This is a genomic window from Georgenia ruanii (assembly GCF_009193175.1).
Taxonomy (GTDB): Bacteria; Actinomycetota; Actinomycetes; order Actinomycetales; family Actinomycetaceae; genus Georgenia; species Georgenia ruanii.
This window is the reverse complement of sequence record NZ_VUKE01000014.1, coordinates 1-115,343: the sequence shown is the minus strand read 5'-3', so window position 1 is coordinate 115,343 and position 115,343 is coordinate 1. Positions and strand designations below refer to the sequence as shown.

Sequence of the window (115,343 nt, the reverse complement as noted above, 5' to 3'; positions counted from 1 at the left end):
GCGAGGTGGATGCGCTCGGTCGCCGCGGCCACCCAGCCCAGGAGCGTCCAGGCGTCGAGCTGGGGCTGGTCCGGGTGGTCCGGGACCGTGACGAGGTCCAGGCCGAGCTCCTCGGCCCGGCGGGCGAGGCCGACGGCGGCCGTCGCGTCGGTGGGGGCGAGGGTGACGCCGAGGTGCAGCGGATGGCCGTAGTCCATGGACACCCCTCAGCGCGCCGCGGCGGCGCGCTCGGCGGCGACGAGCTCGCGCACCGCGGGCGCGACCTCCTGGCCGAACACCGTCACCACCCCGGGGTCGTCGCCCATGAGGATGAACCCGCTGACGCCGTGCTCGAGGGTCAGCCCGGCCAGCGGCTCGACCCACTGGCCCGGCGCGCCGGCCAGCAGCCGGTCGCCGTCCCGGGTGGCGCCGCCGACGTTGAGAAGCCGGCGCACCGCCCGCGGCTCGCGCCCGGCGGCCGCGGCGGCCTCGTCGATGACGGCGTTGCCGCGGGCGAGGTCCTGGAGGCCGGCGAGGTAGGGCAGCGAGGGGAGCCACCCGTCGGCCTTGCCGCCGGTCAGCCGGAGCATGCGCGGCTTGTACGCGCCGAGCCAGATGCCGATGTGGTGGGCGGGGGCCGGGCCGCGCTTGGCGCCGTCGACCCGGTAGTACGCCCCCTCCACCACGAGCCGGTCGCGGGTGCTGGTGTCCCAGATGCCGCGGACGATGTCGATGGCCTCGCTCAGCGCGTCGACGCTCTGCCCGGGCGTGAGCCGCCGCCCGCCCATGGCGGCGATGGCGTCCCAGAAGCCGCCGGCCCCCAGGCCGAGCTCGAACCGGCCACCGCTGAGCACGTCGAGGCTCGCCGCGGCGCGGGCGAGCACGGCCGGCGGGCGCAGCGGCAGGTTGAGGACGTTGCCGGCGAGGCGGATGCGCTCGGTGCGCGCGGCCACGTAGCTCAGCAGCGTCCAGGTGTCGAGGAACGCCGGCTGGTAGGGGTGGTCCTGGAAGGTGACCAGGTCCAGGCCCGCGCGCTCGCTGAGCTGGGCCAGCTCGACCACCCGCTGCGGCGCGGCGTTGGTCGGGGTGATGAACGACCCGAAGAGCAGGTCGTGGCCGTAGTCCGTCATGGTTCCTCGCTGTCGTGGTCAGGCGGTGCCGGGGTCAGGCGGTGGCCGGCGCCGCGGTGGCGCGCGCCGCGGCCCGGGCGAGCAGCCGCTCCAGGGCCGCACGGTCGTGCCGCCCGGCGAAGATCTCCGTTCCCGGCTCCAGCGCGGCGCCGGCGGCGAGCGGCCCGGCGTCCACGGCGTCGTAGCCCAGGCGCTCGACGAGGTCGCCCACGGCGGCGCGGGCGGCGGCGTCGTCGCCGGCCACGGCCAGCGCCCGGCGGCCCGGGGTGCCGGCGGGGGCGCCGTCGGTCTCGACCTCGTGGTAGCCGATGTGGTTGAGCGTCTTGACCACCCGGGCGCCGGGAAGGAAGGCCTGGACCATCTCCGAGGACGACGGCGCCGCCTCCAGGTCCGGAAGATGACCGTCGGTCTCCGGCCAGTAGTTCATGGCGTCGACGACGACCTTGCCGGTCAGGGCGCCCGGGTCGAGGGTGCCGTACTTGCGCAGCGGGACGGAGAGGACGACGACGTCGGCCCGCCGGGCCGCGTCGGCGGCGTGGACCGCGACGGCGCCGGGGGTCATGACCTCGACGATGAGCCCGATCGCGGCCGGATCCCCGGAGGCGGCGACGAGGACCCGGAAGCCGGCGCGCAGGGCCTGGCGAGCGAGGGCGGTGCCGACGCGCCCGGCGCCGAGGATGCCGACGGTGCGGACCTCCGCTGCCGGCCCCTCCGCCGGGCCACGGTCCACCGTGCCCTGCCACCCCTCGTGCTCTCCCATGCCGACCCCCACGCCGACCTCCTCTCCCGCAACGGACGGAGACGTTTTCCGCACCAGTGGGACAACAACACCCCCACCGGGCTTGATTCCCGCCCCCCGGGTGGGCGCCGGTGCGGTTGCGGCTCCCCAGGCCGCCCGAGAACATGGCGATCCACCGAAGGAGTCAGATGACCTCACGCCTGAGATCCGAGTCCACCTACCCGCCGGAGGAGTTCGAGCGCCTGGCACGCTGGGTCCTCGACGGCCCCAAGCAGCTCGCGGGACTGCGCGCGGGCCTCACCGACCGGCTGCGGCAGGCGGGGGCGCAGTACTCGGGCGGGCTCACCGGCGTCGCCGACCAGATGGTGCTGGTCGCCTCCGAGCTGGCCACCAACGCCCTCGTGCACGGCCTTCCGCCCACCCTCGTCGACCTCATGGCGACGGACGAGGAGTTCCTCCTCGACGTCGTCGACCACGCCCCCGACGACGCCCCCGAGCTGGCCGAGGAACGGCCCCCGGGCGAGGGCGGCCTCGGCCTGCAGATCGCCACGCGGATGGCCATGGACGTCGGCTGGTTCACCGAGGGAGCGGGCAAGCACGTGTGGGCGCGGTTCCCGCGCGACTGACCACTGCGGCGCCCCGCGAGCATCTGCGCGTCGCCCGTGTGGAGGGCCGGGCCCGCCCGGGCGTAATGTCCGGGTTCTGGCCGCCGTCGTGCCGGTGGCCGCGCCCCCTACAGCACCGGACTGACCCATGACTGCACCGACGGCGACCGGCGACGGCGTCGGCTTCCGCTCCGCGCGGGGACCGATCCTCATCGCGCTCATGCTGACCACCGGCCTCATCGCCATCGACTCCACGGTGGTGGCGACGGCGGTCCCCTCGATCGTGGCGGACATCGGGGGGTTCACGTCCTTCCCGTGGCTGTTCACGAGCTACCTGCTCGCGCAGGCCGTCACGGTGCCGGTCTACGCGAAGCTGGCCGACATGGTCGGGCGCAAGCCGATCATGTTCGTCGGCATCGGGTTGTTCCTCCTCGGGTCGATCCTGTGCGGGGCCGCGTGGAGCATGCCGGCGCTCATCGTGTCCCGGCTCGTGCAGGGGCTGGGCGCCGGGGCCGTGCAGCCGATGGCGATGACGATCGCGGGCGACATCTACACCGTCGTCGAGCGCGCCAAGGCCCAGGGTTACCTCGCCAGCGTGTGGGCGATCTCCGCCGTCGTCGGCCCGACGCTGGGCGGGGCCTTCTCCTCCGTGGGCCTGTGGCGTGGGATCTTCTTCATCAACGTCCCGCTGTGCCTGCTGGCGATGTGGATGCTGGGCCGGTCCTTCCACGAGAAGCTCGACCGCGTCCGCCATCGCATCGACTACCTCGGCTCCACGCTGCTGACCGTCGGGCTGAGCCTGCTCATGCTCGGCGTGCTCGAGGGCGGGCAGGGCTGGGCCTGGGCCTCGGTCCCCGGCATCGGCACCTTCGCCCTCGGCGGCCTCCTGCTGGTCGCGTTCGCCGTCGTCGAGCACCGTGCGTCCGAGCCGGTGCTGCCCGGGTGGGTCTTCTCGCGCCGCCTGGTCCTCACCACGGCGCTCATCGCGTTCGGCGTGGGCGCCATCCTGCTCGGCCTGACCTCCTACGTCCCCACGTTCCTCCAGGGCGTGCTGGGCACCACGCCGATCGTCGCCGGGCTGGCGCTGGCCACACTGACCCTCGGCTGGCCGCTCGCAGCGTCCCAGTCGGGGCGGGTGTACCTGCGCATCGGGTTCCGTGCGGCGGTCCTCATCGGCGTCGTCGTCGTCATCGCCGGGACGGCGCTGCTCGCCGGCGTCGTCGCGAACGGCGCCAGCGTGCCGCTGGTGGCCACCGCCTGCTTCGTCATCGGGCTCGGGCTCGGTCTCGTGGCCACGCCGAGCCTGGTGGCCGCCCAGTCGAGCGTGGAGTGGCGCGAGCGCGGCGTGGTCACCGGGACGAACATGTTCGCCCGGTCGATCGGCAGCGCGCTCGGCGTCGCCGTCTACGGCGCGGTGTCCAACCACATCTACTCCGCGGTCGGCAACCACGGCCCGACGGCGATCGGCGCCGCCTCCACCGCCGTGTTCACCGCCGTCGCGGTCACCGCCGTGCTCACGGCGGTGGCGGTCCTCGCCATGCCGGCCACCCGGTATCGCGCGCCGACGACAGCGCTAGCCGCGGATGCCCAGCCGGCGACCCGTGCCGAGGACACCTCGGCGGACGACGCCCGCGGCTAGTGTCGCGGCCATGAGCGAGTGGATCTACTTCATCCACGCCCCGCGCGAAAACTTCGCCGCCACCATGACGGACGAGGAGCGCCGGGTGTGGGCCGGGCACGCCGCGCTGCTGCGGCGCCGCCTCGAGGACGGCAGCCTCATCCTCGCCGGCCCCACACTGGGCCCGGTCAACACCGGCATCTGCGTCTTCGAGGCGCCCGACGAGGACGCCGCGCGGCGGTACATGGCCGAGGACCCGACGATCGCCTCGGGCATCGCCCGCGGGGAGCTGCGGCCGTTCAGGGCCGCGTTCATCCGGCCGGCCCAGCGGGACTGACCGGCGTCAGACCGCCTCGGCCCAGGTCCTCGCCTACTGGTGGTGCCGCGCGATCGGGTATGTCCGCCTCGACAGCACCACCGGTAAGAGCAGGCCGCACGCGTGGTCGGTGCCGATCGTCGACCCCATCGGTGCGGGGCCGCTGATCTGGCTCAATCCCGTGCCCGAACCGAATGCGGTGAAGAACCGCATGCACCTCGACGTCGTCGGGGACGTCGACGAGCTGGTCGCGCTGGGGGCCCGGGTGATCCGCCGACGCGACGACGAGATCGGCTGGGACATCCTCGCGGACCCCGAGGGCAACGAGTTCTGCATCTTCGCTGACAGCTAGACGATCGATACCGAACTCTCCCGACCGACCGCCCTGACAGTCCTCCGCCATCACGGCTGGACCGCCGGTGCGCGGCGTCACATGGCCCACACCAACGGAAGGCGATCGCCGGCCGATGCGTCAGGCGGTGGTGGAGAAAACTGCCGATCCGGTGATGACTGCGACGGCGATCGCCAGGACACCAACGGCGCCCAGAACGAGGAACTTTCGACCGGTCCTTTGCGGGCGGACGAGGAACAGAACGGTCGCAGTACCCGCGGCCAGGGTCAGCACGGTCAGAGCACCCCATCCCAGAGTGGGCATGTCGGTGGTGAGGTCGAACCGCCCTGGCGTCAGATCGACGTCGGGGCCTGGCGGATCCCACGAGGACACCAAGGCCATGAGAGCCAGGCCGCCGGCGACGTAAGCGAAAACGGCGCCGGCAAGCACGGCGAGGACGACGCGCCAGGCACGCAGTGTGGTGCGCTCCCTCTCGTCGGCCACGCCGTCGAGACTACCGACGGCAGCGCCCGTGCGAGGGGCGGAACGGGCCCATCGATTCGCCAGCGAATCCGCACACGTCGATGGACCCCTTCCAGCTCCGGGAAAGATGAGGGAAGCCGCGACCCGTCCGGCTCGGGGCTCCCCGAACATCGACGAATCCTCTCGACGCGACCGCGCCACCCCACAGCAAGCCCAGCCGGAGCCTGGGCCCTCGCCGTGAGATGGCGCGGTCGTTCGGGCAGGCGTCAGGCCACGCCCCAGAGCTTCTTGAAGCCCTCCTTGTAGTCGGCCTTTCCGTACCAGGACCCCGACATCTCCCCCTCGGGGGTGAGGTCGAGCTCCTTGACGTTCTCCGCCGTGAAGAGCCGGCGGAAGGGGAACTCGAGGTTCTGCACGCTCGGCTGGCCGGACATCATGCGGAACAGCTGGTCGGCGCCGTACCAGCCGAGGGCGTCGAGGTTGACGCCGATGGTGGCGGCCATGGACCGCTCCTCGGCGAGCATCTGCAGAATGGCGAGAGTGCCGTCGCCGCTGACGACCTTCACACCGTCGGTCTTGCCCGCGGACTGCAGGCCCTGGACGACCGGCTGGACGGTGACGTCGAACTCCGCCTGGACGTAGTTGATGTCGGGGTCGCGGACCATCGCGGAGCTGACGAGGCTCGGGAGCTTCTGCAGCTGCCCGGTGTTCGTCTCGAGCACGGTGACCTTGCAGCTGGGGCAGGTCTTCTCGTACTCGGCCAGCGCGCCCTGGTCCATCCACAGCGTGGTGGCCGGGGTGTCCGTCACCTTGACGACCAGGACGTTGGCCTGGGCGCCGGAGTCGGCGATGATCCAGTCGGCGTTGATGGCCTGCAGGGCGACGTTGTCCGGCGTGAGGTAGCCGACCTTCTCCGGCTCCCCCGGCCCGGCCGGGGCGGTGAGCAGGTAGAGCAGCGGGATGCCCGCGTCGCGCACCTGCTCGAAGGCGACGGAGGTGAGGTCGTCGGGGATGGATCCGGACACGACGGCGTCGGCCTTGGCGTCGATGGCCTGGGTCAGACAGCTCGCCATGGACGAGGGGCTGGCCTGCCCGTCGCACGTCTTGACCTCGACCCCGGCGGTGGACAGCGCCTGGGTCATGGCGTCGCCGACGATGTGGAACAGGGGGATCTTGTAGTTCGCGGGGACGTAGTAGACCGTCTTCCCCTTGAGGCTGGACAGGTCGCCGAGCTCCGGCCCCGGCGCGGTGAACTCGTCAACGGCCTTGGAGGCCTGGTCGACCTGTTCCTGCGCCGTCGCGGCGGCCGGGTCGGCCGCCGCACTGGCGCTCGCCGAGGAGCTCGGCGTCTCGGAGGCGCCGGTCGCCCCGGTCGTCCCGCTGCTGCAACTGGCGAGCAGCAGCGCCGAGGCGGCCACCACGCTCCCCCACAGGACTCTGACTGATCTCTTCATGCGGACCATTTCCGTTCTCTTGGAGGAACTGATGGACGGACCGGCGCGTGGCGGTCAGCCGCGCACACGCCGCTGGAGGAGGAAGGACACGGTGACGGCGAGCACCAGGGCGATGCCGTAGAAGACGTTGGTGACCCAGCCGGCCAGCCCGAGGAGCTGGAGGCCGAAGACACCGGTCAGGAGGAAGTACACGGCGATGAACATCCCGATCGGGTTGAACCGGCCGGGCACGACGACGACGGTGCCGAGGAAGACGCTGGCGAAGGTAGGCATGAGGTTGGTCTCCGCCGTCGCCGGGTCGAAGCCGCCCAGCCCGGCCGCGATGACCACGCCGCCCACCCCGCAGATGAGGGCCGACGTCAGGTAGGCCCCCATCCGGACCTTCGTGACCGGGATGCCCGCGAGCCGCGCCACCTCCCGGTTGGAGCCGACGAAGAGGATGTGCCGGCCCAGCGGGGTGGCACCCATCATGTAGGCGAACGCCGCCACGAGGATCGCGCCGTACCAGAAGAGCAGCGGCAGGCCGAGGAATCGGTCCAGCGCGATGGCCGACAGCGCCGAGTCCATGCCGCTGACCGAGGTCTCCTTGGAGATCCAGTACGCCGCGCCGCCGGCCACGCTGCCGATGCCGAGCGTGACGATGACCGAGTTGATGCCCACCAGGACCACGAGGACGGCGTTGATCGCCCCGATCACCGCGGCGACGACGACGGCGGCCGCGGCCGCGGCGGGGAAGGACCAGCCGTGGAGCACGACCAGCGCGGGCACGGTCGTCGCGGCCAGGCCGAAGATCGAGGCGAAGGACAGGTCGAACTCCCCGACGGCCATCGTGCACACGAGCGCCAGCCCGAGGAAGACCAGCGGGGTCTGCTGGCCGAGCACCGCCTTGAGTGCGTCCGGCCCGCTCACCTGGCCGGGCACGAGCACGCCGAACAGGGCGATCATGAGCAGCCAGAGGAGGACGAGGCCGTAGCGCTGGAGCACGACGCGGCCCGTTCGCCGGAGCAGGCCCGGTGCGGCGCCCTTCGTGCCTGGCGGGGTGACGCCGGCCCGCGCCTGGCCGGAGGAAGTCGATGTCGTGGTCATGCCGCGCCTCCTGCGACGGGGGTGAAGATGGCGGTGAGGATGTCCTCGGGCGTGATCGGCCCGGTGAGCTCGCGCGCGACGACGCCGTCGGCGAGGACGAGGACCCGGTCGCACACGGCGGCGAGGTCCTCGACCTCGGCCGAGCACAGCAGGATCGTCGTGCCCTCCTGGGCCGCCTTCCGGGTCGCCTCGAGGATCGCGGCGCGGGCCCCGACGTCCACCGCCTGGGTGGGGTCGTCCAGGACGAGCAGCTTTGGCCCGCCCAGCAGCCACTTGCCCATCAGGACCTTCTGCTGGTTCCCGCCGCTGAGCGTGGCGACGACGGCGTCGCGCTTGCGCGGCTGCACGCCGAAGGTGTCCAGCACGCCGTCCGTCGCGGCGTGGCGCCACCGCCGGCCCGTCCACCACGCCGACCCGCGGGTGGTGAGGTGCGGGGCGGTGACGTTCTCCTCCACGGTCAGCCCCAGGGCCAGGCCCTGGACGGCCCGGTCCTGCGGGATGAGGGCGACGCCGGCGCCCAGGAAGTCCGCCACCCGCGCCCGGGCGAGGTCGAGCGAGGCGCCGTCGACGGCGATGCGCCCCTCCCCCGGGCGGGCCCCGCCGAGCAGGGCGGAGACGTCGAGGAGCCCGGAGTCCACGGCCCCGGTCACCCCGACGACCTCCCCGCGGCGGAGTCGGGCGGTGAGGTCCCGCACCCGGCCGCCGGCGACGCCCCGGAGCTCGATCTCGCCGGGGCGCACCTTGGCGGGAAGGGCCGTGACGAGGTCGTCCAGCGTGCCCTCGCGGCCGAGCACGAGCCGGGTCAGTGCGGCCTCGTCGAGGTCGGCGGTGGGCACCCCGGCGTCGACGACCATGCCGTTGCGCAGGGCGGTGACCCGGTCGGTGACCGCCAGGACCTCCTTGAGGTTGTGGCTGACGAGCAGGACGGAGGTGCCCTGGTCGGCGAGGAAGCGGATCATCGCGTAGAACGCCGGCAGCGCCTCGCGCGGGATCGCGCGGGAGGACTCGTCGAAGACGATGACGCCGCTGCCCGCCTCGCGGTCCTGCAGCGCCCGCGCGACGGCGACGGCGACCCGCTCGCTCGGCGGGAGGGCGGCGACGCGGGCCTCGGGGGCGATGTCGAGACCGAGGAACTCGAAGGTCTGCCGGACCGCCTCGCGGTCGCGGGCCTTGTCGATCCAGCGGGTGAACCGGCGGGTCGAGTGCCGGCCGACGCGGACGTTCTCGCGGACGCTGAGGTCGGCGACCAAACCCAGGTCCTGGTGGACGAAGGACAGCCCCTCCTCGTGCAGGCGGCCCGGGTGGACGGGCGGGCCCACCCGGGCGCCGTCGACGAGGATCTCGCCGCCCGGGTCGGCCCGGTAGACGCCGCTGATGAGCTTGATGAGGGTCGACTTCCCCGAGCCGTTCTGCCCCACGAGGGCGTGGATCTCCCCCGGCGCGATGCTCATGGTGGCCCGGTCCAGCACCGTGACGCCGGCGAAGGTCTTCGACAGGTCGCGTACCTGCAGGCGGGGCGTGCTCACGGCCGGCCCCCTGGCGGTACCGAGCTCGGACGACGCAGTCGGCGCGCACTCAGGAGGTCCGGAGAGGAGGGGGGCACAAGAACTCCAGGGGGACGGGCCCGGCCGGGGAGACAGGTCGCGGGCCGAGGGGGTGGAACCGGTGGAAAAACACGCGTCGTTGTGTGCTCTGCTTCACAAGTGAGGACAGTTGTACCAGTCGGTTGACGAGGTGTCTAGTAACATGGCACCTTGTATCCCAAGCGTGACCCTTGGTCCCGGGTTCGACGGTGACACCCTGTCAGTCCAACGGTCTCCATGTACTTTGCTTGAACTGCCCGTAAGCGAATGCCGACTATAGGGTGTGCCTGTGATCCGCCTCCGAGAAGCCCAGAAGCAGATGACACGCCGCCTGCTGCTGGAGAAGGCGCTGGAGCTCTTCGAGGGGAAGGGGTACGTCGCCACGACGATCGATGACATCGCCGCGGCCGCGGGCACGACGCGCACGACCTTCTACATGCACTTCGCGTCCAAGGCGCAGCTGATGCAGGAACTGGTCGCCGACCTCGACGAGATCTTTACCAGCGCCGACGACCCGCCGCTGCGCCAGGTCGTCAAGTCCGGCGACCGGCGCCTCATCCGCGGCTTCATCGAGACGAAGGCCGACCAGTGGCCGGCCACGCGCCCGTACGTCGTCGCGGCCAACCAGGCGGCCGCCGTCGAGCCGGACATCGCGGCGACCAAGGAGCAGTGGTTCGCGGCGACGATCGCCGAGATGCAGCACGGGCTCGACGACGCCCGCCGGTTCGACCCGGCCACCCGCTTCATGCGGTGCTCCCTGGCGTTCGGGGAGCTGGAGTACCTCTCGCTGCGCTGGATGCAGCGGGGCTGGAGCGTGGTGGACCGCGAGACCGCACTGAGCGTCCTCACCGACTCCTGGTGCCACCTGCTCGTGGACGAGACGTCCCGCAGCTAGCCCGCCGACCGCCCTGCGCCGGCCGGGCGATCAGCGATCGATCAGGAATCGAGAAGCCCGGGCCCTGGCGGCGCCACTAGCGTTTCGCGCCATGGACATCACCATTCACACCAGCGTTCTCCCCCACGACGACCCGGACGCCTCCGTGAGCTTCTATCGCGACGTTCTCGGCTTCGAGGTCCGCCAGGACGTCGGCAGCGGCACGATGCGCTGGATCACGGTCGGCCCGGCGAACCAGCCTGACACCTCCATCCTCCTGGCCCCGCCGGCCACCGACCCCGGCATCACCGACGACGAGCGCCGCACGATCACCGAGATGATGGCCAAGGGCACCTACGGCTGGATCCTGCTGGCGACGCGGGACCTCGACGCCACCTTCGAGAAGCTCCAGGGCGACGACGTCGACATCGTGCAGGAGCCGACCACCCAGCCCTACGGCATCCGCGACTGCGCCGTCCGCGACCCCGCGGGCAATCTCGTGCGCATCCAGGAGCTGGCGTAACCCTCAGGCGTGCCGTGCCTGGGCGCCGCTGAGGGCGTCCAGGCACGGCACGCTCGGCTACTCCCCCGTTGCCTGACGCGTGGTGAAGGGCAGCACCAGGCGGGAGGGGTGGGCGGCGTCGCGGTAGATCTTGTGGGTGACCGGCCGACCCACGGGCAGGTGGAAGGCGTCGGGCGGGAGCAGGGAGTTGTGCTCGTCGACCAGCGGCTCGTCGCAGGAGAGCTCGATGGTCATCCGGTGCCCGGCCCGGAAAGTCGCGGCGAAGGGGTACAGGCGCAGCACGTACTCCTCGATCGTGCCCGGCTCGACCGGTACCGCGCGGGTGTGCGGGTGGTACGGGTTGCCCTCGGTGGTGCGCTCGTCGAGCTCGCGGTGGGAGGCCTTGAGGTAGCCGGTGGTGATCAGCTGCCGGCTGCCGTTCGGGGCGGTGTCCCACAGGCGCAGGATGAAGTTGGTGTCGTCCTGGTCGATCTCGGCGAAGAGGTGCGCGGCGCCGGTGCCGATGAGCTCGGTGGGCTGGTCGAACGGCTCGGTGGACCAGCTGAGGATCTCGACCTTGTCGGTCACCGTCAGCGGCGCCTGGTAGAAGCCGTCCGGGGCGGCGTGCTCGGCGCCCATCAGCTCGGGCTCCGGGGAGAGCTTGCGGCGCGGGCGCAGGTACAGCGCCTTGTACTCCACCTCCTTGGGCGGCCACTGCGCGGCGGTGACCACCTCCCGGGAGCCCTCCACGAACACGTTCACGGCGGGCTCGTCCATCACGCCGTTGTCGATGCCCTTGAGCCAGTACTCGTACCAGCGGAACATCTTCTCGTGCTCCTCGACCCAGGGCCTCGACTGCATCGGGGGGTAGGCGCCGATGTCGAGGCGCTTGGGCCCCTTGAGCACGTTGAACAGCTCGATATGGCCGTCCAGGGTCCACCCGCGGCCCTGGTCGATCTGCAGGTAGACCGGGATGTCGATGGTCTTCGCGAGATTGATCGGGTTGCGCTCCTCGTACCAGGGCCCGTCGAGCTCGTTCATCACGATGTCGAACCAGGCCTCGTGGTGCTTCGGGTAGTGCAGCACGTGCACGAGGTTGGGCCAGGCGGCGACGTCCGGGTCTGCCAGGCGCCGGGCGACGCGCTCCTTGAGCTCCTCCGCCGAGCAGGTCTCGAGCATGCGGGAGGTGATGCGGTCCGTGAACGCCCAGCCGGAGTCCCCGCCGCGGCCCTCGCGAGCGGCCCGGGGCATGAACCACATGATGCCGCCGTGGTAGGTGGTCTCGTAGAAGTCGTAGTGCCCGCCGGAGACGAAGATGGCCTTCAGGTGCGGGGGCCGCTCGGCCGCGGCGAAGACCTGCATGGAGCCGAAGTAGGAGATGCCGATCATCCCGACGTTGCCGTCGCACCACGGCTGGGCGGCGACCCACTCGATGAAGTCGTAGGCGTCCTGGCCCAGCGGCACCCCGCCGGCGTTGTAGTTGCCGATGTGCTCGCCCCCCGAGGCGCCGGACCCGCGCAGGTCACCGATGACGTGGACGTAGTCCTCGGCGACCACCCGGGCGATGTCGCCGGCCTCGATGCACCCGTCCCACATCGGCGACGGGCGCCGCTGCGGCGGCATCGTCAACGCCAGCGCCTGCAGCTCCTTGCCGTACGGGGACAGCGCCACCAGCGCCGGGCGCGGCCTGTCCTCCACCCCGTGGTAGGCGTCGGCGGCCAGCTCGACCCCGTCGCGCATCGGCACCCGCAGGTCCTTGCGGATGCGGATCCTCTGCGCCCCGACCTCCCAGGTGCGGATCTCGCTCATCGTCTCGGTCATCGCTCCAGCTCCTCTTCAGAATTGACCTCGGTGCGCCACGAAAAGGCCCCGGTCTTCAGTTCCTCACGCCGTACTTGCGGGCGTAGCCGTCCATCGTGGTGAAGAACGGCGACGGCTCCAGCCGCGGGTCACCCGCGTAGCCCAGCTCCTCCGCGACCGCGGCGAACGGGGCGTACACCGAGCCGGTCTCCCCCACCCCGTCGCCGAGGTGGCGGCGGGCGGCCGCGTCGATCCGGGCCTCGATGTCCAGGCTCTCCTGCAGCGCCCGGCTCGCCTGCTCGCGGTCCAGCTCGACGCCGAAGGGCACCCCCTCCGCCGTGCGGTACGGGTGGCCCAGGTACAGGTGCCGGGGGCGGACCTCGTCGCGCAGGTACGCCAGGCTCGCCCGGTAGGCGGTCGGGTCCTCGTAGCCGGGGAAGCCGTTGGCCGCGCCGTGGACCTGCGCGGCGTCGCCGACGAAGACGTCGTCCTGCCCGTCGATCACGTAAGCCACCGACCCGGCGGTGTGGCCCGGGATGTGGTGGACCGAGACGGTGACGTCGCCCCCCAGCGACAGGGTCTCCCCGCCGCGGACCAGCACGGTCGGCTCCATCTCGCCCGAGATCGCCGCCCGCGCCATCGTCGTCTGCTCCGCCACCGCGTCAGGGTTGCGCAGGTACCGGTCGCGCACCTCCAGGTACAGGTCCACGTGCGCCCGGCGCGCACGCAGCAGCGGGGCGTCGGCCTCGTGGATGACCACCTGCGCCCGGCGCCCGGTCAGCTCCCACAACGCATGCGCCCCGCCGAGGTGGTCGATGTGCCCGTGGGTCAGCAGGATCCAGCGCACCTCCTCGATGCCGCGGCCGAGCTTCTCCAGCGCGGGCACCATGCCCTCGGCCGGCGACGAGGCGACCCCGGTGTCCACGATCGCCGGCTCGGGCGCGTCGATGAAGAAGCTGTACAGGCCGAACCGGCCCCACGGCGACACCAGGGGGTGCACCGCCACGTCATGCGTCATGGTTTTCCCTTCTTTCCGCGAGCTAGTTCGTCACCAGCGCGGGCTCGCGCCGCGCCGCGAGCACGCGGGGCGCGGTCTCCTTGAGGAACACGGCGAAGACCGTGGCCACGAGCGCCCCGGCGCTGCTGACCACCAACGCCACCGGCAGGCCGTACTGGTCGGCCGCGGCCCCGGTGAGCATGGGGTTGAGGAACCCGCCGATGAGCTCGCCGACGCCGGCCGAGAGCCCGACGGCGAGGCCGGCGTGCGCCGTCGGGACCGACTCCGCGGGGATGACCGACATGGCCAGCCCGCCCACGCCCATGCCCGCCGCGAAGACGAACACGGCGAGGGCCAGCAGCACGGGGTTGTCGATGGACAGCAGCGACAGGGGAGCGAAGATCGAGAGCAGCCCGAAGAAGACGGCCGCCGGCCGGCGCCCGATCCGGTCGGAGATGAGCGGGACGACGAAGCCCCACACCGCCGTGCCCAACCCGAAGGCGGCCATCACGAGGCTCATCGTGCCCGGTGTGAAGCCGCGGACGTTGGTGAGGAAGACCGGGCCGAAGACCTGCAGCGCCATGAGGTAGACCATGAAGCCGCTGAAGATCACGACCGACAGGATGATGTTGCGGTTCTTCAGCACCTCCCGGAGCCGGCCCGTAGGGCGGGGCGCCCGGTCAGCGGGCGCGACGGCGGTCGCAGTCGCCGGCGCGGGACCGGCCTTCGGCTCGCGCATCACCTTGAAGATGACGAAGCACATGATGAGGCCGGGGATGACCGTGAGGAAGAACGCGGTCCGCCAGTGGAACGCGGTGGCCAGCGCCACGATCACCACGGGGGCGAGGATGCTCCCGAACAGGCCGTTGGCCGTGTTCATGGTGAGGCCGAGGTTGAAGCCCCGGCGCCGTTCCGAGGACTCCATGGCGAGCACGGACTGCGTCACCGGGATGACCGGGCCCTCCAGCATGCCCATGAGCAGCCGGAGGATGAAGAGGTGGGCGAAGGTCGCGGCGAATCCCTGGAGGAAGGATGCGACCGAGAAGGCGACCATCAGCACCACGAGGTAGACGCGCTTGCTGGTGACGCGGTCCGAGATGCGCCCACCGACGACCGACGCGATGGCCCACGTGACCGACAGGCCGGCGGCGAGCAGCCCGATCTGCGAGTTGTCCAGGTGCAGGTCGCGCTGGATGAAGGGCATGAGGAAGTTGACGATGAGCCGGTCGAAGAAGACGAAACCGACGGCGAGGAAGAAGACCGTGACGATCTTGTTCTCGTAGGTCCAGAAGGTGGTGCGCTTCGGCATGGTGGCCTCTCTAGGCACTCTCGGTGCGGGCACGTGGTGGCGCCGGCACGCGGCCGGCCAGGGGGATGGGGGTTGCGCATCACCGGCGGCGCGAATCGACGGATTCGCGCCGCCGCGGTGACAGGGGGATGCGGTGCGGAGAAGGAGGGGGTGACGGCGGGGCCTAGCTGCGCCGCAGGAACCGGCCCGTCTCGGCGAAGGCCTCGTGGTACTCGGGGATCCAGGAGAAGTTCTGCACGAAGCCGTGGTTCGCGCCCGCGTACCGGTGCACCGTCGCGTCGACGCCGGCCTCCTGGAGCCGCTGGCCGTAGCGCTCGCCCTCGTCGCGCAGCGGGTCGTGCTCGGCCGTGAGGATCAGGGCGGGCGGCAGACCGGAGAGGTCCGCGCGCTTGATCGGCGAGACGAGCGGATCGGCCGGGTCGGCGCCGCTGTCGAGGTAGAAGGCGTTGAAGGGCTTCAGACCGGCGGTCTCCAGGCCGTACCCCTCGGCGTTCTCCCGGAGCGAGGCGTACCGGTCGACGTCGAAGTCCAGGTCCAGGGACGGGTAGAAGAGCACCTGGTGGGTGATGCCGTCGAAGCCGTCGTCGTGGGCCATGGCCGCGACGGCGGCGGCGAAGGTGCCGCCCGAGCTGTCGCCGGCGAGGGCGAGCGTCGTCCCGTCCCACCCCAGGCTGGCGCCGTTCTCCGCGGCCCAGCGGACCACGCCGTAGCAGTCCTCGAGACCGGCCGGGAAGGCGGCCTCCGGCGCCCGGCGGTAGCCGACCGAGACCACCGTGAGGCCGGTCTCCTGGGCCAGCGACCGCGCGACGTGGTCGTGGGTCTCCAGGCTGCCCAGGAAGAAGGCGCCGCCGTGGAAGTAGACGAGCAGACCGTGGGCGTCCGCCGCGGTCGGGGTGTAGACCCGCACCGGCACCTCGCCCGCCGGCGTCGTCGCCGTGCGGTCCTCGACCGCGTGCAGCGGCAGGCGCTCGGCCGGCGGAGAGACCTGCGCCTCCTCGGCGGCGCGCAGCACGGCCGGGTCGATCGGGCCCGGGGGCGGTGCCGGCAGGCTGGCGACGATCTTGGCGATCTCGGGGTGCAGGGTCATGGTCAGGCCTTCTGGGTCGCGGGCTTCTGGCCGGGGAAGACGTCGTTGAGCTCGTCCTCCGTCCAGCCCTGGCGGGAGATGCGCTGCAGCTCGTCCGTCACCGGCTTGCGGGCCGCCTGGTACCGGGCCAGCGCGTCCTTGACGGACTCGGCCTGCTGCAGGGCCTCGGCCAGCGCGCCGGCGTCGAGGATCGCCGAGTTGGCGCCCTGCCCCTGGTGGTGGCACATCGAGTGGGCGGAGTCGCCGAGCAGCACGACGGCGTCGGAGTGCCAGGTGTCGACCGGGTCGATGTCGTACACGGCGCGGACATTGACCTTGTCCCAGTCGAGGTCCTTCGCCGTGTTGATGATCCGCTCGTCGAAGCCCTCGATCGTCGCCAGCATCTCCTCCTTGCTGACGTTCGGCGTCCAGGTGCCGTCCGGGTTCAGGACGGTGATGTCGAAGGACATCTGGTTGCGGTGGCGCAGCGGCAGCACGTAGACCTTGGTGCCCTTGCCGATGTACATGCGGAGGTTGTCGTCGACCACCAGGCCGTGGGCGGCGTCGGCGTCGACGACGGCGCGGTAGGCGTGCTCGCCGGCGAACTGGGGGACCTGGTCGCTGAACAGCTCCCGGCGCACCGTGGACTTGATGCCGTCGGCGGCGACGACCAGGTCGGCCTCGGCGGTCGTGCCGTTGGTGAAGGTCAGCGTGGCCCGGTCGCCGTGGTCGGTGATGGTCTCCAGCTTGTGGCCCAGGTGCACCATGCCCTCGGGCAGGGCGCCGACGAGCGCCTCGATGAAGTCGTTGCGGTGGACGAGGTGGGTGTGGGTCTTGACCTCGTAGTCGTCCATGCCCGGCCAGGCGTCCTTCATGATCGGCTCGCCGGTGGCCGTGAGGATCTCGAAGTAGTCGCTCGGGGAGGTCACCCTCGCGATCGCGTCGAAGATGCCCCACCGGCGGAACATGTCCATGGAGGACGGACGCAGGCCGATGCCGGCGCCGACCTCCCGGATCTCGCTCGCCTGCTCGTACACGTCGACCGTGGCCCCGAGCAGGCTCAGGGCCTTGGCCGCGGCGGCGCCGCCGTAGCCGGCGCCGACGATGGCGACCTTGAGGTTCGCGAGTTCCGAAGTCTTCATTGTTCTTCGCCTTCTGATCGAGCGCGTCAGTGCGCCGTGGGTGGAGGTGGGGTGATCGGTCGGGTCAGCTGACCGAGCGGCGGTCTGGAGCCCGGCCGAGGCTCAGTTCTGGATGGTGAGGAAGGTGGCGGGGTTCTCGACGAACAGCCTGGTGATCGTGGCCTCGTCGACGCCCGCGGCGCGCAGGTCGGGGATGAGGTCCTCGAAGATGTAGTTGACGGTGTGTCCCTTCACGCCGGGCCAGCCCAGCGGGGAGCAGTTGGCGTCGGCCGAGGCGAGCGCCTTGTCCAGGTGCTGGTCGATGAAGCGCAGGAAGTGGTCCAGGCGCTCCCGGCGGGGGCGGGCCCAGAACGGCGGGTCCTCGAGCTCGGTCTCGTAGCCGAAGGTGTCGAACCCGACCCGGCCGCCCTGCTCGGCGATCCAGGTGTCCCGCGTCTTCTCGGCGTTGACGCCGTCGTCGGCGTGCCCGAACAGCACCCGGTCCAGCGCCAGCCCCTCTTCGGCGAAGATGGCGATGGCGTTCTCGGCGTCGATCGCCAGGTGGGTCAGGATCGGCACGCCGGTGGCCAGGGCGGCCCGTGCGGCGGCGCGGTAGATGCGCTTGTCCAGGTCCGTCATGCGCCCGCCGCGGCTGACGCCGACCTTGATGACCCCGGCGCGGGCGCCGGTGGTGCCGATGCCGACGGTGATCTCGTGGACGAACTGCTCGGCGAGGTAGTCCACGGACGCCCGGGCGAAGTGCGGCAGGGCGGTGTCCCCGCCGACGAAGCCGGTGCAGGCGACGATGTGGACCCCGGTCTTGGCCGAGAGGGACTTGTAGTAGTCGACGTCGCGGCCGTTGCAGATGCCGGTGGCGTCCACGAATGTCCCGCCGCCGTACTCGTGGAACGTCCGCAGCTTCGGGACGGTCTCCGCGTAGCGCTCCTCGGGCGTCTTCCACCACCGCGTGTCCAGCTCGGAACCGGGCATCCCGTACCCGATGTGCTCGTGGATGGCCACGACCCCCAGCTCCTCCGCCGGGATCGGCCCCAGGACCGTGTTGACTCTCGACAATTTCCTCACCTCAGAAGTCTGAAAAGGCCGGTACGGGTCGGGCGCTCAGCGCCGGGCCAGCAGGTCGCGCGGGTTGTCCACGAGGATGCGCCGGGCGTACGCCTCACCCAGGCCCAGGGACACCGCCAGCGGCACGAACGTCGCGGCGACGTAGCTGAAGGGCAGGTCGTGGCCGGCCCGGCCCTTGGCCACCCCGATCGCGTTGCTCGAGAGCAGGAGCCGGTGCCCGTAGCCGGCCCCGACGAGCTCGACCACCGCGGCGGCGCGCTCCCGGTCGCTCAGGTACGCGTCGTCGTCCAGGCCCACGTGGTCCAGGGCCACGAACGCCCCGCGGCGGGCGACCTCCAGCGGGGCCCCCGCGGCGACGGCGTCCCTGCGGTCCAGCCCGCCCACGACGACCCGATCCGCCGCCAGTCCCTCGTCCAGCACCACGTCGAGCTCGGCCACCGCGTCGGCGCCGAACCGGATCGACACCGCCACGCCCGTGGCCCGGGCGGCCCGGGCGGCGCCGCGGAACAGGCTCTCGTCGGTCGGGGTCATGCCCGCACGGGTGGCCGTGGTGGCCACGAGCCCGGCGGCGCCGCGTCGCTCCACGCGCGGGACCACCATGCCCTCGGTGACCTCCCGGGCGAACAGGTCGGCGAACTTCTCCGCCGGCCACGGCGTCGGCGGGTTGGTCTGCGGGGTCAGGAAGTACCCGCCGAGCATCTCCTCCGGCCCCATGCCGGTCGAGGCGACGATGTGCACGCCGGTCGCCCGCGAGAGCGCCTCGTACAGCCGCACGTCGCGGCCGTGGAACATGCCCGTGCTGTCCACGATCGTCCCCCCGCCGGCCTCGCGGAAGCCGGTCAGCTTCGCGGCCAGAACCTCGAAGACCTCCGCACGGTCGATCGTGATGTCGAACGCGTGCTCGGCCCCCGGCACCACCGAGAGCAGGGCCTCATGGATGGCGACGACGCCCAGGTCCTCCGCTGGGACGGGCCCGAGAACGGTGTGGACGGTCTTGCTCGTGGCGGTTGTCGTGTCCGTCATTGGCACTGCCTTTCGTCAGCCTGACGCCCGCTGTGGCGTCACGCAGGGTGGAGGGTCACGCACCGCCACGAGGGGGTCGGTTCCCGCCGGGGGTGGGGCGGGGAGCAGGCGACGGCGGGCAGTGCACCGGGGAGCCTGACGTGGGTCCTTCGGCCGTAGTGCACTGCGGTGCGATGTGACCCTCCTTACGTCACGTCCACTAAGTTGACACGCTGTCAGCACCCAAGTCAAGAAGGTGTGCGGCGGCGGTCTGTGGCTCGCCCCGTGCCGCGGGCCGGCCGCGGCGGCCGGGCGGTCGGGCGGTCGGGCGGTCGGGCGGTCGGGCCCACCTTGCACGGCAGCGGGGCCCGCGAGGATGCCTTCAGTTGAACTGTGTAACATCCGTCACGGCCCGCCCCCGGGCGGTGCCCTCGCGAAGGAAAGGACGTCGCATGAGTTCGGACAACCCCAGCCTGCTCGTCGTGGTCGCCAGCACCCGGCCCGGCCGCGTCGGCATCCACGTCGGCCGGTGGATCCAGGAGGCGGCGGAGACCCACGGCGGCTTCGACGTGCGGTTCGCGGACCTGGCCGAGCTCGCGCTGCCGTTCATGGACGAGCCGCGCCACCCGAGGCTGCGCCAGTACGAGCACCAGCACACCAAGGACTGGTCGGCGATCGTCGACGCCGCCGACGCGTTCGTCTTCGTCACCCCCGAGTACAACCACGGCTACAACGCCGCGCTGAAGAACGCGCTGGACTTCCTCCACGCGGAGTGGGCCGACAAGCCCGTCGGCCTGGTCAGCTACGGCGGGATCGCCGCCGGCACGCGCGCCGTCCAGCAGCTCAAGCCCGTGCTCGCGGCGCTGCGCATGCTCCCCGCCGTCGAGGCGGTCAACATCCCGTTCGTCGCCAAGCTGGTGCAGGACGGCGCCCTCCGGCCGACCGCCGAGACCACGGCGGCCGCCACCGACATGCTCGACGAGCTCGCCCGCCTCACCGGCAAGCTGCGCCCGGCCCGGGAGGCCGAGCTGGAGCTGTCGCACTAAGGCACCCTCCAGCTCTCGCTACGCCCGCGTGGCCCACCGGCCGCGCGGGCGTGGCCGGTTCTCCGGCGGCTCGCCTCAGCCGACGATGCGCCGCAGGTCCGCCCGGCGTGGGCGGTAGGCGCCCACCGAGTCCCGCAGGTCACCCTCGAGGGCGAGCTCGCCCCACCGGTCCCAGGCGGCGCGCCACACGTGACGCCGCCTCGGCGACCGAGTGGTCGCCGAGCGGGAGGCCGGCCCTCGTCCCGTATTCCGGACCGTGGCCGGAGGGCTCAGGCGCCGCGGGCCTGCGTGCCACCGCCGGCATCGACCGTGTCCGCGAGCGGCGGCGCGGACGGTCGGCGGCTGGTGAGCGCCACCCCGGCGAGGACCAGGACGCCGCCGAGAACCTGGGCGAGATGGAGCGGCTGACCCATGAGGACCGTCGCGAGGGCGGTGAAGACGGTGATGAGGTTGAGGTAGACGCCGGCGCGGCCGGCCTCGATCACCGTCAGCGCCCGGTTCCACAGCAGGTAGGACAGCACGGAGGGGAAGAGGGCGATGAAGACGAGCGACCACGCGCCGCCGGCGTCGCGGGGCAGGTCGAGGCCGCCGGCGAGGGCGAAGGGCAGCGTGGCCACGAGGGTCACCGCCGCCTGGGCGGCGGTGGAGGCGATCGGGGGAAGCGCCGGGGCCCGGCGCCCGATGATGGTGTAGGCGGTCCACACCACGATCGCGCCGATCATCAGCAGGTCCCCGGCCCCCAGCTCCAGGGACGCGAGGTCGCCCAGGGCCCCGTCGGTGAGCACGACGAGGACACCGACGAGCGCGACGACCACCCCGCCGACGCCCCAGAGGGTCAGCCGCTGACGCAGGAACGCCGCGGCCGCGAGCAGGATCAGCGCGGGGGCGAAGGCGTTGATGAGCGAGGCGTTGAACGGGCTCGTGTGCTCCAGCGCGGCGTAGAGCAGCAGGTTGTACCCGGCCAGGCCGGTGAGGCTGAGCGCCACCAGCCACGGCCAGTGCCGTGCGAGCCGGCGCCAGTCCGGCCTCTCGGTGAGCTGGGCGATGATCACGAGGGGGACGAGGGCGAGCGCCCAGCGCAGGACCACCAGGCTCAGCGGGTCCATCTGCCCGACGGCGACGGCCCCGAGCACGTAGTTCCCGGCCCAGAACAGCGTCGCCGCCACCAGCGACGATCCGGCGACCACCCGCCGACGATCCACGTCATTCTCCTTCGGTGTTCCCGGGGCGCCGCTCCCCACGCTCGCGGCTGTCCTCGCGAAGGCTCGGTGGCGACGGGGCGGTGAGACGTCCTCGCCGGGCCGGATCGACAGCGCGTTCCCCCGATTGTCGCTCGCGCTCGCCGTCCGTTCGTTCGGCGTTCCGTCGCTGAGCGTCCACGCGCCTCCCCTCCGCCGGCCGGGACCGGCCCGCCCGGCCGGCGAGGCACGCCGGGCGCCGACTGTCACCGCGATGTGTGGACTGACTCCGGAATTTGCGCCCAAAGTTCGCCCGAAATTGAGAAACTGCACGTACAGCGTGCGCGTGCGGTTGACGCAAGTGCGGGCGGGGCCGCGCCGATCGTGCACCTCATCAAAGGAATCGAGCCGTGGAACTCATCGTCGGAAGCATCCCGGTCGTGGGGGCAGTCCTGGTGGCGGCCATCGTCGTCTTCGCGATGGTCAGGAGGTCCATCCGGACCGTGGACCTCAACGAGGCGCTGGTCATCGTCGGCCGCAACGACACCAAGGGTGGCCCCACCGGCAGCCTGGACGCCCTGCCCGTGGCCGACGTCGCCGACGGCAAGGGCCCTCGCGTGGTCATCGGTGGCCGGGCCTTCGTCAAGCCCTTCTTCGAGTCCGTCACGCGGATCTCCCTCGAGCAGCGCCAGCTCTCGCTGACAGTCGAGGGGGTGGACAAGAACTTCATCTCCGTCGGCGTGAAGGCGTCCGTGCTGTTCAAGGTGCGCGGCGACGCGGACGGCGTGCGCCGGGCCGCGCAGCGGTTCACGAGCCAGCAGGCCAACCTCGAGCAGCCCCTCCAGCAGGCCCTGGAAGGCGCGCTGCGCCCGGTGCTGGGCTCGATGACGGTCGAGGAGATCATCTCGGACCGCGAGGCCCTGCAGAAGCAGGTGTTCGACTCGATCCGCCCGGACCTGCACCAGCAGGGCTTCCACATCGACCTGGTCAACCTCTCCGACATCTCCACCCCGGGGTCGGACTACCTGGCCAACCTCGGCCGGGCGCAGGCCGCCCGGGCGCGGCAGATCGCCGAGGTGCAGGAGGCCGAGGCGCGCCTCGCCTCGGAGACCGCCCAGCTCCAGGCCCAGGAGAGGATCGCCGAGCGCGAGCGCGACCTCGCCCTCAAGCAGGCGACCATCAAGGCCGAGACCGACAAGGCCAACGCCGAGGCGGAGGCCGCCGGGCAGCGGGCCCGTGCCGAGCAGGAGCGGATCGTCGCCACCGAGGAGCGCGCCGCGCTGGAGGAGAAGGCCAAGGTCACCGAGCAGCAGCTCGACATCGACGTGCGCAAGCCCGCCGACGCCGCCGCGTACGCCGCGGCGAAGGAGGCCGAGGGCGCGCGCGATGCCAGGAAGGCCGAGACCGAGGCGGAGGCGTTCAAGCGCACCACCATGGCCGAGGCCGAGCTCGCGGCCCAGGCGAACGAGGCGCGGGCCATCACCGCGCTCGGTGAGGCGCGCGCCGCTGCCGCCCGGGCAGAAGGCCTCGCGACCGCCGAGGCCACCCGGGCGCAGGCGGAGGCGCTGGCCCAGCAGGGCAGTGCCGTCATCGTCCAGCAGCTCGTCGGCCTGCTCCCGGAGATCACCCGGGCCGCCGCCGAGCCGGTGGGCCAGATCGACAACCTCACGGTGGTCGGCACCGACGGAGCCGGCGCCGTCACGAAGATCGCCGGCCAGGTGCTCGGCGAGGGGCAGCGCGTCATCGGCGCGCTGACGGGCCTCGATCTCGCCGGCCTGCTCGCGGGCGTCGTGGGCGGCGGGGAGCCGCGGGACGGCGTCAGCAAGGACGCGCTCGACGGCGTCACCAGGGAGCCGGTCGACAGCGTCGCCCCGGTCGGGGCCTAGAGCAGTTCCGAGGGGTGGGGCCAGCCCTACCCCACACTGGCGTGCAGGCTCCATGGTTGCGGACGACGGAGCCCGGAAGGCTTGGGGGCATGAGCGCAACCACTGCTACCCTCCAGCCCGTGCCCCACAGCACCGGGCTTCCCAGCCTCCTCCGGCGCGCCGGCCACGAGGTGGTCTACCTCCTCGCCGGCCTGCCGCTGGCCATCGTCGGGTTCGTCGTCTTCGTCGCGGGCATCAGCCTCAGCGCCGGCCTCCTGGTCACCCTCCTCGGCCTGCCGGTCATGGCGCTGACGCTGAGCGCGGCGGGCGGCCTGGGCGACCTGGAAGGCCGCCGCCTCGCCGCCCTCGGCCAGCCGATCCCCAGGCCGCGCCCGTACGCCCCGCCGGAGTCCCGGTTCTGGCGCCGGGTACTCGCCAGGCTCCGCGACGGCCAGCGCTGGCTCGACCTGCTCTACCTGCTCCTCGAGTTCCCGCTGGCCATCACCACGTTCGTCCTCACGATCACCTGGTGGGCGATCGGCATCGGCGGCCCGCTCTACGTCCTGTACGAGCCCTTCCTGCGCTCGGCCGACCGCTACGGCCTGGCCTGGCTGCTCGGGTTCGACGGCCTGGTCGCCGACGTCGTCGTCAACACCGCCGTCGGCGTCGTCTTCCTCCTCACCGCCCCGGCGGTCACCCACGGGCTGGTCGCGGCGCACCGGGGCCTCGCGCGGGTCACCCTCGGCGCGATGAGCGAGCGGCAGCTGCGCGAGCGGGTGGAGTCCCTCACCGCCAGCCGGGCCGCCGTCGTCGACGCGGAGGCGGAGACCCTCCGCCGCATCGAGCGCGACATCCACGACGGCCCGCAGCAGCGGCTGGTCCGGCTCTCCATGGACCTCCAGGCCGCCCAGCGCCGGCTGGCCGAGGACGACTCGCCCGCCGCGCGGCGGCTGCTGGACGAGGCGGTGACCCACGTGCAGGAGAGCCTGTCCGAGCTGCGCGCCCTCTCCCGCGGCATCGCCCCGCCGGTCCTCACCGACCGGGGCCTGGCCGCGGCGCTCGCCTCCGCCGCCGGGCACAGCCCCATCCCGGTCTGGCTCGACGTCGCCCTCGAGCCCGAGCGGCGCCTGGCCCCGGCGCGCGAGTCCGCCGCGTACTTCGTCGTCACCGAGGCGCTGACGAACGCGGCCAAGCACAGCGGCGCCTCCCGGATCGGGGTGTGGGTGACGGAGGAGGCCGACGGCGCGCTGCGGGTCATCGTGGAGGACGACGGCCGCGGCGGCGCGAGCCTGGGCAAGGGCCACGGGCTGCAGGGCCTCGCCGACCGGCTCGCCGGGGTGGACGGCCGGCTCGCGGTCGACAGCCCCGAGGGGCACGGCACGACGCTCACCGCGGTCATCCCGTAGGCGCCGCGACCGCTGCGGCCGGGCCTGTCACGGCCCGGCCGCGCACTCTCGAGCCGTCGCGGCCGCCGTCCGCCTCGCCGGGCGCACGGCGCCGCTCCCGTAGAGTCCGGGGCGTGCGCGTCGCCCTGGCCGAAGACTCCCTCCTGCTCCGCGAGGGGCTCGTCCGGTTGCTGGAGGAAGCCGGCTGCGACGTCGTCGCCGCGGTGGGCGACGGCGTCCAGCTCGTCGAGGCCGTCGTGCGGGAGCGGCCCGAGGTGGCCGTCGTCGACGTCCGGATGCCGCCGTCGTTCACCGACGAGGGGCTGCGGGCGGCGCTGGAGGTCCGCGACCGCGCGCCGGGCACCGCGATCCTCGTGCTGTCCCAGTACGTCGAGGAGTCCTACGCCGCCGACCTCCTGGCCACCGGCGGCGGGGTCGGCTACCTGCTCAAGGACCGGGTGGCCGCGCTCGAGGAGCTGAGCGACGCGCTCGAGCGGCTCGTGGCGGGCGGCACGGTGCTCGACCCGACGGTGGTCGCCCAGCTGCTCACCGCCCGGCGGGCCCGGCCGGTCGAGCGCCTGACCGAGCGCGAGCGCGAGGTGCTGGGCCTGGTGGCGGAGGGGCGGACGAACGCCGCGATCGCCCGGGCCCTGGTGGTCACGCCCAAGGCGGTGGAGAAGCACATCTCCTCGATCTTCGACAAGCTCGACCTGCCGCCGTCGGACGACGACCACCGCCGGGTCCTGGCGGTGCTGGCATGGCTGCGCGACGGCCCCGCCGGCGGCGACCACCCGTCCGCGCGCGGCCAGAAGGCCACGCTCGCCGCAGCCAGACTGCCATTCTCGTCGTAGCCAGAATGCGCTTCGCGTCGTAGCCAGACTGGCACGGTGGCCGCAGCCAGCATGTCAGTCTGGTCGTGGCCGCGGCACCGGTCTTGTCGCGGCCGGTCAGGACCCGGCCGCGACCAGGCGGTGGACCAGCCGGATCGCGATCGACCCCTCACCGACGGCGGAGGCGACGCGCTTGGCGGACCCGTGCCGCACGTCTCCGGCCGCGAAGACGCCCGGGACGCTGGTCTCCAGCGCCAGCGGGGCGCGCCCGAGGTGCTGGCTCGCCTCGGCGCTCACGTCCGGGCCCGTCATGACGAAGCCGTCGCGGTCGCGCTCGACCGACTCGGGCAGCCACGCGGTGTGCGGCCGGGCACCGATCATGAGGAAGAGGTCGTGGGCGCCGACCTGCTCCTCTCCCCCGCCCGCGCGATCACGCAGGACGAGGTGGTCCAGCCAGCCGTCGCCGCCGCCGTCGACCACCTCGGTGCCGGTCCGGACGACGATGTTGGGCGTCGCCTCGACCTGCCGGACCAGGTAGTGCGACATGCCGGCGTCGAGCGTCCCGGCGCGCACCACGAGCGTGACGCGGCGGGCGTAGCGGGCCAGGTGCAGGGCCGCCTGCCCGGCGGAGTTCGCGCCCCCGACCACGTAGACGTCCTCCCCCGCCACCAGCGGCGCCTCCGTGGCGGCGGCGCCGTAGAAGACGCCGGCCCCCTGCAGCGCCTCGAGGGGTGCGACGCCGAGGCGGCGGTAGCTGGCCCCCATGGCCAGGACGACGGAGCGCCCGGCCACCACGCCGCCGGTGTTCAGGCCGAGGACGGTCATGCCGGACTCGGCGCGGAGGGTGGTGACCCGCTGCATGAAGGCGAAGCGCGCCCCGAAGACCCACGCCTGCTCGTAGGCCCGGCGGGCCAGCTCCCCGCCGCTCACGCCGCGCGGGAAGCCGAGGTAGTTGCGGATCGCCGAGCTGTAGGTGGCCTGCCCGCCGATGCTGCCCGAGTCGACGAGCAGGGTACGCAGTCCCTCGGAGGCACCGTAGACGGCGGCGGACAGCCCGGCCGGTCCGCAGCCGACGATCACGAGGTCGTACTCGTCGCCTCCGGTATCGACCGCCGTCCCCGCCGACCGCGCGATGTCCGCGTCGCTGGGATCCTCGAGGACGTTGCCGTCCGGCATGACCAGGACCGGCAGCCGCGTCCTCGTGCCGACACCGGCGAGGACGGCGCGCCCGTCGTCAGAGCTCGCCAGGAAGAACCGGTGCGGCATGGCGCACCGTTCCAGCACCTCGCGCAGCTCGTACGCCCTGCCGGACCAGGTCTTCCCGATGACGTCGGTCGTGTACGGGGCGCTGTGCTGCTCCTCGGCCCACGCGAGCAGGAAGCTCGAGATCGCCTGGTGGAACTGCTCGTCCGGTGGCGGCGCGGGCCGCACCAGGTAGTGGTCCATGTGGCCGCCGGCGATCGCCTCGAAGATCGCCTCGCCGGCCACCGGGTCGCCGATGTGGCCCCACCGGATCAGCAGCACCCGCTGGGCGTGCGGGAAGATGCGCCGCACCTCCGCCAGCAGCCGGGTGCCGGGCTCGCCGGCCAGGACCTCCCCGGCGAGGACCAGGGCGACCTGCTCCCCGGCGGCCGCCAGCTCCTCCAGCGCGGCGAGCGCCTCGTTCGGCGAGCGCCGGCAGCAGACGCGATAGTCGTGCTCGTACCGGTGGCGCAGCTCGCGCTCGACCTCGCCCAGCAGGTCAGGGTCGTCGTCGACCGCGACCAGCAGTGGCCGGTTCATGGCAGCTGGCCGGATCGTCGGGCAGGGTGTGCCCTCACTCGCTCGATGCTAGGAGGGCACGTGCGGCGGCGCCAGGCTCCGCCGCGTGGACCGGCCCGCTGCCCAGGGGTCGGCACGTCCTGTCGATGAGGCGTCCGCTACGCAGGGAAGGGCTGTTGCGCGATCTGGATCAGCGCGGTCACGAGGAGAAGTCCGCCGACCGCCACGAGGCCATAGCGCACCGTCTTCAGCTTGAAGGTCGTGCCGATGCCGACGAGGAACAGGACGGATGCCAGGAGGACGGTGATGCGGACATAGTTGTCCGCAACCTCGCCGTCGCGGTAGCCCGCCCGCAGGTGTGCCTCGGCGGCCGCGTCGAGCCGGTCACCACGCTCCTGCTCCGGCTGGCGGTACTCCGGCATGTACGTGGGCCCGGCCGGTGCATCGGGGTTGGTGTCTGGGTTCGTCGCGCGCCATGCGTCGAACGCGACTCGGAACTCCGGTCGGAACCGCCGCTCGGCCACCTGCATCTTGTCGGGGTCACCCAGCGTGAACGCGGTGAACCAGGCGTTGAACGTGCTGGCGTCGAAGTTGCGGAGCTCCGTGGCCAGCGCGATGGCGCGGGCGGCCTGCGCCGTCGCGATCGACGCCTCCGCGAAGTCGCTGCGCTGCTCGGTGCTCCACCGGGCCGCGGAGTAGCCCGCCCAGGCGGTGATCACCGTGACCACGGAGAGGAGCCCCGCCTCGAGGATGAGGATCACTCGGCTCATCTCGCCCCGCTCACCGGCCAGGATCTGGCGGCGCCGCAGCTCCTCGGTTGCCTCCGCTGCCTCCGCCGGCGTCAGGCCCTCATCCACGAGCACACCCCCGAGGGCCGCCGGCCCGCCCAGCGAATGGGATCGTCGGCATGCCACATGGTGACACCGGCGCGGTGTGACGGCATCACCCCCACGGGGTGCCATCGTGGATTCGGCACTCTCCCGAAGACGCCGCGCTCAGGGTCACGCGGGGGTGATGACGACGGCGTCGAGCGCCACCGGCCCGGTCGCGGTGAGCCGCAGCGGGTTCACCTCGATCTCGGCGACGTCGGGATTGACGAGCAGGACGTTGCCGACGGCGGTGAGCACCCCCGCGAGCTCCGCCGGGTCGAGGGTCGGACCCCCGCGGTGCCCGAACAGCAGGCGCCGGGCCCGTAGGTCGGACACCATGCCCGCGGCCGCGCGGTCACTGAGCGGCACGCTGCGGATGGCGACGTCGGCGAGGACCTCCGCCGCCGTGCCGCCCAGGCCCAGGAGCAGCACGGGACCGAAGACCGGGTCGCGGCGGGCGCCCACGATGAGGTCGACCCCGGGGGCCGCCATGGCCTCGACCAGGACCTCCCGCGCGCCCGCCGCCTCGAGCGCGTCGAGCGCCCGCCCCATCGCCTCGGGGGTGCGGACGCCGAGGTGGACGCCCCCGACCTCGGTCTTGTGCAGCACGGTGGCGTCGAGCAGCTTCACCGCCACCGGACCACCGAGCGCGGCCAGCGCCTCCAGCGCCTCGGCGCGATCCCGGCATCGCCGCCGCGGCGGGGTGGGCACCCCCAGGGCATCGAGCAGCTCCTTGCCGCGGACCTCGTCCCACGGCCCCGTCAGGCCCGGCCACGGCTGCGGCGGGGTCACGTCCTGGGCGCATGCGAAGCGTCCCGTGGCGTCGTCGGCCAGGGCGGCCACGGCCCGGGCCAGGGCGGTGGGCCCGGAGATGAGCGGGATCCCGGCCTCTCGCGCCGCGGCGCGCTGGGCGGCGACGTCGTCGGGCGGGCCGTCCACCCCGAGCAGCACCGGCACCCGGCCGGCGGCGCCCGAGGTTGCGACGGCCGCCGGCAGGTCCACCACCGGCTCGGTCAGCGCGTAGATCGCCACCGCGTCCACCGCGGGGTCGTCCGCCACGGCGCTCACGACCCGGTCGAAGCCGGGCCCGGGGCGGCCGGTGTCGACGGGGTTGGCCTGGAAGGTCAGCGGCGGCAGCACCTCCGCGATGGCCGCGCGGGTGGCGTCGGTGAGCCGCGGCAGCGTGACCCCGGCGGTCTGCACGGCGTCCGCGACCAGCAGGCCGGGACCGGCCTGGCCCGTGACCAGCGCGACGCCGGGCGCGGGCGACGGCGCCAGGCGCCGCCCGGCCAGCGCCGCCACGGCGGCGACCAGGCCGTCCTCGTCGTCGACGAGCACCGCGCCGGCCTGCCGCAGCACGGCCCGGGTGGTGCGCCAGGACGTCGCCAGCGCCCCGGTGTGCGACCGGGCGAACTCGGCGACGTCGCTGCGCCCGACGACGAGGGCGACCACCGGCTTGACGGCCGACAGCCGCCGCACCGCCGCCAGCAGCGCGGGCCCGTCCTGCACGGTCTCGAGGTGCAGCGCGACGACGCGGGTCTGCTCGTCGTCGACGAGGTGCTCGAGCACGGCCGCAGCGCCGACGTCGACCCCCGCGCCCAGCCCCACGCCGAGGCTGAGGCCGATCCCGGCCTGCTGCAGCCGGAACGCCAGCGCGTGGTTGACGCCGCCGCTGGCGGCGACGACGGCCACCGGTCCGGCGGCGAGGTCGGCGACCCCGGGCACGAAGCTGGCCAGGAGCCGGCGGCCGGGGACGAAGAAGCCCGAGGTGTTCGGGCCGAGGAGCCGGATGCCGGTCTCCCGCACCACCTCCTCCACCGCCCGCTGGTGCTCCTCCCCCGCGGCGCCGGCCTCGGCGAAGCCGCCTGCGCACACCAGCGCGGCGCGCACGCCGCCCTCGGCGCACTCGCGCAGCGCCCGCGCCGTCGCGGGGGCCGGGACGCAGAGCACGGCGAGGTCGACGCCGTCGCCGGCCGCGAGCGCCTCGCTCACGCTGGCGTGCATGCCCTCGCCCCGGCTGTTCACCAGGCGCAGCGGCGCGTCGTACGCGGCGAGGGACTGGGCCATGACGGCGCCGAGCTTGCCCGGCGTCGCGGAGGCGCCGACGACCATCACGCCGGACGGCGCGAAGAAGGCGTCCAGGGCGGTGGGGGCGACGGCGGGGCCGGCGGTGGCGGGTGCGGACAAGCGGGGTCTCCGTTCAGGGCAGCAAGGATGCGGGCGTCGAGCGTGGTGTCAGGGTCAGCTGGTCGAGGCCGCGGGCGCGAGGCTCTTGAGGCCGAGGATCTGCCGGGCCTCCTCGGGCGTGGCCACCTCGTGGCCGAGGTCGCGGATGAGGCGCACCGCCCGCTCGACGAGCTGGACGTTGGTGGCCAGCTCGCCGCGCCGGTAGTAGAGGTTGTCCTCGAGACCGACCCGCACGTGCCCGCCGAGCAGGACGGCGTGGGTGATGGCGGGCAGCTGGTTCGCCGCGACCGCCGAGACGCACAGCTCCGCGCCCGCGGGCAGCTCGTCGACCATCTGGTGGAGGATGCGCGGGGTGTAGGGCAGCGCGCCCTGGAAGCCGCGGTCGAGGCCGAGCACCACGTTGACCCAGTACGGCTGGGCGTCGAAGCCGGCGGTGATCAGCCGGGTGAAGTCCTGGCGGATGTGGGCGGTGCTCATGACCTCCCACTCGGGCTTAATCCCGAGCTCGGTCATCCGGGCGGCGAGCTCGTCGCACTGGGCCGGGGTGCTCAGGTTGACGATCTCGCGCCCGCCCGCGGTGATGACGAAGGACTCGGCGTCGAAGGTGGCCATCTCGACGTGCGGGGCCTCGAGCCCGCGCAGCCGCTCGGTGAAGTCGATGCGCAGCTCCCCGCGCTCGTTCTCCTTGATCATGTCGCCGGAGATGCCACCGCCGGTCGAGATGTTGATGACGACGTCGGTGCGCTCGCGCACGGCCTCGTTGATCGCGCCGTAGACCTCGGCGCGGCAGGTGGCCAGGTCGTCCTCGGGGCGGCGGGCGTGGATGGCCGCCACCGACGCCCCGGCCGCGACGCACGCGGCGACGTCGTCGGCGATCTCCTCCGGCTGGGTGGGCAGATTCGGGTTCTGGGCCTTCGAGGCCATGCCGCCGGTGGGGGCGATGGTGACGATGACCTTGCGGGGCTTGACGTCGGCGGTGGTCGTGCTGGCCATGACAGTGCCTCTCTTCGTTGAGTGATCAGGCGGGGAGCGTGAGCCGGGCGGCGCGGTCGTCCAGGGACAGGTCCAGGTCGTCGAGCGGGTCGGCGCCGGCCGGGTGGATGTCGACGGCGAGGAGGTGGCCCGTCACCGGGCACGCCCAGCCGGTGACGGCGAGGTCCTCGTGGAGGGTCGCTCCCACCCGCTCGGGCAGGGCGAGGGCGACGCGGCGTGCGCCCTGGCGCCACCGGGTCGAGCCGGTGACCAGCAGGGCGCCGTCGACCGTCTCCACCCGCCAACCGTCGGTGCCGCGGATGGCCCGCAGCCGGTCCGAGAGCGGCAGCCACCGCTCCCCCGCCTGCACGCCGGCCGGCGGCAGCGCCGGGTCGAGGCCGCGGCAGGTCTCGGGCACCTGGTCGACGGCGACGCCCAGCCGCTCCGCACGAGCCTGCCGGCGCAGCCGCGCGGTCTGCGCCGCGTCCCAGCCGGTCACGCGCGAGGTGTCGGACGGCGTCAGGGCGACGCCGTAGGTCTCCGCGGCGGCCTGGGGGCTGACGACGCCGCGGCGCACGTCGGCGACGACGTCCGCGGGGTCGCGGTCGAGGGGGTCGCCGATCCCGCCGCCGCCCTGCCAGGTCACGGCGAAGACGTCCTGGCCGGTGATGGGGAAGGCGCCGGGCTTGGGGCCCAGGTCGGTGAACCGGGGGTCGGCGTCGGAGCGCCCGCGCAGCAGCGCGGCCGTGCGGGCCGACTCGGTGGCGTCGCGCAGGAGGCCGCGGGCGAAGGACTGGTGGATCAGCCCGCCGGGCAGGCCGCCGGAGAGCCCGGCGGAGTTGGGCACCTCGGCGCCGTGCGTCATGACCAGGGCCTCGGCCTGGGGGACGGAGATGGTCAGCGCCACCTCGGCGCCCAGGCCGCCGCGGTGCCGCCCGGCGCCGCCGGTGTCCTGCGCGAGGCGGCGGTAGAGGTACACGAGCGGCGTGCCCAGCTCGTTGACCTCGACGTCGGCGATGGACGGGCACGGCGCGTTGATGGGCCCCGCGGCGTCCTGGCCGTCCCGGCTCGCGAAGGCGCCGAAGCCGCCGGCGAGGGGGTCCATGAGGTGCAGCCCGAAGACCTCGCCGAACTGGTTGCGGCCGGAGAGGTTGAAGGTGGCCATGGTCCCGCTGCTGACCGCCTGGGCGCGGTGGGCGTAGGCGGGGGTGGCGGCGAGCAGCCGGTTGAGCGCCCCGGAGACGACGTTGCTGACCACCCAGACGGTCTCCACGGTGGCGCTGCCCACCGGGGCCGGCGGGACGGCGGTGCACACCAGCCCGTCGGGGGCGACGATCTCCACCGGGCGCAGCAGCCCGTCGTTCCACGGGATCTCGAAACCGAGCGTGGGGATCAGCGCCCCGGCCACGCCCCCGGCCAGGCCCGCCCGGGAGCAGTTGACGAAGCCGGGCGCCTGTCCGGAGGAGCCGGAGAAGTCCAGGGTGAGCCGGTCGCCCTGCTTGGTCAGCACGAGGTCGACGGCGTAGAGGGTGTCGGTGTGACCGTCGTGCTCGAGGAAGTCGCGGGTGTGCACCACGCCGTCGGGCATCTCCAGCAGCCGGCGGCGCAGCCGGGTCTCGGCGTCGTCGACCATGGCCGCCATGGCGCCCTGGACCACGCCGGTGCCGTACCGGTGGCACAGCTCCACGAGCCGCTCGGCCGCGACGTTGAGGGTGGCGATGAAGGCCCGGATGTCCAGGCCGAGCTGGGCGGGCAGCCGGGAGGCGGACAGGATCATCTCCAGGACGTCCTCGCGCAGCTCGCCCTCGGAGACCAGGGTGACGGCGGGGATGCGCAGGCCCTCCTGCCAGATCTCCTTGGCCTTGGGCGACCAGGACGCGAAGTCCATCCCGCCGATGTCGGTCTCGTGCGCCATCACCCCGGCCCAGGCGACCAGCTCGCCGTCGACGAACAGCGGGGCGCACATCTGCAGGTCGTTCTGGTGCAGCGCGCCGACGAACGGGTCGTTCCCGACGATCCGGTCGCCGTCGCGGAGCGCACGGCCGCCGGCGAGCAGGTGCCGGATGAGCGCGCCGACGGGCGGGGCCTCGAAGGTGACCTGGTGGCCCATGGTGGCGAAGGACCCGTCCGGCAGGTACAGGCCGGTGAAGAAGTCGCTCGCCTCGGTGACCGTGGGGCTGCCGCTGACGGACTGCAGCGCCAGGCGCATCTGGTCGGTGATGGCCACCAGCCGGCTGCGGACCACCTGCGCGACGACCGGGTCGGTGGCGGCGGCCTGGATGGGGACGTCGAGGGTGCTCATGCCTGTCCTACCTCCACGTGGATGGTGCCGGCGTCGTCCGTGGTGGCGGTGCCGCCGGGCGGGACGACGACGACGCACCCGGGGAGCTGGATGAGGGCGGGACCGGCGAGGTGCTGGTCCGCCGCGGGCCAGTCGCAGCCGTAGACGACCGTCTCGGCGGGGGCGTGGGCGTCGTCGAAGACGACCGGCCGGACGTCGCGGACCTCGAAGGGCTGCCCGGAGGACGACGAGGTCGCGGTGGCCGCGCGCAGCGCCGCGACGGCGCGCACCGAGAGGATCTCGAAGCCGGCCTCCCGGAACCCGGCGCCCGCGCCGAAGAGCTTGTCGTACTCGGCCTCGAACCGGGCGAGCAGGTCCGTCACCGCGGCGACGTCGGGGGCGGGTTCGACGGCGACGTCGAGGTGGTGGGTCTGCCCGCGGTAGCGCACCGCGGCGGTGTGGGTGACCTCGGCGAGGGCCGGGTCGGGGATGGCGTCGAGGGCGCGTCGGCCGGCGTCGGCGAGCGCGGCCGTGAGGACGGTGGCGTGCGACTCCTCGGGCTGGTCGCCGGGTGAGAGGCGCAGGTAGCTGGTCCGGGAGGCCGTGGTGCGCAGGTCGGAGGTGCCGGCGCCGAACGCGGACTGGGCGGTGGCCGTGGCGGGAACGACGAAGCCGGTCAGCCCCAGCTCGCGGCACAGCTTCCAGGCGTGGGAGGGTCCGGACCCGCCGCCGGCCACGAGGGTGAACTCGCGCGGGTCGTGGCCGCGCTCGATGGTCACCGCGCGCAGCAGGTCGGCCATCGCGGCGTCGAAGACCTCGCGCACGGCCCGGGCGGCCTCGACGGCCGTCAGGCCCATCGGCGCGCCGATCCGGTCGGCGAGCGCCGCGCGGGCGGCGTCGACGTCGAGGCGGATGCCGCCGCTGCCGAACCGGTCGGGGTCGAGGACGCCGAGGACGAGGTCGGCGTCGGTGGTGGTCGGCTCGGTGCCGCCCTTGCCGTAGCACACCGGCCCGGGGGTGGCGCCGGCGCTGCGCGGACCGACCGTCAGCACGCCGTCGCGCACGGCGGCGATAGAGCCGCCGCCGGCGCCGATGCTGGCGATGTCGACGCTGGGCACCCGCATGTCGGCGCCGCCGAAGGTCACTTCCTCGCGCAGCAGCGGCGCGCCGTCGACGACGACGCCCACGTCGAAACTGGTGCCGCCGACGTCGAGGGTGAGGACGTTCGGCTGGTCGAGCCGGGCGCCGAGGGCCTGGCCGGCGACCACGCAGGACGCCGGCCCGCTGAGCAGCCCGCGCACCGGGGAGGCCGCGAGCGTGGCGGCCGGGACCACGCCGCCGGCGCTGGTGGTCATCATGATGGGGGCGGTCATCCCGAGCGCGCGCAGCTCGGCCTCGAGGCGGCCGAGGTAGCCGCCGGCGACGGGGCCCAGGGCGGCGTTGGCGACCGTGGTCGAGGCGCGGGCGTACTCGCCGACCGAGGGGGCGACGTCGTGGGAGGTGCTGACGAAGGCGCCGGGCAGGATCTCCGCGGCCAGCGCGGCCAGCGCCCGCTCGTGGGCGGGGTTCTCAGTGGCCCACAGCAGGCAGATCGCCACGGCCCCGACGCCCGCGTCGCGCAGGGCGGTGAGGGCCGCGCGGGCGGAGGCCAGGTCCAGCGGGGTGAGGATCTCGCCGGCGGGGTTGACCCGCTCGGTGACCTCGACGACGAGCTCGCGCGGCACGAGCGGGGCGGTGCGCCCGCGCAGGAAGTAGTTGCCCAGGTCCAGGCCCTGCAGGCCGGCGGTGCCGCGGCGCAGCCGGCCGATCTCGAGCACGTCGCCGAAGCCGAGCGTGGTGACCAGGCCGACCCTGGCGGTCCGGCCGGTGAGGAGGGCGTTGAGCCCGACGGTGGTGCCGTGACCGAAGCGGGTGACCCGGCGGCACAGCTCCGCGGTGGGCAGGCCGACGGCGCGGGCGGCGAGGTGGACGGCGTCGATGACGCCGGTGACGACGTCGGCGGTGGTGGGCGACTTGCAGACGACGGGCTGCCCGTCGGGGCCGCGCAGCCACAGGTCGGTGAACGTGCCGCCGACGTCGGTGCCGACGGCCCAGCCGGACGCCGGGGCCTCGGTGGCCGGCGCGGGGTCGTCAAGGATGGCAGTCATGAAGCTCCCCAGGAGTGGGCGCGGGGACGACGTCGCGGGCGGTGGGACGCCGTCGGGGGCGGGGAAATGCGTCCGTGCATTTCCGGATGCGCCGACTCTAGGAGCGGATAATCAATCCATTCAAACAATAGCTGGCGATGCCAGATATCAATTTAGGTGATGGTCCGGGAGGGCCTCGCGGGCGACCTGGGCGGCGCGCCGGCGCAGCCACCGGTGCCCGGGGTCGTCGTCGACGTGCCGGCCCCAGATCATCACCATGGTGATGGGGCCGAGCTCCACCGGCGGCTCGACGAGGCGGATGCCGGCCTCCGCGCGGATCAGCCTCCCGAGACGCTCCTGGATGTGCATGACCATCCGGGTGCCGCGCAGCAGGAACGGGGCGACCAGCGGGGCCTGGATGGTCAGGTGGGTGTCGCGGAGGATGCCGCGGGCCTCCAGCCGCAGCTCGGCCGAGGAGGGCAGCGCGCCGATGTTGACCGCGAGGTAGGGCAGCGTGCTGAACTGCGCCAGCGGCAGCTCCTCGCCGACGTCCGGGTGCGCGGCGTCGACGGCGCAGACGTAGCGGTCGGCGAAGAGCACCTCGTGCGGGTAGGCCGCGTGCTCGGGGAAGACCTCCTTGGGCATGATGAGAAGGTCGGTCTGGTGCCGGCGGAACTGCTCGGCGTAGTCGTCCCGGGTGGCGTTGACCTCGAAGGCGACGTGCGGGGCCTCCCGGGCGAGGCGCGCGAGGAGCGGGCGCAGGAACAGCGTGGAGACGTAGTCGTTCGCGGTGATCGTGAAGGTGCGCCGGGCGGTCGCCGGGTCGAACTCCTCCCGGGCGGCGAGCAGGGCCTCGGTGCGGGCCATGATGTCGCGCAGCGGGACGACGAGGGACTCCGCCAGGGGCGTCGGCGCGAGGCTGCGGCCGCGGCGCACGAGGATCTCGTCGCCGAAGACCTTCCGCAGCCGGGCGAGAGTGGCGCTCATGGCGGACTGCCCCACGCACAGCCGGTCCGCCGCCCGGGTCACGCTGCGCTCGTCGAGCAGGGCGTCGAGGGCGACCAGGAGGTTGAGGTCGATCCGGTGCAGGTCCATCCGTCTTTCCTTGCCGGCGGGTGCTGTCCGCAGGATAGGGCGCCGGCGCCCACGCCCGGCCCCGCACGCCGGTGGCGGGCGGGGCCGGTGGCACGACCGGCCGGGACGGCGGTCAGGAGTTGGTGAGCGCCTCGACCATGTCGGGGTGCACGCCGTCCTCGGTGGCGGTGAGGCCGTCCGCCGGCGGGAAGGACTCGTAGATCGACATCACGGTGGCCCCGTTGCGGTAGAAGTTCATGCCGCCCTTGCCCGGCGTCCAGGTGTTGGGCGCCCAGTCCGGGACGTAGTTGCGGTACCCGCCGGAGTTGAGCTCCACGCGCAGGCCGCTGGGCTCGCGGAAGTAGAGGAAATGCTGCTCGCCGATGCCGTGCACGCCCGGGCCGTACTCCATCGGGGTGCCGTTCTCCATGAGCACGTCGGCGCTGATGAGCAGCTCCTCGTGGGTGTCCACCCAGAACGCGATGTGGTTGACGCGGCCGGGCATGGTGGAGTGGTCGAGGACGACGCCGAGGTCGTGGGACTTCTCGTTGGTGGTGAGCACGGAGAAGACGCTGACGTCGGTGTCGTCGAGCTGGGTGCGGGCCATGAGCCGGAAGCCGAGCACGTCGCGGTACCAGGCCGCGAAGCCGTCGACGTCGGGGCTGGCGAGGGTCACGTGGTCGAGGAAGCGCGGGGCGCCGGCGTGGCTGCTGCGCCTCTCCGGGCGGTCGGGGAAGATCGAGGTCTGCTCGGGCTCGGCCCCGAACCGCTCGATCTCCCACAGCAGCCGCATCGGGTGGCCGTACGGGCCGACGAAGTCGTAGGCGCGGCCGTGGGCGTGCCCGGCGTCGGCCCACTCCCCCGTCACGCCGGCGGCCTCGACGCGGCGGGCGGCCTCCGCCAGCGCCTCGGGGCTCGCCGCCCGCCAGGTCATGCGGCTGAGGCGGGGCTGGGGACCGTGGCTGACCACGAGGCTGTAGCGGTAGTAGTCGCCCCAGCAGCGCAGGTAGACGGCGCCGTCGACGCGGTCGACGATCCGCATCCCGAAGTTGTCGGCGTAGAAGGACGCCGACGCCTCGACGTCGGGGCTCTCGATCTCGAGGTAGGCGAGGTGGGAGAGCAGCTTTTCCATGGATGTGCCTCCAGGCAACGAGTCAGGTCCGCTCGTCCTCGAGCGGTCGTTTCCACTGTGGGTCCGCCGGCACCGGCTCGGAAAGAGCCAATGGCGGATGGGGCGGATCGATCCGGTCAATGCGGCGGGCGCACGGCATGGACGTGGGTGCAGGGCCGCGCCCGACGTCGCCCCGCCTCAGCCCTTCTTCTCGAACGCCGCCAGGTCGACCGGCTTGGACACCAGCCCCTCGGCGTGCGCGAGCCCGGCGAGGCTCCTCAGGGCGTCCATGTTGATCTCCGTCGAGAACCGGTCCATCCGGACCCGCTCGGCGAGGGCGGGGTCCATCTCGAGCTTGTCGACGAGGACCTGGCGCAGCCCGTCCTGGTCGGCCTCTGCGGCCTTGAGCACGTCGGTCAGGGCCGCGGTGAAGCGGTCGACCACCTCCGGGTCCTGGTCGGCGGCGGTGACCATGACCTGGGTGGAGAGCCCCGGCGCCGACTCGGCGAAGTTCCAGGAGGCGACCTGGGCGCCGTTGCCCTGGGCGATCGTGATGAACGGTTCGACCTCCCAGATCGCATCGACGTCGCCCGCCTCGAGCGCGCGGATCATGTCGGGGTAGCGGATCTCGACGAACTGGATCTTCTCCGGGTCACCCCCGGCGGCGCGGACGGCCTCGCTGATGGTGAGGGTGCCGGCCGAGTTCAGCGTGTTGACCGCGATGGTGTGGCCGGCCAGGCCGGCCGCATCGGTGATGCCCGAGTCGGGCTTGGTGAGGACCGCGGAGATGTCCTCCTCCCCGTCCGCCCATGCCTGGCTGAAGCCCGAGGCGACCTGGACGGGCACGCCGGCGTCGAGGGCGACCATGAGGGAGACGGAGTTGAGCGTCACGAAGTCGACCTCGTGGGCGAGGGCGGCGGCGACCATCGTCTCGCTGCCGACGCCGGTGTCGACGGTGACATCGAGACCGTGCTCCGTGAAGATGCCCTTGTCGACGCCGTACCACAGGGCCGACGTCGCGACGATGGGCAGGGTGCCGATCCTGATCGGGATGACCGCGGCCGGGTCCGTGGTGGCGGATCCGGCCGTCGCCGTGGGCGTGGTCGTCGTCTCGTCGCTCGTGCCGGACGCGCCGCAGGCGGCGAGGACGAGCGCGGCGAGGCCCAGGAGGGCGGCCCGGCCTGCCGTGGTCGGTCGTGGGGTGATCGACATGAGTGCTCCTTGTCATGGGGGTCCGCCGGGGCGTCGTCGTCCCGGGGTCATGCGAGTGCGGGCCGGCCGGGTGGGGGTCGGAAGATTCAGAGGGTCTCGGAGACCCAGTCGGCGATGAAGTTCGTGGCGACGGGCTGGTTGTCGGCGCTGACGTGCTCGACGCCGCCCTCCCGGCGGGTGAAGATCTTCAGCTCGCGTTTGGGGCTGTTGACGGCGTTGTCGTACTGGGCGTGGGCGTACTCGAGCGGGATCTGGCGGTCGTTCTCCCCGTGCGTGACGAGGAAGGGCACCGTGATGTTCTCGACGACGCCGACCAGGCTGACGGCCGGAGCGAACTCCATGAACTCCTCGAGCGACCGCTTGCCCCAGACCCACTGGACGTGCTCCCAGTAGTGCGGGACGGGGTTCTCGCCCTCCCGCTCGCGCCGGCGGCGCTGCAGCTCGCCCCAGTTGTAGTTCGCGCCCCAGGCCACGCACAGCGCGAACCGCTTCTCGAAGGCCGCTGCGCGGGGGGCGTAGTAGCCGCCGAGCGACCAGCCCATGACGCCGATCCGCTGAGGGTCGACGTCGTCGCATCCCTCAAGGTAGTCGACGCACGCCGCGCCCCAGCGCTCGCTCTCGGGGAAGGCTGTCAGCCCGCGCAGCCGCAGCGCCCCGCCGGTGCCGGGGTGGTCGACCATGAGCGTGGAGACCCCGCGGCGGGCGAGCTCCTGGCCGATGCCGGACCAGAAGATCATCTCCTTGGTGCTGTCCAGGCCGTTGAAGTGCACCATGACCGGCGCGGGCCCGTCCGCCCCCTCGGCGCGGACGAACAGCGCCGGGAGCGTGGCGCCCTCGAAGGGCACCTCGACCAGCTCGCAGTTCTCCCCGCCCAGGCGCACGGACCGCTCGAAGGAGTCCAGCACGTTGGCGTACGCCTGGCGGCGGGGGGCGAAGTCACGCGCCTGCATGCGCTCGGCCACCTGGTAGTAGATCGCGGCCCGGCGCAGGCGGGTGCCGGCGCTGAGGGGGCGGCCGGCGGTCTCGCACTCGCCGGCGAGCTCCACCTGCCGGTCCGCCACGGCGCACCAGGAGGCGAAGAAGTCCTCGGTGCCGGGGGCGTCCCCGCGCGCCGCGGCGTCGAGGAGCGGGCGGCAGGCCTCCAGGATCTCGGCGATCTCGCCGCCGCTGCTCAGGGCGATGTTGGCAGACAGGTTCCACACGTACTTGTCGGGGAAGATCTCGAACACGACGACGCCTCTCTGCGGGTTGCGGGGCGCCCCGGTCGCCGTCGACCGGCACCCTCCTGCCCGCGCACGCTAGAGGCGCGCGACCGGATCGGGGAAACCGATATCTGCGATGCGGAGCATCGACGCCGTCAATAGCTGGCGCCCGCGGCGATCTCCCCCGCCAGCTCGAGCAAACGCGCGCGGAGCCACTGGTGGGCGACGTCGGCGGTGTGGCGCGACGTCCAGATCATCGTCTCCTGCAGGGGGACCAACGGCATCGGCGGCTCCAGCAGCCGGAGGTTGGCCTGCTCGGCGAGCAGGCGGCCCAGGTGCTCGTGGATGAGCATGATCAGGCCGGTGCCGCGGAGGAGGAAGGGCGCGACGACGAAGGACTGGGCGGTGACCTCGAGGTTGCGCGGGATCTGCTGCTGCTCCAGCTGGTTCTCCGGCAGGCCGATCAGGGTGCCGGCGCGGTAGGCGAGGTAGGGCAGCGTGCTGAACTGCTCGACGGTGATCTCGTCCGCCACCTCGGGATGGTCGCGGTCGACGGCGACGAGGTAGCGGTCCGAGAACAACGCGGTGTGCGGGTAGCCGACGTTCGCCCCGAGGAGCTCGCGCGGCAGGATCAGCAGATCGGTCTCGTTGCGCCGCAGCGCGTCGGTGAACCCGTCGGGGTTGATGGGCACGATGTTGACCCGCACGTTGGGCGCCGTCTCCCTGAGCCGCTCCAGGAGCGGGCGGAGCAGGACGAGGGCGATGTAGTCGCTGGCGCTGATGGTGAAGGTCCGGTGGTCGGTGGTGGGGTCGAAGTCCGTGCGGACCGCGAGGACCGCCTCCACGATCGCCAGTGCCTCGCGGACCGGCGCCGCGAGGGACTCCGCGAGCGGCGTGGGCTGCAGGGTGCGGCCCTGGCGCACCAGCAGCGGGTCGTCGAAGATCCGGCGCAGGCGGGCCAGCGTCGAGCTCATCGCGGACTGGCCGATCATCAGCCGCTCGGCGGCGCGCGTGACGCTGCGCTCGGCCAGCAGCGCGTCGAGCGCGACGAGCACGTTGAGGTCGACGTTGGCGAGCTTCTGCGACACACCTGCTCCTCTGGAAATTCACTGCGATTGCTGATTTCGATGTCGGTACATCGATCCGGGTGATGCCCGGCATCACCACCATCGGTTTCCGCCGCCACGCCGTCCCGCCATATCTTCCGGGCATTCCCACGACGTGGAGGTGGCAATGATGCCCGTTCGAAATGCTCTGGTGGTCGGTGCCGGCGTCGGCGGCCTCGGCGCGGCGGCCGCCCTCGGGCAGCACGGTATCGACGTGGAGGTCGTCGAGATCAGACCCGACGACCGCGTCGTCGGTGTCGGCATCAACCAGCCGGGCAACTCCCTGCGGGCCCTCGACGCGCTCGGCGTGCTCGAGGAGTGCCTGGCCGTGGGCTACCAGTACGACCGCAACGAGCACCTCGACTGGCAGGGCCGGCCGATCGTGGTCACGCCGTGCTCTCTCGGCACCGACCGGGTGCCGCCCAACAACGCCCTGGCGCGGGCCGACCTGCACCGGATCCTCCTCGGCGCCGCCCGCCGCGCCGGGGCCTGGGTCGTCCACGGCGTCAGCGTGGCCGACCTGGCCGGGGACGACGACGGCGTCACGGTCACCTTCACGGACGGCCGGGTCGAGCGGTTCGACGTCGTCGTCGGCTTCGACGGCATCCGCTCGCCGCTGCGCCGCCGGCTCTTCGGTGACGCGTACGAGCCGGAGTACACCGGGTTCGCCGTGTGGCGGGTGACCCTGCCCCGGCCGGCCGCGGTCACCCACACGATGCTCTTCCACGGCGACCGGTCCAACACCGGGGTGATCCCGTTGTCGCGGGAGGAGATGTACCTCCTACACGTCACCGCCGAGCCGGAGGACGCCCGGTACGAGCCCGCCGACCTCCGGGAGCTCCTGCGCCACCGCCTCGCCGGCTACGGCGGCCTGGTCGCCCAGCTGCGCGAGAACCTCCCGCAGGAGGGCATCGTCTACAGCCCGCTCAGCGAGGTGCACCTGCCGGCGCCCTGGCACGACAGTCGGGTCATCGTGCTCGGCGACGCCGCCCACGCCTCGGCGCCGAACCTCACCCAGGGCGCCGCGATGGCCCTGGAGGACGCCGTCGTCGTGGCCGACGAGCTGGTGCGCGACCGCCCGGTGGAGGCCTCGCTCGCGGCGGTCTCGGCCACCCGCTTCGCCCGGACCACGCTCGTCCAGGACGTCTCCCACGGCATCCTCGTCACGGAGATGTCCATCACCGCCGACGGGCTCGACGAGTTCGCGGCGAACCTGCGCGAGCACCTGCCGGGCCAGGCCGCGTTCGTCGAGGCCGAGCTCAACAAGCCGTTCCGCCTCGAGCGGTCCGCCGACGCCGTCACCCCTGCGCCCTGATCCCGCCCCCGCCCCCGCCCCCGCCCCAGATTGCCATTCCGGCTGCGACCGGAACGTCGATCTGGCTACGGCCACCACGTCAATCTCGCTGCGACCGGAAGGCCATTCTGGCCGCGGCGCCGGCGGTGCCGATTGATGGCGTCAATGCTCTTCATCCAGATTCATTGCTGTTTGGCGATGTCGCCCGGCTCCTAGGCTCACTGGCAGGCCACGGGCGGGCATCGGTGCACCGCCTCGACCCTCCCTTCCGCGCACGTCGCCACCTCACCCCCACCCGGCTCCACCGTTCCCACCCAGTCGAAGGAGACAACGGGACATGACCCAGACAGAACCCTTCCGCCCGACGACCGCCGGCTCCGGCCTCGACGCGATCCTCGACCGGGTCGGGGCGGGCCTGGCCGACGACCTCGTCCCCGTCGAGATCTTCAACGACGAGGCCGTCTTCCGCGCCGAGATCGACCGGATCTTCACCAACAACTGGGTCTTCGTCGCGCACGAGAGCGAGATTCCCAACCCCGGCGACTTCGTCCAGCGGCGCATCGGCGTCGACCCGGTCATCGTCACCCGCGACGGCAAGGGCGGCATCAACGTCCTGTCCAACTACTGCCGGCACCGCGGCTCCCAGGTCTGCCAGACCGACAGCGGCAACTCCCGGTTCTTCAAGTGCCCGTACCACGGCTGGACCTACAACAATCAGGGCCAGCTCGTCGGCACCCCGCACCTGCAGGACGCCTACGGGGTGCGGCTGGACCCCAACGACTGGAGCCTGCTGCACGCCCCGCGCGTGGACACCCGCCAGGGCTTCATCTTCGCCTCGCTCAACGCCGACGTCGCCCCGCTCGACGAGTACCTCGGCGGCGCCGGCTGGATGCTCGACCTCATCGCCGGGCTGCACCCGAAGGGCATGCGGGTGGCCGGGCCGCCGGACCGCTACAAGGTCAAGGCGGACTGGAAGACGGCGGCGGAGAACTTCTCCGGCGACGTCTACCACCTCGACGTGCTGCACTGGGGCACCGAGGAGATCCACGTCTCCCAGGGCCTCCAGGCCTCCTGCGAGATCGGCCGCCGCTACGAGTTCGGCAACGGCCACAACTTCACCGGGCACGCCTGGACCAAGGCGATCCACCCCGGCTACGTGCTGTGGGGCTACCCACCCGAGATCACCCAGCACTTCGACCTCTCCGGCCTCGACGAGGCGCAGCTGCACGTCGTCAACCACGAGCCGCCCACGGTCGGCACGATCTTCCCCAACCTCAGCTTCATCCGGTTCAACACCCCGGCGGTCCCGGGCGGCCCGATGTCCGTGGTCACGAGCTTCCGCCAGTGGCAGCCGGTGGCGCCGGGCGAGATGGAGCTGTGGAGCTGGCAGTTCGTGTGGGACTTCATGTCCGAGGAGGAGGTCGAGGAGCACTACGTCACCGGCGAGTTCGTCTTCGGCTCCGCCGGCATCTTCGAGCAGGACGACACCGTCGCCTGGGAGGGCATCCCCCGCGCCGCCGCGAGCCCGTGGCTGCGCAAGGCGGGCATGAAGTTCAACTTCCAGCAGGGCCGCCACAGCGAGGTGGACCAGTCGCCCGACCCGACCTGGACCGGCCCGGGGCTCCGGCGCAACACCGGCTACGGGGAGCACGTCCAGCTCGCCTTCTACCGCCACTGGCTCGAGGTCATGCGCGGGGCCGCGCCGACCTCGCCGACCGAGGGGAACTGACGGACATGACCACCACCGAGACCACCAAGACCACCGCCGTCGCGGCGGACGCCGAGCTGCGCGCCCTGGTCACCCAGTTCCTCGCCCAGGAGGCACGGCTGCTCGACGACGGCCGCGAGGAGGAGTGGTACGAGCTGCTCGACGACGACCTCGTCTACGAGATCCCCGTCCGGCAGGCCACCGAGCCCCGCAGCCACGAGTTCACCCAGCGCGGCATCCGGGTCAAGGACACCAAGGCGCACATCCGCACCCGCATCGACCGCCTCAACACCGGTCTCGCCTACTCCGAGGTGCCGCCCTCGCGCACCCTCCGGGTGGTCGGCAGCGTCGAGATCCGCGGCATGGAGGCGCCCGACGTCGTTGCCGTCTCCAGCGCCCTGCTGCTCTACCGCCAGCGCGGGATCGACCCCTACTACGACCTCATCCCGGCGCGCCGGGAGGACACCATCCGGCTCACCCCCGCCGGGCCGCGGCTGCTCTCGCGCCGGGTGCTGACCACCGAGACGAGCCTCGCCACCCCCAACCTGGCGGTGTTCCTGTGAACGACCTCAAGCACGCCGAGCGGGTGGCCGTCCACCTCGACACGTCCAAGTGCCGCGCCTACGGCATCTGCGTGGGGATCCTGCCCGACGTCTTCGACCTGCCCAAGGGCAGCCCGGTCGCGGTGCTGCGCCGGGACGTCGCCGACGGCGAGGACCTGGAGGACCTGGAGGAGGCGGTCGTCAACTGCCCGGCCCAGGCGATCTCGCTGTCCCGGCCGGAGGAGGCGCGATGACGGTGCGCCAGGTCGTCATCGCCGGGGCGTCGGTGGCGGGCCTGAGCGCCGCCGACGCCCTGCGCGACGGCGGGTTCGACGGGTCCATCACGCTGCTCTCCGACGAGCGGCGCCGGCCCTACGACCGTCCGCCGCTGTCGAAGGAGCTGCTCTCGGCGGAGGACGAGCTCGAGCTGGCCTGGCTGCGCCCGGCGGAGCACTACGCCGCGCAGCGGCTGGACCTGCGGCTCGGTCACGCGGCCGTGGGCCTGGACATCGACCGGCGCTACGTCATCACCTCCGACGGCGAGGCCCTGCCGTGGGACGCCGTCGTCGTCGCCACCGGGAGCCGGCCCAGGCCGCTGGTCACCGCGGAGGGGCGACCCCTGCCCGTGCTGCGGACCGCCGAGGACCTGCGGTCCCTGCGCGCCGCGGCGGCGCGGTACGGCGAGGTGACGCTGGTGGGCGCGAGCTTCATCGGCCTCGAGATCGCCGCGAGCCTGCGCGAGCTGGGGGTGGCCGTGACGGTCTTCGGTGCGACGCCGCTGCCGCTGGGCGACGTTGTCGGCTCCGAGGTCGCCGGCGACCTGCGCGACCTGCACCTGGCCCACGGGGTGCGGATGCGCATGGGCGTCGAGGTGGTCTCGGTGTCCGGCGCCCCGGGCAGCTTCGAGATCCGCACCGCCGACGGCGCCACGCACCGCACCCCGTACGTCGTCGCCGGCGTCGGGGTCCAGCCCAACGACGACTGGCTCGTCGGCTCCGGCGTCGACCTCGACGCCGGCGTGCTGTGCGACGCCGCGGGACGCACCAACGTCCCCGGCGTGTGGGCCGCGGGCGACATCGCCCACTTCGACCACCCGCTGCTGGGCGAGCGGGTGCACGTGGACCACTGGACCAACGCCGTCCAGCAGGGGCGCCTCGTGGGCGCCAACATCGCGCGCGGCGAGGCCGCCGAGCACACCGGCGTCCCGTACTACTGGACCGACCAGTACGGGCGCCGGCTCCACTCCTACGGCCGGCGCCGGCCCGGCGACGAGGCCGTCGTCGCCGAGGGGGCGCTGGGCACCGAGGAGTACCTCGTGCTCTACGGGGCCGGCGATGCCTTCCACTGCGTGCTCTCGTGCGGGCGGGAGCGGTCCCTGCGGCCCTACCGCAAGCTCCTCCAGCGCCGCGGCACGTGGCACGAGGCGCTGCAGCTCGCCGGGCGCGGCGCCGACGTCACCGCCTGACCGAGCATGGGCCGTCACCGCCCGACCCATCTCACCGACCGACCCACCACCAAGGGAGAAGCAGTGCAGCTACTCGACGACCACGTCGTCCTCGTCACCGGCGGCGGGTCCGGCCTCGGCCTCGGCGTCGCCCGCCAGTGCCTCGCGGAGGGCGCGCAGGTCGCGATCCTCGAGATCGCGCAGGACAAGGTCGACCAGCTGCGGGCCGAGCTCGGCGACGACGTGCTCGTCCTGCAGGGCGACGTCCGCCGGGTTGCCGACCTGGAGGCCACCCGGGCCGCCGTCGTCGAGCGCTTCGGCCGGCTCAACGCGCTGATCGGGTGCCAGGGCATCTTCGACGGCAACATCCCGCTGCGCCAGACCCCGCTGGAGCGCATCGACGCACTCTTCGACGAGGTCTTCCACGTCAACGTCAAGGGCTACGTCCTCTCGGCGAAGGTCTTCGTCGACCTGCTCGAGGAGAACGACGGCGCCATCGTCCTCACCTCGTCCACGGCCGCCTACGCGGCCGACGGCGGCGGGTTGTTCTACTCGGCGAGCAAGGGCGCGGTGCGCAGCGTCGTGAACCAGCTGGCGTTCGAGCTCGCCCCGCGGGTGCGGGTCAACGGCGTCGCGCCGTCGGGCATCGCCAACAGCCAGCTCCAGGGCCCGGCGGCGCTCGGGCTGGAGACGTCGAAGCAGTCCGACATCCCCAAGGAGGACTTCCTCGCCCAGTTCCGCCAGCTCATGCCGCTGCAGCACCTGCCCACCCCCGAGGAGTACGGCTGGCTGTACGCCTTCCTGGCGTCGCGGCACAACACGCTGGTGACCGGGCAGACCCTCGTGGCGGACCAGGGCCTGTTCAACCGGGCGGTGCTCAGCTCGGGGAGCAAGGCGGGCGGGATCCCGGTGGGAGCCGCGGCTTCCGAGTAGAGCCCGCGGCGCCGTTCGAGGTCCGTTCGCAGCCGGCGCGTGGTGAGGTATGCCGGTGGCCAGCGCCGTCCGGTACGTCGGCCTCGCTGCGGCCGCGGTCCTGCTTGCCGGTTGCACCGAGGTGGGCGACGGCCTGCGCTCCCCCGGGGACCCGGCCGAGGTATGCGTGCCAGCCGACGCCGCTGGGTTCGCCACCATCTCCCTCGACCGGATCGAGAACGTCGCCGGCGACGCGGTGACGATCGTCGACGTCAGCCTCGTCGATGGTCACGATCTTCAGGTGGCGGGCTGGTACGTGGTTCTCGGGGACGGCCCCACACCCGGGGTCGATCGCGGTTACGAACCGCCTCCCGTGCCGAGCACCGAAGTGCCGGCGGGCGAGGAGGCCACGCTGGTGCTGGGGCTGCAGGTGGGCGGCGATGAGGGGCGCGCGGAGGCTACCGAGGTCACCTACATCGTGAGATCCTCCCGGCCGAGGACCGTCCGCGGGCACATCGCCCACCGCGTCGTAGCTGAGGGCGCACCGGGCTGCTTCTGATTCCGTGTGACCGGACATCACCCAGGCGACCGGGAAATCTGCATCGACGTTGAAGAGCAGCCCAAACGTGAACTGCAGCGCGCACTCTCTGTCTTTTTTAATGCGCCATGTCGACGAAACGGGAGTAATGCCCCTGGAACGCCACGGTAACGGTGTCAGTCGGGCCATTACGGTGCTTAGCGACGATGATGTCCGCCTCGCCCGCACGGGGAGACTCCTTCTCGTAGGCGTCCTCGCGGTGTAACAGCATGACGACGTCCGCATCCTGTTCCAAAGAGCCGGATTCGCGAAGGTCGCTCATCATCGGCTTCTTGTCACCACGCTGCTCCGGACCACGGTTGAGCTGGGCGACGGCGATCACCGGCACCTCGATCTCCTTGGCCAGGAGCTTGAGCGCACGGGAGAACTCGGAAACCTCCTGCTGGCGGGATTCGACGCGCTTGCCCGAGCTCATGAGCTGGAGGTAGTCGACCACCACGAGTTTGAGGTCGTGCTTCTGCTTCAGCCGCCGGCACTTCGCGCGGATCTCCATCAGCGACATGTTGGGGCTGTCGTCGATGAACAGGGGCGCCTCGGAGACCCGGCTCATGGCGGTGGCCATGCGGGTCCAGTCTTCCTCGCGCATGGTGCCCTTGCGCATGTTCTGCAGCGGCACCTGCGCCTCGGCGGAGAGCAGACGCATGGTGAGCTCGGTGCGCCCCATCTCCAGGGAGAAGATCACCGACGTCATCCCGTTCTTGATCGACGCCGAGCGGCAAATGTCGAGCGCGAGGGTGGAGTTGTGGGTCGGGATCATCGCCCTCGACGCCAGATACAAGTGGCTCGGGTGGTCGATCTGCACGCATCGCACCGGCACGCTCTCGACCTTGCGCACTGAGGTGATGAAGCGCGCCGTCCGCCGCGGCGTCGGGTGGTTGACGCGGCGCTCACGCTGGGCGCGCTGCTTGCGCGGGAGAGCGAAGACCTCATCCGCCGTCGTGAAGGTGATGGAGTAGGCAATAGAGGTCTCGGGAGTGCGTCCGCGCACCGCCTTCTCGGACCAGCCAGTGCGGTAGCCGAGGCTGTGGACAAGCTCCCGGAAGTCGTCGGCGAGGCGCTTGCTGGTGACCGCGAACTGGACTGAGCCGGTGGGGTTCACCGTGCCGTCGGTGTCGAGCAGTCCCGCCAGGAGGGCCCGTCGCTGCCGCACGCTGGCGCGGAGGTACGGCGCGGGGATGTGCTTGTTCTTGAGGACGCCCATCTTGCGCAGGAGCGCCCTGACGCTGCCGTGGTCCTGCCAGCATGCCGGGCAGAGGTGGCGGCCAACGGCTGGAGCACCGCAGTCGGTGCATCGCTGCCCGACAACGCTCATAACCGGCCCCGGCGCTTGGGGCACGGGCCTGACGACGGTGCCGCCCTGCCGGCGGTGCGCTGCTCCCGTCCGGACGAGTGCAGTAGGCACGTGAACCTGGTTGTCGCCCGACGGCCGGGGCAGGGTGACCGAGTAGGTGCGCGAGGCGCCGGGCCGCACGACATAACCGGCCGCCTCGATGAACGCCGCGATCTCAGGGTCGTCCGAGGTGAATCGCGCGCCGGCGCTCTCACCGTCGCCGAGCCACACGCCCAGCACGTACGGGTCGATCAGGAGGTCGGCCTCCGGCAGCTCGATGGGCTTGGTGTTGGTAACGCAGTGGTTGAGCCGTCGGTCCGCCGTCGTGCACCGGAGTGTCGCGGCGATCTCCTCGGTGGTGCGGATCTCGGCGAACGTCCGCTGGTTCCTGGTCCGGTTGTACTGCGCTGCCGCAGCCTGCGCGGACTTCCGCGACGCCCGCGTCTCGGTGACCCACTGGTGCTGGGCGTCCGCGACGATCGTCGTGCCGTCGTCGAAGGTGAGCTCGTAGCACGGCCGGTCGACCATGACCTCGGTGGCCGCCACGACCTTCGTCGGGGTGCCGTCGGCGGCGATGAGCTCGTCCCCGACCTGGACCTCGCCCATGGTGGTCCACCCCGTGGGGGTGGGCAGCGGGGTGTCGAGGGCGAGCGCCTTACCGATGGCCGGACGCGCCGCGATGATGATCATCTGCCCGCCGTGCAGGCCGTTGGTCAGCGTGTCGAGGTCGGTGAACCCGGTGGGCACACCCGTCATGCCCTCGCCACGGTCGGAGGCGTGCTCGATCTCCTCCATCGTGAGGTTGATCGTGTCGCGCAGCGGCACGTAGTCCTCGCTGGTGCGCCGCTCGGTGACCGCGTAGACCTCGGCCTGGGCGCTGTTGACCAGGTCGTCGACGTCCCCGCCGTCGGTGGAGTAGCCGAGCTGGACGATGCGGGTGCCCGCCTCGACCAGGCGGCGCAGCACCGCCCGCTCGCGCACGATGCGGGCGTAGTAGCCGGCGTTGGCGGCCGTGGGCACCGAGGAGATGAGTGTGTGCAGGTACGGCGCGCCGCCCACCCGGGCGATCTCGCCGCGCTTGGTCAGCTCGGCGGAGACGGTGACGGCGTCGGCGGGCTCGCCGCGACCGTAGAGGTCGAGGATCGCCTCGTAGATCATCTCGTGCGCGGGCCGGTAGAAGTCGTTGCCGCGCAGCTCCTCGACGACGTCGGCGATGGCGTCCTTGGACAGCAGCATGCCGCCGAGCACGCTCTGCTCCGCGGCCACGTCCTGCGGCGGCGTCCGGTCGAACGCCTCGCGACCATCCACAACCTGCTCGTCGACGAGAGACAAACGACCTCCTCCAGCTCACACCGCGCGACGACGGCCCCGGTACATCAGATGTACCGGCCGCCACCCACACCGCCCGGGGGCCGCCCACACGGGCGCCGGAGTGACGGTACGGCCGGTCCGGGCCCCCGAGCCAACCGCCCCTGTGCACAGAGGCGACCTATCCTGTGGACCGCGTGTGGACGTCATCCCCAGGGTTGTGCACAGTCGGTGGATAACTCTGTGGAGGTGGGGCCCGCAGGCGCCCTCCGGGGCCGAATTCCGCTCTCCACACCCTGCACAGACTGTGGACGAAAGAAAGTGGACACATCAGTGGACGACACTCCCGGGACGCGGACCAACCCTCGACGCCACCCCGAGACCGAGCTGACGGGCCGCGCCCTGGATCGGCAGATCCTCGCCCTCGCGATCCCCGCCCTCGGCGCCCTGGTCGCCGAGCCGCTGTTCGTCCTCGTCGACTCGGTGATGGTCGGCCACCTCGGCACCGCCCAGCTCGCCGGCCTCTCGCTCAGCTCCACCCTGCTGACCACCGCCATCGGCGTCTTCATCTTCCTGGCCTACGCCACCACCGCCGCGACCGCGCGCCGCGTCGGCGCCGGCGACCGGGCGGGCGGCGTGGCGGCGGGCATCGACGGGATGTGGCTCGGCCTGGTCCTCGGGCTCGCCACCGCCGCCGCCACCTTCGCCGCCGCACCGTGGATCGTCGACGCCATGGGCGCCCCCGCCGCGGTCGCCCCGCACGCCGTCGCCTACCTGCGCGCCTCCGCCCCCGGCCTGCCCGGGATGCTGCTCGTGCTGGCCGCCACCGGCACCCTGCGCGGCCTGCTGGACACCCGCACGCCGCTCGTCGTCGCCACGGCCGGCGCCATCAGCAACGTCGGCCTCAACGCCCTGTTCATCTACGGCCTGGACCTGGGGGTGGCCGGCTCCGGGCTGGGCACCGCCGTCGCCCAGACCGGCATGGGCCTGGCCCTGGTGCTCGTGGTCCTGCGCGGGGCGCGCGGCATCGGGGTGAGCCTGCGTCCGCACCCGGCCGGGATCTGGTCCTCCGCTCTCGCCGGGGCGCCGTTGTTCGTCCGCACCCTGACCCTGCGCCTGGCCATCCTCGCCACGATCGCCGTGGCCACCTCCCTCGGTGCGGTCACCCTGGCCGCCCACCAGGTGGTCAACGCCATGTGGGGCCTGGCCGCGTTCGCCCTCGACGCCCTCGCCATCGCCGCCCAGGCCCTCGTCGGGCGCGGCCTCGGCGCCGGCGACGTCACCCAGGTCCACGCCGTCATGAGCCGGTGCCTGCGCTGGGGCACCGGCGCGGGGGCCGTGCTCGGCGTCGTCTTCGCCGCGACCGGCTGGTGGCTGGCCCCCCTGTTCACGAGCGACGACGGCGTGCGCGTCGCCGCCGCCGTCGGGCTCGCCGTCGCCGGGGCGTGCCTCCCGATCGCCGGCTGGGTGTACATGCTCGACGGCGTGCTCATCGGCGCCGGCGACGGGCGCTACCTCGCGTGGGCGGGCGTCGCCACGCTCGTCGTCTACCTGCCGCTCGCGTGGGCGGTCGGGTCGTTCGCCCCCGACGGCGCCATCGGGCTGGCGTGGCTGTGGGCGGCGTTCGGCGGCGCCTTCATGCTCGCCCGGGCCGTGACGACCGGGCTGCGGGCCCGGGGCACCGCCTGGATGGTGCTCGGCGCACGCCGCTGACCAGCCACGATACGTCTACATGTGCCGTGGGACACGCGCCCCTGGACCCGGACGAAGGTCCCCCATAGCGGCCGCACGATTCCGACATAGTTCTCGTAGGCGAAGCACTCGCCGAGCAACCCGGCCCAGCGGCCCTCGCCGCCAGGCAACGTCTACGAAGGCGGAATCATGCGCAAGACTCTCGACCGGCTGATCTCCTGGACGGGCCTCATCCTGGCGGCCGTCCTGCTCGTCGGCGGCGGCCTGCTGACCTGGGCCAGCAGCTTCGTCGCCCAGAACGTCAAGGACCAGCTCGCGATCCAGGAGATCACGATGCCCGAGGGCGACGCCCTCGCGTCCCTCTCCGAGGCGGACCGGGCGGCCCTGGAGCCCTTCGCCGGTGACCCGATGACCACCGGCGACCAGGCCAAGGCCTTCGCCGACCACTACATCCTGGCCCACATGAACGCCTCAAGCGACGGCCGCACCTACGAGCAGGTCAGCGGCGAGTTCATGGCGGCCTCGAAGGACCCGGGCGCCAACCCCGACGACGTCGCCGCCCTCGGGCAGCTGCGCCAGACCCTGTTCATGGGCAACACCCTCCGCGGCCTGCTCCTCGAGGCCTACGCGTTCGGCATGATGGGCACCATCGCCAGCTACGCCGCCGTCGCCGCCTTCGTCGGCGCCGCCGCCCTCGCGGTCCTGGGCGTCCTGGGCCTGCGCCACGCCAAGAAGGTCGAGGCCGCCGACGTCGCGGCCTCCAGCCGGCCCGTCCCAGCCGGCGTCTGACCCTCACCTCGCACCGCCCCAGCGGCCCCGGAGCCTCGAGCTCCGGGGCCGTTGGCGTGCACCCGGGACGTCTCCGTGTTGTCGTGTCGAACCCCCGGGACGCCGTTCGACGCACGGGTAGAGCCGCCGGCACACCGGCCCGGGGCTCACGCTCCCCGCCACGAGGAAGGTGCCAGGAATGCAGAAGATCGTCGCGAACCTCTGGTTCGACACCCAGGCCGAGGAGGCCGCGAACTTCTACGTCTCCGTCTTCGGCGACGGCCGGATCAAGGAGATCACCCACTACGGGCCGGACTCGCCCGGCCCGGAGGGCAGCGTCATGACGGTGGCGTTCGAGCTGCACGGCCAGCAGTTCGTCGGCATCAACGGCGGCCCGCTGTTCCCGTTCACGGAGGCCGTGTCGTTCGAGATCCGGTGCAAGGACCAGGCCGAGATCGACCACTACTGGGACGCGCTGGTCGAGGGCGGCCAGCCCGGCCCGTGCGGCTGGCTCAAGGACCGCTACGGGCTGTCGTGGCAGGTCGTGCCGACCGAGTGGTACGAGATGTTCACCGACAAGGACCCGACCAAGGTGCAGCGGGTCACCCAGGCGATGCTCGCCACCCAGGGCAAGTTCGACGTCGCGGCGCTGCGGGCGGCCTTCGAGGGGGTCGAGCAGCCGGCGTGACCCCGGCCCACCGACACGAACGGCCCGACCCCAGGAGGGGCCGGGCCGTCGCAGTCGCGACTCAGAAGGTCACTTGGCGGGGACGACCGTCACGTCGAGCGTCGCCTGGACGTCCTCGTGCAGGCGCACGTGGACCTTGTGCGTGCCGAGCGCCTTGATCGGGCTGGGGACCTCGATCTTGCGGCGGTCGAGCTTGGGCCCGCCGGCGCCCTGAACGGCTTCGGCGATGTCCGTCGTGGTCACGGCGCCGAACAGGCGGCCGTTCTCGCCGGCGCGCACGGCGACGGTGACGGGGTTGGCCTGCAGGCGGTCGCGGATGTCGCGGGCCTCCTCGATCGTGGCGATCGCGCGCGCCTTGCGCGCGGCCTGGATCTGGTCGACCTGCTTCTGGCCGCCCTTGGTCCAGCGGGTGGCCAGGCCACGCGGGACGAGGTAGTTGCGGGCGTACCCGTCCTTGACCTCGACCACGTCGCCAGCGGCGCCGAGACCGGAGACCTCGTGGGTCAGGATCAGCTTTGCCATGAGTGGACTCCTAGTCTCAGCGAGCCGAGCTCGTGTACGGCAGCAGAGCCATCTCGCGGGCGTTCTTGACGGCCTTCGCGATGAGGCGCTGCTCCTGGACGGACACGCCGGTCACGCGGCGGGCGCGGATCTTGCCGCGGTCGGAGATGAACTTCCGAAGCAGCGCGGTGTCCTTGTAGTCGATGTTCTCGATCTTGCCCGCCTTGAGCGGGTTGGCCTTCTTCTTAGGCTTGCGAAGAACAGGCTTCGCCATGGTGGTGCTCCTCGATGATCCGTGCGGCGCCGTGGGGCGCACGCGAAAAGGTCTGACTTAGAAGGGGGGCTCGTCGTTGAACGCGCTCGAGCCGCCGGTGGCCCAGGGGTCGTCGGCCTGGCCGCCGCCGGGGGCGTTGTACCCGCCGCCCTGCTGCGCGCCGGCGGCCGCGTAGCCACCCTGCTGACCGCCGCCGTAGCCACCCTGACCGCCGCCGAAGCCGCCGCCACCGCCGCGCGAGGCGCGGGTGACCTTGGCCGTGGCGTAGCGCAGCGAGGGACCGACCTCGTCGACCTGCATCTCCACGACCGTGCGCTTCTCGCCCTCGCGGGTCTCGAAGGAGCGCTGGACCAGGCGGCCCTGGACGATCACGCGGGTGCCCTTGGTCAGCGACTCCGCGATGTTCTCCGCGGCCTCGCGCCAGACCGAGCAGCGCAGGAACAGGGTCTCCCCGTCCTTCCACTCGTTGGCCTGACGGTCGAAGGTGCGCGGCGTGGACGCCACGGTGAAGCTGGCCACGGCCGCCCCGGACGGGGTGAATCGCAGCTCGGGGTCCGCCGTCAGGTTGCCGACGACGGTGATGACGGTCTCTCCTGCCATGCTGTGCTCCCTGGGGTCAGGTGGTTGCTACGCGGACGCTCAGTGAGCTTCCGGGCGGATGAGCTTGGTGCGCAGGACGGCCTCGTTCAGACCGAGCTGACGGTCGAGCTCCTGGGCCAGCTCCGGCGTCGTCGTCATGTCGACGACGGCGTAGATGCCCTCGGAACGCTTCTTGATGTCGTAGGCAAGACGACGCTTGCCCCAGATGTCGACCTTCTCGACGGTGCCGCCGCCGGTCTTGACGACCGCGAGCAGCTTGTCGAGCGACGGGGCGACCGTGCGCTCATCGATCTCCGGGTCGAGGATGATCATCAGTTCGTAAGGACGCATGCTTGGTACCCACCTCCTCTGGACTCAGGCGGTCACGGTCCTTCCGTGACAGGAGGGTGATGCGTTCGCGGCCCCGCCCGGCACGCGGGTGCGTACGAGAAGGGACCAGCGGACCACCTTACCGTAGCCAGCCCCCTTCCCGGCCCGCGACGTGCCTCACAGCACCTGTGGACGGCTGAGAAGCAGAACGACGGCGGCACGTGCGTGCCGCCGTCGCTCCGTCTACTGGGGCCGGAGGGGGTTCCAGGTGCCCGGGCTGGCCGGACCGCCTTGCTGGCCCACGGTCGGTCCGGGGCTCGGCGTAGGAGCCGGCGTCGCCTGCTCACCGCCGTTGCCGCCGCCGTTCCCGTGCCCGTTGCCGTTCCCGTTCCCGCCGCCGTTGTTGTTGGGCGGCGTCGGGTTCGGCTCCTCGGAGGGCGGCTCCGACGGCTCCTCCGTCGGCGTCGGCGACGGCTCCTCGGTGGGCGCCTCGGTGCTGGGCTCGGCCGTCGGCTCCGGCGGCGGCGTGTACTTCGGCCGCGGGCGGGCGGAGGGCTTGGGGAAGTCCTCCACGGGCATGCCCTGGGTGGCCGCCGCCATGTAGTCGTGCCAGATCTGCGCGGGGAACCGGCTGCCGCTCATGAGCTTGGAGGGGACGCCGCCGAACCCGGTGAGCGACTGCTCGCTGCCGTCGTCGCCGGTCTGGAACATGTTGACGAACGTCGCCAGCTGCGGCACGTACCCGCCGAAGTTCGCCGACTTCAGCGCCGTCGACGTGCCGGTCTTGCCGGCCGCCGGGCGCCCGATGGCGGCAGCGGGCGCGCCGCCGTCGCTGATCACCGCCTGCATGGCGTAGGTGGCGTCGGCCATGACCTGCGCGTCGAACTCCCGCCGGCCCTGACCCTCGCCGGTGTAGACGACGTTCCCGGAGGTGTCGCGCGCCTCGGAGACGATGAACGGGTCGTGGCGCACGCCCTGGGCGGCGTAGGTCGCGAAGACGGTGGCCATGTCGATCGCCCGCGGCGAGGCCGACCCGAGCACGTTGCCCACCTCGTTGGCGAGGCCGGGGGTGTCCTGCGGCAGGCCGGCGCGGACGGCGGCGTCGATGGTGTTCTTCGGTCCGACGTCCTCGTTGAGCTGGGCGTAGGCGGTGTTCATGGAGCCCGCCGTCGCCTCGACCAGGTTCACCTGCCCGTGGTCGCGCGAGTCGAAGTTCCGGACCTGCCAGTTCCCGATCTTCATCTGCGCGGGGGCCGAGTAGGTGTCGTACAGGCTGATGCCCTGCTCCAGCCCCGCCACCAGCGCGAAGGGCTTGAAGGTGGACCCGGCCTGGGCGCGCGCCTGGGTGGCGAGGTTGAGCGGCTGGGAGACGAAGTCCGCGCCGCCGTAGAGGGCGACGATGGCGCCGCTGGAGGGGTCGATCGAGACGAGCGAGACACGGTTGTTCGCCGGGCGGTCGTCGGGCAGGTTGTCCACGGCCTGCACCGCGGCCTCCTGGTCCCGCTGGTTGATCGTCGTGACGATGTCGAGGCCGCGGGTGTCGATCTCGTCCTCGGTCATCCCGGCCTTGTGGACGAGCTCGTCGCGGACCATCTTCAGCAGATACCCGTTGGGCCCGCCATAGGTGTTCTCCGTCCTCGGCGGGACCGTCTGCGGGTACTGGGCGGCGTCACGGTCGGCCTGGCTGATCCAGCCGTCCCGGACCATGAGGTCGAGCACCCGGTTCCACCGCTGCTCGGCGCGGTCGGGGCTGACCGCGGGGTCCCAGGCGCTCGGCGCCGGGATGATGCCGGCGAGCACGGCGGACTCCGCGAGGGTCAGCTCGGCGGCCGGCTTGCCGAAGTAGGCCTGCGCGGCCTTCTCGATGCCGTAGGCGCCGCGGCCGAAGTAGATGGTGTTGAGGTAGTTCTCGAGGATGGCGTCCTTGGACTGGGACCGGTCGATCTTCAGCGCGAGGATCGTCTCCTTGAACTTCCCCAGGTAGCTCGTGGTGGTGCCCATGTAGTACCGCTCGACGTACTGCTGGGTCAGGGTGGAACCGCCCTGGGTGGGCAGTCCGCGCACGTTGTTCCACAGCGCCCGGGTCAGGCCCTTGGGGTCCACGCCGTTGTTCTCGTAGAAGTTGCGGTCCTCCGAGGAGATGACGGCCTGCCCGATGTACTCGGGCAGCGTGTCCATCGACACCACCGCGCGGTCGACCTGCGAGAAGGAGCCCATCGGCGTCTTGCCGTCCGCGTAGTAGACCGTCGTGGACTCCGCGAGGGCGAAGTCGTCGGGCTCGGGCACCTCGACGGTGGCGTAGGCGACCACGAACACCCCGAGCACCGCCGCGATGCCGGCGAGGATGGTGCCGAGCACCACCCGCCAGCTCGGCAGCCAGCGCTGGATCGGGCCCTTGCCCGAGCGGGGGTAGTCGAAGAAGCCCTTGCGGCGCGGCGCCGGGCCACGGCCGCCGGACCCGCGCCCACCGGACCCGCGCCCACGCCCGCCACCGGAGCCACGGCCACCACCCGCGCCGCCGGCGCGGGCCGCCGCGGCGGTGCCACGGCTCGACGTCGTCCGGCGTACGCCCGCCCCGGTGCGCGCACCGCCACCGGATGCGGAGCTGCGGGTGGAGGCACCGCTCGGGGCGCCACCGCGCCGGCCGTCCGCCGGCCGCCCGGTCGGGGACCAGTTGGGGGTACGTGCCACGCAGGCCTGCCTTTCGCCATGCCACACCGAGCGGCGCGACTACGGACGGGTGCGCCCGGCTCGTCCGATGTGCGGTACCGGCAGGCACCGAGAATCGGCCGCACGCGGGCAGATCGTCCTTCAGTATGCGGCAGCCTCCCCCACCCTGCCCATGTCGTCCGTCACAGCGGGAGGACTCGCCAGCTCCGCCGAGTGCCGGCGCGGGCGGGGGCCGCCGGCTGCCGGCGCGCCGGGCCACGGGCCGCGAACAAGGCCGCGAATGCGGCCCTTCGCACATGTCCGATATATCGGTGCGATATATTGCTGCGCTATCCGCGGTGTGACCCGCGGCGCACGGCAGCTCCCGGCAGCGACGGCAGGAAGGACGGCAGATGGGCGCACGCACCCAGGTGCTCGAGCTCGCCATCCTCGGCCGTCTGCGTGACGCCCCGACGCACGGCTACGAGCTGCGCAAGCACCTCAACGCCACCCTGGGTGCGTTCCGCACGCTGTCGTACGGCTCGCTCTATCCGGCGCTGCGGTCCCTCACCGAGCGCGGCCTGATCGTGGCCGAGGACGCCGGGGCCGCCTCGTCGCCGCTGTCCGGACGGCGAGCGCGCATCGTCTACCGCATCACCGGGGCGGGCCGGGGCCACCTGGAGGACTCTCTCGCCGTCGCCGAGCCGGCGGCCTGGGACGACGATGCCTCCTTCGACGTCCGGTTCACCTTGTTCGCGAGCACGGACGCCACCACGCGGCTGCGCATCCTCGAGGGGCGGCGGGCCCGCATGGTCGACCGGATGGAGAACCTGCGCCAGTCCTTCGCCCGGACCTCGCGGCGGATGGACTCCTACACGGCCGAGCTCGCCCGCCACGGCCTCGAGCAGGTCGAGCGGGAGGTGGCCTGGCTCGAACGGGTCATCGACACCGAGCGCGGCACCCGAGGCGCGCTCGACTACGACGACATCGCGCCGGCGGCCCCGCCGCCGACGTCGACGGGGCCGCCGGGACCCCCCGGCACCTCTCCCCCCAGGGGCACACGGAGGCCCCCGTCCGCGGACGCCGACGGCGCACCCGCCACCCGGAATGAGAACCCACTGAGCAAGGAGCAACCATGAGCGCCATCCGCGTCGCGATCGTCGGCGTCGGCAACTGTGCGTCGTCGTTGGTGCAGGGCGTGCACTTCTACGCCGACGCCGACCCCGAGAGCACCGTCCCGGGCCTGATGCACGTCCAGTTCGGCAACTACCACGTGCGCGACGTCGAGTTCGTGGCCGCGTTCGACGTCGACGGCAAGAAGGTCGGCCGCGACCTGTCCGAGGCGATCGTCGCCAGCGAGAACAACACCATCAAGATCTGCGACGTCCCGCCGCTGGGCGTGGAGGTCCAGCGCGGGCACACCCTCGACGGGCTCGGCAAGTACTACCGGGAGACCATCGAGGAGTCCACCGCCGAGCCGGTCGACGTCGTCGCGACGCTGCGTGAGACCCGCACCGACGTGCTCGTGTGCTACCTGCCGGTCGGCTCGGAGGACGCGGCGAAGTTCTACGCCCAGTGCGCGATCGAAGCGGGCGTGGCGTTCGTCAACGCGCTGCCCGTGTTCATCGCCGGCACCAAGGAGTGGGCCGACAAGTTCACCGCCGCCGGGGTGCCGATCGTCGGCGACGACATCAAGTCCCAGGTGGGCGCCACCATCACGCACCGCGTGCTGGCCAAGCTCTTCGAGGACCGCGGCGTCGTGCTCGACCGGACGTACCAGCTCAACGTCGGCGGCAACATGGACTTCAAGAACATGCTCGAGCGCGACCGGCTGGAGTCCAAGAAGATCTCCAAGACCCAGGCCGTGACGTCCAACGTCAAGCACGAGCTGGGCGAGAAGAACGTCCACATCGGCCCCTCGGACTACGTCCAGTGGCTCGACGACCGCAAGTGGGCCTACGTGCGCCTGGAGGGCCGGGCGTTCGGCGAGGTGCCGCTGAACCTCGAGTACAAGCTCGAGGTGTGGGACTCCCCGAACTCCGCGGGCATCATCATCGACGCCATCCGGGCGGCGAAGATCGCGCTGGACCGCGGCATCGGCGGCCCGCTGCTCTCGCCGTCGAGCTACTTCATGAAGTCCCCGCCGGAGCAGCGCAACGACGACGTCGCCCGGCAGTCGGTGGAGGCGTTCATCGCCGGCGACGTCGAGCGCTGACGTCGGTCCGACCCTTCCCGAGGCCCCGCCATGCCCGTGGCGGGGCCTGGGCGGACCGGGCCGTCACAGGGCGCCGGGCCGTCACATGGCTCCGGGCGGTCACAGGGCTCCGGGCGGTCACAGGGCTCCGGGCGGTCACAGGGCTCCGGGCGGTCACAGGGCGCCCGAGATCCGGAGCACGGCCCCGCTGACGTAGCTGGCCTCGTCGCTCAGCAGCCACCGGATGGCGCCGCTCACCTCCGCCGGCTCCCCCGCCCGCCCCAGCGGGATGCGGGCCGCCGCCCGATCGGCCCGCCCCGGCTCACCGGCCGCGGCGTGGATGCCGGTGCGCACGATGCCGGGCGCGATGGCGTTGACCCGGACGCCCTCGCCCGCGAGCTCCTTCGCGAGCCCCACCGTGAGCGCGTCGACCCCCGCCTTGGCGGCGGCGTAGTGGACGTACTCGTGCGGGCTGCCCAGCGTCGCCGCGGCGGACGAGACGTTGACGATCGCGCCGCCCGCTCCGCCCCGCCTGAGCGACATGACCCGGGCGGCGGCGCGCGCGCACAGCACCGCCCCGACGAGGTTCACCTCGATCACGCGGCGCACGACGTCAGGGGGCGTGTCGGCGAGATCACCGATGTGCGCGGTGGCGCCGGCGTTGTTCACCAACCCCGTGACCTGTCCGAACTTCTGCCGGGCCGCCGCGAAGAGGCGCGCGACGTCGTCGTCGACCGTCACGTCCGCCTGGACGGTCAGGCATCCCCGCCCGGCCCGGCGGACGAGGTCGGCGGCGCGTGCGGCGGCGTCGTCGTCCCGGTGGAAGGCCAGCACGAGGTCGTGCCCGCTCGCCGCGAGGGCCGTGGCGGTGGCGAGCCCGATGCCGCGGGTGCCTCCGGTGATGATCGTCGTCGGCATGCGGGGAGCCTACGGACGTCGGCGGGCCGGCGTGGGAGCTTCGCCACGGGGCGCCGGCTCCGGCGGGACAGGAGCCCATATCGGTTGCGGATCGGACATATCCCCGTACCGTGTGAGTGACCTCACATGGAGGGTGGGATGGCAGCTACGCACGATCACCGGGACGAGGGCGGGAGGAACCGCCTCGGCCGCTGGGTCGTGCGCACGCTGCTCGGCCTCTGCGGTGGCGTCGCGATGAGCCTCGCCGGGACGGCGCTCGCCTCGTTGGCGTCCGCCGACGACGGCGAGGGCGGCGCGGGGCTGGGGCAGGTCATCACCCGTGTCGCCGCCGCGAATCCGGTGACCCAGGCCGTCGTGCAGCCGGTGACCGAGCGAGTGGCCGCACCGGTCGCGGAGCGGGTGCTCACTGTCACCGAGACAGTGACGGCGCCGGCCGACGATGCCGTCGTGGCCCCGGTGGTGGACGAGGTGGTCGTGCCGGTCGGACGCCACGTGCTGAAGCCGGTCGTCGACGGTGCCGTCCAGCCCGTCGCTTCCTCGCTGGCACCCGTGGCGCAGCCGGTCGTCGGGGCAGCGACCGACGTCGTGCGGCCGGCCGTCGGTGCGGTCGCGCCCGTCATCGCCGTGCTCGAGCCGGCGGTCGGCGCCGCCCGGCCCGTCGTCGGCGCGATCGAGCCGGTCGTCGGCGCGGCCCGACCGGCGATCGACGTCGTCGCACCGGTGGTCGGCGCCGTCGACCCGATCATCGGACCCCCTCTCGCCCCGGTCGTGGAGGACGCCGCGCGCCCCGCGCCCGACGGCACCCCCGCCGTGCGGGCGACGCCGGCGGCGCCGCTCCCTCCCGCCGGGCTCGCCGTCGGCGCGGAGCAGCCGCCCGCGCTGACGCCGCTGCTGACGAGCCGGCCGGAGACGTTCCGCCCGACGAGTGAGCCGCTTCGTGCGACGGCCCTGGACGACCGCCCGGCGGGCGCCTCTGTCCCGGCCCTCACCCCCGCTCCCCCAGCCGGTGCACCTGTGCCCTCGGCCGCCCCGAACGGCTCGCCGGGCGGCGGGGCGGGGGCAGGCTCCGCGAGCGGTGTCGGCGGTGGGCACGATCCCGGCTCGATCCTCCATTCGTCCTCGTCGAGCGGGCTTGCGTGCACGCGCAGCCCGGACCTCGTCCACACGCTTCCCCAGGACGTCGTCCTCGACGTCGCGGTCGCTCCTGACTGAGGCGAGGCGCCGCCGGCAACGCGCCGGCATGCCTCTCGCGCGCCCCGCGCGTCCTACCCACGTCAGGAGATCAGCCATGCACATCGTCATTCGGCGAGCGTTGGAGACGGCGCTCATGACCGGCGGGCTCGTGATCGTCGGTGCCGCAACGGCCCAGGCGGACGGCGCGAGCACCTCGACCGCGAGCGACGGCGTGACCGTCGTCGCCCCGGTCCAGGCGCCCGTGTCGGTCGACGGCATCGCCGTCGGCGTCCTCGGCGACGCCGCCACGGGGTCGGCCCCGACCAGCCCGGCAACCACCTCGCAGATCACCACCACCGACAGCACGACGGCGGACCCGGCCCTCGCCGGAGTACTCGACGACGGCGCCACCGTCGCCGCACCCGTCCAGGCACCGGTCACCATCGGGGGTGTCGCCGCCGGGGTCCTCGGAGACGCCACCGCCACCGGCGGCCCCTCCCAGAACGCGACCAGCACGACCGCCACGATCAACGACACCGATGCCGCCAACGATGGCGACGCCGCCCGGGTCCTCGCCGGGGTCCTCGACAGCGCCACCGTCGCCGCACCCGTCCAGGCACCGGTCACCATCGGTGGCTCGGCCGTCGGTGTCCTGGGCGACGCCGCCACGGGGTCGGCACCGACCAGCCCGGCAACCACCTCGCAGATCACCACCACCGACACCACGACGGCGGACCCGCCCCTCGCCGGGGCCCTCGACGGCGCCACCGTCGCCGCCCCCGTCCAGGCACCGGTCACCATCCGGGGTGTCGCCGCCGGGGTCCTCGGCGACGCCGCCATCACCGGTGGGCGCTCGGCGGCCACCGATGACGCCGCGGCCACCGCGGGCGCCGGCGGTGCAGCCCCGCTCGGCGAGCAAATCACGACGCCGCTCGGTTCGGCCGGGCTCGTCGCGGCAGGCACCGGCGTTCCAGCAGGCGCCGACACGGCCCACCTGGCCGCCACCGGCTTCGAGCCGTGGTGGGTGGCGGTGCTCGGCGTGCTGCTGCTCCTGGCGGGTGGCGGCGCGCTCCTGCACCAGCAGATGGCGGCGGCGCCGTGAGCGCGACCGAGCAGGAGACAGAGACGGGCATGTCGTCGACGGCGGTGCCGCTGATCGACCGGCAGCCCAACGCGCGGTGCTACGTGCTCGGCCACCACTGGCACGAGGAGCGCATCGGGTTCAGCAGCCTCACGCTCAGCGCGTGCACGAGGTGCGGCGAGACCCGTGCGTAGGCCGTAGGGCCCCACGAACGCCCGGGCCGGCCGCCAGGCCCCCAAAACTGCGGCCGGTCCGGGCCCCTCCGCCCACACCGCCGGGCGCCGCGCTCCGCGGCGCCCGAGCCGGTAGCGGAGCTTGCGCGCGCCGGGGTGCTGCGCGAGCGCACGTCGCCAGCCCACGGCGGCGACCGGCACGCCGTCGGATAGCCTGCATCGGTGCCGATCCCCGCCGCCTGCCGATGAGCGTCCTGTCCGACCTGCGCACGGTCGCCGTCCACCGCGACTTCCGTAAGCTGTTCGCGGTCCGCCTGGTCTCCCAGTGCGGCGACGGGATGTTCCAGGTGGGCCTGGCCACCTTGTTCTTCTTCAACCCGCAGAACATGGCGACGGCGGCCAGCGTCGCCGCAGCGTTCGCGGTGCTGCTCCTGCCCTTCACGGTGGTGGGCCCCTTCGCCGGGCCGCTGCTGGACCGATGGCGCCGCCGACAGGTGCTCCTCCTCGGGAACGCGCTGCGGGTGGTGCTCGGGCTCGTGCTCGCGGTCCTCATGGCCACGACGGGCGTCGGCGTGCCGGTCTACGTGCTCGCCCTGGTCACCCTGGGCGTCAACCGGTTCCTGCTCTCCGCGCTCTCCGCCGGCCTGCCCCGGGTGGTGCCGGCGGACCTGCTGCTCATGGCCAACACCCTCACGCCCACCCTGGGTGCGGTCTCCGCCGTCGTCGGTGGGGCGCTGGGGTTCCTCATCAACCTCCTCGTCCCCGCCGGGCCGGGCAAGGACGGCCTGGTGCTCGCCACCGCGGCCGTGCTCTTCGGCGCCGCCTCCCTGCTGGCGCTGCGCCTCGGGCGCGACCAGCTCGGGCCGGCGCACCGCTCCGGCCCGGGCCGGCTGTGGCGCGACGTGCGGGCCACGGCCGGGGACATGGTCGACGGCGCCCGCTACCTCGTGACCCGGCGCACCCCCGGCATGGCGCTGGGGGTCATGGCGTCCCACCGGTTCCTCTACGGCGTCAACTTCATCGCCCTGCTGCTGATGTCGCGCAACCTGCTGTCGAACCCGGCGGACGCCTCCGCCGGGCTGAAGACCTTCGCGCTGCTGACCGGCGTCTCCTTCGCGGGCAACGGGCTGGCGATCGTCCTCACGCCGATCGCGCACGAGCGGATGCGACCCTCGGCCTGGATCGTGGTGTGCCTGGGCATCGCCGGGGTGAGCCAGGCGCTGCTGGCCCTCTCCGCGCAGCGTGCGGCCATCATGGTCGCGGCGGTGCTCATGGGCCTGGGGGTGCAGGGCGCGAAGATCGCGGTAGACACCATCGTCCAGCGTGACACCGACGACGCCTACCGCGGCCGCGCCTTCGCCCTCTACGACGTCCTCTACAACGCGGCGTTCGTCGGGGCCGCCGCGCTGGCCGCCGCGGTGCTGCCGGACACCGGCTGGTCACGGGGCGTGTTCGCCGCCCTCACGCTCGTGTACGTGGCGGTGGCGGCGGCCTACCGCGCCGGCACCGCCCGGGTGCACGACCGGCCCGTCCCGGTGCCGGGCACGGAGCTGCCCTGAGGGGCTCGGCTCAGTCCCGGGCGGCCCACCAGGCCAGCAGCGCCTCGCGGGCGGCGTCCTCGCCCAGCGGCCCGCGCTCCATGCGCAGGTCGAGCAGGAACGCGTAGGCCTCGCCCACCACCGGCCCGGCCGGGATGCCGAGGATCGTCATAATCTGCCGGCCGTCGAGCTCGGGACGGATGGCCTTGAGCTGCTCGTGCTCCTTGAGCCGGACGATCCGTTCCTCGAGGTCGTCGTAGGCGGCCGCCAGGCGCATCGCCTTGCGCTGGTTGCGGGTGGTGCAGTCGGCGCGAGTGAGGCGGTGCAGCCGCTCGAGCAGCGGGCCGGCGTCGGTGACGTAGCGCCGCACCGCCGAGTCGGTCCACACGCCGTCGCCGTAGCCGTGGAAGCGCAGGTGCAGCTCGACCAGGCGGCTGACGTCCTTGATCGTCTGCTTGTCGAACCGCAGCGCCTTGAGCCGCCGGGCGGTGAGCTTGGCGCCGACGAGCTCGTGGTGGTGGAAGCTCACCCCGCCGCCCGGCTCGAACCGGCGGGTGGCCGGCTTGCCGACGTCGTGCATGACCGCCGCCAGCCGCAGCACGAGGTCCGGGCCGGGCACCGGCCCGTCCGGCCCGGTCTCCATGGCGATGGCCTGGTCGAGCACGGTGAGGGTGTGCTCGTACACGTCCTTGTGCCGCTTGTGCTCGTCGACCGTCTGCTGCAGCTGCGCCAGCTCGGGCAGGACGACGTCGGCCACCCCGGTGTAGACCATGAGCTCGAGCCCGCGCCGGGGCGAACGCGAGAGCAGCAACCGCTCCAGCTCCGCCCGGACCCGCTCGGCGGAGACGATCTCCAGCCGGCCGGCCATGTCCGTCATCGCGCGCATGACGTCGGGGTCGACGTCGAAGCCGAGCTGGGCGGTGAACCGGGCGGCCCGCATGATGCGGAGCGGGTCGTCGTCGAAAGACTGGGTGGCGGTGACCGGGGTGCGCAGGAGGTGGTCGCCGAGGTCGCGCATGCCGCCGGTGGGGTCGACCAGCTCGAGGGAGGGCAGCCGCACCGCCATGGCGTTGACGGTGAAGTCGCGGCGGGTGAGGTCCCCCTCGAGGGTGTCGCCGTAGCTGACGGCGGGCTTGCGCGAGCCGACCTCGTAGGCCTCGGTGCGATAGGTGGTCACCTCGACGACGACGTCCCCCTTGCGGGCGCCGATGGTCCCGTACTCCTTGCCGATGTCCCAGTGGGCGTCGGCCCACCGGCTCAGCAGCCGCTCGGTCTCGTCCGGACGGGCGGAGGTGGTGAAGTCGAGGTCGTGGGAAACCTCACCGAGAAAGGCGTCCCGCACCGGCCCGCCGACCAGCGCCAGCTCGTGCCCGGCGCCGGCGAAGACGTGCCCCAGCTCGGTGACCTCCGGGGGCAGGCTCGCCAGCGAGGCCTGGGCCCGGCGCTGGAGGTCGGCGAGGGTGTCGGTGGTCGCGGAGCGGTCGGGGCTGGGCACCGACCAAGCGTGCCACGCCGCTCCGGCGCAGCCCACACGCCGGTGTCGTGCCCGGATCATTACAGTGGCCACATGCCTGCCGTATTCCCTGTGCCGCGCCCCCGGGTGCCGCGGCCACCCCGGGTGCGGCCGGCGAATGCCCGCGGCAGCGCCCTGCCGGTGGTGGACGAGACCTCCGCGGGGGGTCTGGTGGTCGACGTCGTCGACGGCCGGGCGGTCACCGCCGTCATCGCGCGGCGCAACCGGGCCGGCCGGCTGGAGTGGTGCCTGCCCAAGGGCCACCTCGAGGGGCAGGAGACCCCCGAGGAGGCCGCGGTCCGCGAGATCGCCGAGGAGACGGGCATCAACGGGCGCATCCTGCGCCACCTCGCCACCATCGACTACTGGTTCGCCGGCACCGACCGGCGGGTGCACAAGGTGGTGCACCACTTCCTGCTCGAGGCCACCGGCGGGGAGCTGACCACCGAGAACGACCCCGACCACGAGGCCGAGGACGTGGCCTGGGTGGGGCTGGACGAGGTGGCCTCGCGGCTGGCCTACCCGAACGAGCGTCGCGTGGTCGCCACCGCGCGGGACGTGCTGGCCGGTCGCGCATGAGGTGGGCGCGGGCGTGGGCGCGCCCGGTGGCCACGCTGGCGGCGGCGCTGGCCGCCTTCGCCGGCCCGGCCGCGACGGCGCACGCCGCGGGCACGCCGACCGCTGCGCCGGACGCCGCCCCGCATGCGCGCGAGGCCGCCACCGCGGGCACGTCGGCGACGGACCCCCCGACCGCGCGGGCCGACGAGGCCACCACGGCGGGCGCCGGCACGACCACGGGCGCCGCCCCGGCCGCCCACACGACCACCCCCGGCGAGCTCACGGTCGACGTCACCGACATCGCCCCCGCCGTGCTGCGCCCGAACCAGACCCTGACGGTCAGCGGCACGGTGGCCAACGGGACGACCGAGGACCTCACCGCCCCCACGCTGCGCCTCCGCGTCCAGCGCTCCACCCCGATCTCGCGCACCACCCTGCAGCGGTGGCTGGAGCCGGACTCGGTGTTCTCCACGGTCGTCGTCGCCCGCGAGGACCTGCCGGAGCGGCTCCCGGCCGGCGCGAGCACCACGTTCAGCTTCGAGGTCCCCGCCGCCGACCTGCCGCTGACCGACACCTCCTGGGGCCCGCGCGGCATCGAGGTGGCCCTCGACGACGTCGCCGGCGACCCGGTCGAGGCCACCGACCGGTCCTTCATGCTCTGGTACCCCGACGTCGAGGTGCAGCCCACCCCGGTGGGCATCCTCGCCCCGGTGACGGCCACCGCCGCCGAACGCGCCCGCGCCGAGGGCGACGGCTCGCTGGCCGCCGCCTCCGAGGCCCGCGTCGGTCCCCTGCTCAAGGCGCTCGACCGGCCCGGGGTGACGACGTTCGTCGACCCCATGCTCCTGGCCGCTGCGTCCCCGGGGATCGGCGCCTCCGAGCCCCCGGCGGGCTCGGAGGCCCCCGACGCGACGGGCGAGCAGGCGGAGCCGCCCGACCAGGCGGTCAGCGACCTGCGGGCGGCGGTCGCGGCCTCCGCGGGCACCCGGGACCGCGAGGTCACCGCCCTGCCCTGGGCCGACGCCGACGTCGCCGCCCTCGCCCACACCGGCCGCGAGGACCTCCTCGATCAGGCGCTCGCCCGCTCGACTGCCGCTCTCCGCGACGCCGGGGTGCAGGCCCGCACGGACATCACCTGGCCCGCGGGGGTTCCGGACGCGCAGACCGCCGAGCTGGCCGCCGCCACTGGCGCCTCCGCCGTCGTCCTGCCGGCCGGCGCCATGACCCCGGCCGGCGAGCTCACCTACACTCCGTCGGCGCGCACCGACATCCCGATGGACGACGGCACCGACCTGCCCGCCGTGCTCGTGGACGAGCGGGCCTCCGCCGTCCTCGCCGGCCGGCTGCTGCCGCGCACCGCCGCCGCGGCCGACCCCGCCCCGCTGGACGACCTCACCGTCCGCCAGCTCCTGCTCGCCGAGACCGCGGTGGTGGCCCGCGAACGCCCGAGCGACCCGCGCGCCCTCGTGCTGGCGCTGGGCCGGGACTTCACGGGCGACGCGGCCACGCTCGGTCGGACGCTGGGGGCGCTGACCAGCGCCCCGTGGGTGCGGCCGACCACCCTCGACCAGCTCCTCGCCCTGGACTCCTCGACGCTGCGGCGCAGCCCGCTGCCCCACGAGGAGGTCTCAACCGCGGAGCTGGGCGCCGTGGACCTGGCCCGCATGCGGGCGGCGCGGGACGAGGCGGCCGCCTTCGCCACCGCCACCGCGGACCCGGCGGCGTTCCTCGTCCCGGTCGACGACGCCCTGGCACCGGTGCTCTCGGCGGCCTGGCGGGCGGACCCGGCCGGGCGCGACGGGCTGATCCGCCAGGTGCGACGCGACGTCGCCGGGCTGGGCACCGCCGTGGCGGCCATGCCGTCCTCCACCCTCAACCTCATCAACTCCTCGGCGAACGTCCCCGTCCACGTGCGCAACGACCTCGGCGTCGACGTCACCGTGCGGGTCGAGCTCGACCCCAACGACCCGCGTCTGCAGGCCCGCGAGGGCGTCCCGCTGACCGTCCCGGCGCACTCCCAGGCCACCGCCCAGGTGCCGGTGCGCGCCGTCGGCAGCGGCAACCTGCCGGTGCGCATCAAGCTGACCACACCCGCCGGCCACCCGGTGGGCGAGCCCGCCGAGCTGGCGGTGCGGGTGCGCGCGGACTGGGAGAACGTGGGCACGGCGGTGGTCGCCGGCCTCCTCGTCGTCCTGCTCGTCGCGGGGCTGGTGCGCACGGTGCGCCGCGGCCCCCGCATGGACCCGGGCACCCCGGTGCCCGACCCGGGGGTGTGAGCATGGCCCAGCCCCGCTCCCGCAGCGTCGCCGGCTCCTCGGCGGTGATGTTCGCCGGCACCCTGGTCTCCCGGCTCCTCGGCGTGGTGCGCAGCCCGCTGCTCATCGGCGCGGCCATCGGCATCAACTACGGCGCCGCCAACGCGTTCTTCGTGGCCAACAAGCTGCCGAACATCATCTACATGCTCATCGCGGGCGGGGTGCTCAACGCCGTCCTCGTCCCGCAGATCGTCCGGGCCATCCGCGAGCACGACGACGGCGGGCAGGCCTACGTCAACCGGCTCATCACCCTCGCCGTCGTCGGGCTTGGCGGCCTGACGGCGCTGCTCACGGCCGGCGCGCCGGTGCTGGTGAGCATCTTCGCCAACACCCTGGCGCCGCAGTGGTACGACGTGGCCGTCGCCTTCGGCTACTGGTGCATCCCGCAGGTGTTCTTCTACGGGATGTACACGGTGCTGGGCCAGGTGCTCAACGCGCGCGGCATCTTCGGGCCGTACATGTGGGCGCCGGTGCTCAACAACGTCGTCGCGATCGCCGGGCTGGGGCTGTACCTCCTGGTCTACGGCGGCGTCTCGGTCACCGACCCCACCGACGCGGGCATCTGGGACGCCGGGCGGGTGTTCCTGCTCGCCGGCACCGCGACCTTGGGCGTGGCGTCCCAGGCGTTGGTGCTCCTGCTGCCGCTGCGGCGCGCGGGCTTCCGCTTCCGGCCCGACTTCGCCCTGCGCGGCTCGGGCCTGAGGCGGGCCAGCCGCATGGCGATGTGGGTCTTCGCCGCGCTGGCGGCGGGGCAGGTGAGCACCGTGATGATCTCCCGGGCGGCGGCCCGGGCCTCGGACCTGGGCGGCGGCGCCCTCGACGTCGCCGGCAACGCCGCCTACGACACCGCCTACCTCGTCTACTCGCTGCCCACCTCGCTCGTCGTCGTCTCCCTCGTCACCGCCCTGTTCACCCGCATGGCCGGCAACGCCGCCGGCCGCGAGCTCGGCTCGGTGCGCGCCGACCTGTCCGTGGGGCTGCGCACCGTCGGGGTGTTCACCGTCTTCGCCACCGGCGGGCTCATGGTGCTCGCACTGCCGCTCGTGCGGGTCATCACCGGCACCGTCTCCTACACCGAGGCGCAGTCCGTCGCCCGGGTGCTCGTGGCGATGCTGACCGGGCTGGTGGGCGTGGGCGTCTTCACGGTCGTCCAGCGCGTGTACTACGCCTTCGAGGACGCGCGCCAGCTGTTCTGGCTGCAGCTGCCCATCGTCGGCATCGTCACGGTCGGCTCGGCGGCGGCGATGCTGCTCCCGCCGCAGTGGACGGTGGTGGGCATCGGGGCGGCGATGTCGCTGTCCAACATCGTCGGCGCCGCCCTGACCTATCTCGGGCTGCGCCGCCACCTGCCCAGCCTCGACGGCGCCCACGTGCTGCGCACGCACCTGCGCCTCCTCCTCGCCGTCCTCCCGGCCACGCTGCTCGGCTGGGGGCTGCTGCACCTGCTGGGCACGAGCTCGCCCGACCTGGGCGTGGCCGGGGCGCTGTGGCGCACGGTGGTGGTCGGCGTGGTGATGCTCGCCGTGTACGTGGCGCTGCTGCGGGCGCTGCGGGTGGACGAGCTCGCCACGATCACGCGGCCGGTGGGCCGGATGGGCGCGGCGGTGGGCCGCCGGGTGCCCGGCCCGGTCGGCCGGCTGCTGGTGCGCCTCGGCACGGCCGTGGCCGGCGGCCCGGGCACCGGGCCGCGCGGCGACGGATCGGGCCCGGGCGGGCCCGGTCGGGGCGGATCGGGTCCGGAAGGCGGCTCGGGTCCGGGGCCCGGTCCGGGCGGCGGGGGCGGCGCCCCGGCCCCCGGCGCCGCGGTCCCGGCGGCCGACCTCGCCCGCGCGGCGACGGGCCCGCAGTCCGCCACGCCGCTGCCGATGGCCCCGATGAGCGCCGCCGCCCCGGAGCCGCTGCGTACACTCGGGGCCAGCCGCTCTGGCGTGGTGGACGGGCGACCGGACGAGGGGGGCGCGGTGCTGGACGCAGACACGGGGTATGTCGGGACCGGTCACGTCCTGGGGGGCCGTTACACGCTGGAGGGCAACCCGCTGCGCAGCCACGGCGGCGCCGAGGAGTGGTTCGCCCACGACGCGATCCTCGACCGGCGCGTGCAGGTGCTGCTCCTGCCGCGCGGCGGCCGGCGCAACCCCAGCGTGCTCGACGCCGCCCGGCGGGCCGCGCTGGTGGAGGACCACCGCCTCCTGCGGATCCTCGATGTGGAGGACGCCGACGAGTTCGACTACGTCGTCACCGAGCCGGTGCGCGGGGCCGACCTGGGCATGCTGGCCCGCCGCGGCGGCCTGCCCGCCGACCAGGCCTGCGCCGTCGTCGGCGAGGCGGCCAGCGCGCTGGAGGCCGCCCGCCGCCACGGCGTGCACCACCTCGCCCTCGTCCCGGCCAGCGTGCACGTGACCGACGACGGCGAGGTCCTCCTCACCGGCCTGGGCGTCGACGCCGCGCTGCTGGGCACCGAGGACGACGAGGCGTCCCCGCTGGAGACCAGCCGCCGCGACGCCGTCGACCTCGTCCGCCTCCTCTACCTCGCCCTCACCGGCACCTGGCCCGACCCCGCCGCGGGCGCCCCGCCGGCGGCCGGCGCGCTGCGTCCGGGCACGCCCGTCGACCTCGACGGCCTGTGCACGGCCACCCTGAGCGAGGACGCCGGCCCGCACAGCACCGGCGAGCTCATCGTGGACCTGGCCCCCTGGCCCGACATCGCCCCCGACCGCCTGCCCCAGCCCGTGGCCCCGCCCCCGGGCCCGCCGGCGGGCCCGGCCGGGCCGGTGGCCGCCGCCACCGCCGGCGCCTCGACCGCCGGCGCCTCGACCGCCGGGGCCGAGCAGGCGGTGGGCACGCCGGCGACCCCGGCCCCGGTGTCGGCCGCCGCCGAGCCGCCCGCCGCACCGGCCGACCCGAACGAGCCCCCTGCACCGCCGACCCCGTCGGAGGAGGGCCGCGGCGCCGCCGTCCTCGCGCACGAGGCGAGCCCCGGCGACGGCGTCGTCACCGCCCCGACCGGGGCGCCGGCGCACTGGGCCCCGCACCGCCCGACGTCCACCGACGCCCCCGAGTTCACCGCGATCCTGCGCCCCGAGGACGCCGCGGCCGGCGACGCGCCGCGCCACCCGCGGCTGACCGGCGCGCTCGCCGGCGTGGCGACGGCGGCTTCCGGCAAGGCCCGGACCGCAGCGAGCTCGGTCGCCTCGCGGACCAAGCGGGTGGCCGAGGAGACGACGGCGCTGACCGACACCGCCCGCAAGGGCCTGGACTCCGCCATCGCCGCCGGCAAGAGCGTGCTGGGCACCCCCGAGGACCGCCGCCCCGCGCCGGACGAGGACCTCTTCCCCGAGCACACCCCGCCGGCGGACATCGACGGCCCCGAGGTGCCGTTCAAGGAGCGGCGCATCGACCCCACACCGGTGGTGCTCGCCGTCGTCGGTGCCCTGGTCTTCATCCTGCTGGTCGTCGCGCTCAAGACGTTCTTCGCCCCGGCCAAGCCGGTCGCGGTGCCGCACGTGACCGACGCCCCCACCACCGCCACCGCCTCGCCCACCCCCTCGGCGACGCCATCCGCCTCGCCGTCGCCGTCCCCGACGCCGACCACCCCGGCACCGGCGCCGGTGATCCAGTCCCTGGCCCCGGTCGACCCCCAGGGCGACGGCGCCGAGAACCCCGAGCTGACGCTCCTCGCCATGGACGGCGACCCGGCCACGTACTGGCGCTCCCGGTCCTACAAGAGCCCCACCTACGGGATGAAGGACGGCATCGGCCTCGTCGTCACGCTCCCGCAGGCCACGACGGTGAGCAAGGTCGAGATCGACCTGCACGGCAACGGCGGGCAGGTCCAGATCCGCTCGACGACGGCGCAGGCGCCGACCCAGGGCGAGGTGCTCGCCGAGGGGCCGATGGGCCCGCAGTCGGTGTTCACCTTCTCCAAGCCGGTCGAGACCGCCAGCCTGGTGCTGTGGTTCCCGCAGCTGCCGGTCGCCGAGTCCGACGGCAAGTATCGCATCGAGCTGGCCGAGGTGCGGCTGGGATGATCGTGCCGGCCGGCCCCGCCCCGACGCTGCCGGCGCCGCCCGGACCGGGGCTCGGGCCCGGGAACATCGGACACGTACGATCTGTTGTACGGGGCAGGATCGGCTGGGACGCGCCGTGCGCGCCCCGGGCCGTGCAGGACGTCGACCATCGGAGCGAGGAACACCCATGAGCCAGGAGACAGCCGCGACGCGCGAGGTCCGCGACGTCATCATCGTCGGGTCCGGCCCCGCCGGGTACACCGCCGCGGTCTACGCCGCGCGCGCGAACCTGCGCCCCCTGGTCTTCGCCGGCTCGATCACCGCCGGCGGGGCGCTGATGAACACCACCGAGGTGGAGAACTTCCCCGGCTTCCCCGAGGGCATCCTCGGCCCCGAGCTCATGGACGACATGCGCAAGCAGGCCGAGAAGTTCGGCGCCGAGGTCCGCTACGAGGACGTCGTCGCCGTCGACCTGGCCGGCGAGACCAAGACCGTGACGACCGACGACGGCGACACCTACGCCGCCCGCGCGGTCATCCTCGCCAACGGCTCGGCCTACAAGGAGATCGGCCTGCCCGAGGAGAAGCGCCTGTCCGGCCGGGGCGTCTCCTGGTGCGCGACCTGCGACGGGTTCTTCTTCCGCAACCAGCACATCATCGTCGTCGGCGGCGGCGACTCGGCGATGGAGGAGGCCACCTTCCTCACTCGCTTCGCGGACAAGGTCACCGTCGTGCACCGTCGCGACGAGCTGCGCGCCAGCAAGATCATGGCCGCGCGGGCCATGGCGAACGAGAAGATCGAGTTCGCCTGGAACTCCGAGGTCGTGGCCATCCACGGCGAGAACAAGGTCAGCAGCGTGACCCTGCGCGACACGGTCACCGGCGAGCAGCGCGAGCTCGACGCCACCGGCGTCTTCGTCGCCATCGGCCACCGCCCGCGCACCGAGATCCTCGCCGGACAGGTCGACCTCGACGAGGCCGGCTACATCACGGTCACCCACCCCACCACCGCCACCAACATCCCCGGGGTGTTCGCCTGCGGCGACGCGGTGGACCACATCTACCGCCAGGCCATCACCGCCGCCGGCACCGGCTGCTCGGCGGCCCTCGACGCCGAGCGCTACCTGGCCCACCTCGACGAGGCCGGTCAGCCGGCCCCCGACGCCTCCCAGACCCCCGAGGGCGCCGTCCTCGCCTGAGCGGCGACTCCACCGCACCTCCGGGCCGCCGGCCCTCGAAAGGAGATCCCATGAGCAACGTCCCCGCCGTCACCGACGCCACCTTCGAGGCCGAGGTCCTGCAGTCCGACGTCCCCGTCGTCGTGGACTTCTGGGCCGAATGGTGCGCCCCCTGCCGCCAGATGGCCCCGATCATCGACGAGGTCGCCGCCGCGCACGGCAACGTGAAGTTCGTCAAGCTCGACACCGACGCCAACCCGCAGACCACCGCGAAGTACGGGATCGTGTCGATCCCGACGTTCAACGTCTACTCCGGCGGCGAGCTGGTGAAGTCCGTCGTGGGCGGGCGCCCGAAGAAGGCCTTCGTCGACGAGATCAGCGAGTTCCTCGGCTGATCGCCCGTCCGTCACGCCCCCGTCGGCCCTCGGCCGGCGGGGGCGCCGGCGTCCCGGCGTTCCGCACCGCGACGTGTCACCACGTGCCACGAGCGCGCAGTGGCAGACTGCAGGGATCGGTCGCGGCAGGCGCGGCCGCCAGATCGAGGGAGAACGAACCATGAGCACTCCGGGTGCGCAGTCAGGCCAGGGCGAGCACAGCCGGCGGGGCGCCGCGGCTGCTGCCGCCCAGGCCGGCACCCGGCTGGACCCGTGGTTCTCCAGCTACGCCGACCGGGCCCACGGGATGCGGGCCTCGGAGGTGCGGTCCCTGTTCGCCGTCGCCAACCGGCCCGAGGTGGTCTCGCTGGCCGGCGGCATGCCGAACATCGACGGCCTCCCGCTCGAGCACCTCGCCGAGATGACGGCCAAGCTGCTGCGCGAGCGCGGCACCAAGGCGCTGCAGTACGGCGGCGGGCAGGGCGAGGAGGAGCTGCGCGAGCAGATCGTCGAGGTCATGCGCTACGACCACGTCGCCGCGCACCCCGACGACGTGGTCGTCACCACCGGCTCCCAGCAGGCCCTGGACCTCGTCACCGAGATCTTCATCAACCCCGGCGACGTCGTCGTCGCGGAGGCGCCGAGCTACGTCGGGGCGCTGGGCGTCTTCCGGGCCTACCAGGCCGACGTGGTCCACGTGCCCATGGACGACCACGGGCTGATCCCCGACGAGCTCGAGCGCACGCTCACCGAGCTCGAGCGCGCCGGGCGGCGGGTGAAGTTCCTCTACACCGTGCCGAACTTCCACAACCCCGCGGGCGTCAGCATGGCGCTCGAGCGCCGCCCGCAGGTGGTCGAGGTGTGCCGGCGCCACCACGTGCTCATCCTCGAGGACAACCCCTACGGCCTGCTCGGCTTCGACGCCGACCCGCTGCCCGCGCTCAAGAGCTACGACCCGGACGGCGTGGTCTACCTCGGGTCCTTCTCCAAGACCTTCGCCCCGGGCTATCGGGTGGGCTGGGCGGCCGCCCCGCACGCGGTGCGCGAGAAGCTCGTGCTGGCGAGCGAGTCGGCCATCCTCTCCCCCACGATGATGGGCCAGCTCTCCGTCGCAACCTACCTGGCCAACTTCGACTGGTACGGGCAGGTCAAGGAGTACCGGCAGATGTACCGCGAGCGGCGCGACGCCATGCTCGGCGCGCTGGCCGAGTACCTGCCCGAGGCCCGCTGGACGGTGCCCGACGGCGGCTTCTACACCTGGGTGACCCTGCCGGAGGGGCTCGACGCCCAGGCGATGCTGCCGCGGGCGGTGACCAACCTCGTCGCGTACGTCTCCGGGACCGCCTTCTACGCCGACGGCCAGGGCCACGACCACATGCGCCTGTCGTTCTGCTACCCCACCCCCGAGCGCATCCGGGAGGGCGTGCGGCGCCTGTCCACGGTCGTGCGGGCCGAGGCCGAGCTCGTGACCATGTTCGGGACCCCACCCACCGCCCGCCGCGGCGACGCGGTGGAGATCCCGTCCCCCGACCAGGTCTGAGGAAGGAACGCGATGACGGAGCAGAGCGAGGCCGTGCCGGAGAACATGGGGACGGGCGAGGAGTCCCGACCCGACCCCAGCACGGAGGGCCCCACTTCTGGGGAGGGTGCCGCCGACGGCGTCAGAGTCGCCATCCTGGCCGGTGGCCTGTCGCACGAGCGGGATGTCTCCCTGCGCTCGGGCCGGCGCGTCGCCGCCGCGCTGCGCGACCAGGGGTTGCATGTCGAGGTGCTCGACGTCGACGCCGACCTGCTGCCCGCGCTCGAGCGGCTGCGCCCGGACGTGGTCTGGCCGCTGGTGCACGGGTCCACGGGGGAGGACGGGTCGCTGCAGGACCTCCTCGCGCTGCTGGGGCTGCCCTTCGTGGGCACGGCCGCCGCCGGCTGCCGGCTCGCCTCGCGCAAGCCGGTGGCCAAGGCGGTGCTGCGGGCGGCCGGGCTGCCCACGCCCGACTACGCCGCGCTGCCGCAGTCGCTGTTCCGGGAGGTCGGGGCGCAGTCGGTGCTCCGCGCGGTCGAGGACCGCCTGGGCCTGCCCCTGGTCGTCAAGCCCGCAGGCGGCGGGTCGGCCCTCGGGGTCACCGTGGTCAGCGAGGCGAGTCAGCTGCCCGGCGCGATGGTGGCCTGCTTCGCCTACGGCGACGAGGCGCTCATCGAGCGCCGCGTGGACGGCACCGAGGTGGCCGTCTCGGTGGTGGACCTCGGCGACGGCCCGCGGGCGCTGCCCGCCGTGGAGATCGTCACCGACGGCCCCTACGACTACGACGCCCGGTACAACCCCGGCCGCAGCGAGTACTTCGTGCCCGCCCGGCTCGACGAGGCACAGACCCGCACGGTGGGGGACCTCGCGGTCGCCGTGCACCGCACCCTGGGACTGCGCCACCTCTCGCGCACGGACATGATCCTCGAGGACGCCGGCACCGCGTGGTTCCTGGACATCAACGTGGCGCCGGGGATGACCGAGACGTCGCTGTTCCCGCAGGCGGCCCAGGCAGACGGCCCGCTGGACGACCTGTACGTCGACATCGTGCGCGCCGCGCTGCGCGGCTGACGCCGGGATCGGCCCGCCGCGCGGGCTCACGTCCGTCGATGCCTTGCGGGCGTCGCGGCATCACGTCCGTCGCGGCCGTGCGGCCGTGCGGCCGCGCGGCCGTGCGGCCGTGCGGCCGTGGGACCATTCCACACGTGGCCCTGCCCGAGGGGGCCGGGCCACGTGTGCGTCACTAGGCGTCCTCTGCGCCGCGCCGGCGGTCGCCGTGGCCTGTTGATCCGGGGTGTGCCTGGGCGACCGCGTGCGGGCCGTGTCAGGCGTCGGAGCCAGAGTCCTGGAGCAGACGGGCGTCGCCGGGGGCGAGAACGTCGAGGATGCGGTTGAGGTCCTCCATGGTGGCGAACTCGATCGCGATGCGACCCTTGCGCTGACCCAGGTTGACCTTCACGCGGGTGTCGAACCGATCCGCCAGCCGCGCCGCCACAGAGTTGAGCACCTCGGTGTGGGCGCCCGTGCGGGGCCGGCGGCGCATCTCCGGGGCGACCGGCTCGTCCCCGAGGGCGACGATCTCCTCGGTGGCCCGCACGCTCAAGCCCTCGGCGACGATGCGCTGCGCGAGACGCTCCATGGCGGCTCCGTCGGACAGCCCGAGCAGGGCGCGGGCGTGCCCGGCTGAGAGCACGCCGGCTGCCACCCGACGCTGCACGAGCGGGGGCAGCTTGAGCAGGCGCAGCGTGTTGGAGATCTGCGGTCGGGAGCGGGCGATGCGGGTCGCCAGCTCGTCGTGCGTGCAGCCGAAGTCCTCGAGGAGCTGCTGGTAGGCCGCCGCCTCTTCGAGTGGGTTGAGGTCCGCACGGTGCAGGTTCTCGAGCAGGGCGTCCCGCAAGAGGTCGCCGTCGCTGGTGTCCCGGATGACGGCCGGGACGGTCTCATTGCCCGCCTGGGCCGACGCCCGCCAGCGCCGCTCGCCCATGATGAGCTCGTACCGCGCCTCAGGGGCATCGTCCACGGGCGCGGTGAGCGGCCGGACGACCACCGGCTGGAGCACCCCCACCTCGCGGATGGACGCGGCCAGCTCGTCGAGGTCCTCCTCGTCGAACACCTGCCGCGGCTGGCGAGTGTTCGGGACGATCGCGTTGAGCGGCAGCTCCGCGAAGGACGCACCCGGGACCGGCACCAGGCCGCCGTCATCCGCTTCGTCGTCCTTCGGCTCCGCGGCCGGGTCCGGCGCGTCGGACTCGGCCGGGAGGGGATTCGCGGCGGGAGCGACCGCCGGCGCGGGGTTCGCCGGCGTGTCGGACGGGTCGGTGACCGAGGTCGGGTCGGCGGTCGCCGCCTCGCCGGGTCCGTCTTGGGGCGACGCCGGGCGCTCGCCGACCGGTCGGGCGGTGGGCGACGCCGGCGTGGCGACGGCGGCCGGGGGCGCCGTGGGCTCGCTGTCGGCGGTCTTGGTGCTCCGGCCGGTGCTGGGCTTGGCCTTGCTCTTGCGCGAGGCGCTCGCCGACCGGGACTTGGCCGCCTTGCTGGGCTGCATGAGCGCCTCGGCGGCGGCGCGGGCCTGGCTCGTCGACCGCTTGCCCGCGGGCCGGTCCTGCTCGTCGGGACCCGGCGCCTCGTCGCCGGACGACGGGGTGACCGACGAGGGCTGGAAGAACATGTCGGCCGGCCGCGACGTCGTCGGTGCCGGGGCCGGGCCGCTGGGGATCAGGGCGCCGATGCCCCGGCCCAGTCCGCGCCGCTTCTCGCTCATCGCGTCTCCTCCTCGGCCGCGGCCGGGGTCGTCGTGGTGGTGTTCGCGTCGGCGCGCCCCGCCACCTGCTGGGCCGCCTCCAAGTAGGCCAGCGCGCCGCTGGAACCCGGATCGTAGGTCAGCACGGTCTGCCCGTAACTGGGCGCCTCGGAGATCCGCACCGAACGGGGGATGGTGGCCTCGAGGGTCTCAGTGGGGAAGTGCTCCCGGACCTCGTCCGCGACTTCGCGGGCGAGGTTGGTGCGCCTGTCGAACATCGTGAGCAGGATGGTCGACACGTGCAGATCCGGGTTGAGGTGGCCCCGGATGAGTTCGATGTTGCTCAGCAGCTGGCTGAGACCTTCCAGCGCGTAGTACTCACACTGGATCGGGATCATGACCTCGCGGGCCGCCACGAAGGCGTTGATGGTGAGCAGACCGAGGCTCGGGGGGCAGTCGATCAGGATGTAGTCGAGCCGCTCGTGGCCCTCGTCGGCCCGCCAGCTCAGGTAGGCCTCGACGGCGTTGCGCAAGCGGTTCTCCCGCGCAACCTTCGAGACGAGCTCGATCTCGGCGCCCGAAAGGTCGATGGTGGCCGGCACGACGAGCAGGCCGGGGACCGCCTCGCATTCCTGAACCACGTCCGCGATGGGCGTGCCTTCGATGATCACGTCGTAGGTGGAAGCGACGCCGGCATGGTGATCGATCCCAAGTGCTGTCGAGGCATTGCCCTGAGGGTCGTTGTCGATCACGAGCACGTTCAGACCGCCGTGAGCGAGGGCCGCCGCGACGTTCACGGTCGTCGTGGTCTTTCCCACGCCGCCCTTCTGGTTCGCAATGGTGAAGATGCGGGTGGTCGCCGGCTTTGCGAACCGCGCCCCCTGGAGGCGGATGCGCCGTCGGGCGTCCTCCGCGAGCTGTGCGGCGAGGGGGGTGCTTTCGTCGACCTCCGGAACGCTCCTCAACAATGCCGCTCTCCGCGCGTCGTCGGGGCCGGTCGCCTTCTGACCTGCAATGATGCCCTGTGCTAGGGCATTCTTGTCCTGCGGCGGCACGGCGTCCCCTTCGTTCGATGAACTGGCCTGGTTCCAATGGTAGTGGCGTCTCCGCGTTGCTCTTGAACGCCTGTGGGCGAGTCGGGTTTCACGTGAAACACGCCATCGCGGCGCGCTCAGCAATCGTCTCCAGAAACTGTTACGCCCGCGGCCCGCCCCTCGTCCGACTGGACGTATGAGCCACTCCTCTTTCGCGCCGCTACCGCTCTGACGTGCGTTACTGCGCCGCCTAGCCGCCCGGGCCCCCGGTATGAGCGACGAGTTTCACGTGAAACGCGGTCTGCGGCCGAGCTGGCATGGCATGCGACGGGGAGCGGCCGGCATCCTTGAGAGGGCCGGGCACGTGCTCGGCGGCCAGAGGACGTATCGCCACGCAGCCACTTGAGCCCCCCGGTCCGGTGCGATCTCCCGGTGTCGGCATACCCCGCTGGACGTTGGACGAGCAAAGAGGTCGAGAGGAACGTCCCGTCTGTACGTATCAGGCAGTTTCACGTGAAACGCCGCAGCGTCTCCAGCACGCCTCTTCAGCAGGGTTCATTCCGCGACTCCCGGGCGGGCATTGGACTCCGTCCGCCGACCAGCCCGGCCTCGCGGCACCCGCCGGGCGACGTGGACCGTCGTGTATCCCGCCCGGCATCCAGCGGGCCCGCGCGCCAAGGTCGATCCCGCCACCAGTCAGCCTGTTCCTCCCACCACCCGGGTATCCCGCTACCCGGCTACCGGAAAGCCGGTTTGGGGCTATGGACCCCGGCCCCAATGCATGTCCCCGCGGGGCGTTCGGCGCCCCTCGATGACACCTCGATCAGAACACGGCCTGTGGCACGGTTTCACGTGAAACCTGGCACGGAGGGGCCCGCCAGCAGGTACACGGGGGTCGCCGTCTGGGAAGCCGCGAGCCGCTAAAGCCATCCGTCCCGGCCGTCGCTGGCGATGAGGTCCCCACATTCCCCGGTCGCGGCAGCGGGGCGCTGAAGACGTCTGAGCCCGACCGCGCTCCTTCTCGTGTCGACTGCACCGATCAGCGGTCCACACGGACCTCCCGTGCGGCGCCGGACCCAGGGGCCACACCATCCCGCCGCTTCGCACGCCCGCCGGCCCGAATCCCCGGGTGGACCCACGGTTCCACGTGAAACCTCGCACGCCCATCGCCGGTGCTGCGAGAGAGGAATGGGGACAGCGGCGCTGGAGCAGTTCTCCGGCACCCGGGCGCTCCGAGTGCGCCCACGCCTCGGTGTCGCCGCGCCGCCCCGGCCAAGTTGCGGAGGGTACGGCCGGCGACCGCGGACCGGATGTCGTCGAAGTCCTAGACGCCATGTCGGCGGCCTTGTGTGGAGTCCAACGACATCCGCGTGCACGGGCGCACTCGGTACGTCCGAGCTGGGCTAGGGCGCCCCCACTCCCCGAGTACGGATGGTCGCCCTCCGCATGCGCCCGATGTCAGCCCTATGAATCGGGGCCAGTTCCCACCCGAGCGTCCGTTGCTGCACGGGAACGAGCTATCCGGTAGTCCGCCGTCGGCACAGCACAAGTGCGGATGGCAGGAGCGGCGGCCTGGGTACTGGGAGGCGGGGCCGGCCCGACCGTTCCACGTGAAACGGGGCAGACGCGGGCGGCGGCCTGTGCGTGACGACGTCATCCTGCGCCAGACGCAACATCGCAAGAACAGGGCCCTCGCCCCCTGCGTTAGACCGCAAGGCCGCAGAACCAACACCCCTGCAGCGACGGCAGGCCTCTCTACCGTCGCGCTCACATCCACTTAGAACCTGCGCGATGAGGCCACTTCGCGCGAGGAGCCTCTGTACGTGGCGCGCCCCCGCAACCGGCGCAGTCTCGCCATCGAGTGGACTATGCGGCGGCCTCGCCATCGAGTGGACTATGCGGCGCCACATATGCGCGTTCCTCCCGCAAGCGCCCGGATCGAGGCGCCCCTCATCCGTACCGTCCCCGTCGGTGTGCCAAGCGGCGGTGAGGGTGCCGTGCCGTATGCAGGTGGTCGACGCCGCTGGCAACTCGTTCCACGTGAAACCACAGCCAGCGCTGTTTCACGTGGAACCACCGATCGCGAATGACGAAACTCCCATAAGTCCACAGCATCGAATTCACGAGTGCGATCGTCGGCGGTGCGGCCTGACGCGCGGGAGCTCCGACCCGGCAGCCGAACCCCGCTGCTTACAGGCGCCTTCCCGTGCCAGGCGGCGGCGCCCAGCCGCCACGCCGGGCGAGGAAACGCACCGGCGTTTCACGTGGCCCCTTCCCCGCTGCCTGGCCGGAACGGCGGGCCAGGTATCGGCGCCACACGCCCCCGACCCGCCTTACGACCCCGGCGACGGCGGTGCTCGCTCGTCCGGCCACCGAGCGCCGCCGGACGCGGTAGATCACGCCGGCTACGTCCTGTAAGACGTGCGTACGAGGAGAGGCTCGCGGACGAAGGTGATCCGGGCCCCACGCCAACGGGATCTGCAGTGCTCACCCGCGGTGGCGACGCAGGACTGTGCGTATCCGTTTCACGTGAAACCAGCGCAACTCTTCTACGGGGAGCCACGTCGCAGCCCCTCACCGGGCGGTCGGTACAGCCAGCGCTCAGAGGTTCGCCACCTCGATTCGCCTCCTCAATAGGAGAGCTGCCCGTTCCGGCGGGTTGCCGTGACGCAGCGACTCCCAGTTGTGCAAGCACGCGGCAGTGAGTCATCGCGCCGTTCCATCAACCGGCTTCCGGTACCGCGACCGGCTGCACGGCGAACCTCGCTTGTGGGTCGTGGGCCCTTACCGTCGCCGGTCGGACCGATGAGGCGGCCCGATGGACGCAGCGTTCGTTGACAGCCCGCTCGTCCTCCCGAGTACCGACGACCACATCGAAGCGAGTGCAGGGAGCGAGAATGCCGGTCGATTGATCTCCCGGGCCACGCCGAACGCCCCTAACTCGCTGCACTGCGCGTGTACCTCGCAAGGGAGACGGCTGCGCCAGATGCGGCACTGCGCAACCCGATACCCTGCGACATCCATCCAGCCCAGCCCCCGAGCCCCGAGGACAGAGGAACGGAAACCCGCTCCTCCACGGGCGTAGCGGCAGCGCGCAGCCGTTCCACGTGAAACGGGCGGGACAGCAAACGGTCAGGACGGCGACGGACGCGTCAACGCACAGGTGTGGAACAGCCGGTGGATAACTGCAAAGGCGGCGCCATTCGGGAGCCGCCGACCGGCACGCCGCGCCAGCCCGAGCGTGACGAACCGGACGCTTCCGGCGTCAGTCGCGCTTCCGTGCCACCACGACGGTCGTCGCCTCGATGTGCGCGACCGGCTGGACGTCGTGGATCGACGTGCTGACGACGCCCAGCTTCTTCAGGACATACTTCGCCGACTCCACCTCGTCGCTCGCGCGCTGACCCTTGAGCGCCACGAGGGTTCCGCCACGCCGGACGAGCGGCACCGTCCACCGCGCGAGCTTGTCCATGGCGGCGACGGCGCGGGCGGTCACGTGGTCGAAGCTCGCCCGCTTGTGCAGCTCCTCGGCGCGCGCGTGGTGCAACACCACGTTGTCGAGGCCGAGCTCCTCCACCACGTCGCCCAGCCACGCGATGCGACGCTCCATGGGCTCCACGAGGTGCATCTCGAGGTCGGGCCGCACGGCCGCCAGCACGATGCCCGGGAAGCCGGCACCCGACCCCACGTCCGCGACGGCCGCGCGCTCGCCCAGGAAGGGCGCGACCGCGGCCGAGTTCACCAGGTGCCGCGACCACAGCCGCGGAAGCTCCCGCGGTCCGATCAGGCCACGCAGCTCGCCCTCCTCGACGAGCATCTGCGCGAAATGCTCCACCGGCGCCCACGCGAGCCCGAAGTACTCCCGGACGGCCGCGGTGGCGACCTCGGGGGTCGGTGCCTCGTCCGCGGCGCTCACAGCAACACCTGTAGCCGACTCAGGCCGGGTGGATGACGACGTGCCGGCTCGGCTCCACGCCCTCGGAGTCGCTGACGAGCCCCGCCGCCGCGACCACGTCGTGCACGACCTTCCGCTCGAACGGGTTCATCGGGGGCAAGGTCACCCGATCCCCGCTCGACCGGACCTTGGCGACGGCCTCGTTCGCGATCCCGGTGAGCTCCGCGCGCCGACCCCGTCGGTAGCCAGCGATGTCCAGCATCAGCCGGCTGCGCTCACCGGTCTTGGCCTGCACCGCCAGGCGGGTGAGCTCCTGGAGTGCGTCGAGCACCTCGCCCTCGTCCCCGACCAGCCGGCGCAGCCACCGGTCGCCGTCGTCCTCCGAGACGATCTCCACGGCCGCGCGGCCGTGGTCCACGTCGATGTCGATGTCGCCGTCGAGGTCCGCGATGTCGAGCAGCTCCTCGAGGTAGTCCGCCGCGATCTCGCCCTCCTCCTCCAGGCGCTTGATCGTCTCCGCGCTGGCGCCGCGGGGCGTCTGGACCGACTGTTCCTCGCTCACGATGTCCTCTTCTCGTCGCCGCTCCGCCGTCACGGCGGAGGTGGTCCTGGGCGGTGCCGCGGCCGGCCGCGGCACGCGCGCTACTTCTTCTTCTTGCCCTGGGGCTTGCGCTTGGCCGCGGCGGCCCGACGCTGGGCCGCGCGCTCCTCATAGCGCTTCTGTGCCCGTTCGCCGGCTGTCAGGCCGTCCTTGCCGCGCACCTCGCCGTTCCCGACGTCGTCGTCGGACTCATCCTCCGCCTCGGCGGCCGAGACCGCGGACGGGACGGGCGCACCGGGATCCTGCCCCGGACCGCTGCGCTTCGCGCGGTCCTTGCGCTTCGGCTGGACGCGCTGACCACCCCGGGGCTGTTCCTCCGTCGCCTTCTCCTCCTCCTCGAGGGGCGGCAGGCCCTTGCGCTCCCGCTTCTTGGCGAGGCGATCCGCGCGGAGCTTGGCCGCCTCCGAGCCGGGCGCCGGCTGACGGCGGATCGTGTAGAACTGCTGGCCCATCGACCACAGGTTCGACACCGACCAGTAGATCAGCACGCCGATCGGGAAGTTCACGCCGGAGAAGGCGAAGATGAGCGGCAGGATGTACATGAGCATCCGCTGCTGGCGCGCCATCGGGTTGTCCAGCGCCGAGGCGGGCATGTTCTTCATCGTCAGCTGGCGCTGGGTGAGGAAGGTCGTCGCCGACATCAAGACGATCAGGAAGACGGTGACGACCTTGACCGTGGCGTCGGTCGAGGAGAGGAACGTCTCCGAGATCGGCGCACCGAAGAGGGTCGAGCTCTCCGCCTGCGCGGCCAGCTGCTGGTCGAGGGGGCCGATGTTCGGGCCGCCCGGGTAGGTGCCCTGGGCCAGCGGGCCGAGGGAGTTCAGCACCCGGAACAGGGCGAAGAAGATCGGCATCTGCAGGAGGATCGGCAGGCACGAGGAGAACGGGTTGGCGCCGTGCTCCCGGTAGAGCGCCATCATCTCTTCCTGCATCTTCTGGCGGGACGCAGGGTCGGTCTTGTTCTTGTACTTCTTCTGCAGCTTCTGCATCTCGGGCTGCACGAGCTGCATGCTCCGCGACGCCTTGATCTGCTTGAAGAACAACGGGATGATCAGGATCCGGATGACGACGGTCAATCCGACGATGGACAGCACCCAGGCCCAGCCGGATCCCGCGGACATGCCGAGGAACACCAGCAGGTCGTGGACGCGCACCATGATCCAGGCGACCGCCACCATGATTGGCGACAGAATCGTGTCGAAAAAGCCCATGCCCGTGTGCTCCTAGCGGTCCTTCGGCGCGCTCGTGCGCGCCCCCCATGTACCTGCACCGAGAGTACGGGGTTTCCCGTGCTCCCTCTGACCCTCCGCCCGGGTCGGGGCCCGTGCCGCGGCGACGCGGGCGGACCACCGCCCCCGCGGCGGCACGTGGTCGACGCCGCCGAGGCTCCACGGGTTGCACCGCAGCAGGCGCCAGGCGGCGAGCAGCGCGCCCTTCGCCGCGCCGTGCCGGCGCAGCGCGGCCACCGCGTAGGCCGAGCAGGACGGGTAGTACTTGCATGTCGGCGGCAGCCACGGCGAGACCACCAGCTGGTAACCCCGCACGACGCCGAGCAGCAACCACGTCAGCGGGTTGCGCGGACGCGGCTCGGGTCCGTGGTCGCCGCCCGGCGGCGAAGGCGCGTCTTGCGGGCCCGGTGCCGGAGTGTGCGGGTCGCGCCGCTGGTCGCTCACCGCGGTCACGGCCTCTCCCGCGCCGCCGCGGCGCGGCGCGCCTTCCGGTGCGCGCCGGCGAGGGCGCCGGCGAGGGCGCCGTCCAGGTCCGCCTCCAGCGCCGCGAACCCCGCACCGTCGGCCGGTGGCAGGGCGCGGACCACCAGGCGCGCGCCGGCGGGCACCGCGCTGAGCCGGTCGGCGACCAGCGCCCGCAGCCGCCGCTTCACCCGGTTGCGGTGCACGGCGGTGCCGACGCTCTTGGGCACGATGAAGCCGACCAGGGAGGGTTCACCCTGGTCGGCTTCGTCCTCGGTCAGTCGCAGGTGGACCACCAGCCGGCGGGCGCCGCTGCGGACGCCATGGCGCACCGCGTCGGAGAACTCGTCCGATCGGCGCATCCGGTACCGGGCCGGCAGCACCGTCCGCCTCAGGCGGAGATCTGCGCACGCCCCTTGCGACGGCGCGCGGACAGGATGGCGCGGCCGGCGCGGGTACGCATCCGCAGACGGAACCCGTGCACCTTGGCCCGGCGCCGGTTGTTCGGCTGGAAAGTCCGCTTGCTCACGGCATTACTCCAAAACGTCGGTGAATCTCCTGGGCACCGCCACGTCCTGGCAGCGCGCGTGCGGTTGTCCCTGGTTCCAGCGGGCACGGGCAGGCGAACCTGCCGGCGGGCACAACACAGGATCCGTCGGGACGGCTCACCCAAAGTACGCGAGCGCGCACCGGCGGTCAATCCGGGTCGCCGTAGCGTATCCCACACCTGCCTGCGACGACGCAGGTCAGCGGGGCGATGCCGGCGCCGGCACGGTGACCTCGACCGGGGGGAGGTCCTATGATCGTCGGCGACGCCTCGGGTCCGCTCCCTGGACGTGTTGGTGTGAGAGCCGACGCCGCTGTCCTGGCTCAGCCCCATCCCCAGGCTGTGGATATCCGTGTGGATCCGTAGACGTCGTGCCAGACTCGACGTCCAGATTTGTATCGCACCAAGGGGATCACCGTTGCCGGAGAATCAACCGACCACCGAGAGCTGGGCCCGGGCGGTCGAGATCCTCACGAACCGCGGCGAGATCGGCGGTGCGCAGCTCGCGTTCGTCCGGATGACCCGCCCGCTGGGCGTCATCGACGGCACCATGCTCCTCGCCGTGCCGAGCGACTTCGCCAAGGACTTCCTGGAGATGCGCGCCCGCGAGCCGATCACCGCGGCGCTCACCGAGGTCGCCGGCACCCCGGTGCGGTTCGCCGTCACCGTCGACCCCACGCTGGACCAGACGGCCCAAGCCCCGGCCGCGCCGTCGCCGGCGGAGGTGCCCTCCGCGGCGAGCCCCGACGCGGCGCCCCGCCGCATGGGCGCGCACGCCGCCTCCCCGACCTTCGACGACCGACCCGTCGCCCGGCCCCAGCGCTCCAGCGCCGACCGGGGCACGTCCGTGGAGGAGCATTCGGTGGACTCCTCGCGGTTGAACCCCAAGTACACGTTCGAGACCTTCGTCACCGGCGCGTCGAACCGGTTCGCGCACGCCGCGGCGACCGCCGTCGCCGAGGCGCCGGCCAAGGCCTACAACCCGCTGTTCATCTACGGCGGCTCCGGGCTGGGCAAGACCCACCTGCTGCACGCGATCGGTCATTACGCCCGCAACCTCTACCCGGGCATCCGGGTGCGGTACGTGAACTCCGAGGAGTTCACCAACGACTTCATCAACTCCATCCGGGACGACAAGGCGGAGAACTTCCAGCGTCGCTACCGCAACGTCGACGTCCTGCTCATCGACGACATCCAGTTCCTCGGCGGCAAGGAACAGACGGTCGAGGAGTTCTTCCACACCTTCAACACGCTGCACAACGACAACAAGCAGGTCGTCATCACCTCCGACGTCCCGCCCAAGCAGCTCGACGGGTTCGAGGACCGGATGCGGTCGCGCTTCGAGTGGGGCCTGCTCACCGACGTCCAGCCGCCCGACCTCGAGACCCGCATCGCGATCTTGCGCAAGAAGGCGGTCAACGAGAACCTCCAGGCCACCGACGAGGTCCTCAGCTACATCGCCTCGCGCATCTCGACGAACATCCGTGAGCTCGAGGGCGCGCTCATCCGGGTCACGGCCTTCGCCAACCTCAACCGTCAGCCCGTCGAGCTGTCGCTGGCGGAGATGGTCCTCAAGGACCTCATCACCGACCCCGAGGGGGAGGAGATCACGCCGGCGCTCATCATGAGCCAGACCGCGAACTACTTCTCCGTCTCCATCGACGCCCTGTGCTCCGCGGACCGGTCCCGGGTGCTCGTCAACGCCCGCCAGATCGCCATGTACCTGTGCCGGGAGCTCACCGATCTCTCGCTGCCCAAGATCGGCCAGCTCTTCGGCGGCCGCGACCACACCACCGTCATGCACGCCAACCGCAAGATCCGCGAGCAGATGGCGGAGAAGCGCTCGACGTTCAACCAGGTCACCGAGCTGACCAACCGCATCAAGCAGAACGCCCGCGGCAACTAGCCCCCTCCCTTCCCTTCCTTCCCCGACGGCGAATCCCCGGTGCCGCCGTCGGCGTCACCCCCGCGGCGGCGGCCGTCTGCATCCTCCGGGGCGCTGCGCCCCCTCGGCGACGGGAGGCCTCACCGCCGCGGAGCGCGGCCGTACCCGCCCCGCACCCGCTCGCCGACGAGCCGGTCCCCCTCTCCGCCGCGACCGCGGGCGACGACGCTCGCGACGTCACGGCGTCCCTCGGTGGCGCGCCCGGGCCCGCCCGGACGGCCGGGCCCGGATGAGCCACCAGAGCGCCCCTGAACCGCCCTGGCCCGGCCCGCCGGCTCCGCGTCGCGGCGCAGCCGCGCTCCGAAGGCCGCTGAGCGCCGAATCCGCCGTGAGTCGCATCATTCACAGCTGTGCACAACTCTGTGGATAGAGGTGGACAACCGTCCACGCGGCGGTGGACAGTCAGTCCCCCACCGGTGGACGGGCCCGGGAAGCGAATGACACATCCACTGCCAGCGGCCGTCGTCCACAGGTTCGACCCCCACCCCGCCCACATCGCCGCCAGACGGCTGACCTGCATCAACACCGGTTCTCCACAGTCTCCACACCGGCTATGACGATGACGAAACTTCTATGAGGGCGTGGATGTGGACAGCCAACAACACGTTCCGCGACCCCGACCGACCCGCGAACCACAACGCTTTCGCTCGCTGCTACCTCCGGCTGTAATTCCTCGCGTAAGGTTGGCCTGCGCCACGCGCGCCCTTTTGGGGAATTCGAGAGAGGTCATCCATCGTGAAGTTCAGGGTCGAACGTGACGTCCTGGCCGAGGCCGTCACGTGGACGGCGCGGTCCCTGCCCGCGCGGCCGCCGGTCCCCGTCCTGGCCGGGGTGCGCATCGAGGCCACCGGCGACGGCGTCCTCAACCTCTCGAGCTTCGACTACGAGGTCTCCGCCCGCTCGGACATCCCCGCCGAGGTCGAGACGCCCGGCACGGTGCTGGTCTCCGGCCGCCTCCTCGCTGACATCTCCAAGGCCCTGCCCGCCAAGCCGGTCGACGTCGACGTCGACGGCACCAAGGTGGTGCTGACCTGCGGGGCGTCCCGCTTCACCCTGCTGACCATGCCGGTGGACGACTACCCCGCGCTGCCCGTCATGCCGGAGGTGGCCGGGAGCATCGACGCCGGCGTGCTCACCGAGGCCGTCGGCCAGGTGACCACCGCCGCCAGCCGCGACGAGACGCTGCCGCTGCTGACCGGGGTGCGGATGGAGATCGAGGGCGAGAAGGTCACGCTCCTCGCCACCGATCGCTACCGCCTGGCCATGCGCGAGCTGACCTGGCACCCGGCCGCCCCGTCGGCCTCCGCCGTCGCCCTGGTGCGCGCCCGGACGCTGTCCGACGTCGCCAAGTCGATGACCACCGCGGGCGCGGTCGACGTCGCGCTGTCCACCGACGGCCCCGCCGCCCTGATCGGCTTCGAGGCCGGCGGCCGGCGCACCACCTCCCTGCTCGTGGAAGGCGACTACCCGCCGGTGCGGCGCCTGTTCCCCGAGAGCACCACGACGCACGCCGTCGTGAGCACCCCCGCCCTCATCGAGGCCGCCCGCCGCGTCAGCCTGGTCGCCGAGCGCAACACCCCCATCCGGCTGACCTTCTCCGAGGGCCAGGTGGTCCTCGAGGCCGGCCAGGGCGACGACGCGCAGGCGTCCGAGGCGCTGCAGGCCGCGCTCACCGGCGAGGACATCTCGACCGCGTTCAACCCGCACTACCTGCTCGACGGGCTCGGCGCGCTCACAGCGCCGTTCGTGCGCATGTCGTTCACCCACCCGAGCAAGCCCGCGGTGATGACCGGGCAGGACTCCCTCGAGGGGGAGGACGACCTCACCTTCCGCTACCTGCTCATGCCCATCCGGTTCGCGGGCTGAGGAGAACCTCGTCACACTGGGGCACAAAGTCCCGGGCCCGGCGGTTGACGTTCGCGGGCGGCTTGTACCTACCGTCCCTAACGCCGAACGTGACGGCCGGTGACACCGGCCGAGGGAGAGAGCTGTGATGCACATCGGAATGGTCGGGCTGGGCCGCATGGGCGGCAACATGGCCGAACGGCTGCGCGCCGCCGGCATCGAGGTCACCGGCTACGACGCCAACCCGCAGAACAGCGAGGTCGCCACGCTGGCCGACCTGGCCGCCGCCCTGCCGCAGCCCCGGCGGGTCGTGTGGGTCATGGTCCCCGCCGGCGCCCCCACCGCCGCGGTGCTCGACGAGCTCGGGCGGGTCCTGGACGAGGGCGACATCGTCATCGAGGGCGGAAACTCCCACTTCGAGGCCGATCAGACCAACGCCGCCAAGCTCGCCGAGCGCGGCATCGGCTACGTCGACGTCGGCGTCTCCGGCGGCGTGTGGGGCCGGGAGAACGGCTACGGTCTCATGGCGGGCGGCTCCGACGCCGACATCGAGACGCTCATGCCCGTCTTCGACGCGCTGCGCCCGGAGGGGCCGCGCGAGGAGGGCTTCGTCCACGTCGGACCGGTCGGCGCCGGCCACTACGCCAAGATGGTGCACAACGGCATCGAGTACGGCCTCATGCAGGCCTACGCCGAGGGCTACGAGCTCCTCGAGGCCCGCGACGACCTCGTCCCCGACGTGGGCGCCGTCTTCACCGCCTGGCAGCGCGGCACCGTCGTGCGCTCCTGGCTCCTCGACCTCATGGTCCGCGCGATCACGACCGACCCCGGCTTCGAGGAGATCAGCGACTGGGTCGACGACTCCGGCGAGGGCCGGTGGACCATCGAGGAGGCGATCAACAGCGCCGTGCCGTTGCCGGTGATCTCCGCCGCCCTCTTCGCCCGATTCTCCTCGCGTCAGCCCAGCTCGCCCGCCATGCGCGCCGTCGCCGCGCTGCGCCAGCAGTTCGGCGGCCACGCCACCAAGGCCGCCCAGCAGGCCTGACGGCACGGCCCGGCCCGCGGACGCCCGGCGTCCGCGGGCCGGGGCGCACCCGCGGCGTAGCCTGGCCTCGCGGCCGGGTAGCCGCACCCGCACACCGCGCAGGCGCGCGACAGTTCCGCGCGCGGGACAGAGCAAGGAGGGACCGGCCGGACATGTTCGTCTCCGACCTGGCCCTCAACGACTTCCGCTCCTACCGCGAGGTGGTCCTCGCCCTCGACCCCGGGGTCACCGCCTTCATCGGCCAGAACGGCCAGGGCAAGACGAACCTCGTCGAGGCCGTCGCCTACCTGTCCACCTTCTCCAGCCACCGGGTGGCCGCCGACGCCGCGCTGGTCCGCCAGGGCGCGCCGGGCGCCGTCGTGCGCGCCAAGGTGGTCCACGACGAGCGGCCCACCCTCGTGGAGCTGGAGATCGTGGCGGGCAAGGCCAACCGCGCCCGGCTCAACCGCGCCCCGGCCCGCACCCGCGACGTGCTCGGCGTCGTGCGCACCGTGCTGTTCGCGCCCGAGGACCTCGAGCTGGTCAAGGGCGACCCCGGGCACCGCCGCCGTTTCCTCGACGACCTGCTCGTGCTGCTCACCCCGCGGCTGGCCGGCACCCGCGCCGAGTACGACAAGGTGCTGCGCCAGCGCGGGGCGCTGCTGAAGTCCGCCGGCGCGGTCCGCCGCCGCGGCGGCCGCCCGGACCTGAGCACCCTCGACGTGTGGGACGGCCAGCTCGCGGCCGCCGGCGCCCAGATCATCGCCGCGCGCACCGCGCTCGTGCGCCGCCTGCGGCCCTTCGCCGCCCAGGCCTACGAGCAGGTCAGTGCCGGCCAGGGCGCCGCGCGGCTGGACTACCGCGCCAGCATCGACACCGTCGAGGGCGCCGCCGACATCACCGCCGCGGACCTGGCCGGACCCGGCGCGGAGACGGCCGCCGCGGCGCTCGAGGCCCGCGAGGCCGGCCTGCTCGACGTCCCGGCGCTGACCGGGCGGCTGCTCGCGGCGATGCAGCGGCTGCGCGAGAAGGAGCTCGACCGGGGCGTCTCGCTCGTGGGCCCGCACCGCGACGACCTCGTCCTCTCCCTCGGGACCCTGCCGGCCAAGGGCTACGCCAGCCACGGCGAGTCCTGGTCCTTCGCCCTCGCCCTGCGGCTGGCCTCCTACGAGGTGCTCCGCGACGACGACGGCTCCCCGTGGGGCACCGACGGCGAGCCGGTGCTCATCCTCGACGACGTCTTCGCCGAGCTCGACGCCCGCCGGCGCGAGCGGCTCGCGGCGATGGTGGCCGGCGCGCGGCAGGTGCTCATCACCGCCGCCGTGGAGGAGGATGTCCCCGCGGCGCTCGACGGTGCCCGCTTCACGGTCCATGCCGGGGAGGTCACGCGTGGCTGAGCAGCCCTCGCAGCACGGCCCGGATGGGGACGACCCGGAGGACGCCGACGTCGTCGCCCGGGTCGCCCTCGAGCGGGCCCGGGAGGCTGCCCGCGCGAAGGGCCAGCTGCGCACGAGCGCCCCTCGGCGGCGGCGGGCCGGCCGGCCCGGTCCCGAGGCGGCGCCGGAGACCGCGGAGGCGCCGGCGCCGGGGTCCTGGCGGCCCGGGCCCGGCCTGGGCGATGTCCTGAGCGGCCCCGGGCCGTCGCGGCGCGACCCCCAGCCGCTCGGCGGCATCGCCGCGCGGCTCGTCGCCCAGCACGGCTGGAGCCGGCCGGTGAGCGTGGGCGGCGTCGTCGGGCGCTGGCGCGAGGTGGTCGGCGACCAGCTCGCCGACCACTGCCAGGTGGAGACCTTCGACGAGGGCGAGCTCGTGGTCCGGGCCAGCTCCACCGCCTGGGCCACCCAGGTGCGCCTGCTGCTGCCCCAGCTCGAGCGCCGCCTGGCCGAGGAGGTCGGGGAGGGCACCGTCACCACGATCGTGGTGCTCGGCCCCGGCGGGCCCAGCTGGAAGCACGGGCGGCGCTCGGTGCCCGGGCGCGGCCCGCGCGACACCTACGGCTGACCCCCGCGCCCAGCCGGGGCGGCTGGGCCCCTGCGCGCACGACCGGGACGGGCGGGCGTGACCCCCTGCGGGGGTGGGCGCGACGTCTCACGCCATGGGATGGCCGAGAGCCACGGTGTCAAGCGCCACGCCTGTGGACATCGCTGTGGATATTCGCGGTTTTTGGCTTGGTCGCGCTAGAATTGACCGACCGCCCGAAGGGCCCCTGACGGCGCCCGACGGGATCGAGCGGTGGCCCCGCGCCCCGGCCTCACGGCCGGTCGGCGGACGGTGGTTGCCCCGCGAGAACGAGGAGAGCCTGCGACCGTGGCTGACCACAGTGCTGCTGATGCTGCCGTGAACGACATCGCTACCGACGTGCCACCGGCAGATGGCGCACCGGCCCCGCAGGCCCCCCACCATAACCCGGGCGCAGTGCCGACCAGCCAGGAGTACGGCGCCAGCAACATCACCGTGCTCGAGGGCCTCGAGGCGGTGCGCAAGCGGCCGGGCATGTACATCGGCTCCACCGGCGAGCGCGGCCTGCACCACCTCGTGTACGAGGTGGTCGACAACTCCGTCGACGAGGCCCTCGCCGGGTACTGCGACCACATCGAGGTGACGATCCTCCCCGACGGCGGCGTGCGCGTCGTCGACAACGGCCGCGGCATCCCGGTGGACATCGTCGAGTCCGAGGGCAAGCCGGCCGTCGAGGTCGTGCTCACCGTGCTGCACGCCGGCGGCAAGTTCGGCGGCGGCGGCTACGCCGTCTCCGGCGGCCTGCACGGCGTGGGCGTCTCGGTCGTCAACGCCCTCTCCCACCGCCTGCAGGTGGAGGTCCGGCGCGAGGGGTACGTCTGGCGGATGGGTTTCGTCGACGGCGTGCCCACCGGCGAGCTGGTGCGCGGCGAGGCGACCGAGGAGACCGGCACGTCGGTGACGTTCTGGGCCAACGGCGACATCTTCGAGACCACCGACTACAACTTCGAGACGCTGCGCACCCGCTTCCAGCAGATGGCCTTCCTCAACAAGGGCCTGCGCATCTCCCTGACCGACGAGCGCTCGGGCGTGACCGACGCCGGCGACGAGATCACCGGGGACGAGGCCGGCGCCGCCGACGACGCGCGCACCGGGCACCGCGAGGTCACCTACCTGTACGAGGGCGGCCTGCGCGACTACGTGCACTACCTCAACTCGACCAAGAAGGTCGACGTGGTGCACCCCGAGATCATCTACTTCGAGTCCGAGGACCACGACAAGCGGATCTCCGTGGAGATCGCCATGCAGTGGACCAGCGGCTACTCCGAGGCGGTCCACACCTACGCCAACACGATCAACACCACCGAGGGCGGCACCCACGAGGAGGGCTTCCGCTCGGCGCTGACCTCGCTCATCAACAAGTACGCGCGGGACAAGGGCATCCTCAAGGAGAAGGACGAGAACCTCACCGGCGACGACATCCGCGAGGGGCTGACCGCCGTCATCTCCGTCAAGCTCGGCGAGCCGCAGTTCGAGGGCCAGACCAAGACCAAGCTCGGCAACACCGAGGCCCGCACCTTCGTCCAGACCCAGCTCTACGGCAACCTCGGCGACTGGCTCGACGCCCACCCGAACGAGGCCAAGGACATCATCCGCAAGTCCCAGCAGGCGGCGGTGGCCCGCATGGCCGCCCGCAAGGCCCGCGAGGCCACCCGGCGCAAGGGGCTGCTGGAGTCCCTCTCCATGCCCGGCAAGCTCAAGGACTGCTCCAGCCGCGACGCCCGGGTGTCCGAGATCTTCATCGTCGAGGGCGACTCCGCCGGCGGCTCCGCGGTCCAGGGCCGCGACCCCGAGCGCCAGGCGATCCTGCCGCTGCGCGGGAAGATCCTCAACGTCGAGAAGGCGCGCCTGGACCGGGCCCTGGGCAACCAGGAGATCCAGGCCCTCATCACGGCCTTCGGCACCGGCATCGGCGAGGACTTCGACATCGCCAAGCTGCGCTACTACAAGATCATCCTCATGGCCGACGCCGACGTCGACGGCCAGCACATCTCGACCCTGCTGCTGACGCTGCTGTTCCGGTACATGCGGCCGCTGGTGGAGAACGGCCACGTCTACCTCGCCCAGCCGCCGCTGTACCGGCTGAAGTGGACCAACGCCCCGCACCAGTACGTCTACAGCGACAAGGAGAAGGAGGCCTTCCTCGCTGAGGGGGCCCGCGCCGGCAAGCGGCTGCCCAAGGGCAGCGCGTCCAGCGAGAGCGGCATCCAGCGCTACAAGGGCCTGGGCGAGATGAACGACCAGGAGCTGTGGGAGACCACGATGAACCCCGAGACCCGCACGCTGCGCCAGGTGACCATCGACGACGCCGCCGCCGCGGACGAGACGTTCTCGATCCTCATGGGCGAGGACGTCGAGTCCCGGCGCGGGTTCATCCAGCGCAACGCCCACGACGTCCGCTTCCTGGACATCTGACGCTCCCCGACACCGCTTCGAGGCCGGGCGTGCGCCCGGCGACGATGAGAGACGAGAAGGACTGACGTGACCCAGCCACCCGAGGACCAGGGCAACGACGGCACCACCGGCGTCACCGGCACGCCGGACGCCGAGGGCGAGGTGATCACCGCCCGCGACCACGTCGAGCAGGTCGACCTCCAGCTGGAGATGCAGCGCTCCTACCTGGACTACGCGATGAGCGTGATCGTCTCGCGCGCCCTGCCGGACGTGCGAGACGGCCTCAAGCCCGTGCACCGCCGCGTGCTGTACGGCATGTACGACGGGGGGTACCGCCCCGACGCGAGCTTCTCCAAGTGCTCGCGCGTGGTCGGGGAGGTCATGGGCCAGTACCACCCGCACGGCGACACCTCCATCTACGACGCCCTGGTGCGCCTGGTCCAGCCGTGGTCCATGCGCTACCCGCTGGTGACCGGGCAGGGCAACTTCGGCTCCCCGGGCAACCTCGGCGCCGCCGCGCCGCGGTACACCGAGTGCAAGATGGCCCCGCTGGCCCTGGAGATGGTCCGGGACATCGACGCCGAGACGGTCGACTTCCAGGACAACTACGACGGGCGCAACCAGGAGCCCACCGTCCTGCCGTCCCGGATCCCCAACCTGCTCATCAACGGCTCCGAGGGCATCGCCGTCGGCATGGCTACCCGCATCCCTCCGCACAACCTGCGCGAGGTGGCCGACGGCGTGCAGTGGTTCCTCGAGCACCCCGAGGCCACGAAGGAAGAGCTCCTCGGCGAGCTGATGCTGCGGGTCAAGGGCCCGGACTTCCCCACCGGCGCCACCATCCTGGGCCGCAAGGGCATCGAGGACATGTACCGCACCGGCCGCGGGTCCATCACCCAGCGCGCCGTGGTCGAGGTGCAGGAGATCCAGGGCCGGCAGTGCCTCGTCGTGTCCGAGCTGCCGTACCAGGTCAACCCCGACCGCCTCTCCGAGCGCATCGTCGAGGGCGTGCGCGACGGCCGCCTCACCGGCATCGCGGACATCCGCGACGAGTCCTCGGGCCGCAACGGCCAGCGGCTCGTCATCGTCCTCAAGCGCGACGCCGTGCCGAAGGTCGTGCTCAACAACCTCTACAAGCACACCCAGCTGCAGGACAACTTCCCGGCCAACATGCTGGCCCTGGTCGACGGCGTGCCCCGCACCCTCAGCCTCGACGGGTTCGTCCGGCACTGGGTCAACCACCAGGTCGACGTCATCGTCCGGCGCACCCGCTTCCGGCTGCGCAAGGCCGAGGAGCGCATCCACATCCTGCGCGGCCTGCTCAAGGCCCTGGACGCCCTGGACGAGGTCATCGCGCTGATCCGCCGCTCCCCCACGGTGGAGGAGGCCCGCCAGGGCCTCATGGCCATGCTCGAGATCGACGAGGTCCAGGCCGAGGCCATCCTCACCATGCAGCTGCGGCGCCTGGCGGCCCTGGAGCGGCAGAAGATCATCGACGAGCACGACAAGATCGAGACCGAGATCGCCGACTACAAGGCGATCCTGGCCGACCCGGCCCGCCAGCGCGCCATCGTGAGCGAGGAGCTCGACGCCATCGTCGCGAAGTACGGCGACGAGCGGCGCACCACGATCCTGCCCTTCGACGGAGAGATGTCCATCGAGGACCTCATCCCCGAGGAGCAGGTGGTCGTCACCATCACCCGCGGCGGGTACGCCAAGCGCACCCGGGTGGACAACTACAAGTCCCAGCGCCGCGGCGGCAAGGGCGTGCGCGGGGCGCAGCTGCGCGAGGACGACATCGTCGAGCACTTCGGCGTCACCAGCACCCACAACTGGCTGCTGTTCTTCACCAACCTCGGCCGCGTCTACCGGGCCAAGGGCTACGAGCTGCCCGAGGGCGGCCGGGACGCCAAGGGCCAGCACGTGGCGAACCTGCTGGCGTTCCAGCCCGGGGAGTCCATCGCTCAGGTGATCTCCCTGCGCGACTACGAGCAGGCCCAGTACCTCGTGCTGGCCACCCAGCGCGGGCTGGTGAAGAAGACCCGGCTGAGCGAGTACAACACCAACCGCTCCGGCGGCGTCATCGGCATCAACCTGCGCGAGGACGACGACGGCAACCCCGACCGCGTGGTCGCCGCCCGGCTGGTCAACCCCGAGGACGACCTGCTCCTCGTCTCCCGCAAGGGCCAGTCCATCCGCTTCACCGCCACCGACGAGGCGCTGCGGCCGATGGGCCGGGCGACCTCCGGGGTCACCGGCATGAAGTTCCGCGAGGACGACGAGTTGCTGGCCATGGACGTGCTGCGCGACTGGTACGACGACGACGCCGCCCTGTTCGTCGTCACCGAGGGCGGCTACGCCAAGCGGACCCTCGTGAGCGAGTACCGCATCCAGGGCCGCGGCGGGCTGGGCATCAAGGTCGCCAACCTGGTGGAGTCCCGCGGGGACCTCGTCGGTGCCCTGCTCACCGCCCCCGACGACGAGGTGCTCGTCATCATGGAGTCCGGCAAGGTCGTGCGCTCCGCCGTCGCCGAGGTCAACCTCACCGGGCGCAACACCCAGGGCGTCACCTTCGCCCGCCCCGACAAGGGCGACCGGATCATCGCCGTGGCCCGAAACGTCGAGAAGAAGGTCGAGGCCGAGGAACACCTCGTGTCCGGCGAGAGTGCCGCCACGCCCGAGGACACCACCGCGGAGGGCACCAGCCCCGAGGACGTCGTCGAGCCGACCATCGATGGCGCGGGGGCGGCGCCGGCGGGCCCGGACGCGGTAGCGTCGAGCCCTACCGAGGACGCGCCCGTCGCGGAGGACGGCCCTGACGGAGGAGCTGCATGAGCACGACCCCACACGGCACGGACGACCAGGACGCGAGCCGCGGTCAGGGCGGGTTCGCCGCCACCCTGCGCCGCAGCGTGGCCGACCGCCTGGGCGGCACGGAGCAGCCCGGCGCCCAGCCCGGCGCCGCCACCGCACAGATGCCCGCGACCGGCCCCCGCGAGGGGGAGTCCTCGGCGCGGACGGCCGCCGTCACCGGCCCCCGGCGGGTGCGGCTCTCGCTGTCGCGGGTCGACCCGTGGTCGACGATGAAGCTGGCGTTCCTGCTCTCGGTGGGCCTGGGCGTGATGATCGTCGTCGCCGCCGCGGTCGTGTGGTTCGTGCTCGACGCGATGCACGTCTTCGCCGACATCCAGGAGCTGCTCGTCTCCATCGGGTCGGACAACTTCCTGCGGCTGATGGACTACCTCCAGTTCGACCGGGTGATGTCCTTCGCGACCATCGTCGCGGTCATCGACGTCCTGCTGCTCACGGCGCTGGCGACGATCGGGGCGTTCCTCTACAACATCGTCGCCGCCCTGGTCGGCGGGCTGCACGTCACCCTCACCGACGACTGAGCGCGGACGTGAGACTGCTCACCCGGCGCCGTTCGGGTTTGGGACCGCACGGCCCTCTGGGATAGTCTGTCTCGGCGCCCACGGGGCGACGGCCCGCCGGTGAGGCGGGTCGGGGGCCTATAGCTCAGTCGGTTAGAGCGCTTCCCTGATAAGGAAGAGGTCGCTGGTTCGAGTCCAGCTAGGCCCACCAGCACCCCCCGGGCGTGGATCTCCAGGAGGACGATCGTGAAGAAGGCACTGCTGCTCGCCGCCGCGGGCGTCGCCGGCTACCTGGCATGGATCAAGATCCGGCAGGACCGCGAGGAGCGGGACCTGTGGGCGGAGGTCACCGACAGCTTCGGCGAGGAGCCGCCGCGCGCCTGAGGCGCACCTGGCGCCACGGCGCCCCGGGGGCCATGGCGCAATTGGTAGCGCACCTGCTTTGCAAGCAGGGGGTTACGGGTTCGAGTCCCGTTGGCTCCACCACGAGGGCCCCGACCGCACGGTCGGGGCCCTTTCCCGTCCCCGCTTCCGGCCGCGTGACGCCAGGCGGTGGTCCGCGCGGGGCGCCGGTCGAGTCCTGCGGTGGCCGTCGTCGAGGGCCCGGCGACGTGCGCCGACGACGGGGGCGAGTGACGAAAGTCCTGTCAACGACATGTGTCGATTGTTACGGTTTGGTCACACCCCACACCACGACGACGCACAAGTCGGAGGACCATGATGATCGCCGCAGCTCCGCTCGCCCGCCCCGCACCGGCTCCGGAGACCGAGGCCCTGCCCGGCCTCACCACCCTCGAGCAGGTTCTGGACGTGCTCCGGGGCTGTGGGGAGGCATACCTGCGCATCAGCCCCGGGCCCCGGACGGACCGGTACAGCGGCATGCGCGACGCCGACAGCGGCTGCCTGCTGCCGGGCCTGCCGGTCTGGGCGCTGCGCCCGGAGCCGTGGTGGCCGGCCGGCCCGCGGCTGTGGGTGGCGCGCCAGCTCGTCCGCCACGCGTACCTGCTCTCCGGCGGCAAGGGCCACTTGGCCTGGCTCCTCACCGGCGAGGAGGTCGGGCGCGGGCCCGAGGGCGAGCCGCTGGTCGGCAGCTTCCGGCCGGTCGCCACCGTCGCGCCGGCCGTCCTCGCCGAGGCCGAGGCCGCCTACGCGGCCTGGCCACTGCGCGACCTGCACTGAGGCCGGCGCGACCGGTACCAACGCCCGCCCGCCGCCGCCGCCGCCAAGGACGACACGAGGGCCCCCGACACGCGTCGGGGGCCCTGGTGTGATGCCGGGCGGTCGGCTGGTGGTGTCGGTCAGGCGCCGGGCGTGTCCCCCGCCTTGCCGGCGGCCTCGTCCGCCTTCGCCGCGGCGGTCTCCCCGGCGGCCTCGGCGCCGGCGGCGGCCTGCTCGCTGGCCTCCTTGGCCTTGTCGCCGCCCTTGCGCACGGTGTCGGCGGCCTTGTGGGCGGCCTCGGAGGCCTTCGCCCCGGCGGACGAGGCGGTGGAGGCCGCCTTCTCCTTGACCCCGCTCGCCGCGTGGGCGACCTTCTCGCCCATGCCGCCCGTGCCGGCCGCGCCGCCCTTCGTGGCGGCCGGCGAGGTGACGGTGGTGTCCTCCCAGTACTCCTCGGCCCACGGGTCGTCGACCGGCTGGCTCCGCCGCCACAGCAGGTACGCCGTCCCGGCGGCCGCGGTGCCCACGAGCACCCAGCCCACGGTCTTGGCCACCCCGCCGCGGCTCTTGGCCGGCGGCTCGGCCAGGGCCTTGAGGGCCGCCGTCTTGGCCTTGGTCGCCTTGACGGCCACGGCGTCGTGCCCGGCGGCCGCCTCGGCGGCCTCGTGCATCGCCTTCTCCACGCGCGGCAGGTAGTCGTCGACGATCTTCTCGTAGGCGGTGTCGACGGCGGGACGCACCTTCTCCGCGGCCGCCTCGATCTTCGGCGCGGTGACCTTGACGGTCTCGTGCCAGGCCTTCTCGGCGCGCGGCGTCGCCCAGGCGGCGGCGGCCTCCACGCGCGGGCTGGCCCACTCCTTACCCTGCTCGGCGAGGTGCAGGGCCTGCTTGCCGGCCTGGGTCGCCTGCTCGGCGAGCTGCACGGCCTGCTTGGCCGCCAGGCCCGTGCCCACGGCGCCGAGGGCGGTGGCAGCCTGCTTGCGTGCCTTGCGGGTCTTGACCTCGCTGGCCTTGCTCTTGCGCGACATCTGCTCTCCTCGCTCGTTTCGCCGGACATCTCGAATCGGGGCGCGGCCCGGTTGGCGGCGCCGCCACTCCTCCCCCATCTTGCACGGTTTCGCCAGCACGTGCGCGGGGTCTGACGCGGTGCCCCGCGCCCACGGGCCGTGCCCCGCGCCCGCGGCGCGTGCGAGGATCGGGGCATGGAAGCGACTCTGCACACCACCGCCGGCGACATCACCGTCGAGCTGTACCCCGACCACGCCCCCAAGACCGTCAAGAACTTCACCGAGCTGGCCACGGGCAAGCGGACCTGGACCGACCCCAGCACCGGCGAGGAGACCAGCCGGCCGCTGTACGACGGCGTGATCTTCCACCGCGTCATCCCCAACTTCATGATCCAGGGCGGTGACCCGCTGGGGACCGGCACCGGCGGCCCGGGGTACACCTTCGACGACGAGATCCACCCCGAGCTGAACTTCACCGAGCCGTACGTGCTTGCCATGGCCAACGCCGGCAAGCGCATGGGCAAGGGCACCAACGGCTCGCAGTTCTTCATCACCACGGCGCCGACCACGTGGCTGCAGGGCAAGCACACCATCTTCGGCAAGGTCACCGACCCCGCCTCGCGCGCCGTCGTCGACACGATCGGCGCGACCGCCACCGGGCGCAACGACCGGCCGGTGGAGGACATCACCATCACCTCGGTCACCGTCACCGAGTAGCGGCGGCCGCCCAGCACCATGAGCGAGCAGATCCCGGGGCAGGCCGGCACCGAGGTGCCGGTCTGCCCCCGCCACCCCGGCGTCGTGTCCTACGTGCGTTGCCAACGGTGCGGGCGCCCCGCCTGCGCCCAGTGCCAGCGCCCCGCGGCGGTGGGCATCCAGTGCGTCGACTGCGTGCGCGAGGCCCACGCCCGCACCCCGGCCGTGCGCACCGTCTTCGGCGGGCGGGTGACGCACGGGCGCCCGGTGGTCACCCTGACGATCATCGGCGTCTGCGTCGCGCTGTACCTGCTCGAGATGCTCGTCGGCGGGGGCCTGCGCTCTGCTCTCGCCTTCGCGCCGGCCGTCGGCGCCAGCGAGCCCTACCGGTTCGTCACGGCGGCGTTCCTGCACGCCGGCATCCTGCACCTGGCGCTGAACATGTACGCCCTGTGGATCGTCGGCAGCATCGTCGAGCCGGCCCTGGGCCGGTGGCGCTACGCCGCGCTCTACCTCATCTCCGCCATCGGGGGCTCGGTGGCGGTGCTCCTGCTCGCCAACCCCGCCGGCTTCGCGTGGGTGACGGCGGTCGTGGGCGCCTCCGGCGCCGTCTTCGGTCTCTTCTCGGCCACGTTCTTCGTGCTGCGCCGGCTCGGCCGGGACGCGACGCAGATCCTCGTCCTCATCGCGCTGAACTTCGCGCTGGGCTTCATCGTCAGCAACGTCTCCTGGCAGGCCCACCTGGGCGGGGCCGTGACCGGGGCCCTGCTCGCGCTGGGCTACGTGTACGCCCCGCGCGAGCGGCGCGCCATCGTCAGCGTCGCGACGACGGCGGTCGTCCTCGCGCTGCTCGTCGTCCTCGCCGCGGCCCGGTACGCCATGGTGTAGGGCCCCCACGCACCCACGAGCGGGACGTCAGGCACCCGGCCTGGCGTCCCGCTCGTGCGTGTGGCGCCCGACCCCGCCGTCGTGCGGCGGGCGGCGCCGGCGGGCGGCCGCGGTCGCCGAACTTACAGCCGTGTAGTTATCCCCAGCTGTGCACACAGATGTGGATGACGGAGGCGGCATCCTCCACAGGTATTCCCCCACCTGGGGAGGGGGCCGAAACCGGCGTCATCCCCAGGGTTGTGCACACCTGGGGATAATGACAGCCGTGTAGTTGTCCCCAGCGGTGTGCACACCTGGGGATTCACCGGTGGGATGGCTGTCCCCAGGTGGGGACGGCGCGGACGGGCGGCACGGTCGGGCCGCTCGGTGGGCCGCTCCCGCGGCGCACGGCGGTGGCAGGCAAGGCGCCGGCAGGGACGACGAAGGGCAGCCGAGCACCCCCGGTGCCTGGCTGCCCTTCGAGGCGGTGGCGTCAGCGCCAGCGCAGCGTCATGAAGAACCCCACGAGCATGACCCCGAAACCGATGGCCAGGTTCCAGTTGCCCAGGCCCGGCACCGGCAGGGTGCCCTGGGTGAGGTAGGTGAGGACGACGGCGACGAGGCCGAGCACCATGAGGACGACCATCGTGGGCGCCCACCAGCTCGGGCTCGGCTTCGCGACCGCGGGGCGGGCCTCCGGCCGCGCCTCGGTGGTCTTCTTGCGCTTCTTCGACTCGGGCATCGGATCTCCTCGCGGGTACGGCCCCGGAGGGGCACCACCTGTGTGCCGGACGACCGGCGCGCTCGTGTGGACGCGCCCGGCGGCGCGACCGCGTCCTAGCGTATCGTCGCCGCAGGAACGTCCGGTGAACTCGGGGCGCCGCGCGGCGGGAGGAGGACCATGAACGACGGTCCGCGACCGCCGGCGCCCCGAGAGCCGCGGCCCGAGCCGGAGCCGGACCCCCGCGGCGGGCCGACGCCGGCCCGCCGGTGGCGGTCGCGCCTGCGGCGGTCCTCGGTGGCCACCGGTGTCGTCGCGTTGCTCGCCGGCCTCCTGTTCGCCACCAACGCCCAGGTCTTCGCCGGGGACGCGGACCGTCACCCCGAGGACCTCGAGGGCCTCGCCCGCGCCGAGACCGCCCGGCTCGAGCGGCTCGAGCAGGAGAACGCCGAGCTGCGCGGCGAGGTCGCGTCCTACGTGCGCCGCGCGGCGCGTGACCCGGGGGGCGGCGCGGTCAACCAGCTGACGGCGCAGGCGGCGGGCCAGGGGGCGTTGGAGGGGCCGGGGCTGTCCGTGGAGCTGTGGGACGCCCCGCAGCAGACCGACGGGCTGGCGGCGAGCCTGCCGCCGGACGCCCTGGTCGTGCACCAGCAGGACGTCGAGGCCGTGATGAACGCCCTGTGGGCCGGCGGCGCGGAGGCCATGACCGTGCAGGGACACCGGGTGATGTCCACCACCGGCGTGCGCTGCGTGGGCAACGTGCTCCACATCGCCGGGCACACCTACTCCCCGCCCTACCGGATCGAGGCGATCGGCGACCCGGCGAAGCTGCGCAGCACGCTGCTGGACTCCCCCGACGTGCAGACCTACCTCGACTACGTCCAGGCCATCCGGCTGGGCTGGTCGGTGCGTGCGACGACGGTCGAGGCCCCTCCGTATGCCGGCCCCCTCACCCTGACCCACGCCCGGGTGCCCGCCGGCGCGGACCCGGCGGCATGACCGTGCGCGTGACGGCCCCGTTCCCCTTCTTCGTCCCGGAGGCGACTCAGTGACCCACATCCTCGTGGTCGACAACTACGACAGCTTCGTCTACACCATCGTCGGCTACCTCCAGCAGCTCGGCGCCACCACGACCGTGGCCCGCAACGACGCCGTCCCGGCGCTGGACGGCTTCGACGGCGTGCTGGTCTCCCCCGGCCCCGGCACCCCGAAGGAGGCCGGCGCCTCGCTCGAGGTCATCGAGGCATGCGCGGCGCGGGCGCTGCCCATGCTCGGCGTGTGCCTCGGCCACCAGGCCCTCGGCGAGGTCTTCGGCGGCGTCGTCAGCCACGCGCCCGAGCTCATGCACGGCAAGACCTCCCGGGTCGAGCACGACGGCGCAGGCGTCTTCGCGGGCCTGCCCCGCCCGTTCACCGCCACCCGGTACCACTCCCTCGCCGTCGTGCGGGACACCGTGCCGGACGAGCTCGCGATCACCGCGACCACGGCGAACGGCATCGTCATGGGGCTCCAGCACCGCACGCTGCCGCTGCACGGGGTGCAGTTCCACCCCGAGTCCGTGCTCACCGAGGGCGGGCACCGGCTGCTCGCGAACTGGCTGGCCGCCACCGGCGACGAGGGCGCGGTGGCCCGCTCGGCCGGCCTGGCCCCGCTGGTCCACCGCTGACGGGTTCGGCCCGCCCCCGTCGCGGGAGCGGGCCGAATCCGGTGGGCGACGGCGCCGGCGGGGTGGGTCGCACCGCGCCGGGCGGGGGTCAGCCGCCGAGCTGGCCGTCGAAGAAGTCCCGGGCGGGATTGCCGCTGGTGTTGCCGTCGGTGCCGCCGTCGGTGTTCTTGTCCGAGTTCCTGTCGGACTTCTTGTCGGTCGGCTTGCCGGTGTCCGACGGGGACGGTGAGGGCGAGGGCGCGTTCTGCGCCTCGGTGGCCACCTTCAGCGTGATGGTCTCGCCGCGGGCGACGACGCCGGCCGGGCGGGACTGCTCGAGCACCGTGCCGGCCGGGAAGTCGCCGGAGGGAACGGTCTCGATGCGCACGCCGAGGTCGAGCGACCGCAGGATGCCCGAGGCCTCCTCCTCCGTCTTGTTGGTGAGGTCGGGCAGGTCAGCGTTGGGGCTGGCGATGGTGAGCTTGACGGGCGTCCCGGGCGCCGCGGAGGACTTCGCGGCCGGGTCGGTGCTGATGACGTCGCCGATCTTGACCGAGGGGTCGTTGGCCTGGCTCACCGTGCCGACCGCCAGGCCGGCCGCCTTGAGCGCCGCCGCGGCCTGGTCCTGGGTCATGCCGGCGACGTTGGGCACGTCGACGGCGTTCGGCCCGGACGAGAACGCGAGGTTCACGGTGGAGTCGACCTTCACCTCGGTCCCCACCGCCGGGTCGGACTCGACGAACAACCCGGGCTGCACCGTGTCGGAGGGCACCGGGTCGACGATGTTCGCCTTCAGCCCGGCCTGGGTCAGCGCCGCGCGGGCGGCGCTCTGGTCCAGGCCGGCCATCTGGGGCACGGCCACGGTCTGCGGGGGCGGGGGCTCGTGGTTGGCCGGGTTGAGCAGCATGAAGGCGATGCCGGCGGCCGCCGCCACGGCGAGGACGGCGAGCAGCCAGACCCACCAGCGCGACTTGCGGCGCTCCTCCTCGGGCGGCCCGGGCGGGGCCGCGGCCGGGGACGGCGCCGCGGGCACGGGCGCGCCCAGGCGCCGGGTCGCCGTCGCCGCCTGCAGCGGGGTGGTCACCGCGGTCGCGCCCGCGGCGCCGGCCGCCCCCCACGCGGCGACGGTGGGGGCCTCCACGCGGCCGCCGTGCACCGCGGCGAGCAGGTCCGTGCGCATGTGGGCGGCGTCGGCGTAGCGGTCGTCGCGGTCCTTGGCCAGCGCCTTGAGCACCACCCGGTCGAGGGACTCGGGCACGTCCGGCGTGATGGCCGACGGCGGCTTGGGCATCTCCCGCACGTGCTGGTAGGCCACCGCCACGGCGGAGTCGCCCTGGAAGGGTGGCTGGCCGGTGAGCAGCTCGTAGAGCAGGCAGCCGGTGGAGTACAGGTCCGAGCGAGCGTCGACGACCTCCCCGCGGGCCTGCTCCGGGGAGAGGTACTGCGCGGTCCCGACGACGGCGTGCGTCTGCGTCATCGTGGCCGCGGAGTCGGTCATGGCCCGGGCGATGCCGAAGTCCATGACCTTCACCGCCCCGGTGGGGGTGAGCATGATGTTCCCGGGCTTGATGTCGCGGTGGACGATGCCCTCGTGGTGGGAGTACTCCAGGGCGTTGAGGACCCCGACGACGATGTCGACCGCCTCGTCGATCGGCACCGGGTCGCCGCCGGCCAGCAGCGCGCGCACGGTGTGGCCCTCGACGTACTCCATGACGATGTAGGGCACCGTGGTGGACTGACCGCCCGGGCCCGGCACCGTCTCCTCGCCGCTGTCGTACACGGCGACGATGGAGGGGTGGTTGAGCGCCGCCGCCGACTGCGCCTCCCGGCGGAACCGGGCCTGGAACGTGGGGTCCTTGGCCAGGTCGGAGCGCAGCACCTTGATCGCCACGGTGCGCGAGAGCCGGTTGTCATAACCGATGTGGACCTCGGCCATGCCACCACGGCCGATCAGCTCGCCCACCTCGTACCGGCCGGCAAGAACGCGTGGGATCTCGTCCACCACTAGTCGTCCTTCACTGTTGTCGAGGAATAGGAACCCGCCGGCGCACGGCCCGCGGAGGAGCTGTCGGCGGCCCCCAGACTACCGAGGGCCACCCCCACCAAGATCACGAGGACCACGAGCACGATCGTCATCGTGCCGACCCAGACACGGTCGGCGGCCAGCTCGGCCCAGCGGGGCAGGCGCCAGCCGCGTACTCGCGGCACCGGGCGGCGTCCGGCCGCGACGGCGGGGAGGGCCGCGCCGACGGGCCCAGCGGGGCGGCGGGAGGGCTGCCCGGCGGCGCGCCGGGCCGCGCGGGTCGGCGCGGCCACGGGCCCGGGGGCGGCCGGGGACACCGTGTGCGCCACCGCGCGAGCGGGCGCCGGGACGACCGGACGCGCGGCGGGCGGGAGCACCCGCGCGGGCGCCGGCGAGAGCGGGCGGACCGGGGAGACCGGCGGCACGGCGGCCGCCGGGGCGGGGACCGCCGCCTGGGCGCCCGCGCGGCGCCGGGCCGCCACGGGGGCGAACGCCGGAGGCATGGCGGTCGGCGCCGGGACGACGGGCGCCGGCACGGCCGGCGCCGGCGTGATCGGCTCGGGCGTGGAGCCCCGGCGCGCCGCGGGTGCCGGCCCGGGCCCGACCCCCGGCGCCGGAGCCGGGGCGGCGGGGGTCGCCGTCGGGTCGTCGAGGACGTGCCGGGCGCGGGGCTGGGCGCGCAAGGCCCGGCGGCTGACCGGCGCCAGCCCGGTGCGGGCCTCCTCGAGCTCGGTCGCGCAGGCCCGGGCGGAGGCGGGGCGCGCGGCCGGGTCCTTGGCGAGCATCCGCTCGACCACGGCGCGCACCGGCGCCGGCACCGAGGCGGGCAGCGCCGGCAGCGGGGTGTTGACGTGGGCGAAGGCGATGTCCACCTGCGTGGCGCCGGTGTAGGGCCGATGTCCCACCAGGCACTCGTAGGCGACCACGCCGAGGGCGTAGACGTCCCCGGCCGCGGTGGCCGCCTTGCCCATCGCCTGCTCCGGCGGCAGGTACTGGGCGGTGCCCATGACCATCCCGGCGGCCGTCATCGGCGCCTGGTTGGCGCCCAGGGAGATGCCGAAGTCGGTGAGCTTGACCTGGCCCTGCGGGGTGATGATGAGGTTGGCGGGCTTGACGTCACGGTGCACCACCCCGGAGGTGTGCACCGCGTGCAGGCCGTGGCAGGCCTGGATCAGGATCGGCAGCAGCTCGGCCGGTGCGATGGTGGCCTCACGCTCGAGCCGGTCCGCCAGGGTCTCGCCGGGCACGAGCTCCATGACGAGGTAGCCGGACCCCTCCTGCTCGCCGTGGTCGAGCAGCGCCGCGAGGTTCGGGTGGCGCAGGCCCGCGGAGTTGCGTGCCTCGGTGCGCAGCCGGTTGAGGAAGAGGTCGTTGCCGACGAGCTCCGCGCGCAGCACCTTCGCGGCGACCGTGGCGCCGAGCCGGCGGTCGCGCGCCTGCCACACCTCGCCCATCCCCCCGACGGCGATGCGCTCGGTGAGCTCGTACCGCCCGCCGAGGACGAGACCGGAACGTGGCCTCACCGTGACCCGCTCACTTGCCCAGCACCGCCGCCATGACGTCGCGGGCGATCGGCGCGGCCGTGGTGCCGCCGGAGGCACCCTCGCCCTCGTGCCCGCCGTTCTCCACGACGACGGCCACGGCGACCCGCTTGTCCCCCTCCCCGGCGAAGCCGACGAACCACGCGTGCGGGGCGATGCCCTTGGCGATCTCGGCCGTGCCGGTCTTGCCCGCCACCGTGACCCCGGGGATCTGCGCGTGCTTGCCGGTGCCCGAGCGCACGACCTCCTGCATCATCTGGGTGAGCTGGTCGGCGGTGCTGGCGGAGATCGGCCGGCGCAGCTCCTTGGGCTTGGTGGTGGAGACGACCTCGAGGTCGGCGGTGAGCTCGCGGGCCACCAGGTACGGCTGCATCTGCACCCCGCCGTTGGCGATGGCCGCGCCCACCATCGCCATCTGCATGGGGGTCACGCGCACGCTCGCCTGCCCGATGGACGCCATGGCCAGCTCGGCCTGGCTCTGGGTCTCCGGGAAGCGCGAGGCGGTGACCTTCAGCGGCACCTGGAGGGGCTCGCCGAAGCCGTACGCCTCGGCCTGCTTGCGCATCGCCTCGTCGCCCAGCTCCATGCCGGCGGTGGAGAAGGGGGTGTTGCAGGACTGCTTGAGCGCCTGGGTGAACGTCACCTCCCCGGAGCCGTCCCCGCAGGGCAGGTTGCCGGGGTTGTTGAGGATCTGCGTCGACTGCGGCAGCTGCATCTCGGTGGGCGCGGGGACCATGGAGTCCACCGAGTACTTGCCGCTCTCGAGCATGGCCGAGGCGGTGATGAGCTTGAAGCTCGAGCCCGGCGCGTACTGGTCGCCCGCGATCGCGCGGTTGACCAGCGGCTTGCCCTCGTCGGCCTGCAGCGCGTCGAGCGCCGCCTGGGCGTCCTTGCGGGAGTGGGTGGCCAGGGCGTTGGGGTCGTAGCTCGGCGAGGAGACCATGGCCAGGATCGCGCCGGTGTCCGGGTCCAGGGCGACGACGGCGCCGCGCTGGTCGCCCAGGCCCTTCGTCGCGGCCAGCTGCGCGGCCGGGTCGAGGGTGAGCTCGACCGCCCCGCCCTGGGGCTGGTTGCCGGTGAAGAGGGTCTGGATGCGCTGGAGCAGCAGCGAGCTGGACGTGCCGTTGAGGACGTCGTTCGCGCTCCGCTCCAGGCCGGTCATGTTGTTGAACGCCGTGGAGAAGTAGCCCGTGGAATGGGCGTACAGCGGACCGTAGGCGTAGGAGCGCTGGTAGCCGTAGACGTCGTCGACCGGCGCCGACGACGCGATGGCCTCCCCGGCCACCACGATCGGGCCCCGGTCCCGCCCGAACTCGCGGTAGACGGTGCGCACGTTGCGGCCGTCGTTGTTGAGCTTCGAGGCCTGGAAGAACTGCACGGACGTGGCGCTGACCATCAGCGCGAGGAACATCACCGCGACCACGGTCGCCAGGTGGCGGACCTGCTTGTTCACGGGAGCCTCACCACCTCGGTGGCCTGGCCGTCCTCGGGGCCGGCGGGCCGGCTCTCGCCGGGCACGACCGGCTGGACGGCGTCGCCTTCGGCGGGCGGCGGCGGTCCCGCCGGGGTGGGCGCGGGGCGGCGGGCGGCGTCGGAGATGCGCAGCAGCAGCGCGAGGATGATCCAGTTCGACACGAGCGAGGACCCGCCCAGGGCGAGGAACGGCATGGTCAGGCCGGTGAGCGGGATGAGCCGGGTGACGCCACCGACCACGACGAAGCACTGGAACGCGATGACGAAGGCCAGCCCGGAAGCGAGCAGCTTGCCGAAGCCGTCGCGCACCCCGATGGCGGCGCGCATGCCGCGCTCGGCGAGGACGAGGTAGAGCCCGAGCAGCGCCAGCAGGCCGGTGAGACCGAGCTCCTCGCCGAGGGAGGCGACGATGAAGTCGGAGTTGGCGTATGGCACGAGCTGTGGCTGCCCGGCGCCCCAGCCGGTGCCCATGAGACCGCCCGAGGCGAGGCCGAACAGGCCCTGCACGAGCTGGCCGGACCCGCCGGGGTTGCGGTCGTAGACCGCCGGGTCCAGGGCGTGGAGCCACACGTCGAACCGGGCCCCGACGTGCGGGAAGAGCGAGGCCGCCAGCATCGCGCCGCCGGCGAAGAGGACCAACCCGATGAGGATCCAGCTCAGCCGCTCGGTGGCGACGTAGAGCATCGCCACGAACAGCCCGAAGAACAGCAGCGAGGTGCCCAGGTCGCGCTCGAGGACGAGGACGGCGAGCGAGACCGCCCAGGCGGCGAGGATGGGCCCGAGGTACCGCGCGCGCGGCAGCTGCAGGCCGAGGACCTTCCGTCCGGTCAGGGCGAGGTTGTCCCGGTTGGTCACGAGATAGCCGGCGAAGAAGACGGCCAGGACGATCTTGGCCAGCTCGGCGGGCTGGAAGGACAGCGGGCCCAGCCCGATCCAGATGCGGGCGCCGTTGATGCTGCGGCCCAGCACCGGCAGAACCGGCAGCACGAGCAGGACGAGGCCGACCACCATGGCGGTGTAGGTGTAGCGGCGCAGCACCCGGTGGTCGCGCAGGAACCACAGGACGGCGACGGCGCAGGCCAGGCCCACCAGGGTCCAGAGCATCTGCCGGTCGGCGTTGGGCGCCCCGGGCAGGTCCTTGGCGACGTCGATGCGGTAGATCATCGTCAGGCCCACGCCGTTGAGCGCGACGACCACGGGCAGCATCACCGGGTCGGCGTACGGGGCGCGCCAGCGGATGAGCAGGTGCGCGACGACAGCGACGAGGATCATCACCCCGGCCAGCGCGCCGAGGTTGGTCGGTACCTCCCCGGTGGCCGTCAGGCCCACCTGGGCGTACGAGAACAGCGTGAGCAGCAGGGCGAAGGCCAGGAGGACCAGCTCCGCGCCGCGGCCCGTGCGCGCCCGCTGCTCGCTCACGATGGCCATCAGGCGCCCCCGGTGGCCGGGGCCGGCGCACCCGGCGACGCGGTGGCGGGCGTCGGGGCGGCGCCGTCCGGGGCGGGGGCGGCGCCCTCCGGCGCCGGCGACGGGACGGCCGGCTCCTTGCGGATGGACCCGCGCAGGTTGTCCACCACGGCCTGGGCGTCCGCCAGCGAGGCGCGCGTGATCGGCTCCTCCAGGCGGGCCTGGGCCACCGGGGTGAGGTCGTCGATGCGCAGGTCGGTGCGCTCGTGCAGCCGCGCCAGGCTCAGCGGGCCGAGCTCCTGGGGGATGCCGCGGTAGATGGCGACGCTGTCGCCGTCGGGCGCGACGAAGTACTGGGTCTGGGTCCACCGGTACCCGGCCCAGGCGGCGGCAGCCAGCGCCAGGACGACGAGCACCGCGGCGACGGCGCGGCCCACCCAGCGCCGGCCCCGGGAGGGCTCCTCCGCCTCCTCGCGCGCCGGCTCCTCCGGCGTGGCGGCACGCACCAGCGCGGCCGCGCGGGCGGCCGGCCCGTCGCCGCCCCGCGTCGCCCGCTGGCGGTCGTGGGCGGCGGCACCCACGACGTGCGGGGTGGTGTCGGGCGCGCGGCCCGCACCGGTCTCGACGACGTCGGCGATGACGCAGGTGACGTTGTCCGGGCCGCCGCCGCGCAGCGCGAGCGTGATGAGCTCCTCCGCGCAGGCGCCGGGGTCGTCGATCTGCTTCAGGGTGTCGGCGATGGTGTCGTGAGAGACGACGCCGAAGAGGCCGTCGGAGGCGAGCAGCCAGCGGTCGCCCGGGACCGCCTCGCGCAAGGACTCGTCGAGCTGGACCTCGCCGTCGTTGTCGCCCAGGGCCCGGAGGATGACGTTGCGCTGCGGGTGCCGCTCGGCCTGCTCAGGGGTCAGCCGCCCGGTGCTCACGAGGAACTGGACGAAGGTGTGGTCCTCGGTCACCTGGGTGAGCACCCCGTCGCGCAGCAGGTAGGCGCGCGAGTCGCCGATGTGCACCATGGCGAGCTTGTTGCCCGAGCGCAGCACGGCGATGCAGGTGGTGCCCAGGCCGGCGAGGTCGGCGTCGGCCTCGGAGCGGGCGACGAGCTCGGCGTGCGCGTCGGCGACGGCGCCGCGCAGCAGGTCCAGCAGGTCGTCGGCGCCGTGGGCGTCGTCGAGGGCGGCGAGGTGCGCCACGGCGACGGAGGAGGCGATGTCGCCGCCCGCGGGCCCGCCCATCCCGTCGGCGAGGACGAGCAGGTGCGGGCCGGCATAGCCCGAGTCCTGGTTGGCGGAGCGGACCAGGCCCACGTCCGAGCGGGCGGCGAAGCGCAGCTGGATGCTCATGCGGTCACCGGCGCAGCTCGATGCGGGTCTGGCCGATGCGCACCGGGGTACCGGGCGGCACCGGGACGGGCTGGCTGATCCGCTCGCCACCGACCACCGTGCCGTTGGTGGAGCCGAGGTCCTCGATCCACCACGTGCCGTCCTTGGGGAAGAAGCGCGCGTGCCGGCTGGAGGAGTAGTCGTCGTCGAGGACGAGGGAACAGCTCGGGGCCCGGCCCACGACGATGGAGGAGGGCCCCAGCGGGATGGTGGTGCCGGACAGCGGGCCCTCGGTCACGACCAGGCGGGTGGGAGTCCCGCGGGCGGGCGCGGCGGCGGCGCCGTTGGCGGGCCGGCGGTTGCGGGGCGCGCGGGCGGGCCGGCCCGGGCCGCGCGGGGTGACGCGGGTGCCGAAGATGTCGCGGCGCAGCACCGCCAGGGCGGCGAGGACGAAGCCCCACAGCAGCACGAGATAGCCCACGCGCAGCAGGGTCAGGACGAGCTCGCTCATTCGGGGTCGGTCACCTGCCGCCGTGGCTCGTGTCGTCATCCTCCGCGCCGGTCCAGAACATGATCCGGGTGCGGCCGATGGTGATCGTGTTGCCGTCCACGAGCGTGGCGGCGTCGATCCGGTGCCCCTCGACATAGGTGCCGTTGGTGGAGCCGAGGTCGGTGGCGATGATCCCCCCGGGCGTCACGCGGATCTCGAGGTGGCGGCGGGAGACGCCGGAGTCGTCGACGACGATGTCCGCCTCGCTGCCGCGGCCGATGACGGTGACCGGGCCGGTGAGGAGGTAGCGCTGGCCGTCGATGTCGACGATGGGGTGGCGCGGCGAGGCGACGGCGGCCGTGGCGGGGGCGACCGCGCCGCGCCGGCTGGCCGAGTGGACGGCGAACCGACCGGTGGTGAGGGACTCGTCCTCCTCGAAGGCGACCTCGACCGGGCCGACGAAGGAGTAGCGCTGCGAGCCGGCGTAGTCGGTGGCCGCGCCGACCATCTCGTCGGCCAGGGCGTCGGCGCCCCACTGCTCGATCTGGTCGAGGTCGGTGGGGGAGAGCTGCACGGTGAACTGGTTGGGCACGACGGTGCGGCCGCGGGAGACCGCGGCGGCGCGGTCGTCCATCTCGCGCCGGATGGCCGAGGCGATCTCCACGGGCTTGACCTCGCTGCGGAACGCCTTGGAGAACGCCGCGCTGACGATGTGCTCGACGCCCTTCTCGAACCGGTCCAGGACTCCCATCGCGCACCTCCCTCCGCCTGCCGCGCGTCGTCGACCCCGAGGACGGGGCGTGCCGGGCGGGTGCCCGGGCTGCCAACTCTCGGACGCCCAGGGCGTCCGTGCCGCGCGCGCCGGCGGCCGGCGCGCGGTATCGGCTTGACGATCGTAACCAGCGGGGCGTGCAAAACGCGCATCCACGGCCCGGCGCGGTGCGCATTGATCCGCGGGATCCAAGGGGAACGTCCCTGGTCAGCGGGCCGCCGGGGAGCTGTGCCGGGGGTGCGCGGGGTCACGAAAACCAGATCCCGGAGACCGCCTCGGACGCTGGGTCCGTCCCGCCGCTGCGGGCCCGGCGGCCGACGGCGGCGTGGTCAGGATCACGCTCCGGCGGGTCCGGAACGGTTCGGGTGGGGCTGCGGTCGCGTGCTAGTCTTGCCAGCGCTGATCAAGCATGCGCGAGTGGCGGAATAGGCAGACGCGCACGGTTCAGGTCCGTGTGCCCGAGAGGGCGTGGGGGTTCAACTCCCCCCTCGCGCACCGCAGGAAGACGGCCCCTGTCCTGGGACTTCGGTTCCAGGACAGGGGCCGTTTTCTGGCTCTTCGCAGTTGAGGGTGTAGCGGGGGTGGGCGCGTCGTTGGCCGGATAGAGGTCGAGGTCTTCCGAAGATGGAGGTTCCTACGCCAGCCATCTGAAAGACCTCGACGTGCCCGACGCTACCT

General features: G+C 72.9%; 97 protein-coding genes, 3 tRNA genes and 1 pseudogene (1 of these 101 running past the window's edge). 50 read left to right on the top strand and 51 right to left on the bottom strand.

Translation table 11 applies throughout. The features are described 5' to 3' along the window. The 3 genes in view from GD880_RS14280 to GD880_RS14270 are tightly spaced (at most 34 nt apart) and all read right to left on the bottom strand, a layout consistent with a single transcriptional unit that may run on beyond the window. Positions 1-197, bottom strand: partial view of an LLM class flavin-dependent oxidoreductase gene (locus tag GD880_RS14280; protein WP_152232282.1) — the start only. It extends 2,050 nt beyond the left edge of the window; only the first 197 of its 2,247 coding nucleotides appear in the window; the start codon lies at positions 195-197; its stop codon lies off the left edge, out of view. A gap of 9 nt (positions 198-206) precedes the next feature. Beyond that, complete coding sequence (locus GD880_RS14275; RefSeq protein ID WP_152232281.1) at positions 207-1,109, bottom strand: LLM class flavin-dependent oxidoreductase; 903 nt, start codon at positions 1,107-1,109, stop codon at positions 207-209. Between the two features lie 34 nt (positions 1,110-1,143). Then, positions 1,144-1,881, bottom strand: a complete 738-nt coding sequence (locus GD880_RS14270; protein WP_226909678.1) for an NADPH-dependent F420 reductase — start codon at positions 1,879-1,881, stop codon at positions 1,144-1,146. 155 nt (positions 1,882-2,036) lie between these two features. Here GD880_RS14270 and GD880_RS14265 point away from each other — a divergent pair, with 155 nt between their 5' ends. The 4 genes and pseudogenes from GD880_RS14265 to GD880_RS14250 form a co-directional block, all read left to right on the top strand. Further along, complete coding sequence (locus GD880_RS14265; protein ID WP_193314521.1) at positions 2,037-2,474, top strand: ATP-binding protein; 438 nt, start codon at positions 2,037-2,039, stop codon at positions 2,472-2,474. A gap of 127 nt (positions 2,475-2,601) precedes the next feature. After that, positions 2,602-4,092, top strand: a complete 1,491-nt coding sequence (locus GD880_RS14260) for an MFS transporter (protein WP_152232279.1) — start codon at positions 2,602-2,604, stop codon at positions 4,090-4,092. A 10-nt stretch (positions 4,093-4,102) separates the two neighbouring features. Next, positions 4,103-4,408: a YciI family protein gene (locus GD880_RS14255; RefSeq protein WP_193314520.1), complete on the top strand. Its 306-nt coding sequence runs from the start codon at positions 4,103-4,105 to the stop codon at positions 4,406-4,408. A 22-nt stretch (positions 4,409-4,430) separates the two neighbouring features. Beyond that, a pseudogene (locus GD880_RS14250) lies at positions 4,431-4,739 on the top strand (VOC family protein); the annotation flags it as partial. A 120-nt stretch (positions 4,740-4,859) separates the two neighbouring features. On the opposite strand, the gene GD880_RS14245 reads toward GD880_RS14250, so the two are convergent. The 4 genes from GD880_RS14245 to GD880_RS14230 form a co-directional block, all read right to left on the bottom strand. Further along, positions 4,860-5,222 (bottom strand): hypothetical protein, encoded by a 363-nt coding sequence (locus GD880_RS14245; protein WP_152232277.1) that lies wholly within the window; start codon positions 5,220-5,222, stop codon positions 4,860-4,862. 245 nt (positions 5,223-5,467) lie between these two features. Continuing rightward, entirely contained in the window at positions 5,468-6,655 is a 1,188-nt protein-coding gene (locus GD880_RS14240) for a sugar ABC transporter substrate-binding protein (RefSeq protein ID WP_193314519.1), read from the bottom strand. A gap of 54 nt (positions 6,656-6,709) precedes the next feature. Next, a complete protein-coding gene (locus GD880_RS14235) occupies positions 6,710-7,741 on the bottom strand; it encodes an ABC transporter permease (RefSeq protein WP_152232275.1) in 1,032 nt (343 codons plus the stop codon). Beyond that, on the bottom strand, positions 7,738-9,267 hold the full coding sequence (locus GD880_RS14230) for a sugar ABC transporter ATP-binding protein (protein WP_152232274.1): 1,530 nt from the start codon (positions 9,265-9,267) through the stop codon (positions 7,738-7,740). Before GD880_RS14230 ends, GD880_RS14235 begins: the two co-directional genes overlap by 4 nt. A gap of 346 nt (positions 9,268-9,613) precedes the next feature. On the opposite strand from GD880_RS14230, the gene GD880_RS14225 reads away from it, so the two are divergent. Then, positions 9,614-10,219, top strand: coding sequence for a TetR/AcrR family transcriptional regulator (locus tag GD880_RS14225; protein WP_152232273.1), 606 nt, complete (start codon positions 9,614-9,616; stop codon positions 10,217-10,219). Between the two features lie 91 nt (positions 10,220-10,310). Beyond that, positions 10,311-10,721: a VOC family protein gene (locus tag GD880_RS14220; RefSeq protein ID WP_152232272.1), complete on the top strand. Its 411-nt coding sequence runs from the start codon at positions 10,311-10,313 to the stop codon at positions 10,719-10,721. A gap of 57 nt (positions 10,722-10,778) precedes the next feature. Here the strand turns inward: GD880_RS14220 and GD880_RS14215 are convergent, their stop codons facing one another. The 7 genes from GD880_RS14215 to GD880_RS14185 form a co-directional block, all read right to left on the bottom strand. Further along, on the bottom strand, positions 10,779-12,521 hold the full coding sequence (locus GD880_RS14215; protein ID WP_226909677.1) for a CocE/NonD family hydrolase: 1,743 nt from the start codon (positions 12,519-12,521) through the stop codon (positions 10,779-10,781). A 55-nt stretch (positions 12,522-12,576) separates the two neighbouring features. Then, positions 12,577-13,518, bottom strand: a complete 942-nt coding sequence (locus tag GD880_RS14210) for an MBL fold metallo-hydrolase (protein WP_152232271.1) — start codon at positions 13,516-13,518, stop codon at positions 12,577-12,579. 22 nt (positions 13,519-13,540) lie between these two features. Beyond that, positions 13,541-14,806: an MFS transporter gene (locus GD880_RS14205; protein ID WP_152232270.1), complete on the bottom strand. Its 1,266-nt coding sequence runs from the start codon at positions 14,804-14,806 to the stop codon at positions 13,541-13,543. Between the two features lie 163 nt (positions 14,807-14,969). Next, entirely contained in the window at positions 14,970-15,893 is a 924-nt protein-coding gene (locus tag GD880_RS14200) for an alpha/beta hydrolase (protein WP_152232269.1), read from the bottom strand. A gap of 2 nt (positions 15,894-15,895) precedes the next feature. Further along, positions 15,896-17,014 carry an FAD-dependent oxidoreductase gene (locus tag GD880_RS14195; RefSeq protein ID WP_152232268.1) on the bottom strand — a complete coding sequence of 373 codons (1,119 nt, stop codon included), beginning with the start codon at positions 17,012-17,014 and terminating at the stop codon, positions 15,896-15,898. A gap of 102 nt (positions 17,015-17,116) precedes the next feature. After that, positions 17,117-18,067, bottom strand: coding sequence for a phosphotriesterase family protein (locus GD880_RS14190; RefSeq protein WP_152232267.1), 951 nt, complete (start codon positions 18,065-18,067; stop codon positions 17,117-17,119). 45 nt (positions 18,068-18,112) lie between these two features. Continuing rightward, positions 18,113-19,099: a phosphotriesterase family protein gene (locus tag GD880_RS14185; protein WP_152232266.1), complete on the bottom strand. Its 987-nt coding sequence runs from the start codon at positions 19,097-19,099 to the stop codon at positions 18,113-18,115. A gap of 431 nt (positions 19,100-19,530) precedes the next feature. Here GD880_RS14185 and GD880_RS14180 point away from each other — a divergent pair, with 431 nt between their 5' ends. Further along, on the top strand, positions 19,531-20,124 hold the full coding sequence (locus GD880_RS14180; RefSeq protein ID WP_152232265.1) for an NADPH-dependent FMN reductase: 594 nt from the start codon (positions 19,531-19,533) through the stop codon (positions 20,122-20,124). A 269-nt stretch (positions 20,125-20,393) separates the two neighbouring features. Here GD880_RS14180 and GD880_RS14175 read toward each other — a convergent pair whose 3' ends face one another. Then, positions 20,394-21,326: a DMT family transporter gene (locus tag GD880_RS14175; protein WP_226909675.1), complete on the bottom strand. Its 933-nt coding sequence runs from the start codon at positions 21,324-21,326 to the stop codon at positions 20,394-20,396. A gap of 386 nt (positions 21,327-21,712) precedes the next feature. Here GD880_RS14175 and GD880_RS14170 point away from each other — a divergent pair, with 386 nt between their 5' ends. From GD880_RS14170 to GD880_RS14160, 3 genes are all read left to right on the top strand, one after another. Next, complete coding sequence (locus tag GD880_RS14170) at positions 21,713-23,188, top strand: SPFH domain-containing protein (RefSeq protein ID WP_226909674.1); 1,476 nt, start codon at positions 21,713-21,715, stop codon at positions 23,186-23,188. A gap of 89 nt (positions 23,189-23,277) precedes the next feature. Further along, complete coding sequence (locus tag GD880_RS14165; protein WP_152232264.1) at positions 23,278-24,573, top strand: sensor histidine kinase; 1,296 nt, start codon at positions 23,278-23,280, stop codon at positions 24,571-24,573. Positions 24,574-24,686: 113 nt separating this feature from the next. After that, positions 24,687-25,403 (top strand): response regulator, encoded by a 717-nt coding sequence (locus tag GD880_RS14160; protein ID WP_152232263.1) that lies wholly within the window; start codon positions 24,687-24,689, stop codon positions 25,401-25,403. Positions 25,404-25,499: 96 nt separating this feature from the next. On the opposite strand, the gene GD880_RS14155 is transcribed toward GD880_RS14160, so the two are convergent. From GD880_RS14155 to GD880_RS14105, 11 genes are all read right to left on the bottom strand, one after another. Then, a complete protein-coding gene (locus tag GD880_RS14155; RefSeq protein WP_152232262.1) occupies positions 25,500-27,164 on the bottom strand; it encodes an FAD-dependent oxidoreductase in 1,665 nt (554 codons plus the stop codon). A gap of 137 nt (positions 27,165-27,301) precedes the next feature. Then, the gene (locus GD880_RS14150) at positions 27,302-28,000 is read right to left on the bottom strand and encodes a hypothetical protein (protein WP_193314518.1); all 699 of its coding nucleotides are present in this window, start codon (positions 27,998-28,000) and stop codon (positions 27,302-27,304) included. A gap of 144 nt (positions 28,001-28,144) precedes the next feature. Continuing rightward, positions 28,145-30,199 (bottom strand): acetate--CoA ligase family protein, encoded by a 2,055-nt coding sequence (locus GD880_RS14145; protein ID WP_226909672.1) that lies wholly within the window; start codon positions 30,197-30,199, stop codon positions 28,145-28,147. 54 nt (positions 30,200-30,253) lie between these two features. Further along, positions 30,254-31,192, bottom strand: coding sequence for a BKACE family enzyme (locus tag GD880_RS14140; RefSeq protein WP_152232260.1), 939 nt, complete (start codon positions 31,190-31,192; stop codon positions 30,254-30,256). 25 nt (positions 31,193-31,217) lie between these two features. Continuing rightward, entirely contained in the window at positions 31,218-33,473 is a 2,256-nt protein-coding gene (locus GD880_RS14135) for a hydantoinase B/oxoprolinase family protein (RefSeq protein ID WP_152232259.1), read from the bottom strand. Further along, on the bottom strand, positions 33,470-35,599 hold the full coding sequence (locus tag GD880_RS14130) for a hydantoinase/oxoprolinase family protein (RefSeq protein WP_152232258.1): 2,130 nt from the start codon (positions 35,597-35,599) through the stop codon (positions 33,470-33,472). The genes GD880_RS14135 and GD880_RS14130 overlap by 4 nt, the downstream gene beginning before the upstream one ends. Before the next feature lie 147 nt (positions 35,600-35,746). Next, positions 35,747-36,673 carry a LysR family transcriptional regulator gene (locus tag GD880_RS14125; protein ID WP_152232257.1) on the bottom strand — a complete coding sequence of 309 codons (927 nt, stop codon included), beginning with the start codon at positions 36,671-36,673 and terminating at the stop codon, positions 35,747-35,749. A gap of 112 nt (positions 36,674-36,785) precedes the next feature. Beyond that, entirely contained in the window at positions 36,786-37,784 is a 999-nt protein-coding gene (locus GD880_RS14120; RefSeq protein WP_152232256.1) for a VOC family protein, read from the bottom strand. Positions 37,785-37,961: 177 nt separating this feature from the next. Then, positions 37,962-38,975 (bottom strand): ABC transporter substrate-binding protein, encoded by a 1,014-nt coding sequence (locus tag GD880_RS14115; RefSeq protein WP_152232255.1) that lies wholly within the window; start codon positions 38,973-38,975, stop codon positions 37,962-37,964. 86 nt (positions 38,976-39,061) lie between these two features. Continuing rightward, on the bottom strand, positions 39,062-40,204 hold the full coding sequence (locus GD880_RS14110; protein ID WP_152232254.1) for an alpha/beta hydrolase family protein: 1,143 nt from the start codon (positions 40,202-40,204) through the stop codon (positions 39,062-39,064). 128 nt (positions 40,205-40,332) lie between these two features. Next, complete coding sequence (locus GD880_RS14105; RefSeq protein WP_193314517.1) at positions 40,333-41,265, bottom strand: LysR family transcriptional regulator; 933 nt, start codon at positions 41,263-41,265, stop codon at positions 40,333-40,335. Positions 41,266-41,410: 145 nt separating this feature from the next. Here GD880_RS14105 and GD880_RS14100 point away from each other — a divergent pair, with 145 nt between their 5' ends. The 7 genes from GD880_RS14100 (at position 41,411) to GD880_RS14070 (ending at position 47,742) form a co-directional block, all read left to right on the top strand. Next, on the top strand, positions 41,411-42,598 hold the full coding sequence (locus GD880_RS14100) for an FAD-dependent monooxygenase (RefSeq protein WP_152232252.1): 1,188 nt from the start codon (positions 41,411-41,413) through the stop codon (positions 42,596-42,598). A 316-nt stretch (positions 42,599-42,914) separates the two neighbouring features. Beyond that, positions 42,915-44,306 (top strand): aromatic ring-hydroxylating oxygenase subunit alpha, encoded by a 1,392-nt coding sequence (locus GD880_RS14095; protein ID WP_152232251.1) that lies wholly within the window; start codon positions 42,915-42,917, stop codon positions 44,304-44,306. A gap of 5 nt (positions 44,307-44,311) precedes the next feature. Then, a complete protein-coding gene (locus GD880_RS14090; protein ID WP_152232250.1) occupies positions 44,312-44,848 on the top strand; it encodes an aromatic-ring-hydroxylating dioxygenase subunit beta in 537 nt (178 codons plus the stop codon). Beyond that, entirely contained in the window at positions 44,845-45,081 is a 237-nt protein-coding gene (locus tag GD880_RS14085) for a ferredoxin (protein WP_226909671.1), read from the top strand. Before GD880_RS14090 ends, GD880_RS14085 begins: the two co-directional genes overlap by 4 nt. Further along, positions 45,078-46,292 carry an NAD(P)/FAD-dependent oxidoreductase gene (locus GD880_RS14080; RefSeq protein ID WP_152232249.1) on the top strand — a complete coding sequence of 405 codons (1,215 nt, stop codon included), beginning with the start codon at positions 45,078-45,080 and terminating at the stop codon, positions 46,290-46,292. The genes GD880_RS14085 and GD880_RS14080 overlap by 4 nt, the downstream gene beginning before the upstream one ends. Positions 46,293-46,355: 63 nt before the next feature. After that, positions 46,356-47,204, top strand: a complete 849-nt coding sequence (locus tag GD880_RS14075; protein WP_193314516.1) for an SDR family oxidoreductase — start codon at positions 46,356-46,358, stop codon at positions 47,202-47,204. 55 nt (positions 47,205-47,259) lie between these two features. Then, complete coding sequence (locus tag GD880_RS14070) at positions 47,260-47,742, top strand: hypothetical protein (RefSeq protein ID WP_152232247.1); 483 nt, start codon at positions 47,260-47,262, stop codon at positions 47,740-47,742. A 97-nt stretch (positions 47,743-47,839) separates the two neighbouring features. On the opposite strand, the gene dnaB is transcribed toward GD880_RS14070, so the two are convergent. Next, positions 47,840-50,443 carry a replicative DNA helicase gene (dnaB, locus tag GD880_RS14065; RefSeq protein WP_152232246.1) on the bottom strand — a complete coding sequence of 868 codons (2,604 nt, stop codon included), beginning with the start codon at positions 50,441-50,443 and terminating at the stop codon, positions 47,840-47,842. 363 nt (positions 50,444-50,806) lie between these two features. Here dnaB and GD880_RS14060 point away from each other — a divergent pair, with 363 nt between their 5' ends. The 3 genes from GD880_RS14060 to GD880_RS14050 all read left to right on the top strand — a co-directional run bounded on the left by GD880_RS14060 (position 50,807) and on the right by GD880_RS14050 (position 53,567). Beyond that, positions 50,807-52,132, top strand: coding sequence for an MATE family efflux transporter (locus GD880_RS14060; protein WP_226909682.1), 1,326 nt, complete (start codon positions 50,807-50,809; stop codon positions 52,130-52,132). Positions 52,133-52,300: 168 nt separating this feature from the next. Further along, the gene (locus GD880_RS14055; protein WP_152232244.1) at positions 52,301-52,900 is read left to right on the top strand and encodes a hypothetical protein; all 600 of its coding nucleotides are present in this window, start codon (positions 52,301-52,303) and stop codon (positions 52,898-52,900) included. A gap of 178 nt (positions 52,901-53,078) precedes the next feature. Further along, a complete protein-coding gene (locus GD880_RS14050) occupies positions 53,079-53,567 on the top strand; it encodes a VOC family protein (RefSeq protein ID WP_152232243.1) in 489 nt (162 codons plus the stop codon). A gap of 69 nt (positions 53,568-53,636) precedes the next feature. Here GD880_RS14050 and rplI read toward each other — a convergent pair whose 3' ends face one another. From rplI to GD880_RS14025, 5 genes are all read right to left on the bottom strand, one after another. Continuing rightward, positions 53,637-54,089 (bottom strand): 50S ribosomal protein L9, encoded by a 453-nt coding sequence (gene rplI / locus GD880_RS14045; protein ID WP_152232242.1) that lies wholly within the window; start codon positions 54,087-54,089, stop codon positions 53,637-53,639. Positions 54,090-54,105: 16 nt separating this feature from the next. After that, positions 54,106-54,342, bottom strand: coding sequence for a 30S ribosomal protein S18 (rpsR, locus tag GD880_RS14040; RefSeq protein ID WP_152232241.1), 237 nt, complete (start codon positions 54,340-54,342; stop codon positions 54,106-54,108). Between the two features lie 57 nt (positions 54,343-54,399). Next, complete coding sequence (locus GD880_RS14035; RefSeq protein ID WP_152232240.1) at positions 54,400-54,942, bottom strand: single-stranded DNA-binding protein; 543 nt, start codon at positions 54,940-54,942, stop codon at positions 54,400-54,402. 39 nt (positions 54,943-54,981) lie between these two features. After that, positions 54,982-55,272, bottom strand: coding sequence for a 30S ribosomal protein S6 (gene rpsF / locus GD880_RS14030; protein WP_152232239.1), 291 nt, complete (start codon positions 55,270-55,272; stop codon positions 54,982-54,984). 222 nt (positions 55,273-55,494) lie between these two features. Next, positions 55,495-57,942, bottom strand: coding sequence for a transglycosylase domain-containing protein (locus tag GD880_RS14025; RefSeq protein WP_193314515.1), 2,448 nt, complete (start codon positions 57,940-57,942; stop codon positions 55,495-55,497). A gap of 371 nt (positions 57,943-58,313) precedes the next feature. Between GD880_RS14025 and GD880_RS14015 the strand changes: the two genes are divergently transcribed. Both GD880_RS14015 and GD880_RS14010 read left to right on the top strand, forming a co-directional pair. Then, positions 58,314-59,039, top strand: a complete 726-nt coding sequence (locus GD880_RS14015; RefSeq protein ID WP_152232236.1) for a PadR family transcriptional regulator — start codon at positions 58,314-58,316, stop codon at positions 59,037-59,039. Next, entirely contained in the window at positions 59,036-60,115 is a 1,080-nt protein-coding gene (locus GD880_RS14010) for an inositol-3-phosphate synthase (RefSeq protein ID WP_152232235.1), read from the top strand. The genes GD880_RS14015 and GD880_RS14010 overlap by 4 nt, the downstream gene beginning before the upstream one ends. Positions 60,116-60,268: 153 nt before the next feature. Here GD880_RS14010 and GD880_RS14005 read toward each other — a convergent pair whose 3' ends face one another. Further along, complete coding sequence (locus GD880_RS14005) at positions 60,269-61,012, bottom strand: SDR family oxidoreductase (RefSeq protein WP_152232234.1); 744 nt, start codon at positions 61,010-61,012, stop codon at positions 60,269-60,271. 138 nt (positions 61,013-61,150) lie between these two features. Between GD880_RS14005 and GD880_RS14000 the strand changes: the two genes are divergently transcribed. The 4 genes from GD880_RS14000 (at position 61,151) to GD880_RS13990 (ending at position 64,998) form a co-directional block, all read left to right on the top strand. Beyond that, positions 61,151-62,224 (top strand): hypothetical protein, encoded by a 1,074-nt coding sequence (locus GD880_RS14000; protein ID WP_152232233.1) that lies wholly within the window; start codon positions 61,151-61,153, stop codon positions 62,222-62,224. A gap of 76 nt (positions 62,225-62,300) precedes the next feature. Next, positions 62,301-63,287 (top strand): hypothetical protein, encoded by a 987-nt coding sequence (locus tag GD880_RS13995; protein ID WP_152232232.1) that lies wholly within the window; start codon positions 62,301-62,303, stop codon positions 63,285-63,287. Continuing rightward, on the top strand, positions 63,284-63,460 hold the full coding sequence (locus GD880_RS20410; RefSeq protein ID WP_193314514.1) for a hypothetical protein: 177 nt from the start codon (positions 63,284-63,286) through the stop codon (positions 63,458-63,460). Before GD880_RS13995 ends, GD880_RS20410 begins: the two co-directional genes overlap by 4 nt. 224 nt (positions 63,461-63,684) lie before the next feature. Next, positions 63,685-64,998: an MFS transporter gene (locus tag GD880_RS13990; protein WP_152232231.1), complete on the top strand. Its 1,314-nt coding sequence runs from the start codon at positions 63,685-63,687 to the stop codon at positions 64,996-64,998. A 10-nt stretch (positions 64,999-65,008) separates the two neighbouring features. Here GD880_RS13990 and GD880_RS13985 read toward each other — a convergent pair whose 3' ends face one another. Further along, the gene (locus GD880_RS13985; protein WP_226909670.1) at positions 65,009-66,472 is read right to left on the bottom strand and encodes a CCA tRNA nucleotidyltransferase; all 1,464 of its coding nucleotides are present in this window, start codon (positions 66,470-66,472) and stop codon (positions 65,009-65,011) included. A 72-nt stretch (positions 66,473-66,544) separates the two neighbouring features. Here GD880_RS13985 and GD880_RS13980 point away from each other — a divergent pair, with 72 nt between their 5' ends. The 7 genes from GD880_RS13980 to GD880_RS13950 all read left to right on the top strand — a co-directional run bounded on the left by GD880_RS13980 (position 66,545) and on the right by GD880_RS13950 (position 77,511). Then, positions 66,545-67,069, top strand: coding sequence for an NUDIX hydrolase (locus GD880_RS13980; RefSeq protein ID WP_152232229.1), 525 nt, complete (start codon positions 66,545-66,547; stop codon positions 67,067-67,069). Next, positions 67,066-69,324 (top strand): DUF6049 family protein, encoded by a 2,259-nt coding sequence (locus tag GD880_RS13975; RefSeq protein ID WP_152232228.1) that lies wholly within the window; start codon positions 67,066-67,068, stop codon positions 69,322-69,324. The genes GD880_RS13980 and GD880_RS13975 overlap by 4 nt, the downstream gene beginning before the upstream one ends. A gap of 2 nt (positions 69,325-69,326) precedes the next feature. Continuing rightward, positions 69,327-73,391 (top strand): murein biosynthesis integral membrane protein MurJ, encoded by a 4,065-nt coding sequence (gene murJ / locus GD880_RS21050; RefSeq protein WP_152232227.1) that lies wholly within the window; start codon positions 69,327-69,329, stop codon positions 73,389-73,391. A 166-nt stretch (positions 73,392-73,557) separates the two neighbouring features. Further along, complete coding sequence (gene trxB / locus GD880_RS13965; RefSeq protein WP_152232226.1) at positions 73,558-74,568, top strand: thioredoxin-disulfide reductase; 1,011 nt, start codon at positions 73,558-73,560, stop codon at positions 74,566-74,568. A 50-nt stretch (positions 74,569-74,618) separates the two neighbouring features. Further along, positions 74,619-74,942 (top strand): thioredoxin, encoded by a 324-nt coding sequence (gene trxA, locus GD880_RS13960; protein WP_152232225.1) that lies wholly within the window; start codon positions 74,619-74,621, stop codon positions 74,940-74,942. Between the two features lie 160 nt (positions 74,943-75,102). Further along, positions 75,103-76,461: an aminotransferase-like domain-containing protein gene (locus tag GD880_RS13955; protein ID WP_152232224.1), complete on the top strand. Its 1,359-nt coding sequence runs from the start codon at positions 75,103-75,105 to the stop codon at positions 76,459-76,461. A 12-nt stretch (positions 76,462-76,473) separates the two neighbouring features. After that, entirely contained in the window at positions 76,474-77,511 is a 1,038-nt protein-coding gene (locus GD880_RS13950; RefSeq protein WP_226909668.1) for a D-alanine--D-alanine ligase family protein, read from the top strand. Positions 77,512-77,764: 253 nt separating this feature from the next. Here the strand turns inward: GD880_RS13950 and GD880_RS13945 are convergent, their stop codons facing one another. The 8 genes from GD880_RS13945 to rpmH form a co-directional block, all read right to left on the bottom strand. Beyond that, complete coding sequence (locus GD880_RS13945; protein WP_152232223.1) at positions 77,765-79,201, bottom strand: ParB/RepB/Spo0J family partition protein; 1,437 nt, start codon at positions 79,199-79,201, stop codon at positions 77,765-77,767. Further along, positions 79,198-80,235 carry a ParA family protein gene (locus GD880_RS13940; protein ID WP_319593266.1) on the bottom strand — a complete coding sequence of 346 codons (1,038 nt, stop codon included), beginning with the start codon at positions 80,233-80,235 and terminating at the stop codon, positions 79,198-79,200. Before GD880_RS13940 ends, GD880_RS13945 begins: the two co-directional genes overlap by 4 nt. A 3,244-nt stretch (positions 80,236-83,479) precedes the next feature. Continuing rightward, positions 83,480-84,130, bottom strand: coding sequence for a 16S rRNA (guanine(527)-N(7))-methyltransferase RsmG (rsmG, locus tag GD880_RS13935; RefSeq protein ID WP_152232222.1), 651 nt, complete (start codon positions 84,128-84,130; stop codon positions 83,480-83,482). A 19-nt stretch (positions 84,131-84,149) separates the two neighbouring features. After that, positions 84,150-84,671 carry a Jag family protein gene (locus tag GD880_RS13930; RefSeq protein WP_152232221.1) on the bottom strand — a complete coding sequence of 174 codons (522 nt, stop codon included), beginning with the start codon at positions 84,669-84,671 and terminating at the stop codon, positions 84,150-84,152. Positions 84,672-84,751: 80 nt separating this feature from the next. Then, entirely contained in the window at positions 84,752-85,888 is a 1,137-nt protein-coding gene (gene yidC / locus GD880_RS13925; protein ID WP_405002757.1) for a membrane protein insertase YidC, read from the bottom strand. 45 nt (positions 85,889-85,933) lie between these two features. Beyond that, positions 85,934-86,278, bottom strand: a complete 345-nt coding sequence (gene yidD / locus GD880_RS21270) for a membrane protein insertion efficiency factor YidD (RefSeq protein ID WP_152232295.1) — start codon at positions 86,276-86,278, stop codon at positions 85,934-85,936. 110 nt (positions 86,279-86,388) lie between these two features. Further along, a complete protein-coding gene (gene rnpA, locus GD880_RS13915) occupies positions 86,389-86,784 on the bottom strand; it encodes a ribonuclease P protein component (RefSeq protein ID WP_152232219.1) in 396 nt (131 codons plus the stop codon). A gap of 8 nt (positions 86,785-86,792) precedes the next feature. Next, the gene (rpmH, locus tag GD880_RS13910) at positions 86,793-86,930 is read right to left on the bottom strand and encodes a 50S ribosomal protein L34 (protein ID WP_152232218.1); all 138 of its coding nucleotides are present in this window, start codon (positions 86,928-86,930) and stop codon (positions 86,793-86,795) included. 436 nt (positions 86,931-87,366) lie between these two features. Between rpmH and dnaA the strand changes: the two genes are divergently transcribed. From dnaA to GD880_RS13855, 12 genes are all read left to right on the top strand, one after another. Continuing rightward, complete coding sequence (gene dnaA, locus GD880_RS13905) at positions 87,367-88,854, top strand: chromosomal replication initiator protein DnaA (RefSeq protein ID WP_152232217.1); 1,488 nt, start codon at positions 87,367-87,369, stop codon at positions 88,852-88,854. A 774-nt stretch (positions 88,855-89,628) separates the two neighbouring features. Further along, positions 89,629-90,759, top strand: coding sequence for a DNA polymerase III subunit beta (gene dnaN / locus GD880_RS13900; RefSeq protein ID WP_152232216.1), 1,131 nt, complete (start codon positions 89,629-89,631; stop codon positions 90,757-90,759). Positions 90,760-90,886: 127 nt separating this feature from the next. Then, on the top strand, positions 90,887-91,783 hold the full coding sequence (gnd, locus tag GD880_RS13895) for a phosphogluconate dehydrogenase (NAD(+)-dependent, decarboxylating) (RefSeq protein WP_152232294.1): 897 nt from the start codon (positions 90,887-90,889) through the stop codon (positions 91,781-91,783). A 152-nt stretch (positions 91,784-91,935) separates the two neighbouring features. Beyond that, on the top strand, positions 91,936-93,159 hold the full coding sequence (gene recF / locus GD880_RS13890) for a DNA replication/repair protein RecF (RefSeq protein ID WP_152232215.1): 1,224 nt from the start codon (positions 91,936-91,938) through the stop codon (positions 93,157-93,159). Then, positions 93,152-93,763 (top strand): DUF721 domain-containing protein, encoded by a 612-nt coding sequence (locus GD880_RS13885; RefSeq protein WP_226909667.1) that lies wholly within the window; start codon positions 93,152-93,154, stop codon positions 93,761-93,763. The genes recF and GD880_RS13885 overlap by 8 nt, the downstream gene beginning before the upstream one ends. Before the next feature lie 336 nt (positions 93,764-94,099). Then, complete coding sequence (gyrB, locus tag GD880_RS13880; RefSeq protein WP_452176747.1) at positions 94,100-96,196, top strand: DNA topoisomerase (ATP-hydrolyzing) subunit B; 2,097 nt, start codon at positions 94,100-94,102, stop codon at positions 96,194-96,196. A gap of 66 nt (positions 96,197-96,262) precedes the next feature. Beyond that, positions 96,263-99,010, top strand: a complete 2,748-nt coding sequence (gene gyrA, locus GD880_RS13875) for a DNA gyrase subunit A (protein WP_226909665.1) — start codon at positions 96,263-96,265, stop codon at positions 99,008-99,010. A 140-nt stretch (positions 99,011-99,150) separates the two neighbouring features. After that, positions 99,151-99,567: a DUF3566 domain-containing protein gene (locus GD880_RS13870; RefSeq protein WP_452176748.1), complete on the top strand. Its 417-nt coding sequence runs from the start codon at positions 99,151-99,153 to the stop codon at positions 99,565-99,567. Positions 99,568-99,680: 113 nt separating this feature from the next. Next, a tRNA-Ile gene (locus GD880_RS13865) sits at positions 99,681-99,757 on the top strand. Positions 99,758-99,792: 35 nt separating this feature from the next. Further along, complete coding sequence (locus GD880_RS20405; protein WP_170297320.1) at positions 99,793-99,930, top strand: DLW-39 family protein; 138 nt, start codon at positions 99,793-99,795, stop codon at positions 99,928-99,930. Between the two features lie 26 nt (positions 99,931-99,956). Further along, positions 99,957-100,032: transfer RNA gene (locus tag GD880_RS13860), tRNA-Ala, on the top strand. Between the two features lie 234 nt (positions 100,033-100,266). Then, positions 100,267-100,725, top strand: coding sequence for a DUF6098 family protein (locus GD880_RS13855; RefSeq protein WP_152232211.1), 459 nt, complete (start codon positions 100,267-100,269; stop codon positions 100,723-100,725). Between the two features lie 119 nt (positions 100,726-100,844). Here GD880_RS13855 and GD880_RS13850 read toward each other — a convergent pair whose 3' ends face one another. Next, positions 100,845-101,732, bottom strand: a complete 888-nt coding sequence (locus tag GD880_RS13850) for a hypothetical protein (RefSeq protein ID WP_152232210.1) — start codon at positions 101,730-101,732, stop codon at positions 100,845-100,847. A gap of 174 nt (positions 101,733-101,906) precedes the next feature. Here GD880_RS13850 and GD880_RS13845 point away from each other — a divergent pair, with 174 nt between their 5' ends. Next, positions 101,907-102,428, top strand: a complete 522-nt coding sequence (locus GD880_RS13845) for a peptidylprolyl isomerase (RefSeq protein ID WP_152232209.1) — start codon at positions 101,907-101,909, stop codon at positions 102,426-102,428. Positions 102,429-102,446: 18 nt separating this feature from the next. Continuing rightward, positions 102,447-103,295, top strand: coding sequence for a rhomboid family intramembrane serine protease (locus tag GD880_RS13840; RefSeq protein WP_152232208.1), 849 nt, complete (start codon positions 102,447-102,449; stop codon positions 103,293-103,295). Between the two features lie 472 nt (positions 103,296-103,767). On the opposite strand, the gene GD880_RS13835 is transcribed toward GD880_RS13840, so the two are convergent. Then, entirely contained in the window at positions 103,768-104,016 is a 249-nt protein-coding gene (locus GD880_RS13835) for a cell division protein CrgA (protein ID WP_152232207.1), read from the bottom strand. A gap of 159 nt (positions 104,017-104,175) precedes the next feature. On the opposite strand from GD880_RS13835, the gene GD880_RS13830 reads away from it, so the two are divergent. Continuing rightward, entirely contained in the window at positions 104,176-104,994 is an 819-nt protein-coding gene (locus GD880_RS13830; RefSeq protein WP_152232206.1) for a DUF881 domain-containing protein, read from the top strand. Positions 104,995-105,043: 49 nt separating this feature from the next. Next, positions 105,044-105,661, top strand: coding sequence for an aminodeoxychorismate/anthranilate synthase component II (locus tag GD880_RS13825; RefSeq protein WP_152232205.1), 618 nt, complete (start codon positions 105,044-105,046; stop codon positions 105,659-105,661). 88 nt (positions 105,662-105,749) lie between these two features. Here the strand turns inward: GD880_RS13825 and pknB are convergent, their stop codons facing one another. Genes pknB through GD880_RS13790 form a run of 7 tightly spaced genes read right to left on the bottom strand, consistent with a single transcriptional unit; the run spans position 105,750 to position 114,644 of the window. Next, positions 105,750-107,645 (bottom strand): Stk1 family PASTA domain-containing Ser/Thr kinase, encoded by a 1,896-nt coding sequence (gene pknB, locus GD880_RS13820; RefSeq protein WP_405002756.1) that lies wholly within the window; start codon positions 107,643-107,645, stop codon positions 105,750-105,752. After that, positions 107,645-109,186 carry a serine/threonine-protein kinase gene (locus GD880_RS20400; protein ID WP_193314513.1) on the bottom strand — a complete coding sequence of 514 codons (1,542 nt, stop codon included), beginning with the start codon at positions 109,184-109,186 and terminating at the stop codon, positions 107,645-107,647. Before GD880_RS20400 ends, pknB begins: the two co-directional genes overlap by 1 nt. 10 nt (positions 109,187-109,196) lie before the next feature. Then, complete coding sequence (locus tag GD880_RS13810; RefSeq protein ID WP_152232203.1) at positions 109,197-110,657, bottom strand: peptidoglycan D,D-transpeptidase FtsI family protein; 1,461 nt, start codon at positions 110,655-110,657, stop codon at positions 109,197-109,199. Then, on the bottom strand, positions 110,654-112,105 hold the full coding sequence (locus GD880_RS13805; protein ID WP_152232202.1) for an FtsW/RodA/SpoVE family cell cycle protein: 1,452 nt from the start codon (positions 112,103-112,105) through the stop codon (positions 110,654-110,656). Before GD880_RS13805 ends, GD880_RS13810 begins: the two co-directional genes overlap by 4 nt. Continuing rightward, positions 112,105-113,424, bottom strand: a complete 1,320-nt coding sequence (locus GD880_RS13800; protein ID WP_152232201.1) for a PP2C family protein-serine/threonine phosphatase — start codon at positions 113,422-113,424, stop codon at positions 112,105-112,107. Before GD880_RS13800 ends, GD880_RS13805 begins: the two co-directional genes overlap by 1 nt. A gap of 4 nt (positions 113,425-113,428) precedes the next feature. Continuing rightward, positions 113,429-113,914: an FHA domain-containing protein FhaB/FipA gene (locus tag GD880_RS13795; RefSeq protein ID WP_152232200.1), complete on the bottom strand. Its 486-nt coding sequence runs from the start codon at positions 113,912-113,914 to the stop codon at positions 113,429-113,431. Positions 113,915-113,924: 10 nt separating this feature from the next. Then, positions 113,925-114,644, bottom strand: a complete 720-nt coding sequence (locus GD880_RS13790; RefSeq protein ID WP_152232199.1) for an FhaA domain-containing protein — start codon at positions 114,642-114,644, stop codon at positions 113,925-113,927. A 432-nt stretch (positions 114,645-115,076) separates the two neighbouring features. On the opposite strand from GD880_RS13790, the gene GD880_RS13785 reads away from it, so the two are divergent. Then, a tRNA-Leu gene (locus GD880_RS13785) sits at positions 115,077-115,160 on the top strand. The last annotated feature ends 183 nt before the right edge of the window (positions 115,161-115,343 follow it).

Coding starts and splice junctions, on each gene's coding strand:
- GD880_RS14275 (WP_152232281.1), bottom strand. CDS start 1,109: ATGACGGACTACGGCCACGACCTGCTCTTCGGGTCGTTCATCACCCCG.
- GD880_RS14265 (WP_193314521.1), top strand. CDS start 2,037: ATGACCTCACGCCTGAGATCCGAGTCCACCTACCCGCCGGAGGAGTTC.
- GD880_RS14260 (WP_152232279.1), top strand. CDS start 2,602: ATGACTGCACCGACGGCGACCGGCGACGGCGTCGGCTTCCGCTCCGCG.
- GD880_RS14255 (WP_193314520.1), top strand. CDS start 4,103: ATGAGCGAGTGGATCTACTTCATCCACGCCCCGCGCGAAAACTTCGCC.
- GD880_RS14240 (WP_193314519.1), bottom strand. CDS start 6,655: ATGAAGAGATCAGTCAGAGTCCTGTGGGGGAGCGTGGTGGCCGCCTCG.
- GD880_RS14235 (WP_152232275.1), bottom strand. CDS start 7,741: ATGACCACGACATCGACTTCCTCCGGCCAGGCGCGGGCCGGCGTCACC.
- GD880_RS14220 (WP_152232272.1), top strand. CDS start 10,311: ATGGACATCACCATTCACACCAGCGTTCTCCCCCACGACGACCCGGAC.
- GD880_RS14215 (WP_226909677.1), bottom strand. CDS start 12,521: ATGACCGAGACGATGAGCGAGATCCGCACCTGGGAGGTCGGGGCGCAG.
- GD880_RS14210 (WP_152232271.1), bottom strand. CDS start 13,518: ATGACGCATGACGTGGCGGTGCACCCCCTGGTGTCGCCGTGGGGCCGG.
- GD880_RS14205 (WP_152232270.1), bottom strand. CDS start 14,806: ATGCCGAAGCGCACCACCTTCTGGACCTACGAGAACAAGATCGTCACG.
- GD880_RS14200 (WP_152232269.1), bottom strand. CDS start 15,893: ATGACCCTGCACCCCGAGATCGCCAAGATCGTCGCCAGCCTGCCGGCA.
- GD880_RS14195 (WP_152232268.1), bottom strand. CDS start 17,014: ATGAAGACTTCGGAACTCGCGAACCTCAAGGTCGCCATCGTCGGCGCC.
- GD880_RS14185 (WP_152232266.1), bottom strand. CDS start 19,099: ATGACGGACACGACAACCGCCACGAGCAAGACCGTCCACACCGTTCTC.
- GD880_RS14180 (WP_152232265.1), top strand. CDS start 19,531: ATGAGTTCGGACAACCCCAGCCTGCTCGTCGTGGTCGCCAGCACCCGG.
- GD880_RS14165 (WP_152232264.1), top strand. CDS start 23,278: ATGAGCGCAACCACTGCTACCCTCCAGCCCGTGCCCCACAGCACCGGG.
- GD880_RS14155 (WP_152232262.1), bottom strand. CDS start 27,164: ATGAACCGGCCACTGCTGGTCGCGGTCGACGACGACCCTGACCTGCTG.
- GD880_RS14140 (WP_152232260.1), bottom strand. CDS start 31,192: ATGGCCAGCACGACCACCGCCGACGTCAAGCCCCGCAAGGTCATCGTC.
- GD880_RS14135 (WP_152232259.1), bottom strand. CDS start 33,473: ATGAGCACCCTCGACGTCCCCATCCAGGCCGCCGCCACCGACCCGGTC.
- GD880_RS14130 (WP_152232258.1), bottom strand. CDS start 35,599: ATGACTGCCATCCTTGACGACCCCGCGCCGGCCACCGAGGCCCCGGCG.
- GD880_RS14125 (WP_152232257.1), bottom strand. CDS start 36,673: ATGGACCTGCACCGGATCGACCTCAACCTCCTGGTCGCCCTCGACGCC.
- GD880_RS14120 (WP_152232256.1), bottom strand. CDS start 37,784: ATGGAAAAGCTGCTCTCCCACCTCGCCTACCTCGAGATCGAGAGCCCC.
- GD880_RS14115 (WP_152232255.1), bottom strand. CDS start 38,975: ATGTCGATCACCCCACGACCGACCACGGCAGGCCGGGCCGCCCTCCTG.
- GD880_RS14100 (WP_152232252.1), top strand. CDS start 41,411: ATGATGCCCGTTCGAAATGCTCTGGTGGTCGGTGCCGGCGTCGGCGGC.
- GD880_RS14095 (WP_152232251.1), top strand. CDS start 42,915: ATGACCCAGACAGAACCCTTCCGCCCGACGACCGCCGGCTCCGGCCTC.
- GD880_RS14090 (WP_152232250.1), top strand. CDS start 44,312: ATGACCACCACCGAGACCACCAAGACCACCGCCGTCGCGGCGGACGCC.
- GD880_RS14080 (WP_152232249.1), top strand. CDS start 45,078: ATGACGGTGCGCCAGGTCGTCATCGCCGGGGCGTCGGTGGCGGGCCTG.
- GD880_RS14055 (WP_152232244.1), top strand. CDS start 52,301: ATGCGCAAGACTCTCGACCGGCTGATCTCCTGGACGGGCCTCATCCTG.
- GD880_RS14050 (WP_152232243.1), top strand. CDS start 53,079: ATGCAGAAGATCGTCGCGAACCTCTGGTTCGACACCCAGGCCGAGGAG.
- rplI (WP_152232242.1), bottom strand. CDS start 54,089: ATGGCAAAGCTGATCCTGACCCACGAGGTCTCCGGTCTCGGCGCCGCT.
- rpsR (WP_152232241.1), bottom strand. CDS start 54,342: ATGGCGAAGCCTGTTCTTCGCAAGCCTAAGAAGAAGGCCAACCCGCTC.
- GD880_RS14035 (WP_152232240.1), bottom strand. CDS start 54,942: ATGGCAGGAGAGACCGTCATCACCGTCGTCGGCAACCTGACGGCGGAC.
- rpsF (WP_152232239.1), bottom strand. CDS start 55,272: ATGCGTCCTTACGAACTGATGATCATCCTCGACCCGGAGATCGATGAG.
- GD880_RS14015 (WP_152232236.1), top strand. CDS start 58,314: ATGGGCGCACGCACCCAGGTGCTCGAGCTCGCCATCCTCGGCCGTCTG.
- GD880_RS14010 (WP_152232235.1), top strand. CDS start 59,036: ATGAGCGCCATCCGCGTCGCGATCGTCGGCGTCGGCAACTGTGCGTCG.
- GD880_RS14005 (WP_152232234.1), bottom strand. CDS start 61,012: ATGCCGACGACGATCATCACCGGAGGCACCCGCGGCATCGGGCTCGCC.
- GD880_RS14000 (WP_152232233.1), top strand. CDS start 61,151: ATGGCAGCTACGCACGATCACCGGGACGAGGGCGGGAGGAACCGCCTC.
- GD880_RS13995 (WP_152232232.1), top strand. CDS start 62,301: ATGCACATCGTCATTCGGCGAGCGTTGGAGACGGCGCTCATGACCGGC.
- GD880_RS13990 (WP_152232231.1), top strand. CDS start 63,685: ATGAGCGTCCTGTCCGACCTGCGCACGGTCGCCGTCCACCGCGACTTC.
- GD880_RS13980 (WP_152232229.1), top strand. CDS start 66,545: ATGCCTGCCGTATTCCCTGTGCCGCGCCCCCGGGTGCCGCGGCCACCC.
- GD880_RS13975 (WP_152232228.1), top strand. CDS start 67,066: ATGAGGTGGGCGCGGGCGTGGGCGCGCCCGGTGGCCACGCTGGCGGCG.
- murJ (WP_152232227.1), top strand. CDS start 69,327: ATGGCCCAGCCCCGCTCCCGCAGCGTCGCCGGCTCCTCGGCGGTGATG.
- trxB (WP_152232226.1), top strand. CDS start 73,558: ATGAGCCAGGAGACAGCCGCGACGCGCGAGGTCCGCGACGTCATCATC.
- trxA (WP_152232225.1), top strand. CDS start 74,619: ATGAGCAACGTCCCCGCCGTCACCGACGCCACCTTCGAGGCCGAGGTC.
- GD880_RS13955 (WP_152232224.1), top strand. CDS start 75,103: ATGAGCACTCCGGGTGCGCAGTCAGGCCAGGGCGAGCACAGCCGGCGG.
- GD880_RS13950 (WP_226909668.1), top strand. CDS start 76,474: ATGACGGAGCAGAGCGAGGCCGTGCCGGAGAACATGGGGACGGGCGAG.
- GD880_RS13945 (WP_152232223.1), bottom strand. CDS start 79,201: ATGAGCGAGAAGCGGCGCGGACTGGGCCGGGGCATCGGCGCCCTGATC.
- yidC (WP_405002757.1), bottom strand. CDS start 85,888: ATGGTGGCGGTCGCCTGGATCATGGTGCGCGTCCACGACCTGCTGGTG.
- gnd (WP_152232294.1), top strand. CDS start 90,887: ATGCACATCGGAATGGTCGGGCTGGGCCGCATGGGCGGCAACATGGCC.
- recF (WP_152232215.1), top strand. CDS start 91,936: ATGTTCGTCTCCGACCTGGCCCTCAACGACTTCCGCTCCTACCGCGAG.
- GD880_RS13870 (WP_452176748.1), top strand. CDS start 99,151: ATGCCCGCGACCGGCCCCCGCGAGGGGGAGTCCTCGGCGCGGACGGCC.
- GD880_RS13855 (WP_152232211.1), top strand. CDS start 100,267: ATGATCGCCGCAGCTCCGCTCGCCCGCCCCGCACCGGCTCCGGAGACC.
- GD880_RS13850 (WP_152232210.1), bottom strand. CDS start 101,732: ATGTCGCGCAAGAGCAAGGCCAGCGAGGTCAAGACCCGCAAGGCACGC.
- GD880_RS13845 (WP_152232209.1), top strand. CDS start 101,907: ATGGAAGCGACTCTGCACACCACCGCCGGCGACATCACCGTCGAGCTG.
- GD880_RS13840 (WP_152232208.1), top strand. CDS start 102,447: ATGAGCGAGCAGATCCCGGGGCAGGCCGGCACCGAGGTGCCGGTCTGC.
- GD880_RS13835 (WP_152232207.1), bottom strand. CDS start 104,016: ATGCCCGAGTCGAAGAAGCGCAAGAAGACCACCGAGGCGCGGCCGGAG.
- GD880_RS13830 (WP_152232206.1), top strand. CDS start 104,176: ATGAACGACGGTCCGCGACCGCCGGCGCCCCGAGAGCCGCGGCCCGAG.
- GD880_RS13805 (WP_152232202.1), bottom strand. CDS start 112,105: ATGGCCATCGTGAGCGAGCAGCGGGCGCGCACGGGCCGCGGCGCGGAG.
- GD880_RS13800 (WP_152232201.1), bottom strand. CDS start 113,424: ATGAGCATCCAGCTGCGCTTCGCCGCCCGCTCGGACGTGGGCCTGGTC.
- GD880_RS13795 (WP_152232200.1), bottom strand. CDS start 113,914: ATGAGCGAGCTCGTCCTGACCCTGCTGCGCGTGGGCTATCTCGTGCTG.
- GD880_RS13790 (WP_152232199.1), bottom strand. CDS start 114,644: ATGGGAGTCCTGGACCGGTTCGAGAAGGGCGTCGAGCACATCGTCAGC.